The organism is Halomonas sp. McD50-4 (assembly GCF_022348135.1).
Taxonomy (GTDB): Bacteria; Pseudomonadota; Gammaproteobacteria; order Pseudomonadales; family Halomonadaceae; genus Vreelandella; species Vreelandella piezotolerans.
Genome location: NZ_JAKRFG010000009.1, coordinates 1 through 113741, shown reverse-complemented (window position 1 = coordinate 113741; position 113741 = coordinate 1). Strand labels below are relative to the sequence as shown.

Annotated in this window: 102 protein-coding genes and 7 tRNA genes (1 of these 109 running past the window's edge); 56 read left to right on the top strand and 53 right to left on the bottom strand. The window is 59.2% G+C overall.

The window, feature by feature from the left end; genetic code table 11:
* From MHM85_RS12260 to MHM85_RS12240, 5 genes are all read right to left on the bottom strand, one after another.
* Positions 1-279, bottom strand: the beginning of a protein-coding gene (locus tag MHM85_RS12260; protein ID WP_139526311.1) for a short-chain fatty acid transporter. It extends 1032 nt beyond the left edge of the window; 279 of the gene's 1311 nt are visible here — the first part of the coding sequence; it begins with the start codon at positions 277-279; its stop codon lies off the left edge, out of view.
* 166 nt (positions 280-445) lie between these two features.
* Positions 446-1759 carry an MATE family efflux transporter gene (locus tag MHM85_RS12255; RefSeq protein ID WP_239286113.1) on the bottom strand — a complete coding sequence of 438 codons (1314 nt, stop codon included), beginning with the start codon at positions 1757-1759 and terminating at the stop codon, positions 446-448.
* A 50-nt stretch (positions 1760-1809) separates the two neighbouring features.
* Positions 1810-2058: a YfhL family 4Fe-4S dicluster ferredoxin gene (locus tag MHM85_RS12250; protein ID WP_219861771.1), complete on the bottom strand. Its 249-nt coding sequence runs from the start codon at positions 2056-2058 to the stop codon at positions 1810-1812.
* 73 nt (positions 2059-2131) lie between these two features.
* On the bottom strand, positions 2132-2626 hold the full coding sequence (gene coaD / locus MHM85_RS12245; protein WP_239286115.1) for a pantetheine-phosphate adenylyltransferase: 495 nt from the start codon (positions 2624-2626) through the stop codon (positions 2132-2134).
* Positions 2623-4506, bottom strand: a complete 1884-nt coding sequence (locus tag MHM85_RS12240) for a beta-ketoacyl synthase (RefSeq protein WP_239286134.1) — start codon at positions 4504-4506, stop codon at positions 2623-2625. Before MHM85_RS12240 ends, coaD begins: the two co-directional genes overlap by 4 nt.
* 222 nt (positions 4507-4728) lie before the next feature.
* Here MHM85_RS12240 and MHM85_RS12235 point away from each other — a divergent pair, with 222 nt between their 5' ends.
* From MHM85_RS12235 to MHM85_RS12210, 6 genes are all read left to right on the top strand, one after another.
* Positions 4729-5394, top strand: coding sequence for a methyltransferase domain-containing protein (locus tag MHM85_RS12235; RefSeq protein ID WP_239286117.1), 666 nt, complete (start codon positions 4729-4731; stop codon positions 5392-5394).
* Entirely contained in the window at positions 5391-5720 is a 330-nt protein-coding gene (locus MHM85_RS12230) for a multidrug efflux SMR transporter (RefSeq protein WP_139526316.1), read from the top strand. Before MHM85_RS12235 ends, MHM85_RS12230 begins: the two co-directional genes overlap by 4 nt.
* A 68-nt stretch (positions 5721-5788) precedes the next feature.
* The gene (dacB, locus tag MHM85_RS12225) at positions 5789-7210 is read left to right on the top strand and encodes a D-alanyl-D-alanine carboxypeptidase/D-alanyl-D-alanine-endopeptidase (protein ID WP_219863935.1); all 1422 of its coding nucleotides are present in this window, start codon (positions 5789-5791) and stop codon (positions 7208-7210) included.
* A 28-nt stretch (positions 7211-7238) separates the two neighbouring features.
* Positions 7239-7610, top strand: coding sequence for a diacylglycerol kinase (locus MHM85_RS12220; RefSeq protein WP_062362369.1), 372 nt, complete (start codon positions 7239-7241; stop codon positions 7608-7610).
* A 53-nt stretch (positions 7611-7663) separates the two neighbouring features.
* Positions 7664-10627 carry a bifunctional [glutamate--ammonia ligase]-adenylyl-L-tyrosine phosphorylase/[glutamate--ammonia-ligase] adenylyltransferase gene (gene glnE / locus MHM85_RS12215; protein ID WP_239286119.1) on the top strand — a complete coding sequence of 988 codons (2964 nt, stop codon included), beginning with the start codon at positions 7664-7666 and terminating at the stop codon, positions 10625-10627.
* Between the two features lie 143 nt (positions 10628-10770).
* Positions 10771-11664 carry an AEC family transporter gene (locus MHM85_RS12210; protein WP_153842487.1) on the top strand — a complete coding sequence of 298 codons (894 nt, stop codon included), beginning with the start codon at positions 10771-10773 and terminating at the stop codon, positions 11662-11664.
* Between the two features lie 58 nt (positions 11665-11722).
* Here MHM85_RS12210 and MHM85_RS12205 read toward each other — a convergent pair whose 3' ends face one another.
* Positions 11723-12073: a hypothetical protein gene (locus MHM85_RS12205; protein ID WP_239286121.1), complete on the bottom strand. Its 351-nt coding sequence runs from the start codon at positions 12071-12073 to the stop codon at positions 11723-11725.
* 294 nt (positions 12074-12367) lie between these two features.
* Between MHM85_RS12205 and MHM85_RS12200 the strand changes: the two genes are divergently transcribed.
* Positions 12368-13993, top strand: a complete 1626-nt coding sequence (locus MHM85_RS12200) for a BCCT family transporter (protein ID WP_139526320.1) — start codon at positions 12368-12370, stop codon at positions 13991-13993.
* A 44-nt stretch (positions 13994-14037) separates the two neighbouring features.
* Positions 14038-14184 carry a hypothetical protein gene (locus tag MHM85_RS12195; RefSeq protein WP_168444471.1) on the top strand — a complete coding sequence of 49 codons (147 nt, stop codon included), beginning with the start codon at positions 14038-14040 and terminating at the stop codon, positions 14182-14184.
* 33 nt (positions 14185-14217) lie between these two features.
* Here MHM85_RS12195 and MHM85_RS12190 read toward each other — a convergent pair whose 3' ends face one another.
* The 3 genes from MHM85_RS12190 to MHM85_RS12180 are packed head-to-tail and all read right to left on the bottom strand — an operon-like array spanning position 14218 to position 17010.
* A complete protein-coding gene (locus tag MHM85_RS12190) occupies positions 14218-15483 on the bottom strand; it encodes a GGDEF domain-containing protein (protein ID WP_139526321.1) in 1266 nt (421 codons plus the stop codon).
* A complete protein-coding gene (locus MHM85_RS12185; RefSeq protein ID WP_231125548.1) occupies positions 15480-16214 on the bottom strand; it encodes a transporter substrate-binding domain-containing protein in 735 nt (244 codons plus the stop codon). The genes MHM85_RS12190 and MHM85_RS12185 overlap by 4 nt, the downstream gene beginning before the upstream one ends.
* Positions 16207-17010, bottom strand: coding sequence for a transporter substrate-binding domain-containing protein (locus MHM85_RS12180; protein WP_139526322.1), 804 nt, complete (start codon positions 17008-17010; stop codon positions 16207-16209). Before MHM85_RS12180 ends, MHM85_RS12185 begins: the two co-directional genes overlap by 8 nt.
* Positions 17011-17153: 143 nt before the next feature.
* Here MHM85_RS12180 and MHM85_RS12175 point away from each other — a divergent pair, with 143 nt between their 5' ends.
* The 3 genes from MHM85_RS12175 to MHM85_RS12165 all read left to right on the top strand — a co-directional run bounded on the left by MHM85_RS12175 (position 17154) and on the right by MHM85_RS12165 (position 19283).
* Positions 17154-18500, top strand: coding sequence for an MFS transporter (locus tag MHM85_RS12175; protein WP_239286123.1), 1347 nt, complete (start codon positions 17154-17156; stop codon positions 18498-18500).
* Between the two features lie 16 nt (positions 18501-18516).
* Positions 18517-19032 (top strand): TIGR02281 family clan AA aspartic protease, encoded by a 516-nt coding sequence (locus MHM85_RS12170; protein ID WP_139526323.1) that lies wholly within the window; start codon positions 18517-18519, stop codon positions 19030-19032.
* Positions 19033-19103: 71 nt separating this feature from the next.
* Positions 19104-19283: a PLDc N-terminal domain-containing protein gene (locus MHM85_RS12165; protein WP_139526324.1), complete on the top strand. Its 180-nt coding sequence runs from the start codon at positions 19104-19106 to the stop codon at positions 19281-19283.
* A gap of 78 nt (positions 19284-19361) precedes the next feature.
* Here the strand turns inward: MHM85_RS12165 and MHM85_RS12160 are convergent, their stop codons facing one another.
* On the bottom strand, positions 19362-19505 hold the full coding sequence (locus tag MHM85_RS12160; RefSeq protein WP_168444470.1) for a hypothetical protein: 144 nt from the start codon (positions 19503-19505) through the stop codon (positions 19362-19364).
* A gap of 225 nt (positions 19506-19730) precedes the next feature.
* Between MHM85_RS12160 and MHM85_RS12155 the strand changes: the two genes are divergently transcribed.
* Positions 19731-20489 carry a winged helix-turn-helix domain-containing protein gene (locus tag MHM85_RS12155; protein WP_139526325.1) on the top strand — a complete coding sequence of 253 codons (759 nt, stop codon included), beginning with the start codon at positions 19731-19733 and terminating at the stop codon, positions 20487-20489.
* Positions 20490-20502: 13 nt separating this feature from the next.
* Positions 20503-22122, top strand: a complete 1620-nt coding sequence (locus MHM85_RS12150; RefSeq protein ID WP_139526326.1) for an ATP-binding protein — start codon at positions 20503-20505, stop codon at positions 22120-22122.
* Here the strand turns inward: MHM85_RS12150 and MHM85_RS12145 are convergent.
* Positions 22085-23023: a LysR family transcriptional regulator gene (locus MHM85_RS12145; protein WP_219861764.1), complete on the bottom strand. Its 939-nt coding sequence runs from the start codon at positions 23021-23023 to the stop codon at positions 22085-22087. The two genes, MHM85_RS12150 and MHM85_RS12145, sit on opposite strands and share 38 nt — an antisense overlap.
* 99 nt (positions 23024-23122) lie before the next feature.
* Between MHM85_RS12145 and metE the strand changes: the two genes are divergently transcribed.
* Positions 23123-25420: a 5-methyltetrahydropteroyltriglutamate--homocysteine S-methyltransferase gene (gene metE / locus MHM85_RS12140; protein ID WP_219861762.1), complete on the top strand. Its 2298-nt coding sequence runs from the start codon at positions 23123-23125 to the stop codon at positions 25418-25420.
* Between the two features lie 52 nt (positions 25421-25472).
* On the opposite strand, the gene ppk1 is transcribed toward metE, so the two are convergent.
* Together ppk1 and hemB are read right to left on the bottom strand one after the other, a co-directional pair.
* A complete protein-coding gene (gene ppk1 / locus MHM85_RS12135; protein WP_139526329.1) occupies positions 25473-27680 on the bottom strand; it encodes a polyphosphate kinase 1 in 2208 nt (735 codons plus the stop codon).
* 122 nt (positions 27681-27802) lie between these two features.
* The gene (gene hemB / locus MHM85_RS12130) at positions 27803-28810 is read right to left on the bottom strand and encodes a porphobilinogen synthase (RefSeq protein WP_139526330.1); all 1008 of its coding nucleotides are present in this window, start codon (positions 28808-28810) and stop codon (positions 27803-27805) included.
* A gap of 157 nt (positions 28811-28967) precedes the next feature.
* Between hemB and elbB the strand changes: the two genes are divergently transcribed.
* Entirely contained in the window at positions 28968-29627 is a 660-nt protein-coding gene (elbB, locus tag MHM85_RS12125) for an isoprenoid biosynthesis glyoxalase ElbB (RefSeq protein WP_139526331.1), read from the top strand.
* A gap of 102 nt (positions 29628-29729) precedes the next feature.
* On the opposite strand, the gene tatC is transcribed toward elbB, so the two are convergent.
* From tatC to MHM85_RS12060, 13 genes are all read right to left on the bottom strand, one after another.
* Complete coding sequence (gene tatC / locus MHM85_RS12120; protein WP_139526332.1) at positions 29730-30503, bottom strand: twin-arginine translocase subunit TatC; 774 nt, start codon at positions 30501-30503, stop codon at positions 29730-29732.
* Entirely contained in the window at positions 30500-30922 is a 423-nt protein-coding gene (tatB, locus tag MHM85_RS12115) for a Sec-independent protein translocase protein TatB (RefSeq protein ID WP_219861760.1), read from the bottom strand. Before tatB ends, tatC begins: the two co-directional genes overlap by 4 nt.
* Positions 30923-30925: 3 nt before the next feature.
* Entirely contained in the window at positions 30926-31198 is a 273-nt protein-coding gene (tatA, locus tag MHM85_RS12110) for a Sec-independent protein translocase subunit TatA (RefSeq protein WP_139526334.1), read from the bottom strand.
* A 24-nt stretch (positions 31199-31222) separates the two neighbouring features.
* Positions 31223-31576 (bottom strand): phosphoribosyl-ATP diphosphatase, encoded by a 354-nt coding sequence (locus MHM85_RS12105; protein ID WP_139526335.1) that lies wholly within the window; start codon positions 31574-31576, stop codon positions 31223-31225.
* Between the two features lie 52 nt (positions 31577-31628).
* A complete protein-coding gene (gene ubiB / locus MHM85_RS12100; RefSeq protein WP_153842492.1) occupies positions 31629-33251 on the bottom strand; it encodes a ubiquinone biosynthesis regulatory protein kinase UbiB in 1623 nt (540 codons plus the stop codon).
* Positions 33248-33925: an SCP2 sterol-binding domain-containing protein gene (locus tag MHM85_RS12095; protein WP_139526337.1), complete on the bottom strand. Its 678-nt coding sequence runs from the start codon at positions 33923-33925 to the stop codon at positions 33248-33250. Before MHM85_RS12095 ends, ubiB begins: the two co-directional genes overlap by 4 nt.
* A gap of 22 nt (positions 33926-33947) precedes the next feature.
* Complete coding sequence (ubiE, locus tag MHM85_RS12090; RefSeq protein ID WP_139526338.1) at positions 33948-34703, bottom strand: bifunctional demethylmenaquinone methyltransferase/2-methoxy-6-polyprenyl-1,4-benzoquinol methylase UbiE; 756 nt, start codon at positions 34701-34703, stop codon at positions 33948-33950.
* A gap of 121 nt (positions 34704-34824) precedes the next feature.
* On the bottom strand, positions 34825-35208 hold the full coding sequence (locus MHM85_RS12085; protein WP_139526339.1) for a DUF971 domain-containing protein: 384 nt from the start codon (positions 35206-35208) through the stop codon (positions 34825-34827).
* An 85-nt stretch (positions 35209-35293) separates the two neighbouring features.
* On the bottom strand, positions 35294-36616 hold the full coding sequence (gene hslU, locus MHM85_RS12080) for an ATP-dependent protease ATPase subunit HslU (RefSeq protein ID WP_139526340.1): 1323 nt from the start codon (positions 36614-36616) through the stop codon (positions 35294-35296).
* A 9-nt stretch (positions 36617-36625) separates the two neighbouring features.
* Positions 36626-37159: an ATP-dependent protease subunit HslV gene (gene hslV / locus MHM85_RS12075; RefSeq protein ID WP_139526341.1), complete on the bottom strand. Its 534-nt coding sequence runs from the start codon at positions 37157-37159 to the stop codon at positions 36626-36628.
* A 168-nt stretch (positions 37160-37327) separates the two neighbouring features.
* The gene (locus MHM85_RS12070) at positions 37328-38092 is read right to left on the bottom strand and encodes an SPOR domain-containing protein (RefSeq protein ID WP_139526342.1); all 765 of its coding nucleotides are present in this window, start codon (positions 38090-38092) and stop codon (positions 37328-37330) included.
* Between the two features lie 3 nt (positions 38093-38095).
* Positions 38096-39781, bottom strand: coding sequence for an arginine--tRNA ligase (gene argS, locus MHM85_RS12065; protein ID WP_139526343.1), 1686 nt, complete (start codon positions 39779-39781; stop codon positions 38096-38098).
* Between the two features lie 107 nt (positions 39782-39888).
* Positions 39889-42270: a primosomal protein N' gene (locus MHM85_RS12060; protein WP_139526344.1), complete on the bottom strand. Its 2382-nt coding sequence runs from the start codon at positions 42268-42270 to the stop codon at positions 39889-39891.
* A 19-nt stretch (positions 42271-42289) separates the two neighbouring features.
* Here MHM85_RS12060 and rpmE point away from each other — a divergent pair, with 19 nt between their 5' ends.
* Positions 42290-42505 carry a 50S ribosomal protein L31 gene (rpmE, locus tag MHM85_RS12055; protein WP_139526345.1) on the top strand — a complete coding sequence of 72 codons (216 nt, stop codon included), beginning with the start codon at positions 42290-42292 and terminating at the stop codon, positions 42503-42505.
* Between the two features lie 486 nt (positions 42506-42991).
* Entirely contained in the window at positions 42992-44263 is a 1272-nt protein-coding gene (locus tag MHM85_RS12050) for a malic enzyme-like NAD(P)-binding protein (protein ID WP_139526346.1), read from the top strand.
* A 217-nt stretch (positions 44264-44480) separates the two neighbouring features.
* Here MHM85_RS12050 and MHM85_RS12045 read toward each other — a convergent pair whose 3' ends face one another.
* Complete coding sequence (locus MHM85_RS12045) at positions 44481-45302, bottom strand: acyl-CoA thioesterase II (protein ID WP_139526347.1); 822 nt, start codon at positions 45300-45302, stop codon at positions 44481-44483.
* A 111-nt stretch (positions 45303-45413) separates the two neighbouring features.
* Here MHM85_RS12045 and tadA point away from each other — a divergent pair, with 111 nt between their 5' ends.
* Positions 45414-45866, top strand: a complete 453-nt coding sequence (gene tadA / locus MHM85_RS12040) for a tRNA adenosine(34) deaminase TadA (protein ID WP_218013975.1) — start codon at positions 45414-45416, stop codon at positions 45864-45866.
* A 5-nt stretch (positions 45867-45871) separates the two neighbouring features.
* Here tadA and mltF read toward each other — a convergent pair whose 3' ends face one another.
* Positions 45872-47338, bottom strand: a complete 1467-nt coding sequence (gene mltF, locus MHM85_RS12035; RefSeq protein ID WP_219861755.1) for a membrane-bound lytic murein transglycosylase MltF — start codon at positions 47336-47338, stop codon at positions 45872-45874.
* Positions 47339-47503: 165 nt separating this feature from the next.
* Between mltF and purL the strand changes: the two genes are divergently transcribed.
* From purL to nadA, 8 genes are all read left to right on the top strand, one after another.
* Positions 47504-51430 carry a phosphoribosylformylglycinamidine synthase gene (gene purL, locus MHM85_RS12030; RefSeq protein WP_219861753.1) on the top strand — a complete coding sequence of 1309 codons (3927 nt, stop codon included), beginning with the start codon at positions 47504-47506 and terminating at the stop codon, positions 51428-51430.
* 29 nt (positions 51431-51459) lie between these two features.
* A complete protein-coding gene (locus MHM85_RS12025) occupies positions 51460-53268 on the top strand; it encodes a DEAD/DEAH box helicase (RefSeq protein ID WP_139526351.1) in 1809 nt (602 codons plus the stop codon).
* A gap of 66 nt (positions 53269-53334) precedes the next feature.
* Complete coding sequence (locus tag MHM85_RS12020; protein WP_219861751.1) at positions 53335-54300, top strand: ScpA family protein; 966 nt, start codon at positions 53335-53337, stop codon at positions 54298-54300.
* A complete protein-coding gene (gene scpB / locus MHM85_RS12015) occupies positions 54297-55097 on the top strand; it encodes an SMC-Scp complex subunit ScpB (protein ID WP_139526353.1) in 801 nt (266 codons plus the stop codon). Before MHM85_RS12020 ends, scpB begins: the two co-directional genes overlap by 4 nt.
* Positions 55084-55959 carry a 23S rRNA pseudouridine(2605) synthase RluB gene (gene rluB / locus MHM85_RS12010; protein ID WP_139526354.1) on the top strand — a complete coding sequence of 292 codons (876 nt, stop codon included), beginning with the start codon at positions 55084-55086 and terminating at the stop codon, positions 55957-55959. Before scpB ends, rluB begins: the two co-directional genes overlap by 14 nt.
* A 118-nt stretch (positions 55960-56077) precedes the next feature.
* Positions 56078-56153, top strand: a tRNA-Lys gene (locus MHM85_RS12005).
* Positions 56154-56261: 108 nt separating this feature from the next.
* Positions 56262-56337, top strand: a tRNA-Lys gene (locus MHM85_RS12000).
* Between the two features lie 288 nt (positions 56338-56625).
* Complete coding sequence (gene nadA, locus MHM85_RS11995; protein WP_219861749.1) at positions 56626-57654, top strand: quinolinate synthase NadA; 1029 nt, start codon at positions 56626-56628, stop codon at positions 57652-57654.
* Positions 57655-57730: 76 nt separating this feature from the next.
* On the opposite strand, the gene MHM85_RS11990 is transcribed toward nadA, so the two are convergent.
* Entirely contained in the window at positions 57731-59191 is a 1461-nt protein-coding gene (locus tag MHM85_RS11990; protein ID WP_239286126.1) for a M48 family metalloprotease, read from the bottom strand.
* 182 nt (positions 59192-59373) lie between these two features.
* On the opposite strand from MHM85_RS11990, the gene MHM85_RS11985 reads away from it, so the two are divergent.
* Positions 59374-59652, top strand: a complete 279-nt coding sequence (locus MHM85_RS11985; protein WP_139526357.1) for a sulfurtransferase TusA family protein — start codon at positions 59374-59376, stop codon at positions 59650-59652.
* Positions 59649-60752, top strand: coding sequence for an AI-2E family transporter (locus MHM85_RS11980; protein WP_139526358.1), 1104 nt, complete (start codon positions 59649-59651; stop codon positions 60750-60752). The genes MHM85_RS11985 and MHM85_RS11980 overlap by 4 nt, the downstream gene beginning before the upstream one ends.
* 40 nt (positions 60753-60792) lie before the next feature.
* On the opposite strand, the gene MHM85_RS11975 is transcribed toward MHM85_RS11980, so the two are convergent.
* The gene (locus tag MHM85_RS11975; RefSeq protein WP_219861744.1) at positions 60793-61266 is read right to left on the bottom strand and encodes a peroxiredoxin; all 474 of its coding nucleotides are present in this window, start codon (positions 61264-61266) and stop codon (positions 60793-60795) included.
* Positions 61267-61513: 247 nt separating this feature from the next.
* Between MHM85_RS11975 and dapA the strand changes: the two genes are divergently transcribed.
* The 3 genes from dapA to purC all read left to right on the top strand — a co-directional run bounded on the left by dapA (position 61514) and on the right by purC (position 64209).
* Positions 61514-62398 (top strand): 4-hydroxy-tetrahydrodipicolinate synthase, encoded by an 885-nt coding sequence (gene dapA, locus MHM85_RS11970; protein ID WP_139526360.1) that lies wholly within the window; start codon positions 61514-61516, stop codon positions 62396-62398.
* Between the two features lie 81 nt (positions 62399-62479).
* Entirely contained in the window at positions 62480-63460 is a 981-nt protein-coding gene (gene bamC / locus MHM85_RS11965; protein ID WP_139526361.1) for an outer membrane protein assembly factor BamC, read from the top strand.
* A 32-nt stretch (positions 63461-63492) separates the two neighbouring features.
* On the top strand, positions 63493-64209 hold the full coding sequence (gene purC, locus MHM85_RS11960) for a phosphoribosylaminoimidazolesuccinocarboxamide synthase (protein ID WP_139526362.1): 717 nt from the start codon (positions 63493-63495) through the stop codon (positions 64207-64209).
* Here purC and tsaA read toward each other — a convergent pair.
* Entirely contained in the window at positions 64186-64956 is a 771-nt protein-coding gene (tsaA, locus tag MHM85_RS11955) for a tRNA (N6-threonylcarbamoyladenosine(37)-N6)-methyltransferase TrmO (protein ID WP_139526363.1), read from the bottom strand. The genes purC and tsaA overlap by 24 nt on opposite strands.
* A 139-nt stretch (positions 64957-65095) precedes the next feature.
* On the opposite strand from tsaA, the gene MHM85_RS11950 reads away from it, so the two are divergent.
* Positions 65096-65626, top strand: a complete 531-nt coding sequence (locus MHM85_RS11950) for a GNAT family N-acetyltransferase (RefSeq protein ID WP_139526364.1) — start codon at positions 65096-65098, stop codon at positions 65624-65626.
* A gap of 4 nt (positions 65627-65630) precedes the next feature.
* Here MHM85_RS11950 and nadC read toward each other — a convergent pair whose 3' ends face one another.
* Complete coding sequence (gene nadC / locus MHM85_RS11945) at positions 65631-66485, bottom strand: carboxylating nicotinate-nucleotide diphosphorylase (RefSeq protein WP_139526365.1); 855 nt, start codon at positions 66483-66485, stop codon at positions 65631-65633.
* 82 nt (positions 66486-66567) lie between these two features.
* Between nadC and ampD the strand changes: the two genes are divergently transcribed.
* The 7 genes from ampD (at position 66568) to MHM85_RS11910 (ending at position 75896) form a co-directional block, all read left to right on the top strand.
* Positions 66568-67143 (top strand): 1,6-anhydro-N-acetylmuramyl-L-alanine amidase AmpD, encoded by a 576-nt coding sequence (gene ampD / locus MHM85_RS11940; protein ID WP_219861742.1) that lies wholly within the window; start codon positions 66568-66570, stop codon positions 67141-67143.
* Between the two features lie 410 nt (positions 67144-67553).
* Positions 67554-70226: a pyruvate dehydrogenase (acetyl-transferring), homodimeric type gene (gene aceE / locus MHM85_RS11935; protein ID WP_219861740.1), complete on the top strand. Its 2673-nt coding sequence runs from the start codon at positions 67554-67556 to the stop codon at positions 70224-70226.
* Between the two features lie 58 nt (positions 70227-70284).
* Positions 70285-72300, top strand: coding sequence for a pyruvate dehydrogenase complex dihydrolipoyllysine-residue acetyltransferase (gene aceF / locus MHM85_RS11930; RefSeq protein WP_219861737.1), 2016 nt, complete (start codon positions 70285-70287; stop codon positions 72298-72300).
* 262 nt (positions 72301-72562) lie between these two features.
* The gene (gene adk, locus MHM85_RS11925; RefSeq protein ID WP_219861735.1) at positions 72563-73216 is read left to right on the top strand and encodes an adenylate kinase; all 654 of its coding nucleotides are present in this window, start codon (positions 72563-72565) and stop codon (positions 73214-73216) included.
* Between the two features lie 112 nt (positions 73217-73328).
* Positions 73329-74030, top strand: a complete 702-nt coding sequence (tsaB, locus tag MHM85_RS11920; RefSeq protein ID WP_139526370.1) for a tRNA (adenosine(37)-N6)-threonylcarbamoyltransferase complex dimerization subunit type 1 TsaB — start codon at positions 73329-73331, stop codon at positions 74028-74030.
* Positions 74027-74737 carry a class I SAM-dependent methyltransferase gene (locus MHM85_RS11915; protein WP_139526371.1) on the top strand — a complete coding sequence of 237 codons (711 nt, stop codon included), beginning with the start codon at positions 74027-74029 and terminating at the stop codon, positions 74735-74737. The genes tsaB and MHM85_RS11915 overlap by 4 nt, the downstream gene beginning before the upstream one ends.
* A 37-nt stretch (positions 74738-74774) precedes the next feature.
* The gene (locus MHM85_RS11910; RefSeq protein WP_219861733.1) at positions 74775-75896 is read left to right on the top strand and encodes a phospholipase D-like domain-containing protein; all 1122 of its coding nucleotides are present in this window, start codon (positions 74775-74777) and stop codon (positions 75894-75896) included.
* A 5-nt stretch (positions 75897-75901) separates the two neighbouring features.
* Here the strand turns inward: MHM85_RS11910 and MHM85_RS11905 are convergent, their stop codons facing one another.
* Positions 75902-76582 carry a YecA family protein gene (locus tag MHM85_RS11905; protein WP_153842510.1) on the bottom strand — a complete coding sequence of 227 codons (681 nt, stop codon included), beginning with the start codon at positions 76580-76582 and terminating at the stop codon, positions 75902-75904.
* Positions 76583-76669: 87 nt separating this feature from the next.
* Between MHM85_RS11905 and MHM85_RS11900 the strand changes: the two genes are divergently transcribed.
* From MHM85_RS11900 to MHM85_RS11890, 3 genes are all read left to right on the top strand, one after another.
* Positions 76670-77218 (top strand): SprT-like domain-containing protein, encoded by a 549-nt coding sequence (locus MHM85_RS11900; protein ID WP_219861731.1) that lies wholly within the window; start codon positions 76670-76672, stop codon positions 77216-77218.
* Between the two features lie 170 nt (positions 77219-77388).
* Positions 77389-79338, top strand: coding sequence for an acetate--CoA ligase (acs, locus tag MHM85_RS11895; RefSeq protein ID WP_139526375.1), 1950 nt, complete (start codon positions 77389-77391; stop codon positions 79336-79338).
* A 268-nt stretch (positions 79339-79606) separates the two neighbouring features.
* Positions 79607-80269, top strand: a complete 663-nt coding sequence (locus tag MHM85_RS11890; RefSeq protein WP_016916171.1) for a response regulator transcription factor — start codon at positions 79607-79609, stop codon at positions 80267-80269.
* 81 nt (positions 80270-80350) lie between these two features.
* On the opposite strand, the gene MHM85_RS11885 is transcribed toward MHM85_RS11890, so the two are convergent.
* The 4 genes from MHM85_RS11885 to MHM85_RS11870 all read right to left on the bottom strand — a co-directional run bounded on the left by MHM85_RS11885 (position 80351) and on the right by MHM85_RS11870 (position 87063).
* Entirely contained in the window at positions 80351-84292 is a 3942-nt protein-coding gene (locus MHM85_RS11885) for a NahK/ErcS family hybrid sensor histidine kinase/response regulator (RefSeq protein WP_219861729.1), read from the bottom strand.
* Positions 84293-84379: 87 nt separating this feature from the next.
* Positions 84380-84910 carry a hypothetical protein gene (locus MHM85_RS11880; protein WP_139526377.1) on the bottom strand — a complete coding sequence of 177 codons (531 nt, stop codon included), beginning with the start codon at positions 84908-84910 and terminating at the stop codon, positions 84380-84382.
* A 104-nt stretch (positions 84911-85014) separates the two neighbouring features.
* Complete coding sequence (locus MHM85_RS11875; protein ID WP_139526378.1) at positions 85015-86796, bottom strand: sodium:solute symporter family protein; 1782 nt, start codon at positions 86794-86796, stop codon at positions 85015-85017.
* A 6-nt stretch (positions 86797-86802) separates the two neighbouring features.
* Positions 86803-87063 (bottom strand): DUF4212 domain-containing protein, encoded by a 261-nt coding sequence (locus tag MHM85_RS11870; protein WP_054641318.1) that lies wholly within the window; start codon positions 87061-87063, stop codon positions 86803-86805.
* Between the two features lie 606 nt (positions 87064-87669).
* Here MHM85_RS11870 and MHM85_RS11865 point away from each other — a divergent pair.
* The 3 genes from MHM85_RS11865 (at position 87670) to ttcA (ending at position 91127) form a co-directional block, all read left to right on the top strand.
* A complete protein-coding gene (locus MHM85_RS11865) occupies positions 87670-89487 on the top strand; it encodes a putative nucleotidyltransferase substrate binding domain-containing protein (protein WP_139526379.1) in 1818 nt (605 codons plus the stop codon).
* A gap of 5 nt (positions 89488-89492) precedes the next feature.
* Positions 89493-90143: a DNA polymerase III subunit epsilon gene (locus MHM85_RS11860; protein ID WP_139526883.1), complete on the top strand. Its 651-nt coding sequence runs from the start codon at positions 89493-89495 to the stop codon at positions 90141-90143.
* A gap of 75 nt (positions 90144-90218) precedes the next feature.
* Entirely contained in the window at positions 90219-91127 is a 909-nt protein-coding gene (gene ttcA / locus MHM85_RS11855) for a tRNA 2-thiocytidine(32) synthetase TtcA (protein WP_139526380.1), read from the top strand.
* Here the strand turns inward: ttcA and fnr are convergent.
* From fnr to ccoN, 11 genes are all read right to left on the bottom strand, one after another.
* Positions 91117-91866: a fumarate/nitrate reduction transcriptional regulator Fnr gene (gene fnr / locus MHM85_RS11850; RefSeq protein ID WP_139526381.1), complete on the bottom strand. Its 750-nt coding sequence runs from the start codon at positions 91864-91866 to the stop codon at positions 91117-91119. The two genes, ttcA and fnr, sit on opposite strands and share 11 nt — an antisense overlap.
* Before the next feature lie 58 nt (positions 91867-91924).
* A complete protein-coding gene (gene hemN, locus MHM85_RS11845) occupies positions 91925-93352 on the bottom strand; it encodes an oxygen-independent coproporphyrinogen III oxidase (RefSeq protein ID WP_219861726.1) in 1428 nt (475 codons plus the stop codon).
* Positions 93353-93515: 163 nt separating this feature from the next.
* A complete protein-coding gene (locus MHM85_RS11840) occupies positions 93516-94211 on the bottom strand; it encodes a sulfite exporter TauE/SafE family protein (RefSeq protein ID WP_219861724.1) in 696 nt (231 codons plus the stop codon).
* Positions 94208-94426: a cbb3-type cytochrome oxidase assembly protein CcoS gene (gene ccoS, locus MHM85_RS11835; RefSeq protein ID WP_044628710.1), complete on the bottom strand. Its 219-nt coding sequence runs from the start codon at positions 94424-94426 to the stop codon at positions 94208-94210. Before ccoS ends, MHM85_RS11840 begins: the two co-directional genes overlap by 4 nt.
* On the bottom strand, positions 94423-96873 hold the full coding sequence (locus MHM85_RS11830) for a heavy metal translocating P-type ATPase (RefSeq protein ID WP_219861721.1): 2451 nt from the start codon (positions 96871-96873) through the stop codon (positions 94423-94425). The genes ccoS and MHM85_RS11830 overlap by 4 nt, the downstream gene beginning before the upstream one ends.
* Positions 96870-97394: a FixH family protein gene (locus tag MHM85_RS11825; protein WP_139526386.1), complete on the bottom strand. Its 525-nt coding sequence runs from the start codon at positions 97392-97394 to the stop codon at positions 96870-96872. The genes MHM85_RS11830 and MHM85_RS11825 overlap by 4 nt, the downstream gene beginning before the upstream one ends.
* Before the next feature lie 7 nt (positions 97395-97401).
* Positions 97402-98838, bottom strand: a complete 1437-nt coding sequence (ccoG, locus tag MHM85_RS11820) for a cytochrome c oxidase accessory protein CcoG (protein WP_219861719.1) — start codon at positions 98836-98838, stop codon at positions 97402-97404.
* A 223-nt stretch (positions 98839-99061) separates the two neighbouring features.
* Entirely contained in the window at positions 99062-99991 is a 930-nt protein-coding gene (ccoP, locus tag MHM85_RS11815; RefSeq protein ID WP_139526388.1) for a cytochrome-c oxidase, cbb3-type subunit III, read from the bottom strand.
* Positions 99988-100206 carry a cbb3-type cytochrome c oxidase subunit 3 gene (locus MHM85_RS11810; RefSeq protein ID WP_139526389.1) on the bottom strand — a complete coding sequence of 73 codons (219 nt, stop codon included), beginning with the start codon at positions 100204-100206 and terminating at the stop codon, positions 99988-99990. The genes ccoP and MHM85_RS11810 overlap by 4 nt, the downstream gene beginning before the upstream one ends.
* A 3-nt stretch (positions 100207-100209) precedes the next feature.
* Positions 100210-100818, bottom strand: coding sequence for a cytochrome-c oxidase, cbb3-type subunit II (gene ccoO / locus MHM85_RS11805; RefSeq protein WP_153842519.1), 609 nt, complete (start codon positions 100816-100818; stop codon positions 100210-100212).
* A 19-nt stretch (positions 100819-100837) separates the two neighbouring features.
* Positions 100838-102262 carry a cytochrome-c oxidase, cbb3-type subunit I gene (ccoN, locus tag MHM85_RS11800; protein ID WP_139526391.1) on the bottom strand — a complete coding sequence of 475 codons (1425 nt, stop codon included), beginning with the start codon at positions 102260-102262 and terminating at the stop codon, positions 100838-100840.
* Between the two features lie 190 nt (positions 102263-102452).
* Between ccoN and MHM85_RS11795 the strand changes: the two genes are divergently transcribed.
* The 6 genes from MHM85_RS11795 to MHM85_RS11770 all read left to right on the top strand — a co-directional run bounded on the left by MHM85_RS11795 (position 102453) and on the right by MHM85_RS11770 (position 103861).
* Positions 102453-103172 (top strand): alpha/beta fold hydrolase, encoded by a 720-nt coding sequence (locus MHM85_RS11795; RefSeq protein ID WP_219861717.1) that lies wholly within the window; start codon positions 102453-102455, stop codon positions 103170-103172.
* A 106-nt stretch (positions 103173-103278) separates the two neighbouring features.
* Positions 103279-103354 (top strand) — tRNA-Val (locus tag MHM85_RS11790).
* A gap of 46 nt (positions 103355-103400) precedes the next feature.
* A tRNA-Asp gene (locus MHM85_RS11785) sits at positions 103401-103477 on the top strand.
* Positions 103478-103512: 35 nt separating this feature from the next.
* Positions 103513-103589: transfer RNA gene (locus tag MHM85_RS11780), tRNA-Asp, on the top strand.
* A gap of 51 nt (positions 103590-103640) precedes the next feature.
* Positions 103641-103716 (top strand) — tRNA-Val (locus MHM85_RS11775).
* A gap of 68 nt (positions 103717-103784) precedes the next feature.
* A tRNA-Asp gene (locus MHM85_RS11770) sits at positions 103785-103861 on the top strand.
* 152 nt (positions 103862-104013) lie between these two features.
* Here MHM85_RS11770 and MHM85_RS11765 read toward each other — a convergent pair.
* From MHM85_RS11765 to glcD, 4 genes are all read right to left on the bottom strand, one after another.
* Positions 104014-104415 carry a heme-binding protein gene (locus MHM85_RS11765; RefSeq protein WP_219861715.1) on the bottom strand — a complete coding sequence of 134 codons (402 nt, stop codon included), beginning with the start codon at positions 104413-104415 and terminating at the stop codon, positions 104014-104016.
* Between the two features lie 81 nt (positions 104416-104496).
* Positions 104497-105729, bottom strand: coding sequence for a glycolate oxidase subunit GlcF (gene glcF / locus MHM85_RS11760; protein ID WP_219861713.1), 1233 nt, complete (start codon positions 105727-105729; stop codon positions 104497-104499).
* 14 nt (positions 105730-105743) lie between these two features.
* Complete coding sequence (glcE, locus tag MHM85_RS11755) at positions 105744-106844, bottom strand: glycolate oxidase subunit GlcE (protein ID WP_239286128.1); 1101 nt, start codon at positions 106842-106844, stop codon at positions 105744-105746.
* Between the two features lie 17 nt (positions 106845-106861).
* Positions 106862-108361 carry a glycolate oxidase subunit GlcD gene (glcD, locus tag MHM85_RS11750; protein ID WP_153842521.1) on the bottom strand — a complete coding sequence of 500 codons (1500 nt, stop codon included), beginning with the start codon at positions 108359-108361 and terminating at the stop codon, positions 106862-106864.
* A gap of 213 nt (positions 108362-108574) precedes the next feature.
* Between glcD and glcC the strand changes: the two genes are divergently transcribed.
* Positions 108575-109357: a transcriptional regulator GlcC gene (gene glcC, locus MHM85_RS11745; protein WP_139526397.1), complete on the top strand. Its 783-nt coding sequence runs from the start codon at positions 108575-108577 to the stop codon at positions 109355-109357.
* A gap of 4 nt (positions 109358-109361) precedes the next feature.
* Here glcC and MHM85_RS11740 read toward each other — a convergent pair whose 3' ends face one another.
* On the bottom strand, positions 109362-110042 hold the full coding sequence (locus MHM85_RS11740) for a GntR family transcriptional regulator (protein ID WP_139526398.1): 681 nt from the start codon (positions 110040-110042) through the stop codon (positions 109362-109364).
* A 221-nt stretch (positions 110043-110263) separates the two neighbouring features.
* Between MHM85_RS11740 and MHM85_RS11735 the strand changes: the two genes are divergently transcribed.
* The 4 genes from MHM85_RS11735 to MHM85_RS11720 form a co-directional block, all read left to right on the top strand.
* Positions 110264-110737, top strand: a complete 474-nt coding sequence (locus MHM85_RS11735; protein ID WP_219861709.1) for a heme-binding protein — start codon at positions 110264-110266, stop codon at positions 110735-110737.
* Positions 110738-110941: 204 nt separating this feature from the next.
* Positions 110942-111919, top strand: a complete 978-nt coding sequence (locus tag MHM85_RS11730; RefSeq protein WP_139526400.1) for a TRAP transporter substrate-binding protein — start codon at positions 110942-110944, stop codon at positions 111917-111919.
* Between the two features lie 69 nt (positions 111920-111988).
* A complete protein-coding gene (locus MHM85_RS11725; RefSeq protein WP_139526401.1) occupies positions 111989-112549 on the top strand; it encodes a TRAP transporter small permease in 561 nt (186 codons plus the stop codon).
* Positions 112550-112558: 9 nt separating this feature from the next.
* The coding region (locus tag MHM85_RS11720; protein ID WP_239286130.1) for a TRAP transporter large permease at positions 112559-113741 on the top strand (1183 nt) is incomplete at its 3' end.

The following is a 113741-nucleotide window of genomic DNA, read 5'->3' as shown; positions in this document are numbered from 1 at the left end:
TGATTTCGCCGTACCGGCAATTTTTTGCAGAATGCGTTTCACGGGCGGAGAGCTTGCCAGCATGAAGCCGGTAACCAGCACGAGCAGCATCTGCATCGAGAAGGTCAGTAAGCCCCAGAAACCGTCGCCCCACATACGCAGCACGGCCAAGGGCGTTTGGCGCTCTACCGCGATGGCGGCGACGGCAGCAATCAGGGTTAGCAGGAGAACGAAGATATACGGGTCTGGCAAATAACGCTCGACCAGCTTGACCGCTGGTTTTGATATGAGTTTTAGCATGGAGTGCTCACTTTATTCGTTATTAGGAAGTGCGCGGCTAATATACGGTGGTGCGGTACAATTTTCATCCCTCCACGGCCAATGCGTGGGGTGCTTAACATTGTCACATCATCTTACGTTAGCGCAGTTCGCTCGCCCTGCCCGTTGTGGCGTTCAACGCTGCTGATCAAAGGTGAGAAACGCCGGATGACGGCCGCCAGCGGGTCAGCCGGTAGTGCCGATAATAGCCAATGAGCACGGCCGAGCGGGTGAGCATAAAAAGTGTGAAGGCTAGCCAAAGGCCGTGATTGCCCAGACCCTGACAGAACCACCAGGCCGGCAGGTAGACGGCAAGGCCCGCAAAGATGCTGTTACGCATCTCTCGCACTGCCGTGGTACCGATGAAGACCCCATCCAACAGGTAGCTCCACACGGCAATCAGTGGCATGACGACCATCCATGGCAGATAGGCCGCTGCGGTAGCGCGCACGTCGCTGAGCCCGGTAAGCAGGGCGATCAGCTGATTTCCCCCTAAGGCAAATAGCAGTGCCGCAGCGGCAGAGGTCCAGAACGAAAAGTGGGCCGTCGCGCGTACCGTGGCGGTAAACTCGCGCCAGTCTTGGCGGCCGTAAGCGCGCCCCACCAGCGATTCGGCGGCATGGGCAAAGCCATCCAACGCGTAGCTGGTGAGCATGATGAATTGCAGCAGCACGGCATTGGCAGCGAGCACGGTATCGCCCTGACGGGCACCTTGCGCGGTAAAAAACGCCATGGCAAACAGCAGCCCCAGGGTACGCACGAACAGGTTGGCGTTGACGTTGAACAGCGCCGAGTAAGCCTTAAGTGCTAGCAGTCGCTGGCGCTGAAAGTGGCCTTCCACATACCCTAGCTGGCGCAGCACCAAGTAGCCGCCGAAGGCCAGCGCGCTGTAGTCTGCGAACACGCTGGCTAGCGCCACGCCGTTACTGGTCATCCCCAAGCCCACCACGAACCACAGGTCGAGCAGGATGTTCACGCTGTTGGTCAGCAGCAGAATCATCAGCGTGACGCGGGCGTTCTGCTGCCCTAAGAACCACCCCAGAATGGCGTAGTTGGCCAGTACGGCAGGGGCAGACCAGAGGCGAATCTCGGCATACTCGCGGGCCAGCGGCGTGGCCTCGGCGCTGCCATCCAGTAACCACAGGCCAAGAGAGATCAGCGGCGAGCCCAACACGATCAAAAGCGTCCCGATGACGCCCGCCATGATCAACGATTGGCCAAGCAGGTTGCGCACGTCGCTCGGCGCATCGCGCCCGATGGCCTGGGCGACCAGTCCGGTGGTGCCCATGCGCAAAAAGCCAAAGCCCCAATAAAGGAAGCTGAATAGGGTGGCACCGAGGGTAACGCCGGCTAAATAGCGGGAATCGGGCAAGTGCCCGACCACGGCCGTGTCCACCAGCCCCAGCAGGGGCACGGTGATGTTGGAGAGTATGATGGGCCAAGCGAGGGTCCAAATACGCATTCAGAGTGACCTTCGCTCGCAGACGTTCAGGCACATCTTAAGTGGGAGAGTTAAGCGGCAGTAATGATGCGGTACTTCTCCATCAACTGCTCTTGGGTCTCGGGGCGCTCTGGGTCGAGGGGAATACAGTCCACCGGGCACACCTGCTGGCACTGAGGCTCGTCGAAGTGGCCGACGCACTCGGTGCACAGATTGGGGTCGATCACGTAAATCTCCTCACCGGGAGAGATCGCGTCATTGGGGCATTCCGGTTCGCAGACGTCGCAGTTAATGCATTCGTCGGTGATCATCAGGGCCATGGGCATACCTCACGAATGGCGTATCACCCGAGCAGTGAGATACCCGAGTGTTTTACTCAACAATTATCGATAGCTAGGTAGTGTAGTGCTTACGCAGCGTCTCTGCGACCTGTGGATGCACGAGCGGTGAAATATCGCCGCCCAGCTTGGCGATTTCCCGCACGATGGTCGAGGAGATATAAGAGTTTTCCACGGCGGGGGTGAGAAACACGCTCTCGAGTTCGGGATTTTGAGCGCGGTTCATGTTGGCCAGCTGCAGCTCGTACTCGAAATCGGAGACGGCGCGCAGACCACGTAAAATGATCGTAGCGCCCTGCTCGTGCATCATGGTCGTGAGTAGCGTCGAGAAACCAATGACGCTGACGTTGGGCAGCGACGCGCATACCGCTTCCGCCAGCGCGATTCGCTGTTCTAAATCCAGGCTGGGACGTTTGCCGGGGCTAGCCGCTACGGCAATCACCACTTTGTCGAACATGCGCGCGCCGCGCTCGATCAGGTCGAAATGACCGTTGGTGATCGGGTCGAACGTGCCGGGATAGACGGCGATATTCTCGCGGCGCCTGCTCATGTCGGCGTCTCCTCGTCTAGCGAACCAAACGGATTGTTGGGGGCCAGCGACACCGCCTGATCGTAGCCAGGTATGTGAATACGGTCAGCGTGTATCTCGAGTTCCGGGCCTTCGAGTACCGCGTCGCCAAACTGGTAGCGAGGGGCGTAGTGCCCCCGGTCGGCGTCGGCCAGATACGCTGCGGCGTTGGCGCGGACGGTTTCACGGCGGCCTTTCCAAGCATTGATGGCCGCGCGGCCGTGGCGCTTGACCAGCAGGCGCTCGGTGACATCGGGCGAGAGCACGACACCCGTGGCGTTATTGCCACCAAAGCCTTTGGCGTTGACGAAGGCGGCATCGGCGGTAAACGCTTGCGGTGTCGTGAAAAAGCGCAGCCGCTCGGCATATACGTCATCGGCCACCGCATCCAGCGTTGGGATGCCTGGCAGCAGGCCGTGGGCGAAGCTGCCCAAAGCGCTGGCCAGCTGGTCGCCCGCCGCCGAGCCTTGCGAGTGGCCAATGAAGGCTTTGATCGCCACCACCGGCCACTGCTCGATGCCGTTCGCGCGGGCGATTTCATCGAACACGTGGGATTCGGTGGTGCGGTTTTTCGGCGTGCTGGTGCCGTGGGCATGCAGGAAGGTGCGCTCTTTTAGCGCGGTCTCCCCCAGCATGTCTTTGACCAGTGCGGCTGCCTTACCCAAGGTGATGTAGTTGCCGATGCCGGGCGCAGAGATAGAGCGCTTGTAGCCGTCGGCGTTGACGAAGACCTCGGGCACCGCGCCGAGGATATCGGCCCCTAGCTCTAGGGCGAGGCTGTCGTCCATCAGCAGCACAAACTGGCTGGCTTCGGCCATGGTGAAACCGCAGTTGCGAGCGAACGGGCGGCACGCGCGCTGGTAGTCGGTGTCGGTAAGCAGCTCCAAGGCATCCAGCGCTTTCAGGCTGGCGTCATCGGCCAGCGCGCCCATGGCGCGGAACCCTTCGATGATCTCCGGCGTGATCGGCGCGTCGGCGGTGCCCACCATCACCACCCGGCGGCGACCCGCGCGGATATCCTCGATGCCCAGACGCAGGTTGTAGAGGAAGCTCGCGCACGCCCCCAGCGCCGCGCCGGTGCCGCCGACGCTACCCAACACGTAGGCATTGAGAAAGTCAGCGGGCATTTGCCCATAACCCAGCGGCATCTGCTTGGAGGTGGCTCGTTGACCGGTTACCAAGCTTTTCAGCAGCCCTCCCCACCCCTGGTCATCGAGCTGACCAATGGAGTTGCCCGCATAGACGGCAATGTGGTCGGGGTTGAGCTGCTGGCGCAGTGTTTCCCAAGAGAGGCCGCTGGCCCCCAGGCAATCACTGGCACCGAAGACCGCCATGGAGAGCCCGCGCGGGTGGTGAACACTGCGGTACAGACTGGCGGGATCGAAGCCGCTGGGCAACTGGGCCGCCGCCCTGACTTTGGGCTCTTGCGCGTCAGGCAACAGCACGTCGAAAGCACCGGCAGGGAGGGTGACTTCGACCTGCCGCGCGTCGATCTCGCGCACTTGCCATCCGTCGGGCAACTGATCGGGAAGCTGGCGGCGGCGCAGCGTGACGCACATCGGCTCGGCTAGGGTCATGTCGACGCGTCGATTCGCTGGCAGGCCCGGGGCCAGAAAGCGCGGGTCTTCGTTGCGGCGAATCAGCGTGTGATTAAGTACCTGATTACGCAGCCGTAGGGCAGGGGCGTCGATGGGCTGTCCTGCGCTGTCGTGCCATCCGTTGTCGGAGTGCTCGGCAAGACGCATGAGCGCCGCCAAGCCTTCCAGGGTCTGGCGCTGTTGGTCAGCAGGTAAAGCATCAAGCACGGTGCGGCGGAAGGCCTGATGGCCCGAGGTTCTGCCGGCGGGATTGATGCCGCCCATGCCGACAATCACCGGTAAGTGTGACAAGCCGGGTTCCTCGTGGTGCGGTGGTTTTTAATAACAGTTATTGTCAGACCGAGTCGATAATGGCGACCGATCCGAGCTTAATCAGTGAGCTGAACGTATGGCTCGGGCGTGATCATAGCACCGGGCGTGCAACGGCGTCATGCCGAGCGCGCGGGAGACTGATAGAATCACGCTTTTTTTAACCCAGGGGATGGCATGCAGCACACCTCACGGCCAGTGACGTCCAATCAGCCCGGGCCGCATCCCGATGTGGCCCGGCGAGTCACCCGCGCGCTCGCACATCCGCTGCGCAAACCCGTTGCCGATCACACGCGGCGAGCGTTCGAACGGGCCAACGCGTGGCGACAGCAGCGCGGTGCGCCTTTGATCCTCGACGCGGGCTGCGGGGTGGGCCTATCGACCCGACGATTGGCACTAAGGTTCCCTGAGTGCAGTGTCATCGGCGTCGATCGTAGCGAAGATCGGCTGGGGCGCGAGCACGGCGAGTTGCCGGACAATGCGCTACTGGTGCGTGCCGATTTGGTCGATTTTTGGCGGCTAGCACTGGAAGCAGACTGGGCGCCCGAGCGCCACTATTTGCTGTATCCCAACCCGTACCCTAAGTCGGCCCACTTGAAAATGCGCTGGCATGGCCATCCTGTTTTCCCCACACTATTAGCCTTGGGAGGACGGTTGGAGCTGCGCTCGAATTGGCAGCTTTACGTGGAAGAGTTTGCCCAGGCCGTGAACATCGTCACAGGCCAAGCAGCTAGCGTCACCGCGCTGCAACCTAACGGCGATTATCTCACTCCGTTCGAAGCCAAATATGACCAAAGTGGCCAAACGCTCTGGCGTTTGTGCATCGAGTTGGAGCGCTCATGACATTTATCTATCTGATTCTCGCGATCGTGGCGGAAGTAATCGCCACTAGTGCCTTGAAAGCCTCGGCGGGGTTTACCCGCCCACTGCCGAGTCTGCTGGTGGTAGGGGGCTACGGGGTCGCGTTCTATTTACTGAGTTTGGTACTGCGCACGCTACCCGTCGGCATTACCTACGCCATTTGGGCGGGCTTGGGTATCGTGCTGGTGACGCTGGTTGGCATCGTGGTGTTTGGTGAAACGCCAGACCTGCCCGCCGTGCTGGGTATCACGCTGATCGTGGCGGGTGTGGTAACGCTGCAGGTCTTTTCCAAAATGAACGTTCATTGAGGTTGCTCGACGTGACGAGTTTTCTGACTTTCTCCACACGCTGGCTACGTAACGGCGTCGTTGCCGGGGTGACGACCGCTGCGCTCTGCGCCAGTTCAGCGCTTTGGGCCGATTTCACTCGGCTGAGCCAACTCGAAGCAAAAGGCTTTGCCATCAGCGCCGAGGCGCGCTTGTTGGATGCCGATAGCGGCAGTAACCCGCTGTTGGGTAGCCTGAATCCGGAGCGTCAGCTCTCGCCCGCCTCGGTCACGAAAGCGTATATGTCGGCGGCCTTGCTGAACCGCTTTGGCCCCCAGCATCGTTTCACCAGCCAGCTCGTCAGTACTGGGCAGGTACAGGACGGCGTGTTGAGTGGCGATCTCGTGTTCGAGGGCGGCGGCGACCCTGGATTGACGACCGAAGACCTGTGGCGGCTCGTTCATCGGCTGCGGCTGGCAGGTGTTGCCCATGTCGACGGGGCACTCATCGTCAGCCAGTGGCGCTTTGGCCCGGTGGAGTGCATCACCACGGACCGCTGCAATGCCCGTACCCGAGTGACCAACGCTTATAGTGCGCCGCTCTCCTCGGCGGGTGTCAACTTTGGCACCTGGTGCGTCAACGTCGCCCCGGCGGCCCAGCCGGGGACGCCTGCGCGGGTGGGTCTGTGCGACAGCCAAGATCCGCTGATCGTCATCGATAATCAGGTCGTCACGCGTCCGGCCAATAGCGGCACCGAGATCAGCGCAGAGCGCCTAACCGACGAACGCGGTGATGTCATGCGCTTGACGGGGCAGATTTCCACCAACGCGGTGGCGCGGGATGTCTACCGTGGTGCGGGCGATGCCGCAGAGAAGACGGCCCAGGTACTGCTCAGTATGCTCAACCAGTCCGGTATCAGTGTGCGCGATCCGTGGCGCGTCAGCGCCAGCCAGCCGCCGAGTAGCGCCCAGCGCCTAGCCGCCGTGGATAGCCAGCCGCTCCAGGAGCTGCTGCTACGCACCATGAACTACTCCAACAATTACATGGCCGACGTGCTGGCGCTGAACTTGGTGGAAACACCCCAAGCGCAGCTTCGTCAAGCAGGGCAGGCCATCGAAACCTATGTGCAGAGCCTGCCCGGGCATGGCCCGATCACGTTACACAGCGGCAGTGGGCTGACCACTGACAATCGCACCTCGGCTCATGGTGTCAACGTGATGCTGGAGGACATGTTCCGTCAAAGCGCACTGTTCCCGAGCTTCGTAGCCGCGTTCCAGTCGCCCGCCAATGGGGTGATGCGCTTCATTCGTCGCGGCACATCCACGTTCCAACATAACGTCATGCTGAAAACTGGCACGCTCAACCAACCGTTTGCCGTGCGCGCTGCGGCAGGCTATTTCCGCACGGCCCAAGGGCGCTGGGGCGTGTTCAGCGTGCTGGTGAATGGTAGCGGCAGCACGCCTTATCTCAGCTGGCCCGAGGTGCTCGACCCACTGTCGTTAGATCTCGATGCAATGATACTGGCCAATTAATGAAACGCTTAGCTGAGGCACAACGGGCATGAAACCACGTCACACGGGGTTAACCCATTTATTGCACTCCACACGCTACTCCTGGAAAGGCCTGAAAGCAGCGTTTCGTAATGAGTCTGCCTTTCGCCAGGAGCTGGCGATTACTGCCGTGCTGCTGCCATTTGCCTGGTGGATTGGCGAAGGCCCGATCAGTTGGCTGCTGCTGGTCGGCAGTCTGTTTCTCGTGCTGATTGTCGAGCTGCTCAACAGCGCCATCGAAAACGTGGTCGACCGTATCGGCACCGAACACCATGAGCTGTCAGGGCGTGCCAAGGACATCGGCTCGGCCGCGGTGATGCTGTCGCTGATGATGGCGGGGCTGACCTGGGGGCTGTTAGGCTGGGAAAAATGGATGGGCTAGTTGGCCTAGAATGTCGTTGAGAATCATAACAATCGCTTGGCAAAGAGGTGCTTATGCAGTCCCACGATGCGTTATTTCCCACGGATACGCTCCCCAAGTCGCTCGCACCGGCGGCCGCCCAGGCCCACCAGCGCCTGAGTGAGGCACTGAGCCAAGCGGATAACATCGCCTCGATGACCAAACAGTCGCTACCCTCCCGTCATTGGGACGCTCTAGCCCCTGCCCGCCGCAAGGCGTTGGCGCGGGTGGTGACGATTTCCACCTTTGCTATCGATACGCTCGCTCGGTTTCCCCACTGGCTGGCCGAGTTGGATGCTGCCGGAGAGTTGGATAGCGTCCCCAGTAAGGAAGCGCTGACCCAGTGGTTGGATGAAGCCCTAGAGAGCGCCGAGGACGAAGAGGCGCTGCACCGGGTCCTGCGCCGTTTTCGCCGTGCGCGCATGCTGGGTATCGTTTGGCGCGATCTTGAACGCCCCGACGGCGCCTCCATGTGGGACACCGCCCGGTCGGTCTCTTGGCTGGCAGAAGTATGCACCGACGCAGCGCTGTGTTGGCTGGAGCGTTTCTACGCCACCCGCTGGGGCACGCCTGCTCCGCGCCGCGACGGCTCGCCCCAGCGCCTCGTCGTGTTGGGGATGGGCAAGCTAGGGGCTGGCGAGCTCAACCTCTCCTCGGACATCGACCTGATTTTTGCCTTCCCTGAAAAGGGCGAGACCGAAGGCGGCCGTAAGCCTTTGGAACATCAAGAGTACTTCACCAAGTTGGGCCAGCGTTTGATCGCTGCGCTGGATGCCATGACGGCGGATGGCTTCGTGTTCCGCGTGGATATGCGCCTGCGTCCGCTGGGCGACGGCGGCCCGCTGGTGGGCAGTTTTTCGATGCTCTCCAGCTACTATCAGGACCAGGGCCGAGAGTGGGAGCGCTACGCGATGCTCAAGGCGCGGCCCATTGCCGGGGACCTCGACGCCGGGCATGAGCTGCTGGCCAGCCTGCGGCCGTTCGTCTATCGCCGCTACCTCGATTTTGGCGCCATCGAATCGCTGCGCGAGCTGAAGGCAATGATCAACCGCGAAGTGAAGCGCAAAGGCATGCAGAGCAACATCAAGCTGGGGCCGGGAGGCATTCGCGAGGTGGAGTTCGTGGTGCAGGCGTTCCAACTGATTCGTGGCGGCCGCGATACCGAGCTGCAGGTCACCTCGCTGCATACGGCGCTCGAGCGCTTACCGGAGCTTGGGTTATTGCCCCAAGCCGTGGTGGACGAGCTGCTGCCGGATTACGCCTTTCTGCGCGACGTGGAGCACGCTCTGCAGGCACTCGAAGATCGCCAAACCCAAACCCTGCCCAGCGATGACGAAGATCGCGAGCGCGTGGCGTTGGCCATGGGGCACGAGGATTGGCCTAGTCTCATCGCCCAGCTCGACGAGGTGCGCGAGCGCGTTCGTCAGCATTTCGATGCAGTGATTGCCGACCCGGAGGAGGACGCAGAGGAGCAGCAGAGCGAGGCCGGCCTTGCCCAGTGGCGGCTGCTTTGGCGCGGCGAGCTGGAAGAGGGCGAAGCGCTGGCTCTGCTTAGTGACGCGGGGTTTCAGTCGTCCGAGCGGGCGCTCAAGCGTGTGCAGAGCCTCTACAGTTCCCGGGCCGTGCAGAGCATGCAGCGCATCGGCTTCGAGCGTTTGGATGCGCTCATGCCGCTCCTACTGAGTGCCGTTGCCGAGAGCGATATGCCGGATACCGCGCTGGCGCGGGTGCAGCCCCTCATCGAGGCCGTACTGCGGCGTACCGCTTACTTGGCGCTACTGCGGGAAAACCCTCAGGCGCTGGAGCACCTCATGCGACTCTGTTCGGCGAGCCCTTGGATAGCCGAGCAGCTTGCGCGCTACCCTATCTTGCTGGACGAGCTATTGACCCCCGACACGCTCTACACGCCCGCCGACAAGGCGCGTTTGGGCGACGAGCTACGCCAGACACTCAACCGGATACCCGAAGATGACGAAGAGGCACAGCTAGAGGCGCTGCGGGTCTTCAAGCATGCCCAGATGCTCCACGTCGCCGCCTCCGATATCGCCGGTACCCGCCACTTGATGAAAGTCAGCGATTACTTGACCTACATCGCCGAAGTGATCTTGGAGGCGGTGCTGGCCATGGCGTGGAAGCACGTGACGCGCAAGCACGGCGCCCCTGCCGGATGTAATAGCCGTGAGCCTGCTTTTTTGATGATCGGTTATGGGAAGCTCGGCGGTATCGAGCTGGGTTACGGCTCGGATCTGGATTTGGTCTTCCTGCACGACAGTGACGGCAAAGGCAGTACCGACGGTCCACGTCCCCTGGATACACCGGTGTTCTTCACTCGCCTGGGCCAACGCATCATCCACCTGCTCACCGCCGTGACCCCCGCAGGCAGCCTGTACGAGGTGGACATGCGTCTACGACCGTCAGGCAATGCGGGGCTATTGGTCACCTCGCTGGATGCCTTCGCCGATTATCAGCACCAAAACGCCTGGACCTGGGAGCATCAGGCGCTGGTGCGTGCGCGCGTCGTGGCAGGTAACGAGGCGCTGGCCAAGAAATTCGACGCCCTGCGCGGCGATATTTTACGCAATGAGCGCGATCCCGACGCACTGCGCGACGATGTGGTCAGCATGCGCCATAAGATGCGTGACCACTTGGGGACCAAAGGGCCGCTGGAGAGTGGTCCCGACGCCACCTTTAACTTGAAGCATGACACCGGTGGCATGGTGGACATCGAGTTCCTGTGTCAGTACGCCGTGCTGGCGCTTTCCCACCAAACGCCAGCGCTGATCACCTATAGCGATAACATTCGTATTCTGGAAACCCTGGCGGAAAGTGGGCATATCACACCAGAGGAGGCCGAGCAGCTGCGCGAGGCGTATTTGGCCTACCGCAGCCGAACGCACCGCGCGGCGTTGACGGGAGAGAAGGCGTTGGGCCAAGTCAGCGAGTTTGCAGAGCATCGCCAAGTGGTGACGGCGCTGTGGCAGCGTTTTTTGGAGCCTTGATTGGCGCGCCAAGCATTTTTCAGTAGCATCGGTAAAAAGCTAGCCTGTTAACGACTGCTCCAGAGCGGCTATTCCAATAAAAACAAGGATGAACGTATGCGCACTCACCCATCCGCGCGGCCTCACCATGAGGCGGCTTGCCAATGATTGGGCAAATTATAGCCACGCTGCTGCCGGTCTTTTTGATTGCTGGAAGTGGCGCCGCCTATGGACGTTTCCGATCGCCTGATATCCGCAGTCTGAATACGCTCAATATGGAGCTGTTCGTTCCACTGCTAGTATTTGCCGTTCTGGCTGACCGCCAAGCGCCGCTGGCAGAGTACGCGTGGCTCGCCAGCGCTGCCGCATTGGTGGTCCTGGGGTCAGGAGTCGTACTGTGGCCCGTGGTGAAGTGGCTTGGGCTGGAAAGTAAGGTCTTCCTGCCGCCGATGATGTTCAATAACTCTGGCAACATGGGAGTGCCGCTGCTGGTGTTGGCCTTCGGGCCAGAAGCGCTACCGGCAGCCGTGGTGGTCTTCATCGTGGAGATGCTGCTGCACTTTTCGGTGGGCCTTTATATGCTGGACCCGCGCACGTCGCTGTGGCGGATGCTTAAAATGCCTATCGTCGCGGCCAGTGTGGCGGGGCTACTGGTCAACGTTGGAGGCGTGCCGCTGCCGGGGTGGCTGCTAGAGGCCATGCATATGCTCGGTGGCGTATGTATCCCGCTGATGCTCTTCGCCCTGGGCGTACGCCTGCTGGAGATCGACTTTAGCGATTGGCGTACGGGCTTGTTGGGGGCAGTGCTCTGCCCGCTCTCCGGGGTCATCATTGCGCTTCCGCTGATGTGGCTGCTGCCGCTGACGCCGCTGCAAACCGCCACATTACTCGTGTTCGCAGCGCTGCCACCAGCCGTGTTGAATTACTTGGTCGCCGAGCAGTATCGACTTGCACCGCACAAGGTCGCATCGCTGGTGTTGATTGGTAACCTGGGGAGCTTGATTGTCATGCCGCTGACCCTGGCGGCGGCCTTTGCCTGGATCCAGCCGCCACCCTGACAGCGGCTGGTGCAAACAAGGGGACACACTCAACAGGGTACGGAGTAAGAAAAACGGATTAGTGGCGCGGGTCGTCCTTGACTTCGTAACTGCCTTCGAGCGCATCACGCTGCCCCGTGGACTCCTTGCCAGCGTAGCTACCGCCGATGTCTTGAGCTTGGTCGGCGCGCATCTGCTCCATGCGTTTTTTCATCTTATGGCGCACGAACGGCATCATTGCCCAGCCAACGAGCAAGAAAAATAGCCCTAAGACGACGCCAACGATCATCAGCACGCCAAACGCAAGCCATGTCAGTAAAAGCTTTAAGCTGCCCACGAGCCCGGTCGGCTGCGTTTGGGCAGCCCGGGCACGCCACTGGTGCGCGGCTTGCCAAGCGGCATTACGTTGTTCGCGATTCATCTGTGGCATGAAAGCCTCCATCGTTCGTTTGCCCCCTTTGGAGCTTGTTCAGGCAGGCAAGTTCACTGCCGGTCGAATTTTCCACTCGACTTCTTTTAAAGCGTCATCAATCAGAGGTGGCTAAATGGGCTCTCTTGAGCGCTCGACATGCGATGACACGCGCTGAATGTTAGGCTTTACATGAAAACACTAACATGATGCGTCATGTTTTTATGAGCTAATGTTTTAAGAACAGCGAATGAGGGATCTAAATAAACGAACGCACTATATGCGTATATTTCGTTCATTAACCAGGGTGGTGCTATGACAAACCATGGAGGTAAGTCGGTGTTTATCGCATCGGCGGTGATCATTTTTGGCTTAGTAATCGTAGGGGCCTCTTTTCCCGATGCGTTTGGCAGCGCCGCAGAGACGGCGCTGACGTCCATTACCGAACTGTTTGGCTGGTTCTATCTCTTCTCGGTGTTCGGTTTTGTCGTTTTTCTGATCGGTCTTGCGCTCAGCAAATACGGCAAAGTGCGCCTTGGGCCTCAGGACAGTACACCCAGTTATAGTTTTTTTTCCTGGATCAGCATGCTGCTGGCCGCGGGGTTTGGAGTCGGCTTGGTGTTTTACGGCATGGCGGAGCCCATGACGCACTACATCAATCCGCCCTACGGGGATGTGCCTGCCGAAAGCGAGGCTGCCGCGCGCTATGCAATCCAATACAGCTACTTCAACTGGGGGATCCACCAGTGGGCCGCTTTCTCGGTGGTGGGACTGATCATCGCTTACTTTCAATTCCGCAAAGGGCAAGCAGGGCTGGTGTCGTCCGTTCTCTCATCGGTGACAGCCAAACATCCGCGTATTCGTCCCTATGCGTCTTGGCTGGATGTTTTTGCGGTAGTGGCGACCGTCATGGGCGTGGCAACGTCGTTAGGGCTAGGCGTCCTGCAAATGAATGGTGGGCTCAATGCGGTGTTTGGCCTGCCTGAGAACGGGCTTTGGCAGTTTGCCATTCTATTCGTGATGTTTTGTGCTTACATGGCCTCGACTTGGTCAGGGCTCGACAAGGGCATTAAACGGCTCTCGAATCTTAATATGGCGCTGTGTATCGGTTTGATGCTCTACGTGCTGTTTACCGGCCCGACCATCGCGATTCTCGAAACCATTACGCTGGGTATCGGCGATTATCTGCAGAACTTCATTGGTATGAGCCTACGAATTTCGCCCTACAGTGATAATCAGTGGGCCAGTAGCTGGACCATTTTCTACTGGGCCTGGGTCATCGCTTGGTCGCCCTTCGTCGGCACGTTCGTTGCCCGCGTCTCGCGTGGTCGTACCATCAAGGAGTACGTGTTCGGCGTACTGTTCGTGCCGCCGCTGCTGGCGTGTCTGTGGATCGGCGTATTTGGCGGGGCCGCGCTCAATTTGGAAATGAGCGGGAGCGATGTGGGCCTCGCGGCTGCAACGGAAGCCAACATCACCGTCGCCCTGTTCGAGATGTTCGATCTCATGCCGTTCTCTGGGGTACTGTCCGTGGTGGCCATGCTGCTGATTTTCATTTTCTTGGTGACGTCGGCAGACTCCGCTTCATATATCGTCGCGCAGATGACCGACAACGGCTCGATCAATCCGCCGCTCTACAAGCGCGTGGCATGGGGTGTACTGATTGCAGCGATCTGCTTGACGCTGATCGTCGCTGGCGGTCTTTCTGGATTACAATCTGCCGCCGTGCTGTCAGCTCTACCGTTTACCTTTATTCTGTATATGATGGTCATCGTACTGGTACGTGAGCTGCGTGCTGACCGTAAAGCCATGCTGACCCAGCTCTATCGTCGCCACGGCGAAACGCCCGTAGGGGCCGACGCCTTCGAGGCCGAGCAGCTGGGTGAAGAGGAGCGGTTGCGTCGTGCCCCTAGCGTGGTCAACCGGCGTATCAATAGCTAAGCAATGGCTTCAATAGAGGAAGCACTCATGGAAACAGCGTGCTAATGGCTCGACAAGGACGCCACGGAGCCACGCGAAGACAGCCCAAAGGCGCTGCTTTCGACCGCTGGCTGGATCGCTTGGTCACCGTGGCGGTGATCACGGCCATGGTGGTGGGCATCTCGGCGGTGATGGCTCACTGGCTGTTATGATGCAGTGTCCAAGGAGAGTGTGATAACGCCCGGCTATGCCGGGCGTTCGTGTATCTCGACTCGGTTACGGCCACGCCGTTTGGCCAAATAGAGCTGTTGGTCGGCAAGGCTCAGCAGGTCGTCGGTACTCAGCGGCCGTTCGGCGGACATGCTGGCTACCCCCATACTGGCCGTCAGATGTGAATGTGTGCTGGAGTAAACGTGAGGAATGGCGAGTGAGAGCACTGCTTGGCGAAGACAGTTGGCGACGTCCAGCGCTCCAGCGCTCGCGGTGCCTGGCAGCACACAAATAAACTCTTCTCCGCCGTAACGTGCCAGCAGGTCGCGGCTGGGGTCGATGCACTGGTTGAGCGCCGTTGCGACCGCCCGCAGCGTGTCATCTCCCATGGCGTGGCCATAGTGGTCGTTGAACTCTTTGAAATTGTCGATATCGATGAAAATCACCGACAGGGGCCGTTTGGCGCGATGCGCCCACTGCCACTGTTGGGCGATGAACATATCGAAGTGACGGCGGTTGGCCACGCCCGTCAGTCCATCGTATTGAGAAAGCTGATGAAGATGATCGCGCTGCTCCAGCCCTGATTGAAAGGCATTGAGGAGGTGGTCCAAGCTCTCGACCAAATGGCCCAGCTCGTCGTCGTGATGGCCTTTCAACGATGGTTTGGGCCACTGTCCTGGCCGTGCGGGGTCGGTTTGAGTAATTGCGGCGTGCACTTTCAAGAGCGGACGGGTAATGAAAATATGGAACAGCGCAATGACTAAGCCGCTCAGTAAAAAGGCTTCCACCACGCTTCGTCCCACGACCTCGTAGCTACGCTCTAAAAACTCTTGTGTCAGGTAGTCCGCATCCAGCGTGAGCGAGATATCGCCCACCGTCGCGTCGGGCATGTCACTGCCGATGTAGTAGCGTAGCGGCATGTCATGATTGACGATGTCGCCAAATAACCGCTGACTGAGCCAACTAGCGGCGGCTGGTCGAGTGGGGTAAAACTCTGCCAGAGCACGACCAAAATCGTCGCGAATCGCCACGTGAGCAATGTCGCTGTTACTGAACAAGCCAAACGCGATTTGATGCGCTAAATCGGGATTGAGCTGAAAAGCGGCTTCGGCCGCTGCGCCGTTGACGATGGCCAATTGCTGTAAGGTGCGTTTTTGTACGTCTTCGCGCATGCTACTGGCGTGACCGAGTAGCTCGATGCTACCGGATACCAAGCTGATCAAAATGGCGATTAACAGCGTTAGCAGGGCTTGCTTGAGCGTCAAGCGACCGCTGGCGAGATAAGGCTTGGTGATACTCACGACAGTGGCTCCCTTTTCGGGGTGGGCGGCGTGTCTAGGTGGCGCTGCAGTCGCTCGATCACGCTGCGTTCGACGCTGGGGTGACAGGCGAGATAAAGCGGAGCGTAATGGAAGGTAAACAGGTGCTCGATGGCAACGCCTTCTTCTGCTGCCAGTCGCTCTGCGGTCGCTCGTCCAGTGACGATGACATCGATCAACCCTGCCCCTAGCCTCACCATGTTTTCACGCTCGGTGGGCGCGCGCAGCACCTCGACCCCTTGGTTAGCCACGTAATCTCCCACGGCATCTTCACGAAAACTGCCTACCCGCCACTTACCCAACTGATCAAGCTCTGTAAGCTCCCAGTGTCTCGACAATAGGCCGAATGCCGACCACTCGTTGATGACCAGTGGTCCAACCCAGTGAAACAGCGGCTCTCTTTCAGAGGTACGGGTGGTGGAGTAGACGCAGTGGTGCTCGCGTAGCCGTGCTTCGGTATACGCCCGCGCCCAGGGTAAGAGGCGAAAGCGAGCGTCGATCCCGGCATGCGTCAATGCATGGCGTAGCTGTCGTGTGGCAATCCCGTCGATGTCGCCCTGAGGCGTCTGATAATTGAACGGTGGATACTCTTCGGTATTGATCGTGAGCAGCGGTGATTGAGCACGGCTGGCGAGACTGATACCGATGAGCAGCAAGCCGATTGCAACGATCACCCCGTAGGGCATCACGTACAAGAGCGTTCGATTAACCATCGCTACCTGCCTGTATGGCCACCGGGAGAGTCGTGACGTGTTCGAAAGCCTGCTGGAGTTGGGCAACGAGGCGTGAGTCCGTCTCAGCGTTGAGCGCGAAGTAGAGATAAGATTCGCTCAGGGTATAGAGAGGTACCACGATCTCGGCGGGATAGCCTGCTTGCTCGGCAATCCACTGGGCGACATCGCTGCTGTAAGCCCACAGGTCGACGCGCTCGTGGAGCAGCATATGCAGGGCGCTGCGATTATCCATGGCTGGTCGTATCAGTGCCTCTGGGTAGCCTGCCTCGGTTAGGGCTTGGGCACCAATGTCCTCGCGTATGACCGCCACGCTCAATCCCTGTTCGATGGCATCGTCCAGTGAGGACACTCGAATGTTCGCTCCCTGACGTGCAAGCAGCACGACATGGTCTCGCGCGATGGGACCTACCCAGTGAAACCGCGATTCTCGGCTCGGCGTGCGGGTCGTGGAAAACAGGACGGTGTTGGGCCGATGCAGGGCGAGTTCGTAGCCGCGTACCCAAGGGTAGTAGCGGATGTCATCCCTGCCCAGGGGAGAGCCCGCATGGGCCAGCATGGCTTCAAGCAGCTCGACGGAGCTGCCCATCAAGCGGTCCCCGTCTAAGTAGTTGTAAGGCGGATACTCTTCCGTGATAAACGTCAGCGATGCCAGGGATACCGTTGAGTCGTCCGCGAACACACGGTCGTCAAAAAGAGAGGCGGTGACGTCAGCGCACCCTAGCAGTAGAAAAAGGGTGGCCAGTAAACGCTTTTTTATAACGTTGCCATGCGCCATCTAATAGCGTCCCTGTTATTAATTTAATCTAGCAAAGTTAGAGTAACTTTGTGTGTCTGTCACCTCTAATCTGTTAACGAACTGGATAGCGAAGCGATACGGCGAACTGATACTCTTATGGCTCTTTTTAAGAGAGCGCTGATATGTCGTCTGCCCCCGTCATGCCCAATGCCACTGTTTATGCGACCCGGCGCGAAATTTTCGGCTGGGCCATGTTTGATTTTGCTAATCAAGCCTACACACTGCTCATTATTACCGTGGTATTTGGCGAACTCTTTACCACGGTTATCGTGGGCGAACGCAACGATGGTTATCGGCTCGCCAACTTTTTATGGAGTCTTGCGCTTGCCATCAGTTATTTGATGGTCGTGATCAGTGCCCCGCTATGCGGTGCCGTTATGGATTATCGCGCTGAGAAAAAACGCTTTCTGCTGTTTAGCTATTTGGCAACGGTGGCCACGACGGCGATGCTCTACTTTGTCGAGCCTGGCTACGTGGTGCTGGGCCTGTTATTGATCGTGCTCTCCAACTATGCCTACTCCATGGGAGAGTCGTTCATTGCCGCCTTCTTACCTGAGTTGGGTCCGCCGGATGCACTGGGGAAGATTTCTGGCTTTGGCTGGGCACTGGGCTATATCGGAGGGTTAGTCGCTGCTGGTTTTACGCTCATCGTGCTGGGAGAGGCGACGGCCGACAACTTCGAGCGCATCCGCTGGGTGGGTCCATTTGCGGCTGGCTTCTTTTTGGTGGCTGCCATCCCAACGTTTTTGTGGCTAAAAGAGCGCGGTGTGCCCAAACCCCACGGTGTCTCTTATCGCCAAATCGCTCAGCAGCAAATAGTGGGCACCTTCAAGGAGCTGCGCACCTTCAAGGATTTGAGCATCTTTCTTGTCTCTCTGCTGTTTTCCATGGCGGGGGTCTACATCATCATCGCCTTCGCGTTCATTTACGGTGCTCAAGTCATCGGATGGGATGAGAGCGTGCGCAATATCATGTTCATCATCGTGCAAGTCACCGCTGCTGCTGGTGCGATCGGATTTGGCTTTCTGCAGGATAAACTCGGGGCCAAGCATACGTACCAAATGACCCTGGCCCTGTGGGTGGCTGCTATCGTGGCCATCTGGGCGACCCCCGAAGTGACCGCATGGCTCAATCGGCAGTTGGGTTGGCAGTGGCAAGCGCAGCATGTATTTCTAATCGTGGGCTGCCTGGCTGGTTTGAGCTTGGGCTCCAGCCAGTCGGCCAGCCGCGCGCTGGTGGGTGTTTTCTCGCCGCTGGAGAAGTCAGCAGAATTCTTCGGCTTCTGGGGGTTGGCCAACAAGCTCGCCGGGGTGCTAGGCATCGTCATGCTGGGCATACTGCAAACGCTAATTGGACTACAAGCGTCTATTCTTCTTTGTGTGGGGCTGTTCATGGCGGCCATGCTGATCTGCTTAGGCGTCAACGAGCGCCGCGGGCGTCAGGCGGCGGTGGCCTGGAAAAGTGTCTAATGCCACGAGGTGAGCGATGATGACAGGCCGGGCACAGCGCGGCGGCATCGTCATGATGCTGCTCTTCTGGGTGCTGCTCATGGCAGTGGGCACTTGGTGGATCCAAGGCGGCCTGGAGCAGATGTGGCAGCCAAATGTACATCTGATGAATACCGCTCCCGACAATGCGCCGGTCACTCTCAAACGAAACCGAGCGGGGCACTTCGAGGCACCTGGCCGTATCAACGGAGAGCCCGTTACGTTTTTGTTGGATACCGGGGCCACCTATGTGGCGGTGCCCAGCGAGCTAGCCGAACGCCTGCGTCTGGAGCCAGGGCGGCGTGCTTGGTTCAATACGGCCAACGGGCGCGTAGAGGGGAACCTGACCCAGTTGGAAGAAGTCGCGCTCGGTGGAATACGCATGAGCAACGTGCAAGGCTCCATCAGTCCAGGCATGGAACGGGATACGGTGCTGTTAGGCATGAGTTTTCTGAATCAGTTAGCCATCGAGATCCGTGGCGGAGAGATGGTGCTTAGACTGCCAGAACCTTAATGCTGGTTTGTGTTAAGCGCACTCATGTGCTTAGCTGAAGGCTCATGGACGCTTAAACGCAAGGAGTGACAATGGGTATCGAAGTCGGCGGTTTATTAGGTTTGATCTGGCTCGTCATCGTCGTATGGGCCATCGTAAAAGTCGCTAAAAGCTCGGCCGGTGGGTTGGCCAAACTGCTCTGGATCATCGCACTACTGGTCTTTCCCCTTGTCGGGCTAATCGCTTGGTTCTTATTTGGCCCTAAGGGATAGCGAGTGTTAGTCAGTAGAGATATAAAAAGGCAGGCCGTGAGGGCCTGCCTTTTCTGTATTGAGCATCATGAATAGCGGCTATTCATCCATTGCGCTATTGGCATCGGTAGGCGGTGCCTTGTAGTGCCCGGGGATCTTCAGCTTCTCACCGTTGGGCAGGTCACGCACCTGTGTCGGCACATAAACACGTTTAATGACACTTTTGGCTTTGCCATCTCCCATGGGATCTCCTCCTGTCAGATTGTCGACAGTCTGCCACCTCACATTAGCGCTTGATGTTAGAAGAATCAAGCCGACCCAAGCTGCCCAGTAACGAAAGCCAGGGAACATTGATCAAAGGGCAGGCGCTGGCGAGGTTTTGAGGTATCCTGGGAGCTATCACGACCTGCTTTTGCATCGGGTGAGCGGGTGATAATACAAACTGCCTAAGCGGAGTGAAGAAAAAGGATGGTAGATCACTTGGAACAGCAATTTCAAGCACTTGGGGAACAGGATGCGGTCACCCCCGACTACCCCGACCAGGATCACGTGCTTATCATCGAAGACGATCAGCGCTTGGCGGAGCTCACCCGCGACTACCTGGAGGCAAACGGCTTTCAAGTCACGTTAGAAGCGGATGGCGCCAAAGGAGTCGACCGTATTTTGACGCTGCAGCCTGATCTCGTCATTTTGGATCTAATGTTGCCGGGGGAAGATGGTTTAGCGATTTGTCGCCGTGTTCGGCCCAATTTTGTCGGCCCCATCATGATGCTAACCGCCCGAACGGACGATCTCGATCAGGTATTAGGACTCGAAATGGGCGCGGACGATTACGTGCCTAAACCGGTGCAGCCGCGGGTGCTGCTAGCACGCATGCGCGCGTTGCTGCGGCGTGCCGATGGCCCTGCTCCAGATGGCGAAATGCGTCTTAAGTTCGAAAATTTGGAGATCGACAACGCCACCCGTGAAGCTTGGCTCTCTGGTGATCGCATCGACTTGACCAGCGCCGAATTCGATTTGCTATGGCTGTTGGCGCGGAATGCGGGTCGTGTGCTGACCCGTGAAGAGATCTTCAGCGATCTTCGCGGTATCAAGTACGACGGTCAGGACCGCTCCATCGACGTGCGGGTGTCGCGGATTCGTCCCAAAATTGGCGACGACCCCAATCAGCCGCACCGCATCAAAACCGTGCGCAGCAAAGGCTACCTGTTCGTCAAGGACAGTTAAGAGAGGTTGTGGCATGCGGCGAGTGCTGAGTCACGGCACGTTTTTGCGTTTCTACCTGCTGCTGGGGTTAGCGCTTTGCGTGGTGTTTTTCATCGCGCTGGGCGGGCGCTCTTTTATCGAGCAGGTGCGCCGTGAGGATTACCGTGAGCAGCTCGCCGCGCTGCCCATGTCGCTGATGACTCAGCGGTTAGCGGACGTGCCCATGGAGAGGCGGGAAGCGCTGCTGGGGGAGTTTTCGGAACAGTTGGGAATGCAGCTCGCGCTGCGTAGCCTCAGCGACGCGTCCCTTGGCTATTTTGAGCGGGCGCGCATCGAGCGTGGCACGGTGCTGGTGTCAGAGCCGCCGTGGCAGCTTCGTCAGCGCTTACCGACGACCGGCAGTGGAGAGCAGTGGCTGCTGGAAGCCACCTTTGGTGCCTGGAGCGAGCGCCAATGGCAGGGCAGTATGGTGCTGTTAGGTGATTGGCTGGCCGGTATGCCCGCCGAGGAGCGGCTGACGGCGCTCACGCGTTTGCGGCCGGGCAACTGGCCGCTGAGCCTGCTCAATGCGCTTCCCGACGATCTAACCACCGAACAGCAGTTTCAGCTCACCCTGGGCGGGGTCATTACCCGGCTCGTCTCGGACAAACTCTCCATTACGCTGCTTTATCAACTGCCGAATGAGACAGGAGGCGCGGAGCAGTGGTTGCAGGCAGGCCCCATTTCCCGGGGGGACACCCTGCCGCTGAACCTGCATCTGCCGCTGCTTGTCGCACTGATGGTGGTCCTCAGTCTGATCATTTATCTGATCATGCGCAGTATCGAGTCGCGGATGGCACGTTTGGAATTGGCCGCAACGCGGATCGCCAGCGGTCGTCTGGAGACGCGGGTCAAAGTAGAGAGCGGCGACTTTCTGGGACGCTTGGGGATGGCCTTCAATGGTATGGCGAACCAGGTGCAGAGCCTGCTGCGCGGTCAGCAGGAGATGATTCGCGCGGTATCTCACGAGCTGCGCACGCCGGTAGCGCGTATCCGCTTTGCGGTGCAGATGGTCGAAGACATGACCGACCAACCCGCCATTCAGCGTCAGCTACAGGGTATCGATGCCGATATCGCCGAGCTCGATGAACTGGTGGACGAAATTCTAACGTACGCCCGCTTGGGCGGTGAAACGGTTAACGGCGCCGAACTCGAAATGGCGCTGGTCGAGTGCCGAGCCATGGCCGAAAGGGTGATCGACACGCTGGCGCCGCTGCATGCTCGTCAGCAACTGACCCTGGTGCCAGGGCCGGATATCGAGCTGCTGGCAGAGCCCCGCTACCTTCAGCGGGCGCTGCAGAATCTGGTGGGTAACGCCTGTCGCTACGGCAAATCCCAAGTGGTGATTCGCCTGTGGGATGAGCCGCACTTGGTGCGTATCGATGTCGAGGATGACGGGCCGGGGATTCCTTTCGAGGCGCGGGCCGATGTCTTCAAGCCCTTTGCGCGGCTGGACGATAGCCGCGCTCGTAGCTCCGGTGGTTACGGCCTTGGTCTGTCGATCGTACAAAAAATCATGGCGGGTCACGGTGGCAGCGTTACCGTGGACAGCAGTCCCACGCTGGGCGGCGCGCGCTTTACGCTGCTGATCCCTCGTCGCGAATCGCCGGTTTAATGCCAGAGAGTACCGCAAAGGACGTCTCCTTGGCGGTGCGTAAAAAGTCCTGCATCCACGGCGCCTCGGCGCTCTCTTCCCGAATGGCCGCATGAAGTGTGCTCCAAATGCCTTGATCGCCGAGCTTTACGGCGCTGACATAGTCGCGCTCCAAATACTCGGTGAGCGCCCAGTTGGGCAGTGCACACACGCCGCGTCCGCTGGCCACAAGCTGCATCATCATGATCGTCAGCTCCGCCGTGCGGATCTCTTTGGGGCGCACGTTGGCTGGCGCCAGAAACTGCGTGAAGACATCTAGACGCGACTGTTCCACCGGGTAGGTAATGAGCGTTTCATCGGCCAGTGCCTCAGGCTCGATATAGGCTTGTCCCGCGAAGCGGTGCTGACGGGCAACGGCAAGCAGGCCCTCATAGCGAAACAGTGGTACATAACGCACACCTTCCAACGGCTGCGGATCGGCGGTAATCACCAGGTCGAGCTGTTCACGCGCCAGCGCTGGTAGGGGGTCGAAATGGTGCCCGCTGGGAATGTCGATCTCTACTTCCGGCCAGTGATCACGAAAGTAATCCACCGTCGGCATTAACCACTGAAAACAGCTATGGCACTCGATGGCCATGTGTAAGCGCCCCTGTTCGGTGCCAGCTAGACGGGCCAAATCCCGTTCGGCTTTGCGCACTTCGGGCAAAATCTCATCGGCCAGCGCTAGCAGCCGTAGCCCGGCGCGAGTGAACTCCACCGGCCGGGTTTTGCGGACGAACAGCGGTCCGTCCACGCGGCTTTCCAAATCTTTTAATTGATGTGATAGGGCCGACTGCGTCAAGTGCACCCGCTCAGCAGCTTCGACGAGCGAGCCGGTCTCGCGTAGGGCCAGTAGTGTGCGCAGGTGGCGTAGTTCAATCATTGTGACTAATTTTCATGGTTGGTATTAGAATCTTTAGTTTGATTCACGTTTGTGCGGTGCTCAAACTGTGTGAAATCATTCACGTTGGAAGGATTCATCATGACAGTGTCGCATATTCTCGGCTATCCCCGTATCGGAGCACAGCGCGAGCTGAAAAAAGTCACTGAAGCCTACTGGAAGGGCGAGGTCCGTCGCGATGAGCTGGAAGCCGCAGGTCAAGCACTGCGTCTTGCCCACTGGCAAGCCCAGCAGGCGGCCGGCTTGGACATGGTCAGCGTGGGTGACTTCGCCTTTTACGATCAAGTGCTAAACGTCTCCGTGTTGCTAGGGGCGGTGCCTGGCCGCTTTCAGGCTGAGGATGAAGTGAACGCAGGCTGTATCGACCTGGATACCGCCTTTCGTATGGCCCGTGGCCGCGCACCGAGCGGTACGCCAGCGGCCGCTTGTGAAATGACCAAATATTTCGATACCAACTACCACTACCTAGTGCCGGAACTGCATCGTGACCAGACGTTTACCTTAGCCTCCTCGCGGCTGTTTGACGAGGTGGATGAAGCGTTGAAAGCGGGCTTTACGCCCAAAGTGACGCTAATCGGCCCACTGACTTGGCTATGGTTGGGTAAAGCCAAGGGGAGCGAGTTCGACCGCCTCGACCTGCTCGATAGCGTTTTGGACGTTTACAGCGAGGCACTGTCCCGCCTAGCGACGCAAGGCGTCGAGTGGGTGCAACTCGATGAGCCTGCGCTGGTACAGGATTTGCCGCTCTCCTGGCAGCAGGCTTACGAGCGTGCCTACTATCGCTTACAGTCGACACCGCTGAAGCTGTTGGTCGCCACGTACTTCGGTTCGCTGGGCGATAACCTTCCGCTCGCGACGCGGTTGCCGGTGGAGGGGCTACACATCGATGCCGTGCGAGCTCCTGAGCAGGTGGCGGATGTGATTGATCGGTTGAGCCCCCAGCAGGTACTGTCGGTGGGGTTGGTCGATGGACGGAACATCTGGCGCGCTGACTTGGCCACGCTGCGCGAGCGGTTGCTACCACTGAAAGTGCGGCTAGGTAAGCGGTTGTGGCTCGCGCCTAGCTGCTCGCTGCTTCACGTGCCGGTCGACCTGCGTCAAGAGACCGAGCTGGACGCCGAGCTTTTGAACTGGCTGGCGTTTGCCCGCCAAAAGCTGGATGAGGTGGTGACGCTAGCGCGGCTGATCGATAACCGCGCCACGCCGGAGGATGAGCAGCGGTTGAGCGATGCCACCCGTGCGCTGGATGCACGGCGCGAGTCGCCGCGTACCCGCCAGCCCGCCGTGGGCGAGCGTTTGGCCGCCGTGACGTCCGCAGATAGCCAGCGTCAGTCACCCTACGTCGAGCGCACACAGGCCCAGCGACGGCTGCTGGCACTGCCTCTGTTTCCCACCACCACGATTGGCTCCTTCCCGCAGACGGATGCCATCCGTGCTGCACGTCGGGCGTTCAAAGCGGGTGAGCTCAGTCAGACGGACTACGAAGCGAAGATGCGCGAAGAGATCGCCCACGCGGTAGCGCGCCAGGAAGCGCTCGGCTTGGACGTGTTGGTGCACGGTGAAGCCGAGCGTAACGACATGGTGGAGTACTTTGGCGAGCAGCTCGACGGTTTTGCGTTTACCCGCTTTGGCTGGGTGCAAAGCTACGGCACCCGTTGTGTGAAGCCGCCGATCATCGTGGGCGACGTATCGCGGCCTACGCCGATGACCGTGCGCTGGAGCGAGTATGCCCAGTCGCTGACCCAAACGCCGATGAAGGGCATGTTGACTGGGCCGGTGACGATCTTGCAATGGTCGTTCGTGCGCGACGATCAGCCCCGTGCGACCACCTGCCGCCAAATTGCTCTGGCCCTGCGGGATGAAGTTTGCGATCTGGAAGCAGCGGGCATCTCTATTATTCAAATCGACGAACCGGCGCTGCGCGAGGGGCTGCCGCTTCGCCAGAGCGAGTGGCAAACGTATCTGAATTGGGCCGTCGAGAGCTTTCAACTGAGTGCTGCCGGGGTAGCCGACAGTACCCAGATCCATACTCACATGTGCTACTCGGAATTCAACGATATCATCGGCGCCATTGCCGCGCTGGATGCCGACGTAATCACCATCGAGACATCGCGTTCGGACATGCAACTGCTGGATGCGTTTCAGGACTTTGCCTATCCCAATGAAATCGGGCCAGGTGTCTACGATATACACTCGCCGAATATTCCCGATATAGCGTGGATGGTGTCACTCATGGAGAGAGCGTTGAAGAAAATCCCAGCCGAACGGCTATGGATCAACCCGGACTGCGGATTGAAAACCCGCCGCTGGGCCGAAGTCGAGCCTGCATTGGCCAATATGGTCGAGGCTGCCTTGCAGCTACGCCAGCGCTACGCCTAGATCCAACACCTCTCACCTTCGCCCCGCTGCGTACCACAGCGGGGCGTTGTCGTCAGCTCTTCGACGCGTAAGCGTATAGCAACGTTTCCTGAGCGCTAATCGCGTCGCCGCTACCAGGGTCCTGTAGCTGGTAGCTGCCGTCACTCTGTAACAGCCAGCTCTGGCAGTTATCCACGAGGTACGTTTCCAGGTCTTTGCGTACCCGGGTGGCCAGTTTCTTATCCAGCAGCGGAAAGCAGGTTTCGACCCGGTGGAACATGTTGCGCGACATGAAATCCGCGCTGGAGCACCAGATTTCCGGTTTGCCGTCGTTGTGGAAGTGAAATACTCGGGTATGTTCGAGAAAACGACCAATGATCGAGCGGACGCGTATGTTGTCCGACACGCCCGGAATACCCGGTTTCAAGCAGCACATGCCACGAATGATCAAATCGCACTCCACGCCCGCTTGCGATGCGCGGTACAGCGCCTTGATCAACTTGGGCTCGGTCAACGAGTTGCATTTGATGATGATATGGCCACGTTTACCCTTACGCGCCACCTGAGCCTCGCGGTCGATCATCTCGACGAGGCGTTCGTGTAGCGTAAAGGGTGCGTGTAACAGCGTATCGATCTTACGCGCCCGGCCCATACCGGAAAGCTGCTGAAAGACTTTATGCACGTCGGCACACAGTGTCTGGTTAGCGGTCAGCAGGCTGTAATCGGTGTAGAGCTTGGCCGTCTTGGAGTGGTAATTGCCGGTGCCCAGGTGCGCGTAGTGACGCAGCTCGCCTTTTTCGCGGCGCACGATATGCAGCATCTTGGCGTGGGTTTTGTACGCCATGATGCCGTAAATCACGATCGCACCCGCTTCCTGCAGGCGTGACGCTAGCTGCAGGTTATCCGCCTCGTCGAAGCGCGCCCGCAGCTCGATCACCACAGTGACTTCTTTGCCCTGGCTGGCGGCATCCACCAGGGCACTGACGATGGGCGATTCGGAGCCGGTGCGGTAAAGCGTTTGTTTGATGGCCAATACGTCGGGGTCACGGGCTGCTTCGCGCAGCAGGTCTTCGATAGGCGAGAAGGATTGGAAGGGATGGTGCAGCAAGATATCGTTTTTAGCGATGGCGCTGAACAAGCTGCCGCCTTTCAGCACCTTGGGTACGCTGGGGGTGAACGGGCGGTAGAGCAGTTCGGGACGGTCGACATCGCCCAGCACGGCCATCATTCGGGTCAAGTTTACGGGTCCCTGGACGCGATAAAGATCGCCGCTTTCTAGGTCGAATTGGCGCAGGAGGAAGTCGATCAAATCGTCTGGGCAGTTGTCGGCGACTTCCAAACGCACACCGCTGCCGTAGCGCCTGGCCAACAGCTCACCGCGCAGGGCTGAGGCTAGATCGGACACTTCTTCGGGGTCGACCGTCATGTCCGCGTTACGGGTCAGGCGGAACTGATAGCAGCCCCGCACGCGCATACCGGGAAAGAGCTCCTCGGCGTGTGCATGAATCATCGATGACAAGAAGACGTACTCGGAGAAGCCTTCGGCGCACAGCTCTTTGGGCAGTGCCATCAGTCGCGGTAATGAGCGCGGGGCGGGTAGAATCGCCATGCCCCCTGAGCGGCCAAAGGCATCTTTGCCTTCCAGCTCGACGATGAAATTGAGGCTCTTGTTGACCAGTCTCGGAAAGGGATGGGAGGGGTCGAGGCCAATGGGGCTGATGACCGGCATGATTTCGTTATCGAAAAAGTCACGTACCCAGGCCTTTTGCTTGTCATTCCACTGATCGCGACGGCGAAAACGCAGCCCCTGAGCCTCCAGCGCGGGCAGCAGCGTGTCGTTGAGAATCTCGTACTGACGGGCAATCTGCTGGTGAGCGACCTCGGAGATCTCGGCCAATACGGCTTTTGGTAAGCGGCCATCGGCGGCGGTGGTGTCGTCGCCCAGGGCCATCTGGTGCTTGAGCCCGGCGACGCGAATTTCGAAGAACTCATCCATGTTGGAGGAGAAGATGAGCAGGAACATCAGCCGGTTGAGTAGCGGGTGGGCGTCGTCCAACGCCTGCTCCAAGACACGGATATTGAACTGTAGGTGTGACAGCTCGCGATTGAAGTAGAGCTGCGGGTCGTCCAAATCGGCTTCGACATGCGACTCTTTGGCCTGTACACCCGTGGGGGTGCGGTTGATGCGCAGCGGCACGATATCGACGTCGCTGCTCGATGTCTCACTGGGCGGTAACGTCGACGATAGTGTCGACGTGGAATCTGTTGCGTTGTCGTCCATGGTTGCCCCCGCAGTCGTGGTACTGGCCCATCATAGCGTTATAACGTTCATTAAAGCAGTATGCGGGGGAAAGATGACAAACGAGTGTCACTCGGTTGCCATCTAAAGGGCATAAACGTCGCTCAGCGCTGCAGTAGACGTGCGGCCTCCAATGCAAAGTAGGTCAAAATACCGTCGGCCCCCGCCCGCTTGAAGCACATCAGCGACTCCAGAATCACCGGCTCGGCCTCCAGCCAGCCGTTGTCGAAGGCGGCTCGGTGCATGGCGTATTCGCCACTCACTTGGTAAGCAAAGGTGGGCACCTGCAGCTCGCTTTTGACCCGACGCACCACGTCTAGGTAGGGCATACCCGGCTTGACCATCACCATATCGGCACCTTCGGCGATGTCCATGGCCACTTCGTGCAACGCTTCGTCACCGTTGGCGGGATCCATCTGGTAGGTGCGTTTGTCCGCCTTGCCAAGGTTGGTTGCCGAGCCGACCGCATCGCGGAAGGGGCCGTAGTAGTTTGAGGCGTACTTGGCGCTGTAGGCCATAATGCGCACGTTGTGCAGGTGTTCTTGCTCTAGCACTTGGCGAATGGCACCAATGCGACCATCCATCATATCGGAGGGTGCGACTACGTCAGCGCCTGCTTCGGCATGGGAGAGCGCTTGTTTGAGCAGCGTATCGACGGTGCGGTCGTTTTGAACGTAGCCGTGCTCATCGAGAATGCCATCCTGACCGTGGCTGGTGTAGGGGTCCAGGGCTACATCGGTAATGATGCCCAGCTCCGGTAGCGCCTGCTTGAGTGCGCGCACGCTGCGCTGAACTAGCCCGTTGGCGTTGTAGGCTTCTTCGGCCAGTTCGCTTTTTTGCTCGGCGCCAATGACGGGGAATAGCGCCAGCGCGGGAATGCCCAGCGCATACGCCTCTCGGGCCTGCTCGATGAGTAGATCGATCGAGAGCCGCTCGACGCCAGGCATGGAAGCCACCGCTTCACGCTGATTTTCGCCTTCCAGAACGAAGACCGGTAGGATCAAGTCATTGGGCGTCAGCGTCGACTCTTGCATCAAGCGGCGCGAAAAATCGTCCCGGCGCATGCGGCGCATCCGGGTGGCGGGGAAGTGGCGTGGGGTTGAGGTAGTCAACGGCTCTCTCCAAGCAGTAGCTATGTGGGTGCCTTGTCTAAGGCTTGCTGTGAGTATATCAGCCATGCCATGCAGCGAAAGCCGCCTTGTGGCGGCGATGGAGACTGTCTAAAGTGAGCCATTCAGCCGCACGAATGGCTCACGCAAGGAGATAAACATGACAAAGCAGGTAGCGGTCGTATTGGCGGGGTGTGGCGTCTTCGATGGCTCGGAAATCTATGAGACGACGCTGACGCTGTTGCGTTTGGATCAATTGGGTATCGGCTATCGCTGTTTTGCCCCGGACGTAGCGCAACATCATGTGATCAACCATTTGGACCAGTCGCCAGTGGAGGGGGAGAGCCGCAACGTGCTGCAGGAATCGGCCCGTTTGGCGCGTGGTGATATCAGCCCGATTAACGAGCTGGAGGCCGACGATTTCGATGCGGTCATCGTGCCGGGTGGTTTTGGGGTCGCCAAAAATCTCTCTGACTTTGCCACGCAGGGCGACAGCATGCAGGTCTTGGAGAGCGTGAAAGAAGCGCTTGCTGGCTTCAAAGAAGACGCCAAGCCCATCGGCTTGATGTGTATTGCTCCGGTAATGGTGCCGCGCCTGTTGGGCGATGGTATTGCCGTGACCGTTGGCCATGATCCGGGCGTGTCGGGGGCGATCAGCGCTATGGGTGGTCTGCATCGTAGTTGCGGCGTGGAAGATATTGTCGTGGATCACGAGCACCGGGTGGTCACGACCCCGGCGTACATGCTCGCCACGCGTATTAGCGAAGCCGCGACGGGGATTTTCAAGCTGGTGGATCGTATCGATGAAATGATGGAGTGAGGGGCACACTAGCGCATGCGCGGGGCCACTCGTAGTGAAAAAGCCTCTGTCATCGTGGGATGGCAGAGGCTTTTTAGTGGAACGTCGCAAGGGCGATGACGCCTACTCGTCGGTGTCGGCCTCTGCGCGACGTTTGCGTACCAGGCGGCCAAACAGCAGGCCGACTTCGTAAAGCAGATACATGGGAATGGCCAGCAGGCTTTGTGAGATGACATCCGGCGGCGTCAGCAGCATGCCGATCACGAAGCAACCCAGCACGATATAAGGACGCTTTTTGGAGAGGCTCTCGACGGTGGTAGCGCCGGACAAAATCAGTAGAAACGTTGCAATGGGAATTTCGAAGGCGACCCCAAAGGCAAAGAACAGCTTCAAGACGAAATTGAGATACTGGTTGATGTCGGTCATCACCGCGACGTTTTCCGGGCCGGTTTGCGTGAAGAACTCGAACAGCAGCGGAAACACCACGTAGTAGGCAAAGGCTGCACCGGCATAAAACAGCGCCACGCTGGAGACCAAAATGGGAATGGCCAGCATTTTCTCGTTGTCGTACAGCCCCGGCGCCACGAACGCCCAGGCTTGATGCAAGACGAACGGAATGGCGATGAAGACGGCCACCACCAGGGTCAGCTTGAACGGCGCCAAGAACGGCGACGCCACCTCGGTGGCGATCATCTGCGAGCCTTCCGGCAGCAGCGACATTAACGGATCCGCCACGAAGCTGTAGATGTCATTGGCAAACGCGTACAGCCCGAGAAACACCACCAGGATTACCACGACGGCTTTCATCAAACGCGAACGCAGCTCGATCAGGTGCTCAATGAGAGGCGCTTGGCTTTGGTCGTTGTGCGGCTCCTGAGAATCGCCAGACATGCTCATTGGGGGTTGCTATCCTTATGATGATCGGCTGTTTTAGTGGCAGGGGTATCTTCTTCTTCGCGCACCGTTTTGAGCGCGTCGTCCAGCCGGGCGCTGGCGTTAGCCACGCGCTGCTCGGTTGCCTGTTGGCGCTTGGTCGTCTGACCGCTAGGCTCGGGAGACTCGGCAATGCTCTCCACGTCCTGCTTGGCTTTCTTCAAGCTATCATCGAGCTTTTTCTGCTGCTCGTTCAGCTTTTGGCGCAGCTCTTCTGCCTCCAACTGGGCGCTGATCTCACGCTGCATGCCGGATACCGTACGCTTGATCTTGCCGATCCATAGCCCCGTCGTGCGTGCTGCTTTGGGAAGCCGCTCAGGGCCGAGCACCAGCAGCGCCACGATGCCAATGAGCATGAGTTCAAGGAAACCGATATCCAGCATGGCTTATTTGCGCTCTTCGTCGCGGTCGGCAGCGGCGCGTTTCTCTTCGGCCTGCACGTCGTAGGTGTTGCCGGTGTCTTCGTGGCTCACCTTGGCTTGAGGCTGATCGGCATCCTTCTTGTCGCCCTCTTTCTCCTCTTCGTGCATGGCTTTCTTGAAGCCTTTGACGGCACCGCCTAGGTCGGTGCCCACGTTACGTAGTTTTTTGGTGCCGAAAATCAGGATGATGATGCCCAGAACAATCAGCAACTGCCAAATACTGATACCACCTAACATATGCATTTCCTCATGGGAGCAGGGTTAACGTTGTGATCGGGATGCTTTCTCGTCGTGACCTGAGACCCCGAACCGTCGAGCGAGCTCATCGAGTACTCGCTGGTGGTCGAGATCCAGATGCGACAGCATGACAAGGCTATGAAACCACAGGTCGGCCGTTTCGGCGATCAACGCTTCACGGGCCTCGTCGCTGCCGTGCTCGGCGTCCTTGGCGGCCAGCAGCGTTTCGGTCGCTTCTTCACCGACTTTTTCGAGTATCTTGTTCAAACCCTTATGATGCAAGGAGGCAACATAAGAATCTTCTGGATTGGCGTGGCGACGCTGCTTTAAAACCTCAGCAAGGGCGTCGAGTACGGGAGCGTGGTTAGCGTCGGTCATGGTGTTCTCTTTATCGATCGGCGGCGTCGTTTCGTCAAGTGATGTCAGCGTATCAATGCCATAACAGGAGGAGTAAGCCCGCTCCAGCGGCGGCTAGGATCGGCCAGTCCTGGGTAGCGGCCCAACTGCTGAGCGGCTGCCAGGCCAGGGCAATGGCGACCAAGGCCAAGCCAATGCGTAAACGGTGCTGACGTTTGCTTTGCTGGCTCATTTGGCGGCGCATCTGACTAATCGCCGTGACCTGCTGATGGCGCTGGCGGTGTTCGTGCTCCATACGGCTCAGCGCTTGATGGGCCAGCACCGGCAGCTCGGGCAGTTGATGCGACAGCTCTGGCGCTTGGCGCTTGAGCGATTGCCACAGGCCACCAATGCCTGCCCGCTCTTTCATCCACTTTTCTAGATAGGGCTTGGCGGTGCTCCAGAGATCCAGCTCCGGGTAGAGCTGGCGGCCCAGACCTTCGATATTGAGCAACGTTTTTTGTAGCAGCACCAGCTGCGGCTGCACTTCCATATTGAAGCGTCGGGCGGTCTGGAACAGTCCGAGCAGCACCTGTCCAAACGAGATGTCCTTGAGCGGCTTTTCCAAAATGGGCTCGCATACCGTACGAATGGCGGCGGCAAACTCGTTGGCGCGGGTGTTTTCACCGACCCACCCCGACTCGATGTGCAGCGCGGCGACTTCGTAGTAATCCTGATGAAAAAATGCGAGCAGGTTACGCGCCAAGTAGTCCTGATCTTCCCGAGTGAGGCTGCCGACGATACCGCAGTCGATGGCGATATATTGCGGATCCTCTGGGTCGTCGCAGTTCACGAAGATGTTGCCGGGGTGCATGTCGGCATGGAAAAAGTTATCGCGAAATACCTGGGTGAAGAAGATTTCCACCCCGCGCTCGGCGAGCTTTTTCAGGTTCGTACCCCGTGCGATGAGCGTCTCCAGGTCGGCGACCGGGACGCCGCGAATACGCTCCTGCACCATGACGTGGCGACGGGTGTAGGGCCAATAGATCGTCGGTACGAATAGCAGCGGTGAGTCTTTGAAATTACGCTTGAGCTGGGAGGTGTTGGCGGCTTCTTTATAGAGATCCAGCTCGTCGAACAGCGTGGCCTCGTAATCGCGGATCACTTCGACCGGCCGTAAGCGTCGGGCGTCGGGCACTTTGGCCAGCAGCTTGGCCACTTGGTACATCAAGCCCATGTCTTGGCGCATGATGCGGTCGATGCCGGGGCGAATGATTTTGACCACCACATCCTCGCCGCTGTGCAACGTGGCGGCGTGGACTTGGGCAATCGAGGCCGAGGCCAGTGGAACGCGTTCGAAGGCGGCAAAGGCCTCCGGCAGCGTCATGTCGAGCTCTTTCTCCACCCTTGCAGCGGCCAGCTCGCCAGGGAAGGGCGGCACTTGGTCCTGCAAACGCTTTAGCTCGTCGGCGATGTCTTCCGGCAGCAAGTCCCGGCGGGTAGAGAGCATCTGACCGAACTTGATGAAAATCGGTCCCAGCGCCTCCAGTGCCAAACGCAAACGCTCGCCACGGCTTCGCTGCCCAACGGGTACCAACTGCAGCGGGGACAGTTTGAGCAGTAGGCGTATCCATAGCGGCAAGCGCTCGGCGGGAATCAAGGTATCCAATCGGTGCCGCGTGACGACCCAGACGATTTTAAACAGCCGCAGGCTCATCCGCGCTGCTCCTTAGGCGTTGAAGGCTTAGGCGTTGAGGGCGCTGCTGGTTGGGTCAGCCGCTTATGCAAGCGTGCTAGCCGTGCTTCCAGTCGGTCGGTGGCGATCTCTAGTTCGGTCAGATGGTCGCGCAGCACGTCGCGCTGTTGGCGGCCGGGCAGTAGGCGAGCCTCCTCAAAGACATACTCCGAGACATCCTGCAGCAGCTCGTCTTTGGCACGCAGTCCCCAGCGTGCGGCGCGGCGAATCCCTTCTGCCAGCGAGTGGGCGGGTATATCGCCCAGCCAGTGGGCCAGCTCGCCCTCCCAGTCGATATCCAGATCGAACAGCAGATCGCGCGTTGCCTCCAGCAGATGGAGACGGCCGCGCACGGCGAGCTTGCCATCGAACATCAGCCGTTCGATGGACGCGCCGCTCAGCCATTCGGAGAGCGTTTCGGGGGTCAGTTCCACCACGGCATCGACATCGGTTTCCTCCACCTCATCGCCGTGCTGTAGGTCGATGCCTGACACGTGATAGCAGATCAATAGCGCGAGGTGGGGCTTCTCCAGTCGAATCAGCAAGCGGCTGCCCGCTAGCGTCGCCAAACGGTTAGGCGCCGCAGGGTCTCGGGAAAGCAGGGCATTGATCGTGCGTTCACATCCGGCCAACAGCAGGGTCGGGGTGACTAGCATACTGACCTCATGTTCCAAGGGGTCATAGTTTGATGCCACGGTGGAGGGCAACGATACCACCGGTCAGGTTGGTGTACTCCACCCGCTCCAGGCCAGCGCTCTCCATCATGCCCTTGAGCGTCTCTTGATCCGGGTGCATGCGAATCGACTCGGCCAAATAGCGGTAGCTCTCGCCATCTCCCGCGACCAGTTCGCCCATTTTGGGGAGCAAGCGGAAGGAGTATTCGTCGTAGGCTTTGGAGAGCAGCGGGTTATTGGGTTTGGAGAATTCCAGCACTAGCAAGCGCCCGCCTGGCTTGAGTACCCGCGCCATGGAGCGCAGCGCCGCATCTTTATCGGTGACGTTACGCAGGCCAAAGGCGATGGTGATGCAGTCGAACGTGTTGTCGGGGAAGGGCAGGCACTCGGCATTGGCCTGCACGTACTCGACGTTACCCCCCACACCGTTATCCATCAGTTTATCGCGACCGACGTTGAGCATGGAGGCGTTGATGTCGGCCAGCACCACTTTGCCACGTGGGCCGACGAGACGGGAAAACTTGAGGGTAAGATCGCCGGTGCCGCCCGCAATGTCGAGCACCTGATGCCCTGGGCGGACGCCTGCACGCTCGATGGTCAGCCGCTTCCACACGCGGTGGATGCCCATGGACATCAGGTCGTTCATCACGTCGTAACGAGCGGCCACCGAGTGAAAGACGTCAGCCACGCGGGAGGCTTTTTCGTCGACCGGCACCTCTTGGTAGCCAAAATGGGTAGTGCGCTTTTCCGTGGGGCTCATGGGGCTCTGGCTCCCGAGTTCGAGGCGTTAGTTGTCGACCGTTAGGTCATCGCAAGTCATGGTTGGCAACATTGTAGCCTTCTCGACCCCGATTTGTCTGCGCTGCACCTGGGGCACCGCGTCACAGCTGTTTGAATTGAATGCCTGCAGGCTCACGGGAAGCGCCTGCCGCTTCCAAGCGTTCGAGATAATTTTGCCAATAAGCGTCTTGGTGGGTGGCCAGGTCGAAGAGGTAGTTCCAACTGTACAAGCCGCTATCGTGGCCGTCGTCGAAGTGCAGCTTGAGGGCGTAATTACCAGCTTGGGTGATATTTTGTAACCCAACGTCTTTTTTGCCTACCTGCAGAATGGCCGTATCGCCGCCGTGACCCCGCACTTCGGCAGAAGGGGAGTAGACCCGTAACAGTTCAACGGGGAGCCGGTACGTCTCGCCACTGGCGTAGCCAAGCTCCAGCTCACGTGCCTGCTTATGGTAGTGAACCCGAGTGGGTGTGGGGGCGTTCATGGATATAGCACCTCGTAACGATCAATCGCAAAGGCCGCCTACCCGTCAAGCGGGAAGGCGACCGGGGCTCTACCGATAGTGGCGCTTACAGAATGTAGCGCGACAGATCCTCATCGACCGCCAGTTCGCCGAGCTGAGCGTTGACGTAATCGCTATCGATCACCAGCGGGCTATCCATGTCGCCTCCCTTGAACGACGCCTCTTCGAGCAGACGCTCCATCACCGTGTGCAAACGGCGAGCGCCGATGTTTTCGGTACCTTCGTTCACTTGCCAGGAGATCTCGGCAATACGCTCGATGCCGTCGGGCGTGAATTCGACGTCGAGCCCTTCGGTGGCCAGCAGCGCTTGATACTGTTTGGTCAGCGAGGCGGAAGGCTCGGTGAGAATTCGCTTGAAGTCGCCCGGTGTGAGCGCATCCAGCTCGACGCGGATGGGTAGGCGACCCTGCAGTTCTGGAATCAGGTCCGACGGGCGCGACAGGTGGAAAGCCCCAGAAGCGATGAACAGGATGTGGTCGGTTTTGACCATGCCGTACTTGGTCGATACCGTCGAGCCTTCGATCAGTGGCAGCAGGTCGCGCTGCACGCCTTCACGAGATACCTCGCCACCGCTGGATTGACCGCTGCCCTTGGCGACCTTGTCGATCTCGTCCAGGAAGACGATGCCGTGCTGTTCGACGGCTTCCACCGCGCGGGCTTTGATCTCTTCTTCGTTGACCAGTTTGCCGGCCTCTTCATCACGTAGCAGCACCAGCGCCTCTTTGACGGTCACGCGGCGCTGCTCGCGCTTCTGCTGCCCCATGTTGGAGAACAGGCTCTGCAGCTGGCTGGTCATCTCTTCCATGCCCGGTGGGGTCATGATGTCGATACCCTGGCCTTGCGACGAGATTTCGATATCGATCTCTTTATCATCCAATTGGCCTTCGCGCAGCTTTTTGCGGAAGCTCTGGCGCGTACTGCTCTCTTCGCGCGACTTGTCTTCCTGGCCACGGGGCGGCGGTAGCAGCGCGTCGAGCACACGGTCTTCGGCGGCGTCTTCGGCGCGATGGCCCACTTCCTCTTTGGCGTGCTCACGAACCATCTTGATGGCGGCTTCCATCAGGTCGCGGATGATCGACTCGACGTCGCGGCCTACGTAGCCCACTTCGGTGAACTTGGTGGCTTCTACCTTGATGAACGGCGCACGGGCCAGCTTCGCCAGACGGCGAGCGATTTCAGTCTTGCCGACGCCGGTGGGACCAATCATCAAAATGTTTTTCGGCGTGACTTCCGGGCGCAACTCGTCATCGAGCTGCATGCGACGCCAGCGATTACGTAAGGCTATGGCCACGGCGCGCTTGGCATCCTGCTGGCCGATGATGTACTGGTCGAGCGCATGAACGATTTCGCGGGGTGTCATCTGAGTCATAAAGGGGCCTCAACGGTCGTTGATATTCAGCTCTTCGAGCGTCACGTGGTGATTGGTGAATACGCAGATGTCACCCGCGATGGCGAGGGATTTTTCGGTAATCTCACGTGCCGAAAGCTCGGTGTTTTCGAGCAGCGCACGGGCGCTGGCCTGAGCGTAGTTGCCGCCGGAGCCAATGGCGATGATGCCACGCTCGGGCTCGACCACGTCCCCGTTCCCAGTAATGATCAGCGAAGCGCTGTGGTCGGCGACCGCCAGCAGCGCTTCCAAACGGCGCAGGGCGCGGTCGGTGCGCCAATCTTTGGCGAGCTCGACTGCAGCTTTGGTCAAGTGGCCCTGGTACTTCTCGAGCTGCGCTTCGAAACGCTCGAACAGGGTAAACGCATCGGCGGTACCGCCGGCGAAACCGGCCAGCACCTTGCCGCGATATAGGCGGCGTACTTTGCTGGCATTACCCTTCATGACGGTGTTGCCGAGGGAAACTTGGCCGTCGCCTGCCAGGGCAACTTGATTACCGCGGCGAACGGAAACAATCGTGGTCATGGAGATAACTCCTTGGGGGAGGCGCGCTCCCGATGACTGATCGGCCGCACTGGGCGGCCGCATAAAAAGCGATTCCCAACAAAATGCGGGCGGCCGATAAAAAATCAACCGCCCGCAGGCGAAAGCCACCCAATAAAGCGTGGAGAGAGGCGAATAGCGCCTTGGGAATTAGTTCTGTAGCTGAATCAGCAGCGGCTCGATGCCTTGGGTGCTCATCAGGTCTTGGGCGCGGTTGAGCTCGCGAGTGTCGTCGTAAGGGCCGACCTGAACCCGGTGCCAGGTATCGCCGTTGGCTTGCACCTCGCTGATTTGCGCCAGCAAGCTCAGGTTGCGTAGGCGGCTGCGCAATTGTTCGGCATCACTGAGCTCTCGAAACGAGGCCGCCTGCAGCATGTAGCGGTTCGTTGCGCTGGCCGGTGATTGTTGGACGGCTGAGGCCTGGTCACTTGGACGCGTGTTGGCTGCAATGACCTGGGCAATGGGGTCGTCCGCCGCGCTTCCTGGGGTGCTTGCGGTACTTTCTGATGGGTCAGTAGTGGCCGTATCGCTCCCGGTGTCCTCGTCACTGGCTGCCACGGTGGGCGGTGTGACGTTGGAGGGAATGGCCCCGCCCGGCGCGATGACTTCGGTCTCGGGCAGCAGCGTGTAGAATTCGAAGGTGGGCATTGCCTGCTCGGCGGGCGTTTCCGTTTGCCGCGCGGCGCTGCGCTCATCGCTTCCTGCCGGTTTAGGCAGTACCGTGGCTTGAGGGGCTTCGCGCTGCTCTTGCCAAGGGGCCGTGCCGTGCTGATGCTGCGCCAGGAAGAAACCAGCGGCCACCCCGGCAATCCCCCATAGCCAGCCGGGTAGTCGTAGCCCGCCGCCGGAGCGGCGGGCCGACTTGCGCTGCGTAGTGGCTCCGCGGCGAGCGGGTTTGTTACGCGGGCTGGCCATGACTTACATCTCCTCTGGGGCGCTGACGCCCATCAGATCGAGACCGTTGCGCAGCACCTGGCGCACTGCCAAGCCCAGCGCCAAGCGGGTGTTGCGCAGGGTGTCGTCGTCGACCATCACTTTGACCGCGTTGTAGCAGGTGTGGAAGTCACCGGCCAAATCCAAAAGGTACTGGGCGACTTGCTGGGGCTCGCGGTTTTTGGCGGCGTGCTCTACCACCTCGGGATAGCGGGCCAAGCGGTTTAGCACCGCCTTTTCTTGATCGCTGTCGAGCAGTGCCAAATGGGCCGTGGCGATACCGTGATCGAAGGGGTGGCCAGCCTCTTCGGCTTTGCGCAGCATGCTGCACACCCGCGCGTGGGCGTACTGAATGTAGTAGACCGGGTTGTCGTTCGACTGCGAGCGGGCGAGGTCGATGTCAAAGGTCAGCTGAGAATCGGCGCGGCGCGCCGCCAGGAAGAAGCGCGTGGCATCGCGGCCGACTTCGTCGATCAGGTCGCGCACGGTGACGTAGCTGCCCGCCCGCTTCGAGAGCTTCACCTCGACCCCTGAGCGGGTGACCATCACCATTTGATGCAGCACGTAGTCGGGCCAACCCTTGGGGATGCCGACTTTGAGTGCCTGTAGACCCGCCCGCACCCGCGTCACGGTGGAGTGGTGATCGGCACCCTGCTCGTTGATGACGGTAGTGAAGCCGCGCTGCCACTTGTCGAGATGGTACGCCACGTCGGGAAGGAAGTAGGTGTAGCCCCCTTCGCGCTTGCGCATCACGCGGTCTTTGTCGTCACCGAAGTCGGTGGTGCGCAGCCACATGGCGCCGTCTTCTTCGTAGGTGTGGCCATTGGCAACCAGCTTCTCGACGGTGGCCTCGACCTTGCCGTCGTCGTACAGCGAGGACTCCAGGAAGTAGACGTCGAATTCGACGCCAAAGGCTTTGAGGTCGAGATCCTGCTCGCGACGCAGCCACGCTACGGCGAAGGCCTGGATGGCCTCCAGATCGTCGGCGTCGGCTTTGGCGGTCACTTCCCGGTCGTCGGCGGTGACGGTCTTGCCGGCCATGTAGTCGTTGGCGACGTCGATGATGTATTCGCCGCGATAGCCATCTTCTGGCCAGCTGGCATCGTCGGGGCCAAGCTGTTTGGCGCGGGCCTGAACGGAGAGCGCCAGGTTTTTGATCTGCGCGCCCGCGTCGTTGTAGTAAAACTCGCGGGTGACGTCATAGCCGGTGGCTTCCAGCAGGCGGCAGAGACAGTCGCCAATCGCTGCGCCACGTCCATGGCCCACGTGGAGCGGGCCGGTGGGGTTGGCGGAAACGAACTCCACCTGCACTTTTTCGCCCTTGCCGATCAGGCTGCGGCCGAAGGCGTCGCCGCTGTCCAGCACCTGCGCAACGATCTGTGCAGCGGCGTCGGCGGCGGCAAAGAAGTTGATGAACCCGGGGCCGGCAATCTCGGTTTTTTGAATGGCGTCGCTGGCGGGTAGGGCGGCGACGAGGGTGTCCGCCAGATCGCGGGGCTTCATGCCGGAGGGCTTGGCCAGCATCAGCGCGAGGTTGGTGGCGTAGTCGCCATGGGCCTTGTCTTTGGTCGGGTCCACTTTGATGGTGGGCGTTAAATCGTTGGGCAGCACGCCTTGGTGCTTGAGCGCGTCAACCGCGCCTTCGAGCAGAGAAATAATCGTATCTTTCATGTAAACATCCGGATGTCGTCGGTGGCGGCGTGTGCAGTCGCTAAGAGAATGCAGCGATAAGGCGGTCATTATCGGCAATTGGCGCGCAGTTTCAAAGCCGTATTCCCTTAGGCCAGGGTTTGTGGGTCGATGTCGATCGACCAGCGCACTTTGCGCGCCTCGCGGTGGGCGTCGAGCCACTGTACTAGCCAGTTGGCAGCGGCATGACGGTGGCTGCGTTTGTCTGCTACCAGCATGACATGCAGGTGATAGCGGTTTTGGCGGCGCTCCATGGGAGCGGGTACCGGGCCCAGGCAGCGGACCGGTACTCTGGCGTCGTTTAGCCACTGGCGCAGCGCTTGTGCCGCTTGCTGAGCCAGCGCAAGTGCTGCCTGCTCTTGGGGGCTCTCGATGCGTAGAAGCGCCATGAAGCTAAACGGCGGCAGTTTGGCGATACGTCGCTCCTCCAGCAGGCTGCGTGCCAGCGCGCCATAGCCGTGCTCGGCTAACTGGCCCAAGTGCGGGTCGTCGGGATGTAGGGTTTGCACCAGCACTCGTCCAGGGTGGGCCGCGCGGCCAGCACGACCCGCCACTTGCTCCAGTAGCTGGGCACTGTGCTCCAGGGCGCGGAAGTCAGCCGCATAGAGGCCGCCATCGGCGTTGACGACGACCACTAGCGTGACGTGGGGCAGATGATGGCCTTTTGCGAGCATTTGGGTGCCCACCAGCAGGCAGGGCTCGCCGCGCTGAATCTCTTTGAGCACCTGCTCGAAGCTCTCTTTTTTACGCGTGCTGTCGCGGTCGATGCGATGGACGGGCGTGTCAGGGAATAGCCCTTGAAGGGTCTCTTCGGTGCGCTCTGTACCGCTACCCAAGGCGCGTAAGTCGCCACTGCCGCACTCCGGGCAGGCATCGGGCAGCGCTCGGCGGCTGTCGCAGTGGTGGCAGGCCAGTAGCGGCGGCTGGCGGTGCAGTGTCATACGCGCATCGCACTGGCCGCATTCGGCCATCCAGCCGCAGCTATGACAAGCCAGGCTCGGCGCGAAGCCACGCCGGTTGATGAACACCAGCGCCTGTTTGCCCGCCGCAAGCGTGCTTTTGATCGCTTTGATGGCGCTGGGCAGCAGCCCGCCCTGACGGCGCTGGTGGCGCAGATCGATCAACTCCAGTTTGGCGGGCGGGTGGCGGCTGGGTCGTTGGGTCAGCCGTAGGTGGCGGTAAGCGCCCGTAAGCGCCTGCTGGAGGCTTTCAAACGAGGGCGTCGCACTGCCCAGCAGCAGCGGAATGCCGTGGTAGTGCGCTCTGGCAACGGCAAGGTCCCGTGCGTGATAGCGCAGCCCGTCATGCTGTTTATACGAGCCATCATGCTCTTCGTCGACGATGATTGCCCCAGGGTTCGCCAGCGGGGTGAAAATGGCCGAGCGGGTGCCGATGATCACCAGTGCACGGCCGTTGGCAGCGGCCTCCCAGACATCCAGACGCTCGGGGTCGGTAAGCCCGGAGTGAAGTGCCACCACCGGCACGCGAAAGCGGTTTTTGAAACGTGCAAGCGTTTGCGGCGTGAGGCCAATTTCGGGCACGAGCACTAGCGACTGTTTGCCTTTGGCGGCGAGCGCTTCGATGAGCTGTAGGTAAATCTCGGTTTTGCCGCTACCGGTCACGCCTTCCAATAAACAGGGGTGGTAGCCGTCGAGTTTTTCATGCAGTACGGCAAGCGCAGCGGCTTGTTCACGGTTGAGCGGCAGCGACGGGGAGGCGAGCAAGCTTCCGCCGGTGGGTTGCGCGGCAGTCAGAGTGATCTCCTGCGCCTCGGCAAAGCCCTTTTTGTGTAGCGCCAACAGCTGTTCCCGAGTGAAACCGTGGGCGTTGACGGCACGGCCAGGCAGGCCGTGCGGGTGCTGGCGAAGCAGAGCGTAGAGCGCCGCCTGCTTGGGCGCGCGCGTTAGAGCCGTGTCATCGTTGGGAAGCGGAAGCCACAGCGTTTGGGTACGGCCCGCCATCGGGTGTCCCTGGCGCAGCCTCGCGGGCATGGCGTGTTGCAACGTGTCGCCCAGGCTGTGCTGGTAGTAACGCGCCGCGAAGTGGCAGAGCCACTGCCAGTCGCTGGGCAGGGGGGCGTCATCCAGCGCCTCGCTGATGGCCCGTAGCTGCGCGCGGGGAAGTTCGCTGCCGGTAGCAAGCGACACCACCACGCCCACCACCTCTCGGCGGCCAAACGGCACTCGCACTCGAAGCCCTGGCTGCCAGCCACAGGCGGGCGCACGCGGTGCGGGAAGATAATCGAACAGGCGGCGCAGCGGCGAGGGTAGCGCCACTTTTAAGACCTGAAAAGCGCCTTGAGGCTGCCCCCATGTAGAGGACTTTGAAGAAACAGAGTCGGACAATTGGCCTCCGGCGATTAGTTTGCTAGAATGTGCGGCCGCTCTGAATCTATCGGATGGAGCGGTTAACCGGTTAGCAGTTTTTTCAAACCCGTATGCGGTGCCTGGCAACGGATCAGGTGGCGGCATATAGCTCATGAGGCTCAAGATGAAACAAGGTATCCACCCGAATTACAACACGGTCACCGCCAACTGTTCTTGCGGTGCAAGCTTCCAGGTCGGTTCTACCTCTGGTCAGGACTTCGCACTGGACGTGTGCTCTAACTGCCACCCGTTCTACACCGGCAAGCAGAAGCAAGCGACCACCGGTGGCCGTGTAGAGCGCTTCAACAAGCGTTTCGGCGCTGCTATCAAGCGCGGCTAATCCTAACGGATTCAGTCTATCGCAGGCACTTCGCGTGCCCTGTGCAAAAGCCCACGCTATGACGTGGGCTTTTTGCCCCTAGAGAACTAGGCTTTCATGGCAACGGCGAGTTCTTCGTTTACCCCCCCCGTCGCCAACCTTCAAAACGATTGATCTTCTTCTCCCCCGCGCTGTCTGCCCCTTTTCACGCTCTTCCCTCTGTCTCTCTTTTCCACAGGGTGCTCTTGCTGCCCGGGTGTGGATAACTGGTTTGCGCTGTTTGCTGGAATTAATTTCCAAAATTACTGCGATGCATCAATAAGGAAACCTTTATGGCTAATAGCGAGAAGCATAAGTTGCAGCAAATATCGCTTAAAAGTTCCGAAGTTGTTGGGAATGTAGCTAAAACGATCGTTTCGTAGGTAAGTTTACTACGTGCTTGAGACGCCTAGGTTTTTTCTATATTCTGATACGACTTTTCTACTTTAGGCTGATGAGACCTTGACCATGACGGATGCAAACAAACAGGCAGCTTTGGATTATCACGCTAAACCGATTCCCGGTAAGCTCTCCGTGGAGCTGACCAAGCCCACTGCGACAGCGCGGGACTTGGCCCTGGCGTATAGCCCAGGCGTTGCCGAGCCGGTTCGCGAAATCGCCCGCGAAGCGGAAAATGCGTACCGCTATACCGGCAAGGGCAACTTGGTTGCGGTCATTTCGGACGGTAGCGCGATTCTTGGCTTGGGCAACCTGGGGCCGCTGGCCAGCAAGCCGGTCATGGAGGGCAAAGGCGTCCTGTTCAAGTGCTTTGCGGGCATCAACTCGGTGGATGTCGAAGTGGATGCTGAAAGCCCGCAGGCGTTCATCGACACCGTGGCGCGCATCGCCGATACCTGGGGTGGCATCAACCTGGAAGACATCAAAGCGCCCGAGTGCTTCGAGATCGAAAAAGCCCTGATCGAGCGTTGCAACATTCCTGTCTTTCACGATGACCAGCACGGCACGGCCATCGTCACCGCTGCAGGTATGCTCAACGCGCTGGATATCGCGGGCAAGCGCATCGAAGACGTGAAGATCGTCTGCATGGGGGCGGGAGCGGCGGCGATTGCCTGTATGCGCCTGCTAGTCTCTTGCGGCGCCAAGAAAGAGAATCTGGTCATGCTGGACCGTCGCGGTGTGATTCACACTGATCGCGATGGGATCAACGAGTACAAAGCCGAGTTTGCCCGCGATACCGACATGCGTACGCTGGACGATGCCATCGACGGTGCGGACGTGTTCATCGGCCTCTCTGGCCCGGGCCTGCTCTCGGCGGAGCAGGTGAAAAAGATGGCCGCTGACCCGGTGATCTTCGCTTGTACGAACCCGGACCCGGAAATTCACCCGGATGTAGCCCGCGAAGCGCGCCCGGACGTAATCATGGCCACCGGCCGCTCGGACTTCCCGAATCAGGTGAACAACGTGCTGGGCTTCCCGTTCATCTTCCGCGGTGCGCTGGATGTTCGCGCCACGCGTATCAACGAAGCCATGAAACTGGCCGCCGTTCATGCGCTGAAAGATTTGGCGCGCGAGCCTGTTCCCCAGGAAGTGCTCAATGCCTACGAGCGTACCGAGATGAGCTTTGGCCGCGATTACATCATCCCCACGCCGGTGGATATCCGCCTGCTGGCCCGTGTGTCATCAGCAGTGGCCCAAGCAGCGGTCGACTCCGGCGTGGCCCGCAAGCCGTATCCGGCTCACTACCCGCTGAAAACTATTAATGATGTGTATGGTGGATAATCAACAAGGCCACTTAGGTCAGGACAGACCGTAACGGGGGGCTTTCGCCATGGCCGAAAAATGCTCCCTGCAATTTCGGCATTTCCACCATCCATGGCGGTCAGATGGCGAAAGTAGCGCCCAAGGATGGGTTTACAGCGCCCCCGTCTAGGGTTGTGCTGACCGGTATTTTACAACGCCCGCTCATCGCGGGCGTTGCCGTTTTTGGGACAGTGGTTCACGAAGTTGGATAGCGTACCAGCCCCTCTTGCGCCGTCGATGCCACCAAACGCCCATCGCGGCGATAGATATGACCGCGGGCCAAGCCCCGCGCGCCGCCTGTCCAGGGGGAGTCGATGGCGTAGAGCAGCCACTCATCCAGCCGCGTATCTTCATGCAGCCACAGGGCATGATCCAGACTGGCGATGCGCAGTTTCGGATCGGTGTACTTGATGCCGTGAGGAATCAGGCCGGTGGTGAGCAGATTGAAATCCGAGGCATACGAGAGCAGGTGACGATGCAGCGCCGGGTCGTCCGGCAGCGGCCCGCCAGCAAAACGGAACCAAAGACATTGGCCCGCCGGTGAGGCGCTGTCTGGATTGTCCTTCAAGTGTAAAAATTCGATCGGGTGGCCGGGGAAGCGCGCGTGCTTGGCATCGCCACTCTCGATGAGTGCTTCCGGTGTAGGCACCTGGGGCATGGCTCGCTGATGGTGGAGGCTCTCTTCAGCACTCTGGAAAGAAGCGCTGCAGAAGAAGATCGGTCGACCTTTTTGAATGGCCGTCACACGACGGGTGGTAAAGCTGCCGCCGTCGCGGATGGTATCGACCTGATACACCACCGGGCGGTGGGGGTCGCCGGGCCGCAAAAAATAGCCATGCTGGGAGTGTGGGCGGCGCTCGTCCGGCACCGTGCGCGCCGCTGCGGCGAGCGCTTGGCCCAATACTTGGCCCCCATACAGTTGAGGAAAGCCCAGATCCTGGCTCTGGCCGCGAAATAGCGTCTCCTCTAGGGTTTCAAGCTCTAACAAGTCAACCAGTGACTTCAGCGCATCGTTCATTCTCTGTATCCTTGCTGCTGTCTGTGATCCCACCGATGATTGCAAGCGCACCCAGTGCGGCCATCACGCTATTAAAACGATCGTTTTGCTACCTTAGCGGAGTTTGCCTTGATACGCAGCGATGAATTTTACATGCACCGCGCCATGGACCAAGCGCACCTGGCATTTGCCGCCGGGGAAGTACCGGTGGGCGCGGTGGTGGTGGATGCCCATGGGGAGATCATTGGCGCTGGCCATAATGCACCGCTGGCGAGCTGCGACCCTAGCGGCCACGCTGAGGTGCGCGCGCTGCGTGAGGCGGGCCAGCAGCTGGGCAACTACCGCCTGGAGGGCTGCACGCTGTTCGTGACCCTAGAGCCCTGCATGATGTGTGCAGGCGCCATGGTGCATGCGCGTATCGCCCGGCTGGTATACGGCGCGCCTGAGCCGCGCACCGGCATGGTGGAGTCGAAGGCCAACCTGCTGGCGCAGCCCTGGTTCAATCATCGTATCGTGGTGACGGGCGGCGTGTTGGCCGCGCCCGCCAAGCGGCTGCTCAAGCAGTTCTTCGCCGAGAAACGCTAGCCGGGCTATGGCTCGATGGGTGGCACGATATCGAACAGCAGCAGCGGCTCTTCGCTAGCAGGGGCCTGCTCTAGCTGAAAGAATTGCTGTCGGCTGCGCTCCACGTACTCGATCATCTCGTAGTAGCGACGGATGTTGCGCACGTAGATCACCGGCTCGCCGCCCCGCGCATAGCCGTGGCGGGTTTGGCTATGCCACTCCCGCTCTTGCAGCAGCGGCAGCGCTGCGCGAACGTCCTGCCAGCGATCGGGATCGCCGCCACGCATCTCGGCAATCTTACGGGCATCGTAAAGGTGGCCAAGCCCCACGTTATACGCCGCCATGGCCATATAGAGTCGATCGTCTCCCGTAATGCTGTCGGGCAGACGATCTTTGATGCTGCGCAGGTAGCGCGCGCCGCCGTCGATGCTTTGTGCAGCATCGGTACGGTCGGCCACGCCCATCTCGCTGGCGGTGGGATTGGTCAGCATCATGAGGCCACGTACTCCGGTGGGGGAGACGGCGGTTGGGTCCCAGTGCGACTCTTGATAACCCACGGCAGCCAGCAGTTTCCAATCGAACCCCGTGTCCCGGGCAGCCTGTTTGAAGAGCTCGGTGTAGCTCGGTAAGCGCTCATCGAGATGGGCAAGAAACGTCCGTGTGCCGACGTATTCGAGGTAGTCATCGTGACCAAAATAGCGGCTCACGAGCCCGTCGAGCGTGCCGTTTTCCTGCAGCTCTTGCAGGAACTGGTTGGCGGCGTCGAGCAGCCCTAGCCCCCGGCCGCTGGGTACGGCCCACGCCAACGAGAGCGGCTCGCCTAAAAAGAAACCACGCTCGACGTTAGGGAAAAACAGCCGGTTCAAACGAAACTGGTGATCGAAAATGATCGCGGCATCCAGGGTGCCGCGCTCGACGCGGGCCAGTAGTTCGGCCACTTCGAGCTCGTGGGACTCCTTCCAGCTCAGGTTGGGGTAGTCGCGCTGCAGCGAGCGTAGCGCTTGGCTGGTGCCCGCTTCGCTCAGCGTGCCTAGCTCCAAGCCAACGAGGTCGGCGGGTTCGTCGATACCGTTGAGCCCACGTCGGTACACCACCAAGGGCTGCATGTGAATGATCGAGCGGGTGTAGTGGATGCCTGGGGAGTCCGCCAGCAAGGGCAGGGCGGCGGCGCCCAGGTCGCCCTGTTCGCGCACGGCGGGTAGCACGCTCTCCGGATGGTGGCTCGCGTTCAGGTTGAGACTGACCCCCAGGTAGTCCGCAAAGCGGTGCATCAGCTCGTACTCGAAACCGGTAGGGCCCTGACGGCCTTCATAATAGGTGGTGGGGGTGTTGCGAGTGTGGATCGTGATGAACTCTTTGGCTTGGATCTGCGCGAGATGTTCACCGCTCGTCATGGATGCACTGCGCGGCACTAAAAATAGTAAAAGCGTCGCGATCATCGCGAAATACGCCCGGTAATAGGCAAGAAAGTGTTGGGTAATCGATGTCGGCATGGGGGCTTGTCAACATGGAACAGTCTGCCACGATACCCAGCCTGTTAGACGCTGTCACCTTGTTGATTTCGTGTGAACGCCGCTTTCCAGTATCATAGCGGGATTGCCGCACAGCGGCCCGGTGATTTCCTGCTCGAACTCTTCCTGCTTTAGAGGCTCCCAGATATGCTCGAACTGCGAGGCGCACCCGCCCTTTCCGCCTTCCGCCATGAACGGCTGTTAACGGTGTTGCGTGACCGTGTTCCAGAGGTGGAGGCACTGTCTGCCCACTACGTCCACTTCATCGACCACCACGACGAGCTCGATCAGGCTGCTCAGGAGCGGTTGGCGGAACTGCTGGCGTACGGCAGTCGCGAGCGCCAGGCAACCCCCGATGACGCACAGCGTTTTTTGGTCGTGCCGCGTCTGGGTACCCAGTCACCGTGGTCCTCTAAAGCAACCGACATCGCCCATAACTGCGGGCTAAGCCAGATAAGCCGCATCGAGCGCGGCATCGATTACCGTATAGGCCTGCGCGGCACCCCCAGTGCCGAACAGCTCGAAACGATCAGCGCGCTGCTGCATGATCGGATGACCGAAAACGTGCTGGCCGACGCGGCCGATGCCAGCAAGCTGTTCGCTCACCACGCGCCGGCGCCGCTGGGCAGCGTCGACATTTTGGAAGGCGGCCGCGAGGCACTGGTGGTCGCCAACCGTGAGCTGGGACTGGCGTTGGCAGACGATGAGGTCGATTATCTGGTAGCCGCCTTCATCGAGCTTGGCCGCAACCCCAGCGACGTAGAACTGATGATGTTCGCCCAGGCGAACTCGGAGCACTGCCGTCACAAGATCTTCAACGCGGATTGGATCATCGACGGAGAAGCTCAGAGCCATTCGTTGTTCAAGATGATCAAGAACACGTTCGCCACGTCGCCGGACAACGTGCTCTCCGCCTACAGCGATAACGCGGCGGTGATCAAAGGCAGCCATGGCGGTCGCTTTTTCCCCACGCCGCTTACCGGGGCCGAGGGAGAGCGCGCCCGCTACGACGCCCACCAAGAGCCCATCCACATTCTTATGAAGGTGGAGACCCACAACCACCCCACGGCCATTGCCCCCTTCCCCGGTGCGGCCACCGGCTCTGGCGGTGAGATTCGTGATGAAGGCGCGACCGGTATCGGCGGTAAGCCAAAAGCAGGCCTGGCGGGCTTTACCGTCTCCAACCTGCGTATCCCCGAGTTCGTGCAACCCTGGGAGGCCTTCGATTACGGCAAACCCGAGCGTATGCAGTCGGCGCTCACTATCATGCTGGACGGCCCGATTGGCGGTGCGGCCTTCAATAACGAGTTCGGCCGACCCAATTTGGCCGGCTACTTCCGTACCTATGAGCAGGATGCCCTCAGTGCCGAAGGCATCGAGCGTCGCGGTTACCACAAGCCGATCATGATTGCCGGTGGCTACGGCAACATTCGTGCCCAGCACGTCCAGAAGGGCGAGATTCCGGTGGGCGGCAAGCTGATCGTGATGGGCGGCCCGGCGATGTTGATCGGTCTGGGCGGCGGTGCGGCGTCCAGTATGGCGTCCGGTGAGTCCAGCGCGGATCTGGACTTTGCCTCTGTGCAGCGGGAAAACCCGGAAATCGAGCGTCGTGCCCAAGAGGTCATCGACCGCTGCTGGGCGCTGGGCGAGAAAAACCCCATTCGCTTTATTCATGACGTGGGCGCGGGCGGGCTGTCCAATGCCCTGCCGGAGCTGGTCAAGGACGGTAACCGTGGCGGCCTGTTCGACCTGCGCGCGGTGCCCAACGCCGAGCCGGGTATGAGCCCGCTAGAGATCTGGTGCAACGAAGCCCAGGAGCGCTACGTGCTGGCGGTTGCTCCAGAGGATCTCGATACCTTCGACGCGCTGTGCAAGCGCGAGCGTTGCCCCTACGCGGTGGTGGGTGAAGCCCAGGCGGAGCACCATCTGGAAGTGCGTGACGGCCACTTCGAGACCAAACCCGTCGATCTGCCCATGAGCGTGCTGTTTGGCAAGCCGCCAAAAATGACCCGTTCGTTCGAGCGCCAAACGCCGGAGCTGTCGGGCGTGATGCTGGATAACCTGGACCTGCGCGAAGCGATGGACCGGGTACTACGCCTGCCTACGGTGGCTTCGAAAAGCTTCCTGATCACCATCGGCGACCGTTCCATCACTGGTCAAGTCGCCCGCGATCAGATGGTCGGCCCCTGGCAGGTGCCGGTGGCCGATGTGGCGGTGACCACCGCGAGCTTCGATACCCACGCCGGTGAAGCCATGGCCATGGGCGAGCGCCCGCCGGTGGCGCTGATCGATCCTGCCGCCAGTGCCCGTTTGGCAGTGGCCGAAGCGATCACCAACCTCGCCGCTGCGCCAATTGCCAAACTCTCGGATATCAAGCTTTCCGCCAACTGGATGAGTGCCGCCGATCACCCCGGTGAAAACCAGGCGCTGTACGACGCGGTTCATGCCGTTGGCATGGAGCTGTGCCCCGCGCTCGGGATCGCCGTGCCGGTGGGCAAGGACTCCATGTCCATGCGCACCGCGTGGCAAGAGGGCGGCGACGCCGAAGAGAAAAGCATTACCTCGCCGCTGTCGCTGGTCGTGACCGGGTTTGCACCGGTGACCGACGCGCTAGCGACGCTGACGCCGCAGATCAATCTGGAGCAGGACGAGTCCGACCTGATTCTGATCGACCTGGGGAACGGCCAGAACCGCCTCGGCGGCTCGGCGCTGGCGCAGGTGTACGGGCAGGTGGGTGACGAGTGCCCCGATGTGGACGACCCGGAAGATCTGAAAGCATTTTTCGAAGTGATCCAGGGCCTGAACCGCGACGGCAAGCTGCTGGCTTATCACGACCGCAGCGACGGTGGCCTTCTGGTGACGCTGCTGGAGATGGCCTTTGCCGCGCACGCCGGGCTCGAGATCAAGCTCGACTGGCTGATCGATGAGCCGGTGGAAGCCTTCAGCGCGCTGTTCTCCGAAGAGCTGGGCGCGGTGATTCAGGTCAATCGCCAGCACACCGAAGAGGTGCTGACCCAGTTCGCCATGGCGGGTATCGAAACCTGCGGGGTGATTGCCCGCCCGCGCTACGACGACCAAGTGCGGGTGACGCTGTTCGAAGAGCCGCTGTTGGAGACTACGCGTCAGCTAACCCAGCGTACCTGGGCCGAAACCAGCTACCGCATGCAGGCGCTGCGGGATAACCCCGAGTGCGCGAAAAACGAGTTCGATAACCTGCTCGACGTGCGCGATCCAGGGCTTAGCGCTGAACCGACCTTCGATATCAACGACGATATCAGCGCGCCGTATATCAACACCATCAAGCCCGCCGTGGCCGTGCTTCGCGAGCAGGGCGTCAACGGTCAGGTCGAGATGGCCTGGGCCTTCCACAAAGCGGGTTTTAACGCGGTGGATGTGCACATGAGCGACATCCTCGAAGGTCGTGTCTCGCTGGAGGAGTTCAAAGGCTTAGTGGCCTGTGGCGGTTTCTCCTACGGCGATGTACTCGGCGCAGGCGGCGGCTGGGCGAAATCGGTGCTGTTCAACGAGCGCGCCCGCGAGCAGTTCGAGGCCTTCTTCACTCGGGACGACAGTTTCTCACTGGGCGTGTGCAACGGCTGCCAGATGCTTTCGCAGCTCAAGACGCTGATTCCTGGGGCTGAAAGCTGGCCCGATTTCGTGCGTAACGAGTCTGAGCAGTTCGAGGCGCGCGTATCGATGGTACGGGTAGAAAAGAGCCCCTCGATTTTGCTGGCGGGCATGGAAGGCTCCAAGCTGCCGATTGCCGTGGCACACGGAGAAGGCCGCGCCGAGTTCCGCGATACGGCGCACCTGCGCAGCATGCAGTCGAGCAGCCAAATTGCCCTGCGCTATATCGATAACTACGGCCAAGTCACTACGCGCTACCCGGCCAACCCCAACGGCTCGCCGTCGGGTATCACGGGCCTGACCACCCCAGATGGCCGTGTGACCATCATGATGCCGCACCCCGAGCGAGTGACTCGTGCGGTCACCAACTCCTGGCGTCCGGCGGAGTGGACCGACGATGGTGCGTGGCTGCGCCTGTTCCGCAATGCGCGGGTGTGGCTAGGCTAACGTCATGTGACCAACCCGACAGGTGATGGATGACACATTCTGAAAAGGCGGCCTCCGGGCCGCCTTTCTTGGCTAACGCGGCAGCGCCTTCGCTGCGCCCCTATCAAAAAGAGGCGGTGAAGCGGGTGGTCGCCCACTTTCGCGCTACCAGCGCCCCCGCCGTGGTGGTACTACCCACGGGTAGCGGCAAGTCACTGGTCATCGCCGAGCTGGCAAGGCTCGCCCGTGGGCGGGTACTGGTGTTGGCTCATGTGCGCGAGCTCGTGGAGCAGAACCACGGGAAATATCAGGCCTACGGACTGAAAGCGGATATCTTCAGTGCCGGGTTAAAGCGCAAAGAGGCAAACCGCCAAGTGGTGTTTGGCTCGGTGCAGTCGGTGGTGCGCAACCTGGGGCAGTTCAACGACGCCAGCTTCACGCTACTGGTGATCGACGAGTGCCACCGTGTGTCGCTGGAGGAGGACTCCAGCTATCGGCAGGTGATTGAACATCTTCAGAGCCAAAACCCACAGCTGAAGATTTTAGGGCTAACCGCGACGCCGTTTCGCCTAGGCCAAGGATTTATCTACCATCGCCATCACCACGGCATGGTGCGCGGTTCGGAAGAGAGCTTTTTTGCCGACTGTGTGTTCGAGCAGCCGCTGCGGCTGATGGTCAAGCAGGGCTTTTTGGCCGCGCCCAAGCGGCTGGACATGGCCATTGAGGGGTACGACTTCTCGGCGCTTGCGCCCTCGACCAGCGGCCTGTTTCGGGAGGAGGAGCTCAACCGCGTGGTGGCGGGCCACCGCGCCACGCCGGGCATCATTGCCCAGGTGGTGGCGTACGCCGCCGACCGTCAGGGGGTGATGATTTTCGCCGCCACGGTCGCCCATGCCGAAGAGATCATGGGCTATCTGCCCGCCGATCAGGCCGCGCTGATTACCGGCGCCACGGCCTCGACCGAGCGCACCTCGCTGATCGAGGCCTTCAAGGCGCGCCAGTTGAAGTATTTGGTCAACGTGGCGGTACTGACCACCGGCTTCGATGCTCCCCACGTCGATCTGATTGCGATATTGCGGCCCACCGAGTCGGTCAGCCTGTATCAGCAGATCGTGGGTCGCGGGTTGCGCCTCTCGCCAGGCAAAGAGGAGTGCCTGATTCTCGACTATGCGGGCAACCCGTGGGATCTCTACGCCCCGGAAGTAGGCGAACCCAAGCCGGATGGCGACAGCGAACCGGTGCAGGTGCCCTGCCCGGAGTGTGGTCACGCGAACCTGTTTTGGGGAAAGCGCGACGGCGAGCTGGTGATCGAGCACTTTGGTCGCCGCTGTCAGGGGCTGATGGAGGATGACGCAGGTCGGCGCTGCCAGTGTACGTTCCGCTTTCGCTTCAAGGTCTGCGATACGTGCGGCGCCGAGAACGATATCGCTGCCCGCCGCTGCCATGGCTGCGAGAAGCTGCTGGTGGATGCCGATGACAAGCTTAAGGATGCGCTGAAGCTAAAAGATGCCAAAGTACTGCGCGTCAGCGGCATGCAGTTGGAAGCGACCACCAATGGCCGTGGCCTGCCGCGCCTGAAAGCCACCTACCACGATGAAGATGGCGACAGCCTGAGTGAATGGTTTGCCTTGGAAACTCCGGCCCAGCGCCGCGCGTTTTATGCCGTTTTTTTACGTGCCCACCTACGGGCGCCGGGCGGCCAATGGCAACCGACGACGCCTGATGAGGTCGTCAACGAGCAGCGCCGATTGCGCCACCCGGATTTCGTGGTGGGGCGAAAGGTGGGTCGTCACTTTCAAATCCGCGACAAGCTGTTCGACTATCAAGGGCGCTATCGTAAAGCCGCCGATGCGGGCTAGATGCCGTGCTAACAGCGCGCTGTTACACTGTCTTTTTTCAACTCATCAATCAAGGATTCGACCCGCGTGAGCGAGACGCCCAGCGCAGCGCCAGAGCAAGACCAAGACGTGGCGGAAGCTACTGCCGAGCCGGTGGTGGAGGCGCTTGGGCGCCTGTTTGATGAGCCCATTACGCAGTTGCCGGAGGATCTCTATATTCCTCCTGAGGCGCTGCGGGTCTTTCTGGAAGCCTTTGAAGGGCCGCTGGACCTGCTGCTCTATTTAATCCGGCGCCAGAACCTGGATATTCTGACCATCAACGTGGCGACCATCACCCATCAGTACATCGAGTACGTGGAGTTGATGAAAGCCATGGAGATCGAGCTGGCGGGAGAGTACCTGCTGATGGCAGCCATGCTGGCGGAGATCAAATCCCGGACGCTGCTACCGCGCCCGCCTAAAGCGGAGGGCGAGGAAGAGGAGGACCCCCGTGCCGAGTTGATTCGCCGCTTACAGGAGTACGAGCGTCTAAAAGAGGCCGCCGAAGCACTGGATACCCTGCCACGCGTCGGCCGAGACTGGTTCAGCGTGCAGGCGGGGTTGCCGCCGCTGGAAACGCGGGTAATCCATCCCGATGTCGAGCTGGACGAGCTGCTAGAGGCGCTGTCCGATATTCTCAAACGCGCCGAGCTGGCTCAGGCCCACCAGATCAGCCGGGAAGTGCTCTCCACCCGCGAGCGAATGCTGAAAATCATGGAGCAGCTCAGCCAGGATGGAGAGAGCGGTCGTTATACGCCTTTCGAGGCGCTATTTACTTTAGATGAGGGGCGGGCCGGGGTGGTCGTCACCTTCATGGCGCTTCTGGAGCTCGCCAAAGAGGCCATGATCGAGATCGTTCAAAACGCACCGCTGTCGCCCATTCACGTGCGCGCCCGCCAAGCGGCGCTGGCCGATGAGGAAGAGGGTGCATTCGAGCGTTTGGAAGAGGAGCAGGGCGATGCCGCCTCGACATTCGAAGAGTCTGCGTTTGAACCTGACGAGGAGTCGCGGTGAGAGACACCACGTTAGATGACATCATTGAAGCGGCGCTGCTAGCGGCGGGGGAGCCGCTGCCGGTCGAGCGCCTGGAAACGCTCTTTTTAGAAGAGGAGTGCCCCACCCGAAAAGCGCTGAGGGAAGCGCTGTCGCGGCTGGCGCTGCGCCACGAGAATGGCGCGCTGGAACTGGTCGAGACTGCCTCGGGCTTTCAGCTACGTATTCGTCCACGCTTGGCTCACTGGGTCTCGCGGCTGTGGGACGAGCGGCCCCAGCGCTATTCGCGAGCGTTGCTGGAAACCCTTGCGCTGATCGCTTACCGCCAGCCGGTGACTCGTGGCGATATCGAAGACGTGCGGGGCGTGAGCGTCAGCAGCTCGATCATTCGTACATTGATGGAGCGCGGCTGGATACGTGTGGTAGGCCACCGGGACGTGCCGGGTCGCCCCGCAGTCTATGCCACCACGCGCAGTTTTCTGGATGACTTCGGTTTGAAAACCCTGGATGCGCTGCCGCCCATGCATACGCTGGTCAACGGCGACGATCACGAAGAGCGCGCCGTCGAAGAGGCGTCGGGTGAACAAAACCCGCCCCCACCACTGGACGAAACGACGGAAAGCGTGCAGGATGCGCCACCCCAGCAAGATGAGAACACGTCGGCAGCGAGTGCCGATCACCACGCCGAGACGGCGTTAACCCAGCCGCTTAGTTTTGCCGATTTAGAGGCACGGCTAGCGGCACGTGCAAAGCGTCAACACGAAGACGCTAGCACGCAGACCAACGATGTGAGGTCAGACGACCATGAGTCAGAGTAACAACACCACGCCCCCCACCAGCGAAAAGCTGCAGAAAGTCCTCGCCCGTGCGGGCCTTGGCTCCCGCCGTGAAATGGAAACCGCCATTGCCGACGGCCGGGTGAAGGTGAATAGCCAGGTCGCCAAACTGGGTGACCGGGTGGAGGCCCGGGACAAGGTCAGTTTCGATGATCGCCCTGTGACGCTGCGCCCGGAAGAGGACGTGCCGCGCCGGGTGATCATGTACAACAAACCGGAAGGTGAGCTGTGCACTCGTAAAGACCCGGAAGGCCGCCGCACGGTCTTTGAGCGCCTACCGCGCCTGAAAGGCGAGCGCTGGATTGCGATTGGCCGCTTGGACATCAACACCAGCGGCTTGTTGCTGTTCACCACCGACGGTGAATTGGCCAACCGCTTGATGCACCCGTCTACTCAGGTGGAGCGTGAGTACGCCGTGCGGGTCATGGGCGACGTCAAGCGTGAGCATATCGTCGCCATGGTCGACGGCGTCATGCTGGAAGATGGCCCGGCGCGCTTCACCGACGTGCAGGAGTTCGGTGGGGAAGGCATCAATACTTGGTTCCACGTGGTGATCTTGGAAGGGCGTAATCGCGAGGTGCGCCGTTTGTGGGAGTCCCAGGGACTCACCGTTAGCCGCTTGAAGCGCGTTCGCTACGGCAACATCTTCCTCGACAAGCGGGCGAAAGCCGGTGAGTGGGTCGAACTCTCTCAAGACGAGGTGGACGACTTGGCGACGCTTGCCAACTTGGAAACCCGTAAAGTGCCTGAGCTGACGCCAGATGAGAAGAATCGCTGGAGCCGCGACAAGCACAAGCGCCGTCCGGTGCAGGCGATGCGTAAGCCAAAGCCCAAGCGCGGCTAAGTAAGTGAGCTCTGCGGCGTTGGCGCTTACAACGCCGCAGGGAGCGGAATATAGACGAAAGATAAAAAAGGGCTTGCTATTCAAAAGCCATATCCGTACTATATGCATCCGTTCGGACGGGTCGTTAGCTCAGTTGGTAGAGCAGTTGACTTTTAATCAATTGGTCGTAGGTTCGAATCCTACACGACCCACCATACGAACCAAACAATTGCATCAAACCGTCTTCGATTTAATGCGTTGTTTTTAATGCCAGTCGATGCGTCCTTCATGGATACTGGCGATAGTCCTGACGCAGCAAATTTGGGTCGTTAGCTCAGTTGGTAGAGCAGTTGACTTTTAATCAATTGGTCGTAGGTTCGAATCCTACACGACCCACCAAATTACGACGCCCTTGGTAGCTTGCTGCCAGGGGCGTTTTGCTATGCACATCGTGGTGCATGGCGAAGTGACGTTGTGCTTGCAGCAACGAAGGGTTGTCCACCACAATGTCTTAACAACGAATGTCATAACAACGACGTTATTGTCCTGACTCTCAGCAGTCAGGTTGGCAGCGTGCCACCGCGAGAGACGCAGCGGCCGCTGCCCTGAGTGCGGCGCATGCGGAGTGCATACGCCGTGACTGGTGTTTAACAGGGGGATTCCCTGTTCGTCACAGTGGTAGACACGATGACTATGATGACCTCTCAAGCGGCGCTAGACGCGCCGCTGCCAAGCCCGTACTGCCCTACCCGAATTCCAGCGGAAGACGAAGCGCGAGTCGCTGAGATCAAGCAGTTACTCAAGGCGAACAACGCCGTGCTCGTGGCGCATTACTATACCGACGACGCCATTCAGCAGTTGGCCGAAGAGACCGGTGGCTGCGTAGCTGATTCCCTTGAAATGGCCCGCTTTGGCGCTCGTCACGATGCCACCACGCTGGTGGTCGCCGGGGTGCGCTTCATGGGCGAGACGGCCAAGATCCTCTCCCCCGAAAAACGGGTGCTGATGCCGACGCTGGAAGCGACATGTTCCCTGGATGTCGGTTGCCCCATCGAAGATTTCAGCGCGTTTTGCGATGCTCATCCTGACCGCACGGTGGTGGTGTATGCCAACACCTCGGCGGCGGTGAAGGCGCGTGCCGATTGGGTCGTGACCTCGTCGATTGCCGTCGACGTCATCGAGCATTTGCAGGCAAAGGGCGAAAAGATTCTCTGGGCGCCGGACAAGCACCTGGGAAGCTACATTCAGAAGAAAACCGGTGCCGACATGCTGATGTGGGACGGTGCCTGCATCGTGCACGAGGAGTTCAAGGCGAAAGGTATCGAGGATCTGAAGCGCCTCTACCCCGACGCCGCCGTGCTCGTGCATCCGGAATCGCCGGAGGCCGTCGTCAAGCTGGCCGATGTGGCGGGTTCCACCTCGCAACTGATCAAGGCGGCGAAAACCCTGCCCAACGAGCAACTGATCGTGGCGACCGATCGCGGCATTTTCTTCAAAATGCAGCAGGCGGTGCCTGGTAAAACGCTCTTTGAAGCGCCCACTGCTGGAAACGGTGCAACCTGCCGCAGCTGTGCCCACTGTCCGTGGATGGCGATGAACGCGCTGGATAATTTGGCGAGCGCACTGCGTGAAGGCAGCGGCGAAATTTTCGTCGACGACGCGCTACGTCAGCAGGCGCTAAAGCCCCTCGAGCGTATGCTGAATTTCAACGCTTAAGCCACCGCACGACCTCCCTATCGTCAGCCAAACGCCCGAACGCTATGCTCGGGCGTTTGGCATGTCTTGATAGGTATTAAAACTTCTCCAGCGCCTCCCGGTACTCAAGAAACGCTTCTCGGCGCTGCTCGATGCGCGCGAGCGCTTGGGCGTCGTTCTCCTGCTGGGCAGCGTCCTTGGCAATACCCAGCTGGCGGATGGCGCGGTCTATGCGACCGGTGAGCTGGAGGTGTTCGGCGCGCGCCAAGTGCCCCCAACCGTTAAAGCCGCTGCGCCCAGCAGCCTCCGCAAGCAGGTTGAAGCCCTGCGGATTCTCCGGGTGCTGCGTAGTAATCCCCCGGAGCAAATCGTAGGCGGCGTTAGGATCACGCTGTAACTGCGCTTCCGCCAGGGTGAGTTGAGCAGGCAGATAGTGGGGCATCAGCCGCAGCAGCCGCTGGCTGCGCTCGATGGCGTCGTCGTAGCGCTGTGCTTCCAGGGCTACCTGCGCCGCCGTGGCGGGCAGCATGCCGTAATCAGGCAGTTCGTTGGCTAGCTGGTCGAGGGTTTGCAGCGCGCGGTCGGTTTGGCCGTTTTGCGCTGCGATCAGCGCGTCGATGTAGCGTAGTGCAGGCGCCTCGGCACCTTCTTGTGCCAGCCGCGAGGCCGCCTGCTGGGGGGGGTTGCGATAAATGCTCAGCAGCGCTCGTGCGCGCATCATGTCGTACAGCGTATCGCTGGTGTAACGACTGGCGACGCTAAGTTGAGAGGCTCGCGCTTGGGCGTCGCTCAGGCGGCTGTCCGAGACCGGGTGAGTCAGCAAGAACTCAGGCGGTGTACCACCTTGAAGGCGTGACAGCCGCTGCATGGTATCGAACATGCGCACCATGGCCTCTGGATCGTAACCGGCGTCGGCCATGGCCTGCAGGCCGATACGGTCGGCCTCCTGCTCGAAGCGCCTTGAGTAGGCAAGCTGGTCTTGAATCAGCGCCGCTTGAGATCCCATGGCGGTGGCAATGCCCGCATCGCCGCCGCCGCTGGCGGCAATCAGCATCCCAGCGAGCATGGCCGCCATGGCGGGCAGTTGGGTTTGCTCCGCGCGGGCGCTACCGCGGGCGTAGTGTCGTTGGGAAAGGTGGCCAAGCTCATGGGCAATCACCGAAACGAACGACCCTTCATCCTCGGCGAAGGCAAACAGGCCAGAGTTGATGCCGACGACTCCGCCGGGAACGGCAAAGGCATTGAGCGATCGGTTATCGACCATCACCGTGGTGGTTTGCAGGCTGCCCAACTGACTGTAGGGGGCCAAGCGTGCGACTAGGCTTTCCAGGTAATCACTGACGATGGGGTCCTGCCATTGCGGTGCCTGAGCGCGAAACTGGCGTAGCCACGCGCGACCTAAACGAAACTCTTCGTTGCTCGCGGAGGCCGATGCACCCCCTAGCGTGGGCAGCCGATAGTCATCATACCCGTGGCTGGGCAAGCTCGCGCACAGGGTGCCAAACGACAGTGCTAGCGCACAGGCCCAGCGGGCGTTGGTGGGTCTAAAAAGCAGCATGACGTCCCCATTCGTTCAAGTAGTGGGCGCGGCGAACAGCGGTGTGACATTGATTCGGGCCAGGAAGTGCCGTTAAATCATCGTCACGATGGGCATCGCAAAAAAACAGTTTATGCAACAATGCGACGCTTATGTAGCCATCGAACGATCGAGCACCATAAAAGCTGCCTTTGGGGAGAAGTATGTCTGAGCAAATAGCGTCTGGGTTGGCCGAAGGGGTTCAGCCTGACCAATTATTGGACGCCACTGGATTGCACTGCCCGCTACCGCTACTGAAAGCCAAGCAGGCACTGGCTGGCTTGGCTCCCGGTCAGCTGCTGGAAGTAAGCGCCACCGATGCCGGGTCTTGGCGCGATATGGCGGCCTTTACCGAGCTAAGCGAGCATGTCATGGAAGCGCGGACGCAGCGCGGCGATGTGTATGTGTTTTGGATTCGTAAAGCAGGGAACGCTCGCTCATGACCATGCGCAGCATTCTGAAAAGCTGGGTCGAGCGCTATTTTTCAGACGAAGAGGCGTTGATTCTGCTGCTCGTTTTGGTGGGCGGTTTTGCCGCGATCATCTGGTTCGGGCGTATGCTCGCGCCTTTTTTCACCGCTCTGGTGTTGGCGTTTCTGCTGCAAGGCGTGGTCAGCGCCCTGACGAGGCGGCGAGTGCCGCATTTGCTGGCCGTCATTTTGGTGTTTGTGGCGTTCGTTAGCGTCCTGCTGGCGCTTGCCTTCATTTTGATGCCGCTGATTTGGAATCAGCTGGTGGGACTCGTCCAAGAGACACCGCGGATGTTTGCTAGTGGTCAAGGTTGGCTGGATCAGTTGCAGGAGCGCTTTCCCAATATCGTAACGCCCGATCAGATACAGAGCTGGATCGGCGTGGCCGGGCGGGAGATCAGTCAGCTTGGCCAGCGTGCCCTAACGCTTTCATTGACGTCGCTGGGCAACATCATGTCACTGATCATTTATTTGGTGTTAGTCCCCATTTTGGTCTTTTTCATGTTGAAAGATCGTGAGGCGCTGGTGGGTTTTACGCTCTCGCTGCTGCCGCAAAAGCGGACGCTGTTGACCCGCATTTGGCACGAAATGGATCGTCAGATCGCTAATTATATTCGCGGAAAATCCATCGAAATCGTCATCGTCGGTACGGTGGCGTACATCACCTTCGCCTTTTTCGGGCTGCCCTACACGGCGCTGCTGGCGGTGCTGGTCGGTTTTTCCGTCCTGGTGCCTTACATTGGTGCGGCGGTGGCCACGCTCCCCGTGGCAGCGGTGGCCGGGTTTCATTTTGGCATTAGCGAGCAGTTCGTGTACGTGCTGGTGGCTTACGGGATATTGCAGGCGCTGGATGGTAACGTGCTGGCCCCTGTGCTGTTCTCGGAGACCAACAACATTCACCCGGTCTCGATTATCGTCGCCGTACTGTTCTTTGGCGGTATTTGGGGGTTTTGGGGGGTGTTCTTCGCTATCCCGCTGGCCACGCTGCTCAAGGCGTTGGTATACGCCTGGCCACGGGGGCTCGAAAGCCGACAGGCAGTGCAGCCACCTCAGTTGGAGCAGGAGTCGCCCTAAGCGCGGTGCCCCCCGAGGGGCACCGCGTTGAGCGCCGTGATTACTGGTTGTGAAGCGCCTGCGCTGTGTTCAGCACGTCCTCTGCATGGCCGGGCACTTTGACGCCGCGCCACTCCTGGGCCAGTTTGCCATCCTGGTCGATCAAGAAGGTGCTGCGCTCGATGCCCAAGTGCTCTTTGCCGTACATCTTCTTGAGTTTGATGACATCGAATAGCCGACAAACGGTTTCGTCTTTATCTGATATCAGCTCGAAATTGAAATCCTGTTTGGCTTTGAAATTCTCCTGGGAACGCAGTCCGTCGCGTGACACGCCAATGATCACGGTGTTGGCCGCATCGAAGGCGGCTTTGCGGTCGCGAAAGTCGCCGCCTTCGGTGGTGCAGCCTGGCGTGCTGGCTTTCGGATAAAAATACACCACCACTTGCTTACCGCGTAGTTCGGACAGCGTAATGGTGGTGTCGCCGGTGGCGGGGGCGGAAAAGTCGGGGACGGGCTGGCCAAGTTCAATGGTCATAAAGGCTCCTTTCAAGGGTGACTTTCATAGAGAATTACACGCAAGCGCCGCGCAACTGTCAAAGCGTTCGATAAACTCACAGCGCTTTACGCTGTACAGGCTCGAATCGCCTGAGTACCATTTGCTGTTTGTGGGCGGGGGTGACGGCGCTCCTTCAAGGCATCAACGCTGCGTCTTGTCGCAATGTACGTTATTGCATCCCACGTGGCAGCTTGATTTCAACTTTTTGCAGGTGAGGAAAATACGGATGATCACAGGCAGCATTGTCGCCCTGGCGACGCCGATGAAGGTCAATGGCGACATCGACTGGGAGGCGCTTCGTCGTCTGGTGAACTTCCACCTCGACAATGGTACCGATGCCATCGTCGCTGCGGGCACCACGGGTGAGCCCACCACCATGTCATTTGCCGAACACTTCGATGTGATCCGCAGCGTAGTGGAAGAGGTGAACGGCCGCATTCCGGTGATTGCCGGTACCGGGGCGAACGCGACCTCGGAAGCCGTCGAATTGGCGCGTTACGCCAGTGAAGTGGGTGCGGATTACTGCCTGTCGGTCTGCCCTTACTACAACAAGCCTACCCAGGAAGGCTTGTATCAACACTTCAAGGCGGTGGCAGAAGGCAGCAAGCTGCCGGTGATTTTGTATAACGTACCGGGCCGCACCTGCTCCGACCTTTATAACGAGACCGTGGTGCGCTTGGCCGAGGTGAACAACATTATCGGCCTGAAAGACGCGACCGGGAACCTTGAGCGTGCTGAGGATCTAATCTCACGCCTGAAAGGCAGCGACTTCATGCTCTACTCCGGTGACGACGCTACGGCCTGCGATTTCATGCTGATGGGCGGCCACGGTGACATCTCCGTCACCGCGAACGTGGCCCCAAAAGCGATGCACGATCTTTGCGTGGCCGCTGTGGCCGGTGACGCTGACAAGGCGCACCAAATCAATACGCGCTTGATGCCGCTACATACCAATCTGGGCATCGAATCCAACCCCATTCCCGTCAAGTGGGCGTTGCACCGCATGGGCTATATGGACGCCGGTATTCGCCTGCCGCTGACCTGGCTGTCGGAGAAGTACCACGGCACGGTCAGCGAAGCGCTACAGCTGGCGGGCGTCGTAGAGGAGTAGTCCGGCGCTCGAAACCCTTTTGCTACCCGGTGAAGGCAGTGCCTGCCGGGTAACCGATCTGTTGACTGTTAAGGTGGCTTGATGAGCTCTGTGCTTGAACAACGTGCGCTTAAATGGATACCGCTGGCACTCGCAGCCGCTGTCACACTGGCAGGTTGCGCGCGCGATGGTTACTACCACGACCGCAACTTGGACTACACCGAAGCGGCTCCTGCGCCGCCTCTCGTGCTGCCTGACACCCGCGACACCCAGCGTTACCGCGACGCAATGCCGGTCCCCCAGGTGGCCATGCAGGGCACGCGGCTCGATGAGCCGGCCGAGATTCAGCCGCCGCAGTCACTGGCCATTGGCAGCGGATTGGAGCCCGACTACGTCGAGCGTCGCCAAGTCGGCGATCAAAGCTGGCTGGTCGTGGCGGCAGACCCTGGCAGCGTGTGGCCACAGCTGGAAGCCTTCGTGCGCAGCCGCCAGCTTCCCGTTCAAGACAGCAGTGCCAATCAAGGCGTCATCGTAACCCCACAAGCGACGCTAAGGCTGCAAAGCGCTCTGCGTGCCGGTAGCAGCGAAGTACGCTGCGACCAGAACGGCCAAAGCGTCGAGAGCTGTCTTGCTGCCCTAGAACAGTATTTGGGCGCACGCAGTGCCACTGCCAGCTCCTCTTCGTGGACTGCCCAGCGTTTGGCCAATGAGCAAACGCTTCAGCTACGTCAGCAAGGTGAGGAGTGGGAAGTCGTCATTCCGCAGCCCATTGACCGTGTATGGGCCGAGCTGAACCACTATTTGTCGCTCGATTTCACCCAAGAGGGTCAGCGCGACCTGCTCGCGACCTCCGCTGATGACTACGAGTTCTTGGTGGAGTACATGACCGAAACCGAGCGTGGACGTAACCCGTTGCAGATCGTCTTTAGCCCAGACGTACGCCGGATGTCCCAGCAGATTCGTTTGGCGCTCGAGCCCAACGGCGACCAAACCGTGCTGCGTGCCATCAACGCCAGCGAGCGTAATTTTAGTGCTGATGATCAGCGCGAGTTGCTTGAGCGTGTCTCCGGCTACTTACGTTAACCTTTTGATTCTCACTTTCTCACGGAGCCTCCATGGAAAAGCGCCAAGAACTCTATGCCGGCAAGGCAAAATCCGTCTACACCACTGACGATCCTGACCTTCTGGTACTGCACTTTCGTGATGACACCAGCGCTTTCGATGGAAAGAAGAAAGAGGCGCTCGCCCGCAAGGGGATGGTGAACAACATCTTCAACGCCTTCATCATGGAGCGCTTGGAAGAGGGGGGTATCCCCACGCATTTCGAGAAACAGCTTTCCGATAACGAGAGCTTGGTCAAGAGAATGCAGATGATTCCGGTCGAGTGCGTGGTGCGCAACATTGCAGCGGGCGGTTTGGTGAAGCGTTTGGGAGTGGAAGAGGGGATCGCCCTTAATCCGCCGACTTTCGAGTTGTTCTTGAAGAACGACGAGAAGGGCGATCCGATGATCAACGAGTCGCTGGCGGAAACGTTTGGCTGGGCAACGCCCGAGCAGCTTGCCAAAATGAAGGCATTGACGTTCAAAGTGAACCACATTCTCAAGCAGCTATTTGCCGAAGGCGACATGCTGCTGGTGGATTACAAATTGGAGTTCGGCGTATTCAACGGCGAGGTGGTACTGGGCGATGAGTTCTCACCGGACGGTTGCCGCCTGTGGGATGCCAACACCCGCGAGAAGCTGGATAAAGACCGCTTCCGTCAGGGCTTAGGTGGTGTGATCGAGGCCTACGAAGAGGTGGGTCGTCGTCTAGGCATTACCTTTCCCGCCTAGGACCGTTTCGTCAGTCAGCGGATCAATTGCCACCACCTTGAAGGTGGTGGCGTCGTTTCCAGAGGCGGCATTAGTCGCCTGAAATTTGACGTCCACATCCCGCAGCCGTACGCCGTATATGCGCTCGCTCTGGAGGTCTTTCTGGTAGGCAGGGCGGGGGTCTTGGCCCAATACTTGCTCTATCAGCGCATGGAGTGACGCCCCATCGGCACGAGCGGCAAGGCTTGCTTGGGCGGCCTGGCTAAAGTGCACGGGCAGCAGTGTCGGTGCATGGGGAGCAAACCCGCCCCGTGCTTCAGGCTTGGCTTCGGCCCACGGCAGATAGGGCTTGATATCGACCACGGGCGTACCGCTAATCAAGTCACACCCGGCGAGGTGCAGGCTCACGCCTTGCCGAGTGTCGATGTGCGACAGCTCGATCAATGACAGCCCAAGTCGATTGGGACGGTGAGTGCTGCGGCTAGCAAAGACGCCGACTTTGCGGTTGCCGCCCAGCCTGGGTGGGCGCACCAAGGGCGTCCAGCGGGTCGGGCTGTGATGAAAGATAAACGTCACCCACAGGTGGCTAAACGCTTCCAAGCCTCGTACGGTGAGAGGATCATCGAACGGTGCAGTCAGTAGCAAACGCGCGTTGGCCGCTGGCGCGAGCCCAGGCTGGCGGGGGACGCCGAACTTATCCGGATAGTCGCTGACGATATGGCCAATGGGCGTCAGTGTAAACGACGCGCTGTCCGAGCGATCATGCATAGCACTGCCTTGTGGTTGACCGACACCGACGGGGTCGACGAGGTGGTACTTTCGTAACGTGGCAACGAGTATAAAATAGCTCGCTGGTGACCGACAGTCCGCTATCGTTAACAGCCGCTAAATCGCATTGAGGCGAAGCATGTTGAAAACGAACGAACGCGCACCCTCTGCTGCGCCGACGGCCCGTGTGACCTACCGCGCGGCGCTAGCCAAAGATGCCGCTGACCAGGCGGAAGTCTTCTATCATGCGGTCATGCAGGGGGCGGCCACTCACTACGGGTTGGATGAGCGCCGCGCCTGGGCCAACGCGCTACCTCGCGAGGCGAGCGCTTGGGCGGCGCGCCAAGCGCTCTATACCACGCTGGTGGCGGCTTGCGATGGCCGTTGTGTTGGTTTCCTGGAACTCAACATTAGCGCAGGTCGTATCGAAACGCTCTACGTCTGGCCATCGCTGGCGGGGCGAGGGATCGGTACCACGCTACTGATCCACGCCGAGCGCATTCTGCTTGAGAACGGCGTGTCTAGCATAGAGATCGAGGCGAGCCTGGTCCTCTATGAGCGCCTGCTGCGTCGAGGCTTCGACAACCTCGGCGAGCAGTGGGTGGAACGCAGTGGTGAAATGCTGCGTCGTTACCGATTAGTGAAGCGGCTCAGCGCAATAGAAACGTAGCGCGCTAAACGTTGAAGGTTTGGGTGATCCGCATCGACAGGTCGATGGAGGTGACGTCTTTCGTCAGTGCGCCGCTGGAGATGCAGTCGACCCCTGTGTCGGCAATCGCCCTTAGCGTGGCATCCTTTACGTTGCCAGAGGCCTCTAGGGTAGCTCGCCCGCCGTTGATTTCGACGGCCACGTGGAGATCCTCGATGGCGAAGTTGTCCAGCATGACGATATCCGCCCCGGCCGCTAGCGCTTGGTCGAGCTCCTCAAAGGTTTCGACTTCTACCTCTACGGGCAGGTCGCTGGCCACTTTGCGGGCTTGCGCTACGGCCGCCTGAATGCCACCGCAGGCGGCAATGTGGTTCTCCTTGATCAAGAAAGCGTCCCATAGGCCGATGCGGTGATTGTGGCCGCCTCCACAGGTGACCGCGTATTTTTGAGCCAGTCGCAGGCCGGGAAGGGTTTTCCGAGTATCCAACAAGCGTACGCCGGTGCCTTCGAGCAAGTCGACATAGCGTCGCGTCGCACTCGCGGTCGCCGACAGCGTTTGCAGCACGTTGAGCGCGGCGCGTTCGCCAGTGAGCAAGCTACGCGCCGGACCTTCTAATTCGAGAAAGCACTCGTCGGCCGCCAAACGGTCACCGTCGGCGGCTTGCCAACGCAGCGTGACGCGGGCATCCAATCGGCGAAAAATCTCGTCGACCCAGGCAACACCGCAGAGCACGGCGGGCTCCCGGGTCACCACCTTGGCGGTGGCCCACTGGTTCTCAGGAATCAGCTGAGCCGTGATATCGCCCGCTCCTACGTCTTCTGCTAGCAGGCGGGCGGCACAAGCGCGAATCTCTTCAGCAAGAGCAGTTTGATAATCCATAGCGGTGAGGTCTCTGGGCGTCGTCTTCGATGACGGGCATTATAGTGAAAGGGAACGCCAACGTAGAGGAGTGCGTGCGCGCATGAACCAAGAAAACCGGCCGGGGGAGTGGGCCAAGGCGCGGCAGCTGCCATCGCCTAACCAGGACGCACGCCCTCAAAACGAGGTCTCGCTGCTGCTTTTGCACGCCATTAGCCTGCCGCCTGGGCAGTTTTCAGGCGATGCCATCGAGGCGCTGTTCACCAATCGGCTCCATCCAGGCGAGCACCCTTTTTTTGCCGAGATCGCCCATTTGCGGGTGTCGGCACATCTTTTGATTCGCCGCGACGGCGCGTGCGTCCAGTTCGTCGATACCGACCGTCGCGCCTGGCACGCAGGACGCTCGTTGTGGTGGGACCCAGCGCTGAGCGAATGGCGATCCAGGCTCAATGATTTCTCGGTGGGCATCGAGCTCGAAGGCGATGACGTCACCCCGTTTACCCGGGCGCAGTATACAGCGCTGGTGGAAGCGGTGGGGTGGCTGATGGCCCGCTACCCCAATGTGACGCCACAGCGTATCACCAGTCACGCCAAGGTGGCGCCGCTGCGTAAGACCGACCCAGGGCCCGCTTTCGACTGGGCGTATTTTCGCCAACAGCTGACACTTGCTGCCTTTTAATTAGAGTAAGCCCGTTGGTTAAAAAGCCATGTTAAGTGATTCTTGAGACAGGTAATAAAACGGTAGTTTAATTACATTTTGTGGGTTTTAGTCGTAGCGACAAAGGTCTTATAAAGCGCTTATGTTGCAGTGCAATAGTTTGTTTTGGATAGCCTTTTACGTTTCACTGGAATTGGCAGCGTGGCGACTTTGCGGTATCTTCGCATATACAAAAGGCTAACTTTCACTCTATACGTGTAGCTTTACTACATCAAGGCGAGCGTAGCTCGTTGAATGTAGAACGAAAACCCCCGTACGATGCAAACGCGTCGTGCCAATGTATGGCCTGTGGTGGCCCAACACCGCAGCCGCCCCAGGCCCGAAGGGTTGGCGGGGCTCATTGTCATTTATCGTCATTCGGAGAGACCTCTATGAGTCTGGAGACAAGAGAAGATCTCGATCCGGTCGAAACCACGGAGTGGCTGGAATCCCTGGAATCGGTACTGGATCGTGAGGGCGAAGATCGTGCCCGCTACCTGATGACCCGCCTGGCGGATCGCCTGCGCCGGGACGGGATGAAGGTGCCCTTCTCGGTGACAACCCCCCACCGTAATACGATTCCGGTTCACCGCGAAGCGCCCATGCCTGGCGATCTGTTCATGGAGCGCCGTATTCGCTCTTTGATCCGTTACAACGCCATTGCACAGGTCATTCGTAACAACCGGGCCAACCCGGGCTTGGGTGGTCACATTGCAAGCTTCATGTCGTCTGCCACGCTATATGATGTGGGGTTCAACCACTTCTTCCGTGCCCCTAAAGGCGATTTCGAAGGCGATTTGATTTACATTCAGGGTCACGTAGCGCCGGGTATCTACGCGCGTTCGTTCCTGGAAGGTCGCCTGACCGAAGAGCAAATGGACAAGTTCCGTCGCGAAGTCGACGGCGACGGCCTCTCTTCTTACCCGCACCCGTGGCTAATGCCGGATTACTGGCAGTTCCCCACGGTGTCCATGGGTCTAGGCCCGATTCAGGCCATCTATCAAGCCCACGTGATGAAGTATCTGCATCACCGTGAGCTAAAAGACATGCACGACCGCAAGATCTGGTGCTTCATGGGCGACGGCGAGTGTGACGAGCCGGAATCCCTGGGCGCGATCTCGTTGGCGGGCCGTGAGAACCTCGATAACCTGATCTTCGTCATCAACTGTAACCTGCAGCGCTTGGACGGCCCGGTACGCGGTAACTCCCGCGTCATGGACGAGTTCGAAGGCGTCTTCCGCGGTGCCGGTTGGAACGTGATCAAGGTCGTTTGGGGGCGTCACTGGGATCCGCTGTTCGAGAAGGATAAGAAAGGCATCCTTCAAAAACGCATGGACGAGGCGGTCGACGGCGAGTACCAGAACTACAAGGCGAACGGCGGTGCTTACACCCGTGAGCACTTCTTCGGTAAGTACCCGGAAACCGAAGAAATGGTCAAAGACCTCTCCGACGAAGATATCTGGAAGCTCAACCGTGGCGGTCACGACCCGTTCAAGGTCTACGCGGCCTATCACGAAGCGGTCAATACCTCCAATGGCAAGCCCACCGTCATCCTGGCGCACACCATCAAAGGGTACGGCATGGGCAGCGGCGATGGCGAAGCGGCCAACGAAGCGCACCAGGTCAAGAGCATGGAGTACGAAGCGCTGAAGAAATTCCGCGACCGTTTCGGTATTCCGCTCACCGACGAGCAGCTCAAGGACGTGCCGTACTACAAGCCGGAGGAGGACTCTCCCGAGCTGAAGTACATGCATCTGCAGCGCGAGCGTCTCAACGGCTACCTGCCGAGCCGCCGCAGCACGTTCGAGCCGCTGGAAATTCCGACCCTGGAAGACAAGACCTTTGCCTCGCAAATGGGCGGCTCCAAAGGGCGCGAAGTGTCTACCACCATGGCGTTCGTGCGTATTCTGAACGGTCTGGTGAAAGACAAGAAACTGGGCAAACAGGTCGTGCCGATCATTCCGGACGAAGCGCGTACCTTCGGTATGGAAGGTATGTTCCGCCAGCTCGGTATCTACACCTCTGAAGGTCAGAAGTACGAGCCGGTCGATAAGGGCCAGATCATGTACTACCGCGAGGACCAGAAAGGTCAGGTTCTCGAAGAGGGTATTTCCGAAGCAGGCGCGATGTCGGCGTGGATTGCCGCTGCGACCTCCTACAGCAACAACAACGTCACGCTGCTGCCGTTCTACATCTACTACTCGATGTTCGGCTTCCAGCGTATCGGCGACTTGGCCTGGGCCGCAGGCGACTTGCAGGCGCGTGGCTTCATGGTCGGCGGTACCGCCGGGCGTACCACGCTCAACGGTGAAGGCCTGCAGCACCAGGATGGCCACAGCCTGATTCAGGCGTCCACCATCCCTAACTGCCGCAGCTACGACCCGACCTACGGTCACGAGGTTGCGGTCATCGTTCAGGATGGTTTGAAGCGCATGTTCACCGATCAAGAGAACTGCTTCTACTACCTGACCGTGATGAACGAGAACTACGAGCACCCCGAACTCGAGGACGTACCGGCCGACGATATCGTCAAGGGCATGTACCTGCTCAAAGAGACGAAGGGTGACAAAGGTCGCGTTCAGCTGATGGGCTCGGGCACCATTTTGCGCGAAGTGGAAGCCGCCGCCGAACTGCTGGCCAACGACTGGGGCATCGGTGCCGACATCTGGAGCGTGACCAGCTTCAACGAATTGCGTCGTGAAGCGCTGCTGCTGGAGCGTGAAGCGTTCCTCAACCCGGATGCCGAGGCCAACAAGCCCCACGTTACCCGGTGCCTGGAAGGTCGTGATGGTCCGGTGATTGCGTCTACCGACTACATGAAGCTCTACGCGGATCAAGTACGTGCTTGGGTGCCCGGTGATTACACCGTGTTGGGTACCGACGGCTTTGGTCGTTCCGATACCCGCGAGAAGCTGCGCTACTTCTTCGAAGTAGACCGCTACTTCGTCACCGTTGCTGCGCTGCGTGCGCTGGCCGACCGTGGTGAGCTTGATCGCAAGCAGGTTGGCGAAGCGCTGAAGAAGTATGGCATCGATGCCAACAAGCCGAACCCGCTGACCAGCTAAACCGCTGCCCGGCGGACAGATGTCCGCCGGCTCGATCCGATTTGGAAGGAGCGCGACCTTGAGTAGCGAAATCATCAAAGTTCCCGACATCGGTGGGGATACCGATGTCGAAATCATCGAGATTGCGGTGTCAGAAGGCGACGTCATCGAAGCGGAAGACACCCTGATCACTCTGGAATCCGACAAAGCCAGCATGGACGTACCGGCCCCTAAAGGCGGCAAGGTGATCAAAGTGTTGGTCAAAGAGGGCGATAAAGTCTCGGAAGGCGACGATATCGTCGAGCTGGAAGTGGAAGGTGGCGGTGAGAGCGATGCCGAGCCAGAAGCGGAAGCCGACGAAGCGTCGTCGTCAGACGAAGCGCCCGCCAAACAGCAAGAAGACGCCGCTCCGGCGCCGAAGAAAGCCAGCGGTGGCAAGCAGACCGTCGACATCAAGGTGCCTGACCTTGGCGGCTCCGATAACGTCGAAATCATCGAAGTCGCCGTGAGCGAAGGCGATGACGTCAACGCCGAAGACCCGCTGATCACCCTGGAGTCTGACAAGGCCTCCATGGACGTGCCTAGCCCGCACAGCGGTAAGATCGTGTCGCTAACGGTGAAAGAGGGCGATACCGTTTCCGAAGGTGACGTGATTGGCCAGATGGAGATCGCGGGCGAAGGTGACGATACCGACGACGCGGACGCGCCTGAGCAGGCTGACGAGTCTGCCTCCGCTAACCAATCTGCCGACGCCGAAGACGACGCGGCTGACGACGATAGCGGCAGCGGCGAGCCCGAACGCAAAGAGATTCGCGTGCCGGATCTGTCGGGCTCTTCCGACGTGCCGATCATCGAGATTGGCGTTGCCGCCGGTGACGAGGTCGACGTCGAAGATCCGCTGATCACCCTGGAGTCCGATAAAGCCTCCATGGACGTGCCGAGCCCCTTCAAGGGCAAGATTCTGGAGCTCACCGTCAAAGAGGGTGATACGGTTTCTGAAGGTGACGTGATCGGCTATATGGAAGTCGCGGGTGCCAAGAAAGCCGCACCCAAAAAAGCGGCTCCTGAAAAGTCGGACAGCAAGCCGCAGAGCGCGCCCAGCGCCAAGCAGGCGTCTCCGGCGGGTTCCCCCAGTCCCGAAGCGCAAATGGCGTCTCACAAGCCTCGCGACGGCAAGCTGGTGCATGCAGGCCCCGCCGTGCGTATGCTGGCCCGTGAGCTAGGCGTCGATCTGGGCCTCGTGAAGCCCAGCGGCCCGAAAGACCGCGTGCTGAAAGAGGACGTGCAGGCCTACGTCAAACAGGCGATGGCCAATCAGGGTAAAGCCCAGGCCGCCGCTCCTGCGGCCAGCGGTGGAGCAGGCATTCCCGCCGTGCCGGACGTCGACTTCAGCCAGTTTGGTGAAGTGGAAGAGAAGCCGATGGGTCGCCTGCTCAAGATGGGCGCGACGAACCTGCATCGTAGCTGGCTCAACGTGCCCCACGTGACCCAGTTCGACGAAGCCGACATCACCGAGCTCGAGGACTTCCGCAAGGCCATGAAGGCCGAGGCCGAAGCCCAGGGGGCCAAGCTCACGCCGCTGCCCTTCCTGGTCAAGGCGTGTGCCTTTGCACTGCGTAAGTTCCCGCAGTTCAACGTCAGCTTGAAAGGCGACGGCGATACGCTGGTGTGGAAGAAGTACGTCCATATCGGCATCGCGGTGGATACGCCGGACGGCCTGATGGTGCCCGTGCTGCGCGACGCCGATAAGAAATCCTTGATCGAGATTGCCAAGGAGATGGCGGAGCTAGGCAAGAAAGCGCAGAGCAAGAAGCTCAAGCGGGAAGAGATGACCGGTGGCTGCTTCACCATTTCGAGCCTGGGCTCGATTGGCGGCACGGCCTTCACACCGATCGTCAACGCCCCCGAGGTCGCGATCTTGGGTGTGTCGAAAGCGCAGATGAAGCCGGTTTGGGATGGCAACGCCTTCCAACCGCGCTTAATGATGCCGCTATCGCTCTCCTACGATCACCGCGCGATCAACGGGGCAGATGCAGCGCGCTTCACCGCCTTCCTGGCGGACGTGCTCACCGATATCCGTCGCTTACTGCTGTAAGCGGTCGACCGAGCAAGCCACAAGCGGCGCCCTGAGGGGCGCCGCTTGTGTTTATAGCTAGGTCACTTAAACGATAGTTTGATTAAAACAGGGTGACCAAAGTACTAACGCTGGCCACTTTGCTGTTTTTACTCAAAAAAACACAAAATAATCGTGCTCTCAGGCTTTTGGGGAGTTGTGTCGCCTGAACGGCACGGTTATTGTCGATTCATTGATTTCAACGATCACTATCATTCAAGACGATCATTCAAGGAGCAGTGCCATGCGTTTAATCCTGTTGGGTGCCCCCGGCGCGGGGAAGGGGACTCAAGCTCAATTCATCTGTGAGCAGTTCAAGATTCCCCAAATTTCCACCGGGGATATGCTGCGCACCGCCATCAAAGACGGCACCGAGCTGGGCCTGAAGGTCAAAGAGATTATGAACAGCGGGGGACTGGTGTCGGACGACATCATCATCGACCTGGTCAAGGAGCGCATCAGCCAGCCGGACTGCGAGAATGGGTTCTTGTTCGACGGCTTCCCGCGGACCATCCCCCAAGCAGACGCCATGAAAGAGGGCGGCGTCAAACTGGACCACGTGCTGGAAATCGCCGTGCCTGACGAAGAGATCGTCAGTCGCTTGGCGGGTCGCCGCGTGCATCCGGCCTCTGGTCGTGTGTATCACATCGAGCACAATCCGCCCAAAGAAGCGGGTAAAGACGACGTAACCGGCGAAACGCTGATCCAGCGTGAAGACGATCAGGAGTCCACGGTGCGTAATCGCCTGTCGGTCTACCACGACCAAACCGCTCCGCTGGTGGACTACTACCAGCAGTGGGCGAAAGAGGATCCGGCGACTGCACCGCAGTATCACCGCGTCGAAGGCGTAGGCAGTGTGGCAGACATCACTCGTCAGGTGAAAGAAGCGCTCAGCTAAGCGCGCCTCAGTGTTACGTGCCTCGATGGCCCGCAGGTTTCCTGCGGGCCATCGTCGTTTCAGGCGTGCGGCGGTATACTAGAGGCCTATTTTTACGGAGTGCAATACCGCTATGTCGTCGTTATACCTTCTGGCACTGGATGCCTCCTCCAGCGCCTGCTCTGCGGCACTACTCCGCCAAACAGGCGGCCAACGTGACTGCCTGGCACGCTTCGAGATGACGCCACGCGCGCACACCAAGCGCTTGATGCCAATGGTGGATGAGCTGCTTGCCGATGCGGGCATTGCCCCACAAGCCTTGAATGCCGTCGCCTTTGGGCGCGGTCCCGGCTCGTTCACCGGCCTGCGCATTGCGGCCGGTGCCGCGCAAGGATTGGCGTTTGGCTTGGACTGCCCATTGCTCGGCGTGTCGACCCTGGAAGCGCTCGCGCTTCAGGCGCATCGGCGTTATCACTTTCGCCATGTGGTCACCGCGCTGGATGCGCGCATGGGCGAAGTGTATGCCGCTACCTGGCACTGCCTGAACGATACCCTAAGCTTACAGAGTGACGAGGTCGTCATCCCGCCCGGTGCATTCCGTTTGCCAGCCGGTGAAACCGATTGGGTGGGCGTGGGCTCGGGCTTTAATCTGTGGGACGAATTTGCCGTCGGCGTGCAGGCCAGCTTGTCGCAACATCTCACGGATCTAGAGCCACGCGCGGAGGAGATGGCGTGGCTGGCCGCGCGCGACTTGGACGCAGGTCTGGGCCAGGCGGCCCATGAGGTACAGCCGGTGTATCTGCGAAATGACGTGGCTTGGAAGAAACCGGCATGAGCCAGGCAGTACCGGAGGTTTTGCTACCACCTGGGCTGACGCTGGGTTACATGGAGGGTCGGCTTGCCCTGGCGGGAGACGAGCGCGAGTACGGCAAACCGCTCAGCGTCGACTTCGTCTCGGGCAAGGCCGCGCACCGTCGTCAGTTCGGTGGCGGCCGTGGACAGCTGGTGGCAAAGGCCTGCGGGCTAGCCAAAGGCGTGACGCCGAGCGTGGTCGATGCCACGGCGGGCCTGGGTCGCGACGCCTTCGTACTGGCCAGCCTCGGGGCGCCGGTACTGATGATCGAGCGGGTCGCGGCCATCGCCGCCTTGCTCAGCGACGGCCTAGCGCGTGCGGCGGCCGCAGAGGACACCGCCGCGATTGCCGCGCGCATGTACTTGCGTCATGGCGATGCCGCCGAGCGGTTGGCGAGGCTGGTGGCGGACGCCGAGTTTACGCCCCAAGTCGTCCACCTGGATCCCATGTTCCCCCATCGCGACAAGTCCGCGCTGGTGAAAAAAGAGATGCGCGTGTTTCGCGAGCTGGCCGGAGACGACGACGATGCTCCTCGCTTGTTGGAAGCCGCGCTCGACGTGGCGACCCACCGGGTGGTAGTGAAACGCCCCCGTAAAGCGCCGCCTATTGCAGGGCCCGCGCCGCAGCACACGTTGGAAGGCAAAACGAGCCGCTACGATCTATATGTCCATCGCTCCCTAAGTCGCTGAGCGTTGATGACACAGCGGAGCCAGAGAAGGAGTCTCTATGCAGCACGAGTGGCGAGAAGGGAACCGGGTGGTGTTGCTGCCGGAAGCGTCGCGCTTTTTACCGGCGATGTTCGACGCGGTGAGCCAAGCGCAGCACTACGTGCTGGTGGAACTCTACTTGATGGAGTCGGGGGAGCTTGCCACCCAAGTCATCGACGCGCTGGCGTCCGCCGCTAGGCGCGGCGTGCAGGTGTTTCTACTCCTGGACGGCTACGGTGCGATGGGGCTGGAGCGACGCGACCGTGAACGCTTGCAGAGCGCTGGCGTAGCCTTGCAGCTGTTCAACCCGATTGGCTTTCACTCGTTGGCCCGCAATCTGAGCCGTGATCACCGTAAGATCGTGGTGGTGGACGGCGAAATTGCCTTTACCGGCGGTTTTGGCGCGGTGGATGAGTTTTTGCAGGCGTGGTACGAAATCGCGCTACGTATCGACGGACCGACCGTTGCAGACTGGGAGGCACTGTTTCGCCGTTTGTGGCGTTCCCGGCTGACCCGCCAGGCGTCGGGGGATCCAGCGCCCCCTCCGCTCCCGCCTCAGCGCAGCGCGACGTCCCATGCCGATGGCGTGCGTGGGCGAGTAATGTCGGCCAGAGGCTATCGCTACCAAGCAATTCGCCACTCGCTGTATGCCCGGGTCAGTCGTGCGCGTCAGCGGCTGTGGCTATGCACGCCCTACTTCGTGCCTACGTTTGCGCTGCGCCGCCGCTTGATCCGCGCCGCTCGACAAGGCGTGGATGTACGTTTGCTGCTGCCCGGCGCCAAGCACGACCACCCCGGCGTGCGCTATGCGGGCCAGCGTTTTTATCAGGCACTGCTGAAAGCGGGCGTGCGCATTTTCGAGTTCCAGCCGACCTTCATACATGCCAAGTTCGTCCTGGCCGATGAGTGGGTTAGCCTAGGCTCTTGTAATTTCGATCACTGGAACCTGCACTGGAACCTAGAGGCCAACCAGGAGATAGACGATCCAGGATTCGCCAGCGACGTGCAGGCGCTTTTCGAACGTAATTTTGCTGCCAGCCAAGAGGTGGATGCTGCCGCCTGGGCCGCGCGCCCCTGGGGGCAGCGGGCCAAGGAGTGGGTGTATGGTGTCGTGGACGGTTTGGTGATGCGCCTGAAATAACGCGGCTACTGGCGCTTTTTGCCCTTCGCTTTGGCGGGCGTCTTTTTGCGCGGTTTGGGTTTGGGCGTTTCTGGTGGTACCCGGTAGTGCAGGTAGAGGTCGAGCACCAGCTCGGGCAGCTGGGCGACGAAGGATTCTTGGCTGGCCTGATCTTTGGCCATCTCGGCCATGTCGGGTTCGTCGTCGAAGAGCCCCGATAGCGACATGAACGGCAGCAGCAGCGTGGCGGCAGCCTCTTCATCATCCTGGAACCAAGCGCTCTCGTCGCTGAACACGCCTTCCATGAAGCCTGCACACCAGTCGCCAATCGGCGTCTCTTCTGCGGGCAGACCATCCAGCGTTAGTTCGAAGGGCAGTTCCGGTAGGCCCCCTTGCTCCAGGACCGCCATGGCGTTGTCGCGCAGCAGTGTCAGCAGTCGGACGATCTCATCGCGCTCGGTGGCATCGCGGTAGTTGGGTTCGCCTTGAAAAAGCTCCTCCAGCCACTGCTCGGTGGGCTGCTCGCTAGGCGCGACCGCCAGAGCGACCAGAAAGCCATGGGCCGAAATCAGGTCGAGGGCATCTTCGCCCACTTGTTCAGAGTCGAGAAAATCGTCCAGCCTGTCGAGCTGTTCGTCGTCAAGCAGCGGCTGAGGCGGGGCACTGTCGGGCGAGTTAGCGTCGGTCATGGTATTGCGCTCTGCCATGGGGAGCCTCGTTATCAACGTCATGTTTGAAAACCGCTGTCGATCCATCACAATCGATCAACGTCACTAATGGCTAGTTTATCACTAATGAAGACGTCTCCACTCCCCCCTTGGCCGCGCGATGAACTATCGGCGCTTTCTCATCCGGCACTGCTTCGCGCCGTCCAAGAGCGGGTCGAGCAAGCTTTGGCACGCTGTCGAGAGGTACATCCCGCGCTGCCCGCGCCCAAGGTGTGGTTTGATCTAAAGGGCGCATCGGCGGGGCAGGCACACCTTGGTCGGGGCGGATTGCGCTTCAATCCGGTGCTGCTGGCCGATAATCGCGAGGAGTTTTTCGATGAGGTGATTCCTCATGAGATGGCCCACTGGCTGGTCTTTCATCTGGCCCAGGGGACTCGCTTTAAACCGCATGGCCGCGAGTGGCAGACGGTCATGCGGGATCTGTTTGGGCTCGCGCCTCGGGTCACCCACCGTTTCGATATTCAGCGCTCGCAACCGCGCCCTTTTCACTATGAGTGTGGCTGTCGAGTGCATCGCTTTACGTCGAGACGTCATGCCTTAGCCGCAAAGGGGCGTCGCTACCGCTGCCGTCATTGCGATCAGACCTTGGTCTATCGTGCTTTCGTTAGTCCATAATTGTTATTTTAAGCTGCTGTTTTTTAAATAAAAATTGTTAATACCAATGTCTAAAGGGAAGCCGATCGGGACAGGTTTATGCTAGGTAAATATTACGCGCGTCGGTGCAGCCAATAACAAAACCGACCACACTTACCAGAGAGTGCAACTTCACGGACAGAGGCAATTTCATGAGCGAGCATAACAACGTCTATCCAGTGCGCGATAGCATCGCTGCCAAGGCATGGGCCGATAAAGATAAATATGCGGCAATGTATCAGCAGTCCATGGACGACCCGGAAGGTTTCTGGGGCGAGCAGGCCAAACGCCTTGACTGGATCAAACCGCCCAGCAAGATCAAGAACACCTCCTTTGCCCGCGATAACGTCGATATTCGCTGGTTCGAAGATGGCGAGCTGAATGTCGCGGCGAATTGTCTGGATCGTCACTTGGAGAAGCGCGGTGACCAAACGGCGATCATTTGGGAAGGCGATAATCCCAATGAATCCAAGCACATTAGCTACCGTGAGCTCTACGAGCGAACGAACCAGCTAGCCAACGGCCTGAAATCGCTGGGTATAAAGAAAGGCGATACTGTCACGCTCTACATGCCGATGATACCCGAAGCGGCCATGGCCATGCTGGCTTGTGCCCGTATCGGCGCGGTGCACTCGGTGGTGTTTGGCGGCTTCTCCCCCGACGCGGTGGCCCAGCGAGTCATCGGTGCGGACTCCAAGCTGGTCATCACTGCCGATGAGTCAGTGCGTGGTGGCAAGCATGTACCGCTCAAAGAGAACGTCGACTCCGCGCTCAAGCGTGACGGCACCGACGTATGCAAGAACGTCCTGGTGGTGAAGCGCACCGGCGGCGATATCGATTGGCAGGAAGGTCGCGATATCTGGTTCGACGAGCTGGTCGATAAGCAGTCAACCGAGTGCCCGGCCGAGGCGATGAACGCCGAAGATCCGCTGTTCATTCTCTACACCTCCGGTTCCACCGGCGCGCCAAAAGGCTTGAAGCACACCACCGGCGGTTACCTGACTTACGCGGCCATGACGCATCAGTACGTCTTCGACTACCAGGAGGGCGAGATCTACTGGTGTACGGCGGACGTGGGTTGGGTGACCGGCCATAGCTATATCGTTTACGGTCCGCTGGCAAACGGCGCCACGACGCTGATGTTCGAGGGCGTACCGAGTTATCCGACCCACGGCCGCATGGGCGAGATCGTCGACAAGCATCAGGTCAATATCCTTTATACGGCGCCCACCGCCGTGCGTGCGCTGATGGCTCACGGTGACGGCGTGATGGACTCTAGCAAACGCGATTCACTGCGACTGTTGGGCTCGGTAGGTGAGCCGATCAATCCCGAAGCCTGGGAGTGGTTCTACCGCGTCATCGGCAATGAGAAGTGTCCGATTGTCGATACCTGGTGGCAGACCGAAACCGGCGGCATCATGATTGCACCGCTGCCGGGGGCCACCGACCTGAAACCAGGCTCGGCGACCACGCCTTTCTTTGGCGTCAAACCTGCCCTGGTCGATAACGAAGGCCACCAACTCGAAGGAGCCACCGAGGGCAACCTGGTGATTCTGGACTCCTGGCCGGGGCAAGCGCGCTCTATCTGGGGCGATCATGAGCGCTTCGTTCAGACCTATTTCTCTACCTACGACGGCATGTACTTCACGGGCGACGGCTGCCGTCGTGATGAGGATGGCTACTACTGGATCACCGGCCGGGTGGACGACGTGCTGAACGTCTCCGGCCACCGCATGGGCACCGCCGAGATCGAGTCGTCGCTGGTGGCGCACTCTGCCGTGGCCGAAGCGGCGGTAGTGGGCTTCCCCCACGATATCAAAGGCCAGGGCATCTACATCTACGTAACCCTGAACGACGGTATCGATCCCACGGACGAGCTGAAGAAAGAGTTGACCCAGTGGGTACGCAAAGATATCGGGCCGATTGCATCACCCGACGTGATTCAATGGGCTCCGGGGCTACCGAAAACGCGCTCGGGTAAAATCATGCGGCGTATTTTGCGTAAAATTGCTGCCAACGAGTGCGATGGTCTGGGCGATACCAGTACCTTGGCGGATCCGTCGGTCGTCGACGATTTGATCGAGCATCGGGCCAATCAGTAATCGACTCGCCCCGCTGCCCATGGCAGTGGGGGTATTCAATGACGGGCGTCAAGCATTGGCGCATTGCTGTCAGGCAAACTGCGCTTACCCGATGCAGTGCCGGCCACAGGGCCGGCACTGCTGTTTTTGTGCGGATGACGTCTCAACGACAAATTGTGCATGTGATGCTTGGGCATGATGAAGCCCATGGGGTACCATGCTTCAACCGTATGAGCCTAGCGTCGCGGCGGCAGGCAACCCCGCTGCTCGAGGAACCGGAGGAATATCCATGGCAGTAGCCCATAAGTTTATCGTCGCTGACGACCATCCGCTGTTTCGTGCAGCACTCACCCAGGCGTTGCGCCAGTTGGCCCCCCAGGCTGAGATTGTCGAAGCCGACACCATGGAAGCCACCACTGAGGTCGTCAATCGACACCCCGATGCAGATTTGATTCTGCTGGATCTGCACATGCCCGGTGCCCACGGCTTTTCGGGCCTCATTCAACTGCGCGGTCAGATGCCGGATATTCCGGTCGCCGTAGTATCTGGCAGCGATGAACCCTACGTGGTACGTCGTGCCATCGACTACGGTGCTTCTGGCTTCATTCCCAAGTCGTCATCGCTGCAGCTGATTGCCGAGGCGGTGGGTGAGATTCTGCAGGGGGAGGTGTGGCTGCCGGAGGCGCTGGCCAACGTCCTCGAAGAGACCAGCGAAGAGGAGTCGCGCTTTGCCGAGGCGATCGCCTCGCTCACGCCGCAGCAGTTCCGCGTGCTCAATATGCTCACCGAAGGGCTGTTGAACAAGCAGATTGCCTACGAGCTAAACGTTTCGGAGGCGACCATCAAAGCCCACGTGACGGCCATTTTGCGCAAGCTGGGTGTCCATTCACGCACCCAAGCGGTGATCGCGGCACAGAAACTGGAAGTGGAGCCGCCAAAAGTCGAGTCGTAACGGCGGACGGTCGATCAGAGGCGCCGCGCTTAGAGAATGCTAAGCGCGGCGCCGTCGTTTTGGTTGGAACTCTTTGTCCAGTCACGCTTTGGCGCGGCTGGCCTGGAGGGTGCGGGTGAGCAGTGCGCGAAGTGCGGCGGGCTTCACCGGTTTCAGCAGCAGCTGGTAGCCCGCACGCTTGACCTCTTCGGCGACTGCTTCGGTGCGATCGGCGGTGATCACAATCCCAGGAACGGCACCAGCAAAACGCTCGCTCAGAGCCTCTAGCGCCATCAGGCCGGTGACCTCGTTATCCAGATGGTAATCCGCCAAGATAGCATCAGGGTCGCCATCCATGTTGCGCAGAATGGATTTGGCCCCACCAATGCTGGTGGCAGTGAATACCTCGCAGCCCCAGCCGCTGAGCATGGCGGTCATCCCTTCTAGAATCAGCGTCTCATTATCGATACACACGATCCGTGTACCGGCCAGCTTATTGCCGCTGCGACGGCTACTGGGTTCCTGCTCGGCAACGGACACTTCCCGAGCGGCTACGATAGGCACGCTGACCGAGAACACCGTACCAACGCCTTCCCAGGAGCGCACTTTGATGGGGTGGTCGAGCACTCGGCTCATGCGATCAGCGATGGAGAGCCCCAGCCCCAGGCCTTTTTCACTCTCTTTATGACGGGAAACCTGATCGAGGCGTCGGAACTCCTGAAAGATCTCCGTCAATTTGGATTCAGGTATCCCTGGCCCGCTGTCCCATACTTCGATCAGCAGTCGCCCTCCTTGGCGGCGACAGCCAAGCAGCACGCGCCCCTCTTGAGTGTAGCGAATTGCGTTGGAGAGGAAGTTCTGCACGATCCGGCGCAGCATCTGCGGGTCGGAATCCACCCATTGCTGGGTGGGCACCACGACCAAATCGAGCCCTCGATCGTCCGCCATGACGTCGAATTCGGCGCGCAGCGGGCGAAAAATATCGGCCAGGGCAAAGTGGCTGCGCCGAGGCGTCAGCGCCCCTGCATCCAGCTTGGAGATGTCCAGCAGCGTGCCCAGCAGCTCTTCGGCGGCCTGTAGCGAGTTGTCGATATGGCCAATGGTGCGCTGGGTATCGCTGGCGGTGACGTTCTGCATCAGTGCCGAGGTAAACAAGCGCGCCGCGTTCAGAGGCTGCAACAAGTCGTGGCTGGCGGCCGCCAGGAAGCGCGTTTTCGAAGCATTGGCGTCTTCCGCTAGCTGTTTGGCCTGGCGCAGGGCCTGCTCCGCTTCGGCACGCACGCGGTTCTCTTGGCGAAGCGCGGCGTTGGCTTCGGAGAGCGCCTGGGTACGCTCGCGCACCCGCTCTTCCAGGGTTTCGTTGGTCTCTTTGAGGGCAATTTCTGCTTGGCGGCGCTCGGTAATGTCTTGATACAGCGCGAAGAAGCCCAGAATCGACTGGCTATCGCCAAAGTGCGGGGTGTAGGTCACCAACATATAGCGCATGGCGTCGTTGACCCGCATGGAAACTTCAAAACTCACCCGCTCACCGGCCAGCGTGCGCTGTACCCAGGGCACCCGCTCTTCGGCTTGCTTCACCGGTAGCACGTCCTCGTAGCGACGCCCGATCACCGCGTTGCGGTCGATGTTGAAGGCCTGCTCGTAGGCACGGTTGGTAAACAGGTAGCGGCTCTCTTTATCGAAGTAGGCGATCAGGGCCGGGACGTTATCGGTATAGATACGGATATTGTTTTCCGAGCGGATCAGCGCTTCTTCGATACGCTTTTGCTGGGTGATGTCTTGATAGGTATAGACGAAGCCGCCGCCGGGCATGGGGTTGCCCTGTACTTCCAGCACGCTGCCGTCCTGGCGGTAACGCACGTAGCGGTGGGGCTGGCCTTCTCGGATGTTGTCCAGCAGCAGTTGAACGTGCTCTTCGGGATCGCCGGGCCCGTACTCGCCGTTGTGGGCGTTGTAGCGGAAGATACGGTCCATCGGTGCGCCAACGCGAATGATGTGGTCGGGGAAGCGAAAGAGCTCCAGATAGCGCTGGTTCCACACCACCAGGCGTAAGTTCTGGTCGACCACGCTAATGCCCTGATTGATGTTCTCGATGGTCGCCTGCAGCAGGGCGCGGTTGAACTCGAGCACTTGGGAGGCTTCATCCACGATGGAGATCACATCGGAAATGCCGATACCACGCCCCTGAAGGGCCGAGTTCACTACGATCCGCGCCGACGATGCCCCCAAGACAGAGGCGAGAAACCGCTCGGTGAATTGGATCACGTCGATGGAGGCGCGGGTGCCATCATCCAGCGGCTTGCCCGCTCGGCGAGCGTAATCATCGAAGGCGCGGTCGACCTGACCTGCACCCAGGAAGCGCTCGCACAGCACTTTCAAATCGCCCACCGTCGTGGCCCCCGTCCAGGGGCGATTCACCGAGGTTTGTCGGGTTTCGACGCTATCGACGAACAGCGACGCTTGAATGCGCTCTACCACTCGTTGAGACGTCACCTGAGAGACGAAGATATAGCAAAACAGATTGATGCCGAGTGACAGCATGACCCCGTGAGTAAAGGTGTCCCCCAGGTTCAAACCAAATAGCGCCGTGGGTGACAGCCAGTTAAGCCCCAGCGGGCCGCCCGCTAACCATGCTTGTGGCAGCACGCCGGCATTGATCATGGCGGGCATCAGCAGGCTATACGCCCAAATGGCAAAGCCCACGTTCATGCCCACGATCACGCCCAAGCGGTTGCCGCGCTTCCAGTACAGCCCGCCAATCAGCGCGGGGGCAAACTGGGCCGCTGCGGCAAACGAGAGCATGCCGATGGAGGCCAGCGAGGTGAACTCGCCAATCAGCTGGTAAAAGCCGTACGCCATGGCCAGCACGGCCACGATGGTCAAGCGGCGAGCGCGCAGTACCAAACGGCCATAGTCGCGGGCCTTGGTGTCGAACCAGCGCAATCTAAAGAGCGCGGGAATCACGATCTCGTTCGAAATCATGATCGAGACCGCTACCGCCGCCACGATGACCATGCCGGTGGCGGCAGAGAAGCCGCCGATGAAGGTCAGCAGCGTGAGCCACTGCTGGCCGGAGGCCATGGAGAGCGCAAGCACATAGGTATCGGGCTCTACACCGCTTTCTGAGAACAGCAGCAAGCCAGCGGCCGCCAGTGGCACGACGAAGAATGCAATGGCCAGCAAATAGAGTGGAAACAACCAGCGCGCTTTGGTGGCATCGTCTGGATGGATGTTTTCCACCACGGCCACGTGAAACTGGCGCGGCAGGCACAAAATGGCGAGCATGGCGAGCAATGTTTGCGCCCAGAAGCTTTGGCCAAAGTCTTGGTTGGCGAGCTGGCGCTGCAACTCGAGCTGGCTTTCGGCATGGCCCATCAATTCGCCAAGGCCGTCGAACATCCCCCAGGTGACGAAGGCACCCAGCACCAAGAACGCTACCAGTTTGACCAGCGACTCGAAGGCGACCGCATGGATCAACCCTTCGTGATGCTCGGTGGCATCGGTGTGCCGGGTGCCAAACAGAATGGCAAAAATGGCCATCACCACCGCTACGTAAAAGGCCGTATCGCCAAACAGAGGGGCGTGGGACATGTCGGGGGCGTCGGTCAAGACACTAAAGGTCGTCGAAACGGCCTTTAGCTGAAGCGCGATATAAGGCAGCGTGCCGATCAGGGCTACTAGGCTCGCAAAGGCTGCTAGAGATTGGGTTTTACCGTAGCGAGAAGCGATGAAGTCGGCAATGGAGGTGACGTTCTGGTGCTTGGCAACGCGGATCATCTTCGCCAGCACGGGCCAGAAGAGAAAAAAAGTCAGAATGGGCCCGACAAAGATGCTGGCAAACGACCAGCCCGCCGTGGCAGCCTGGCCGACCGCGCCGTAGAAGGTCCATGAGGTGCAGTAAATGGCGAGCGCCAGACTGTAAATGAGGGGGCGGCGGCGGCTGGCGCCATGAGTACGCGCCCGCCGGTCGCCAAACCAGGCAATTCCAAACAGCACTGCAATATAGAGCAGTGACACTGCGATCAGCAGCCCGCCATGAAACATAGTGTCTCCTCACCCATCCTGCTTTGAACGGAGCTTTAAACCGCCCTTCGCCCAGTAAAGGGCTCCATTCTAGGCGAAGGTGAGGCGCTACGTCTGCCGTTCGTTGGCTAGTTGGCAAACGGTGGTCAGTAGGGGGGACGTTTCCCGTAGAGGGCGAAGCTCGTTGAGATCTGCTTCTCCGCTCTCTAGGTTGAGGGGAATCAGCTCTCGGCTAGCGCAGTTGAGAAGATAGGGCTGCGTGGTGATCAGGTCGGTATGGCGACGCTCGAACTGGTACAAAATGAACTCGGCGATGATGTCGCCCTCGACGGTTTGCGAACGCACGTTGTCGCTATCCACCACGCTGAAGGTAGTCGTCATGGGAAACAGTAGTGTCCACGGCCGCCAGATCTGGCGAGTGGTATCGCTGGAGATCACTTTGGCCGTTTCCGGTAACTGCTGTTGTTTATGCTCATACCAGCCGTACTCGAACTGTATTTGATAGCCCAGCATGCCCAGTCCGCCAAACACTGGCACAATCCATTTGGGAAGCCGCTTGCGGCTCAAAGTGCGAAGCAGAAGGCCAATCCCAGCCGCGGCAAGACCTGCAAACACGGCGGCCACTAAGTGCCAAATCATACGTTTTCCTTCTGAAAAGCCATCGGGCTTCCCTAAGGAAGCCCGATGGAGGGTGGTTCCGTTCGCTATTGGCCCACGGCGCAATAGAGTGGAACGATTATGACTTAGTGATCGACCGCAGCACCAGCACCTTTCGGATAGCGTACACTTTCCACCAGGTCCTGAATTTCTTGCGGCGGTGCATCGGTGGCGTTGGAGACAATGAAGGCCACGGCGAAGTTGATGATCGCACCTACGGCACCAAACGAGAGCGGTGAGATACCCAGCATCCAGTTATCCGGCGTGTTGGCCAGCATATTGGTGCCCGGAATGAAGAACCAGCCCAAGTAGGTGAAGATGTAGAGCAGGGTGCAGATGAGACCCGCCAGCATACCGGCAACCGCGCCTTTGTTGTTCATGCGCTTAGAGAAGATACCCATCATCAGCGCAGGGAACAGCGAGGCACCGGCAATACCGAAGGCAAGTGCTACCGTTTGTGCTGCAAACCCAGGCGGATTGAGCCCTAAGTAGGTCGCCAGTAAGATCGCGCCGCCCATGGAGATACGGGCTGCCAGCATTTCGCCTTTTTCAGAGATTTTCGGGTTGATCATGGTTTTGATCAAATCGTGACTGATCGCTGACGAGATCGCCAAGAGCAGACCCGCTGCCGTGGAGAGTGCCGCTGCGATACCACCTGCCGCGATCAAGCCCACTACCCAGCCGGGCAGGTTGGCAATTTCAGGGTTAGCCAGTACTAGGATGTCGTTGTTGACCTCCAGTTCGTTGCCTTCCCAGCCGCGGTCTGAATAGTCAGCAGCACCGTTGTAGAACTGGATACGGCCATCGTCGTTCAGATCGTTGTGGGTGATCAGGCCGGTCTCTTCCCAGGTGCGGAACCATTCCGGACGATCTTCGTAGAGGATCGGGTTACGCGCAGCTTCTTCGTAGTTTTCCGTTTGGCCAGCCATTTCTGGATAAACGGTCGTCATCAGGTTCAGGCGTGCCATGGAGCCAACCGCGGGGGCTGTCAGGTAGAGCAGGGCGATGAACACCAGTGCCCAGCCTGCCGACCAGCGTGCATCGGCGACCTTCGGTACGGTGAAGAAGCGAATGATCACGTGGGGCAGACCGGCGGTACCGACCATCAGCGACAGGGTGAACAGCACCATGTTGAGCTTGTTGTCCACGTCGGCGGTGTAGTCACGGAAGCCGAGTGCATTCACGACGTCATCCAGCTTTTGCAGCAGCGGGATACCGGACTCGGTGTGGGTGCTGAACATGCCGAACATCGGAATCGGGTTGCCGGTGAGCTGCATGGCGATGAACACCGCCGGAATTGTATAGGCAATGATCAGTACGATGTACTGCGCTACCTGGGTATACGTGATGCCTTTCATACCGCCGAATACGGCATACATGAAGACGATGGCAGCGGCAATCCAGATGCCCCAGGTGTTACTCACTTCCAGGAAGCGGGAAAACGCGACGCCCGCACCAGTCATCTGACCGATAACGTAGGTGACGGAAGCCACGATCAAGCAGATGATCGCGACCAAACGCGCTGTGTTGCTGTAGAAGCGGTCACCAATGAAGTCTGGCACGGTGAACTTGCCGAACTTACGCAGGTAAGGGGCCAGCAACATCGCCAGAATGACGTAGCCACCGGTCCAGCCCATCAAGAACGTGGAGTTGGCGTAGCCGCCCGACGCGAGCAGGCCCGCCATGGAGATGAACGACGCCGCCGACATCCAGTCGGCCGCCGTGGCCATACCATTGGTGATCGGGTGTACGCCGCCGCCGGCAACGTAGAAGTCTTTGGTGGAGCCTGCTCGCGCCCATATCGCAATGCCGATATAGAGCGCAAACGAGGCGCCAACGAACAGTAAGTTGATTGCAAACTGGCTCATGCTGGCTTACTCCCCCAGGCCGTATTTTTTATCGAGCGCGTTCATTCTCCAGGCGTAGAAGAAGATCAGCACGATGAAGGTGAGAATGGAGCCTTGCTGAGCAAACCAGAAGCCCAGATCCGTACCGCCGACGGGAATGCCCGCGAGCAGTGGGCGAAAGAGGATGGCGCAGCCGTAGGAGACAAATGCCCAGACTACGAGGCATCCGAAGATCAGCCGGACGTTGGCCTTCCAGTATTCAGCAGCATTGGATTTATCGTCTGCCATTGTGTTGCTCTCCAGTTGTGATTTTTAGGGTTGGAAAGTGAACTCAAGATAGCGTGTGGTTCATCAGGGCAACCCCGCATGGAAAACCGCGCTGTTGAGTGAGCGGTAAAACAGTGCTGCCAAACACGTCACCTTCTTATTGTTAAGCCGTTTATGTCGTTAAGGGGTGGTCGGCAAGTTATCGTTAGCGGCTTGAAGTGCATAAGACAAGCGGCATGCGATTACCCTGTATGACTCATGGGTAATACTGGGCAATAATCACCAAAAATAAATCCCAGACTTTGGTATCAGGGTGTTTAAATGGCGGGGTAAGAGCCGGGCGTGAAGACATAAAGCATTATTTTTGATGAATTTTAAGCGTTATTTTAACGCCATTCATGTCGCGATAGGACAATGGTCTATGGCTCGCTTAAAAACAATGTTTGCTACCTTAACCAAAGGTGTTTAGCCGAATTTAAAACGTTCGGGAAAGTCACTACTTTCGTCGCTAAACAAAGGTCGTTAAGACGTAAGCGCTATAGCTAAAAGTATAATGAGTCGATATGTCTAACGTTCGCCACCCCGTGGGTGGTATGTCTCAATCACTGCCCTTAAGCGAGGTCGCCCATGGTAGACGTGGATCTCTCCCAGCTGCCGTTTACGCTGATCGATGACGCCGGGCGTGATCATGTTCGTCGTGGGATGGATCTTGCCTTCTTCGATCGCGATGAAGTCATCCTCGAGATGGGGCAGGCAGGCGAGTCGGTGTTTCTGATTCATAAGGGGGAGGTCGCTGAGTTGGACCCCACGCTGCCTGCCGCTAGCGCGCGAATTGGTCACTACACCGCCGGTGATCTGTTCGGAGCGATCAGTATTCTCAATGGCAAGAGCCGTTACCGCTTCCAAGCCGAGCAGGAGTGCTTGTGCTATGTGATGCCCAAAGCACTGTTTACCCAGCTCTGCCGTCACTACCCACCGTTTGAACAGTTTTTCAAGCAGTCGCTGTCACACAAAGCGCGCCTGCTAACGGAAAAACGCGCTGATGGTGGCGTCACGATGGCGGGTTTCATGCTGGCCAAAGTGCGCGAATGTATGCGCGAGCCGGTACTCATCGATGCATCGAGCACCATTCACGACGCCGTTCGCCAACTGAACGATAGCCATGCCGATAGCCTGCTGGTGAATACGCAAGAGGCGCTGGGCATGGTCACTAAAACCGACCTGCTCAATGGGTTGGTATTGGGGGAGAGTACCCAGCACTCGCCTGTGGCGTCGCTGGCCAACCAATCACTGGTCACCGTCGCGCCCGATCAATACCTGTTCGAAGCACTGATTATGATGACTCGGCATAAGGTCGCTCGCGTAGTGGTAATGGAGGATGAGCACGCCCGAGGCGTCGTGGAATTGATGGACGTGCTGAGCTTTTTCTCCAGCCGTAGCTACGTGGTGAGTTTACAGGTCGAGCAAGCCAATGGCCTGGAAGCTTTGGCGGCTGCCAGCCAACGTACCCCAGAGTTGGTCAACGCGCTAATGGCGCAGGGCGTGAAGCTGCGCTTTGCCATGGAGTTACTGGCAGCGCTCAATGGCCGCATCATGAGTAAAGCCTGGGGTTTTACGGTGCCCGAGCAGTATCACCGCCAAAGTTGCCTGATGGTGATGGGCAGTGAGGGGCGCGGCGAGCAAATCCTAAAAACCGACCAGGATAACGGTTTGATCCTCGCTGACGACTGCCAGTGGCCCACGGTCGCTGACGACATGGCGACCTTGACCCAAACGTTGATAACGCTGGGTTACCCGCCCTGTCCGGGGAATATCATGGTGTCCAACCCTGAGTGGGTGGGCACGGTCTCCCAGTGGCAGCAGCGTATCGCCAAATGGGTCAGTGCCCGCGATGGTGACAGTTTGATGAAACTGGCCATTCTGCTCGACTCTCATGGCGTGGCGGGCAATCCGACGCTGCTCGACCAAGTCCGCCACGCGCTGTTCGAGCACTGCTCCCACGATGAGCTGCTGCTCTCGTACTTTGCCCGTGCGGCACTGCGCTTCTCGACGCCGCTGACCCTATTTGGCTCACTGAAGAAGCCGCAGCACGGTATCGATATCAAAAAAGGCGGGATTTTCCCCATCGTGCACGGCGTGCGCACCATGGCCCTCGAGCGGCGGATAACGGTCACTTCGACGCTGGATCGTTTGGATGATCTGGCCACCGACGGGCGTCTGGATCGACGCTTTGCCGACGATGTGGGTGAGGCGCTGGCACTGTTCACCGAGCTGCGCCTGCGTCAGCAGCTTCAGGAGCTGGATAGCGCCCACGCCAAGCGCACTAACCGGGTCGTAGTGCAAGAGCTCTCTTCGCTGGAGCGAGACCTGCTGCGAGAAGCCCTCCACATTGTGAAGGACTTCAAGCAGCGCCTTTCCCACCGCTATCATTTGGAGTATTCGTGAGCGGAATGCGCTTGTTAGATCGACACATGACGCTGCTGAGCGGCTCGTTAAGAACGCTGCTGCAGCGGGAAAGCGATCGACGCCGATGGGCCGATTCGCCCTACGCGTGGCTATTTCAGCCGTACATGGGCGAGGAGTCCGTCGCGATGGCCTGCCAGGTGAGTGACGGTCAGCCCAATGTCGTCAGCGTGGCGGCCGTCGTGCTCAGTCCGCGGCGTGTGCACACTAGCCGTATCTGGTGGGCCACACTGTCAGAATCTCCCGTGCCAGTGTCTGCCACCCTGCGCCGCCATCAGCAGTTACACGCGACGGATACCCCGCGCTCCCCAGATATCGAATGCCTGACAGAGCTGGCCGAATTCATCGAGAATCGGCCGCTCGTTGGTTGGCAGTTAGAGCGCACGATCGAGCCGCTCAACGGGCTATTCAAACGCGTATTGGGGTTCGGTTTACCCAACGCCCAGGTCGACGTTGCCAAGTTGCACGGGCGACAGCTACGGCGGCTGCATCCGCAGGTCGATACCCTCGAATCGCTTGGCGAGGCGCTGACCCGTTGGCGGCTGCCACGGCTGATCTGGCCTAGCGTGACCAGCGAAGCCACCGCGAGTGCACTTCTGTATCTACGTTTGCAGCGCGAGATCGCCCTGACCGCCTAGGGTTTGTATTGGGTAGAGCTTCGGAGTGTTGTTAGAATACATACTGCTCCTTTACCCACCGGCAGTGCGACGACCATGTTATCACCTGACTACTTTGACCCTACTTTGTCAGACAGCGCGTCTGACGAGCCTACCGCCACGCAGCACGAGCTGCAGGATGCCAAGCAGAAGCGTGAATTCAACAAGTTGCAAAAACGCCTGCGGCGCGAAGTGGGAAACGCGATCATCGATTACAACATGATCGAGGATGGCGATCGGGTCATGGTGTGCCTCTCCGGCGGCAAAGATAGCTACACGATGCTGGAGATTTTGCGCAACTTGCAACGCAACGCGCCGGTCGATTTTTCGCTGGTGGCGGTCAACATGGACCAAAAACAGCCTGGTTTCCCAGAGCACGTCTTGCCCCAGTATTTGGATAAGCTGGGGGTGGAGTATCACATTCTCGAGCGTGACACCTACTCGGTGGTAAAGGAGAAAACCCCGGAGGGTAAAACCACCTGCGCGCTCTGCTCGCGCTTGCGCCGCGGCTCGCTGTATGGGTTTGCCGAAGAGATCGGCGCGAACAAGATTGCCCTCGGCCACCATCGCGAAGACATTCTAGAAACGCTGTTTCTGAACATGTTCTTCGGCGGTACGCTAAAAGCCATGCCGCCGAAACTGCTCTCGGATGACGGTAAAAACATCGTGATCCGCCCGCTGGCCTACTGTAAAGAGGCGGATATTGCTGAGTTTTCGCGGCAGATGGCGTTTCCCATCATTCCCTGTAATTTGTGTGGGTCGCAGCCGAACATGCAGCGACAAATCGTCAAAGAGATGTTGGCGGAGTGGGACAAGAAGCATCCTGGGCGCTTGGAGAGCATGTTCAAAGCAGTCACCAACGTGGCACCCTCGCAGCTTGCCGATCGCGAGCTATTCGACTTTGCCGGTCTCGAAGCCAAGCAGGCGGCCTTGATGGAAGGACGCATCCAAGCCTTCAACGTGTGATCGTTGGCGCCTCCTCTTCTGCCAGGGTAATGAGGCGCTGCATGTCCAAAATATTGACCTCGCGCCCTGAGACGGCCACGACCTCCTGCTGCTGAAAGCGGCTAAGAATGCGGCTGACCGTTTCGACCGCTAGGCCCAGGTAGTTACCCATATCGGCCCGGGACATGGATAGGCGGAAGCTGTATGGCGAGTAGCCCCGCCGCCGGAAGCGATCAGAGAGCGTAATCAAAAAGCTCGCCAGCCGCTGATCCGCGGTCTTACGCGACAGTAGACGCATCATTCGCCGATCGTCGCGCAGTTCTTTACTCATGCTGCGATAGAGCTGGCCGCGCAGCTCGGGCAGCTCCTCGGAGAGCGAGTCCAGGCGGTCGAACGGAATTTCGCACACCGTCGTCGTTTCCAGAGCCATCACCGTGCCGGGGTAGTGCTCTTCGTCGATGCCGTCCAAACCCACTAGTTCGCTGGGTAGAAAGAAATTGGTGAGCTGGTCATGGCCGTTGCCTTCGCTGGTGACCTGCTTCAAGCTACCCGAGCGCACCGCATAGACACTGGTGAAAGCGTCCCCTTGGCGGAACAGGGGTTCGCCTTTCTTCAACGGCGAGCGGCGGCGAATGATCGCATCGAACTGGCTCATATCCTCGAGCTCCAAGGCGAGCGGTAAGCACAGCGAGCTTAGACTACACGTCTGGCAGCGCGCCTCTTGCAGCAGTGAACGTCGTTGGCTGGCAGGATATGGCATAGGAGTCTCCCTTCTTCTTTCGCCATCATAGGCACAGGGGGCAGGCGGCTCAAGGCGCTCACACGATCTTCGAGTAGCGCTGACCATCCTGACGTTGTAAGTGAGTGTCGAAGGCCATGGCCAAATGCCGAATGAGCAATCGCCCGATCGGCGTGGCGCTCAGCCGAAGGCCCTCACGCTGTACGAGGCCATCCCGTTCGGCGATCGCCAGTCGCTCGAAGGCAGTGGCAAAGTAGTCTGCCGCATCGATATGCCAACGCTGACCGATCGCGTCGAGATCAATGGCCATATCGCACATGAACCGCTCGATGACGTCTCTTCTTATTAGGTCATCCTTATTTAAGCGTAGTCCTTTTATCGTTGCCAGCCTACCTTCATCCAAGGCGGCTTCATAGTGGGCGAGCTGAGTAGGGTTTTGGGCGTAAATATCGTCGACCCGAGAAATGGCGGATACGCCCAAACCGATCAAATCGCACTCGGCGTGGCTGGAGTAGCCTTGAAAATTACGCTGCAGCGTGCCGTTGCGCTGCGCCTGGGCCAAGCTGTCGTCGGGGCGTGCAAAGTGGTCCATGCCAATATGCACATAGCCCGCCTGGGTGAGCATCTCGATAGTGGTGTGCAGCATGGCCAGCTTTTCATCGGCGCTGGGCAGGTCGGCCAACTGGATACGTCGCTGGGGCGCAAAGCGGGCTGGCATGTGGGCGTAGTTGAAGACCGATAATCGTGCTGGTCCCAGCTCGATGACCTGACGAAGCGTTTCGGCAAAACGCCGTTCGGTTTGAAAGGGAAGGCCATAGATTAAATCGAGGTTGAGCGAGCGAAAGCCGAGCCGATGCGCTTCGTCCATGAGCGTTTCGGTGAGCACCCGGGGCTGCACGCGATTGATCGCCGCTTGAACCTGCGGATCGAGATCTTGAACGCCAAGGCTTAGGCGGTTAAATCCTAGCGATTGGAGATGTCGCAGGGTAAAGACATCCGCTTCGCGTGGGTCAATTTCAATGGCATAGTCCCGATCTGGCGCGTTCGATAACCCAAAACGGGCATCAAGCCGGTCGACCAAATCGCTCATTTGCGCCAAGGTAAGAAACGTCGGCGTGCCGCCGCCCCAATGCAGTTGCTGCACCGGTCGTTGGGTATCTAAATGGCGCGACGTGAGCACCATCTCACGATCTAGCCGAGACAGGTAGGGCTCGGCCAGCGACGTATTTTTCGTAGCGATTTTGTTGCACGCACAGTAGAAGCAGATCTTGCGGCAAAATGGGACGTGGACATAGAGCGACAGTGGCTTTTGGCTGGCGTTACTGCGTTCTAGTGCCTGGGCCATATCGTCGGCGGTGAAGCCGTCGTGAAACGACAGCGCTGTCGGATAAGAGGTATAGCGCGGGCCGCTCGTGTCATAACGACGTATCAGGGCGTCGTCCCATGCAGTGGCCTCAGCCACTGATGAAGTGGTCTGGGCGTGGGCAGCAGTAGCATGAACGGGCATAGGCAACGCTCCGGTGTAACAGAACAAGCGAGTGAACGGATGCGTTCATGCTACGCCAGGGGGTAGCGCAATGCGTTGAGCTGTATCAAGCAATGGCGTAAAAGCCCATGCCGAAGCGGCTAAGCTAGTTAGAAAGGTGAGAAAGTGCGGCCCGCCGATAGGTTCAGTGCCCGGTGGGGGAGAACAGCGTCCAGAGCTGCCACAGCGCAAAACTGATGATGGTCAGCGCGGCGATACTGCGCGTGGCACGGTGGCGAATCAAGTGGCTGAGCTGGCGTGCCGCTAGGCCCGTCGCAAGCAGCGCGGGCAGGGTGCCCAAACCAAAGGCACCCATCAATAGCGCCCCTTGTAACGGATCGGCAATGGCTAGGCTCCAAGCAAGCATCGAGTAGACCAATCCGCAGGGTAGCCAGCCCCACAGGGCGCCTAAAGCAAACGCCTGGGGCAGGTACACGACGGGCATCAAGCGCCTGCCGATGGGTTCGATATGGCGCCAAAGCCTGCGCCCTATCGCTTCCACTTTCAATAAGCCTTTCCACCAGTTAGCGATATACAGCGCCATCAACATCAGCATCACCGCCGCGACGACCTGTAGCGCGAGACGCGCCTGAGGCGATAGTGAGATCAAGGTGCCTAGTCCGGCTACCAAAGCGCCAGCCGTCATGTAGCTCATGATGCGCCCTAGGTTATAGCCGAGCAATAATCCACCCATACGGGCAGGGTGTCGCATGCTGGGTGGCACGGCAAAGGTGAGCGCACTCATGATGCCGCCGCACATGCCAATGCAGTGGGCACCCCCCATCAAGCCAAATACGAAGGCTGCCAGCAGTGGCGGCAAGTCAAGTCCGGTCGGGTTCACGGCGGTGGCTCACGGTCACGGGGTGGCTTGGTGCCTTTTTTGCGCTCGGCGCGCTGTTCGGGGGTGAGATCGTTCTCATCGTCGTCGAACAGAATACGATGGGCAGGGCCTTCCAAGTCGTCGAACTGGTCATTCTTCACCGCCCAAAAGAAGGCCCACACTGCGAGCCCTAGCAAAATCAGCGACAGTGGAATCAATAAATAGAGAATCGTCATGCGGTCACCGGTCTCGCGGGAGCTGCCTGGGAAACGGTCGAGCTACGCCAGCGGGTCAAGCGCAGCGCATTGCCCACGACCACGAGTGAGCTGAGCGACATGCCAATGGCCGCCAGCCAGGGCGGTACCAACCCCATCGCAGCCAGAGGCAGTGCAGAGAAGTTGTAGCACACCGACCAGATCATGTTTTGACGCATGATGCGTCGCGTGGCGTTGGCAATCTCGATGGCCTCGAAAATACGCATCAAACGTGGGCTGAGCAAGACCGCATCGGCGCGGGTACGCGCCAAGTCGGTGGCACCGTTCATGGCAATGGCCACATCGGCGCCGGCCAAGACCGGCACATCGTTGATGCCATCCCCAATCATCACCACGCGCTCGCCTTGGGCCTGTAGCTCGCGCAGCCGCTCGAGTTTGCCTTCCGGTGACTTGCCCGCGTGCCATACGGGGATATCGAGCTGCTCGGCTAAGCTTTCTACCGCTTCTTGGGTATCGCCGGAGAGTAGCTCCACGGTAAGCCCTTTCGCTTGTAGGGCGGCAACGGTGTGCGCAGCGTCTTCCCGGACACCGTCATGGAGCTTGAACCAGGCGCGTGGTGCATCGTCTTCGCTAAGTAGTAGCCACTGACCGCGGCCAGGCGTGCTGAGTGTTTGGCTCGTTGCAAAATCGGGCTTGCCCAAGCGCCATGTAGCGCCGTCGAGTATGCCCTCCAGTCCGCTGCCGGTAACGCTTTTGACCTGCCGCGCTTGCAGCGTGGCGTCCCTATACGGTCGAAAAGCGCGGGCAATCGGGTGCTCGGAGTGAGCTTCTAGTGCGGCAGCGATCGCGCGTAGCCGTTCGCTGCTCTGCTCGGTTAACGGATGCGTCTGGGTGAGCTGCATCTCGCCACGGGTCAGCGTGCCGGTCTTATCAAAAATCACCCGTGTCACGTTCGAAAGTGACTCAATAGCATCGGCTCGGGTGATCAGGACGCCGCGTTGGCGCAACTGACCATGCCCTGCCGTGAGAGCCGTTGGGGTGGCGAGCGCCAGTGCACACGGGCAGGTGACCACGAGCACCGACAGCAGCACCCAGAGCATACGGGACGGGTCGATGAACCACCACGCCACGGTGACACAGGCGGTGACCACCAGTAGGCGTAGAACGAATAGGTGCGCCATTCGCGCTGCCATCTGGGCCAGCCTTGGGCGGCTGGCAAAGGCCCGATCGGTCAAATCCACGATACCCGCCGCGCGCGCATGGCTGCCGGCATGGGTAACCCGCACCGTGAGCGGGTTTTCCATGTTTTGACTGCCGCCCACGACCTGTTCGCCTACTCGGCGAGTGACGGGTAGATATTCGCCGGTTAGCATCGACTCATCCAGGCTGGATTCACCATCTTCTATGATGCCATCGGCGGGCACACCGTGGCCGGGCTTGATGAGCACTCGATCCCCGGGAGCTAGCTCGCTGGCGGGTAGGATGCGTTCGCTGCCGTCCGCCTCCAGTCGGGTAGCAGAAACCGGCAGCACACCACTTAATGCATTGCCGCTGTGGCCGCTGCGCCGCCGCGCGCGTCCTTCCACGTAGCGGCCAAATAGTAGGAAGAAGGTGAACATGGCGACAGAGTCGAAATAGACCTCGCCAACGTTGAACAGTACGGCATAGCTGCTGGCCAGATAGGCACCGCCGATGGCCAGTGAGACGGGCACATCCATGCCCAAGACGCCCGTTTTGAGATCACGAAGGGCGTTGCGGAAAAAGGGTAGTGCTGAGAAGAAGACCACCGGAGTGGCCAACGCAAACGAGAGCCAGTGAAAAAGCGCAAAGAAATCTTCACTGAGTTCCCCAGGCCCTGACACATAGATTGGGATGGAAAACATCATCACCTGCATCATCCCTACCGCTGCCACGATTAACCGGCGCACGTTCATGCGCTCCTCATGCTGCAAGCGCGTTTGGGCGTGGTCGGGCTCGTAGGGCTGTGCCTCGTAGCCGATGGCGGCAAGCTCGGCAAAGAGCTGGGAGAGCTTGATGGCGCTGGGATCCCAGGAGACGCGTAGGCGGTGATGGGTCAGGTTGACCGCGCTGGAAGCGACTCCTTCGAGTGCGTTCAGGCGGTGTTCGATGAGCCAGGCGCAGGCGGCACAGGTAATGCCGTCGATGGCCAGCGTTGCCCTGACGTGGCCCTCTTCTCCGTCCGGGTGAACGAACTGCGCCTGAAGTCCAGGGTCGTCGAACACGGACCAGGTTTCCGCTTTGGCCGCTTGGCGCTCGTCGGGCCGCTCGGGTAGTTCGGTGCGGTAGCGGTAGTAGCTCTCTAGCCCGCCATCCACAATGGCGTGTGCCACGGCTTCGCAGCCGGGGCAGCACAAGGGGTGGGACGTGTCATCGACGACGATGCGCCATGTCGCCCCGTCAGGCACCTGACTACCGCAGTGGTAGCAGCTTTGCGGGTGGGTGCTCATTCGCTCTCTGACCGCCCTCCCGGTAGCAGCGCAATAGTCTGCTCATTGGGAAAGCGAGCTTCGCCAATGAGACGCCAGTCCGCGTCGTTGCCTTGCTCGGGCTGAATTTGAAGGTACCACCGGTAGCGCAGGTTATCTGGACCTTGCGTGATATAGCGGCCCTCCCGCACGTGCTCCAGTACGAAGGATTGATCGCGATCATCTTCGGTGGGGAAGATCAGATCGAGATAGAGCTTATCTGGCCGAGCGTCCCCAGTCAGGTCGATGACGATATCGCTGGTGAGTGGATCGATGCGCAGATCGGCGCTCAAGTTGAGTTCGCGTGCGCGCTCCTGCTTCGCTAGCACCATGTTGATGGCTTTACCGTGCTCGTAGTAATCCTCCTGAACCACCATGCCGTCGTAGCTTTTGATCGACATGATGGCGAAGCCAGTGCTGAAGAGGATGGACGAAAACAGCAGTCCGAGTAAAAACCACGGCCAGAACTGTTTGTACCAAGGCGGAATGGGGGTGTCGGACATGACGTACTTATCTCCTGATGTCGCTCAAGAACCGCGCTTCACGGGTCTGTTGAATCTGTTCGTCTTGCTGCGCTTGCAGCGTCAAGGTGATGGCGTGGCTAGGCTCGCTCAACGTATCTGGGGTTGCCAGTACGGTAATGACCTGAATGCGCGACTCGCCTGCGGGTACCCGCAGCGAGGTGTTGTCCACCTGTAGGTTGGGGAGCCCGGCGGCGCTGATCACGTAGGTGTGATCTTGCGAATCCAGGTTGCGTACGGTGAGGCTATAAACGTTGCTGATCAGCCCATCGCGAGTGACTTGATAGAGCTGCGTTCGCTCGCGTTCGGCATCGAAACTCAGCGGCGTACGATCGTTCACCGCCCAGGCAAAGGTCGCTATCATCACCAGCAGTGCGACGAAATAGCCGATCAAACGCGGACGCAGGATATTACTCTTTTTACCTTCCAGCGCGTTTTCGGTGGTGTAGCGAACGAGGCCGCGGGGGTAGCCCATTTTGTCCATCACACTATCGCAGGCATCGATACAGGCTGCACAGGTGATGCACTCGTACTGCAGCCCGTCGCGGATATCGATACCGGTAGGACAAACTTGAACGCAGAGTTCGCAATCGATGCAGTCGCCCAAGCCCGCTTCACGAACCTGGGCGTGGTCGAGGGATTTTTTACGATGGCCACGGGGTTCGCCGCGCGCGGCGTCATAGGAAACGATCAGCGTATCGCGATCGAACATCACCGACTGGAAGCGGGCATAGGGACACATATAGATGCACACCTGCTCGCGCAGCCAGCCCGCATTGAGATAGGTGAAGACTAAAAAGAAGCCTACCCAAAAATAGGACCAGCCGTGGGCTTCCAAAGTGGGGAGCTCCGTGACCAGGTCACGAATCGGCGTAAAGTAGCCGACGAACGTCACGCCGGTGGCCAGGGCGATCAGCAACCAGGCGGCGTGTTTGGCGCCTTTGCGCCAGGCTTTATGGGCATTCATTGGTTGGTTATCCAACTTCATGCGCTGATTGCGCGACCCTTCGATGCGATGTTCGAGCCAGATGAACAGAAAGGTCCAGACGCTCTGCGGGCAGGTATAGCCACACCAAACGCGCCCAGCGAAAACGGTAATAAAAAACAATCCAAAGGCGCAAATGATCAGCAGCCACGATAAGAGGATGAATTCCTGCGGATAGAAGGTCGCCGAAAAAATATGAAATTCGCGGCCTGGCAGATCGAACCATACGGCGGGGCGATCCCCCCAGTTCACCCAAGGCAGCAAAAAGAAGCCCAACATGAGCGCCCAGTTGGCGCTGCGTCGTACCTTTTGAAACAGCCCTTTGATCTCACGCACATAGATATGTCGCCGCTTGGCGTACATCTCTTGCGTGGTGGTGTCACCCGGCGTGTGGTGCCCAACGGTTGGCGGCGTAATATCGTGGCTAGGTATTTTTTCCATGGCGGTGATCGCAGCTCAATAGGCAGGAGTGGACATCAGCCCGGCAAACTCGACGTCAACACACAGCGCAGGTTGCGTTGTGCTATGCCGAGTCGTTGTTCGCACATGACTAGCGATAGTGTAACGGATCGTCGGGCGGCTGAGCGGTCGCTAGATGTAGAAAGGGTGCGGTATGTAACCGCACCCCTTCGTTCACGCTTGCGTTAAACGCCTGTCAACGGGACTAGTCGTTGAAGCGCAGGCTATACACGTAAGCGGCGACGAGATGGACGCGTTCCTCACCGATATACGCTGCCTGGGCAGGCATGTGGCCGTTACGGCCGTTACGCAGCGTTTGACGAATCGAGTCGGCCACACTTTGGCCTGGGGCCAAGTAGAGCCACACGTCGTCGGTCAGGTTCGGCGCACCAAGCGCAGTGTTCCCCGTGCCGCTGGGCGTGTGGCACGCCGCACAGGCGGCCAGGAAGGTACTTTCACCACTGGCAGCGCGCTCGGCGTCATGCTCCTCACCGGAGAGTGACAGCACGTACTGAGTCAGGTTTTCGATGTTGTTCTCACCGAGCTGCTGCCAGGACGGCATCAGGCCGTTACGGCCGTTGTTCAGCGTGGTCAGAATGTTCTCGGGTTCGCCACCGTAAAGCCAGTCATCGTCGGTCAGGTTGGGGAAGCCGTAGCCGCCTTGGGCGTTCGAGCCGTGACACACGGCACAGTTGTTCAGGAAGATACGCTCGGCCACCTGCATGGCGTCACCATCACGCGCCAGCTCGGGGATGGGCACTTCCTGATACTGAGCAAAAATGGGCGTGAAGCGCTCTTCGGCCTCGGCCACTTCCTCTTCCCACTGACTCTCCTGGGACCAGCCCAGGATACCGGCATAGTTACCCAGGCCGGGGTAGAGCACCAAGTAGCCGAGCGCAAACACCACGGTCAAGATGAAGAGTTTGAACCACCACTGTGGCAGCGGGTTGTCATACTCTTCGATGCCATCAGCTGCGTGGCCAGTGGTCTCGACATTGCCATCGGCGTCTGGGGTTTTGTCGGTGCGGCGGTTGGCTAGCAAAATCCAAACGCTTAGCGCGATCGTGCCCAGTGTGATGACGATGATCCAGGCGCTCCAGAAGCTGGATAGGGAGTCACCCCATAAATTATTCATCTATTCTTATCTCCCCTGTCGTGGCGGGAATCCGCTTCGTGTTTGGTCGAAGCATGCTTGTCACGGGTCGGCTGCTCATCATCGTCGGCAAAGGGCAGGTTAGCCGCTTCGTCGAAGTCTGGCTTGCGTCGCTTCGAGTAGGCCCAGAAAAAGATGCCAATAAAAGCGAAGATCAAAATCAGCGTGATCAGGCCGCGGAAAGTTCCCGTATCCATAACTTAACGTGTGCCCTCGAGCACGGTTCCTAACTGTTGTAAATAGGCGACCAGGGCAGTGATTTCCTGGGTGCCGCGTACGTCAGCGGTAGCATTGGCGATGTCCTCATCGGTGTAGGGCACGCCGAGCTGACGCAGGGTGCGCATTTTATCCGGTGTGGCTTCGCCGTCGAGGGTACGCTCAAACAGCCAGGGGTAGGCTGGCATGATCGATTCTGGCACCACATCGCGCGGGTTGTAGAGGTGGGCTCGGTGCCAATCATCACTGTAACGACCGCCTACGCGCGCCAGGTCTGGCCCAGTGCGCTTGGAGCCCCACAGGAAATTGTGCTCATACACCTGCTCGCCGGCAACGTTGTAGTGGCCGTAGCGCTCGGTCTCGGCGCGGAAGGGGCGGACCATCTGTGAGTGGCAGCCCACGCACCCTTCGCGGCGGTAGATATCGCGACCTTCCAATTCGAGCGCCGTCAGCGGGCGTAGCCCTTCGACCGGCTCGGTAGTTTGTTTTTGGAAGAACAGCGGAACGACTTCGGCCAAACCGGCAAAGCTGATCACGACCAGGATCAATACGGCGAGTAGGCCAACGTTCTTTTCGACAATCTCGTGTTTCATTGGTCTTAACTTCCCCGGTTTAGGCGGCTTGTGGCGCAGTGAGGCCAATGGCTTCGCGGCGCTTCACGGTCATATACACGTTGAAGGCCATCAAGAGCATACCGGTTACCCAGAAAAGGCCACCCACCATGCGCACAAAATAGCCTGGGCCGCTGGCCTCGACTGATTCCACGAAGGTGTACATTAGCGTGCCGTCAGCATTGATGGCGCGCCACATTAGGCCCTGCATGATACCGTTGACCCACATGGCGGCAATGTAGAGTACGGTGCCGATGGTCGCTAGCCAGAAGTGCACGGCAATCAGGTTGACGGAGTACATTTCGGTGCGGCCAAACAGACGCGGGATCAGATGGTACATGGAGCCGATGGTGATCATCGCTACCCAGCCCAGTGCGCCTGAGTGGACGTGACCGATGGTCCAGTCAGTGTAGTGCGATAGCGCGTTGACGGTCTTGATCGCCATCATCGGGCCTTCGAACGTCGACATGCCGTAGAACGACAGCGCGACGACCAAAAAGCGCAGGGTCGGATCGGTGCGCAGCTTATGCCAAGCGCCCGACAGGGTCATCATACCGTTGATCATGCCGCCCCAAGACGGTGCCAGCAGAATGATCGACATGATCATGCCCAGCGACTGCGCCCAGTTCGGCAGTGCGGTGTAGTGTAGGTGGTGCGGGCCCGCCCACATGTAGATCATGATCAGCGCCCAGAAGTGGACGATGGACAAACGATAAGAGTAGATCGGACGCTCAGCCTGCTTGGGTACGAAGTAGTACATCATGCCCAGGAAGCCCGCCGTCAGAAAGAAGCCCACCGCGTTGTGGCCGTACCACCACTGCACCATGGCATCGACGGCACCGGCATAAATGGAGGTGGAGTACATGGGCGTGACGGGGATCGCGGCGTTGTTCACGATGTGCAGAACGCCAACCGTTAAAATGAACGCAGCAAAGAACCAGTTGGCCACATAGATATGCGACGTGGTGCGCTTTTTGATCGTCATCAAGAACACGATCGCATAACTGATCCACACCACCGCCAGCAGGATGTTGATCGGCCATTCGAGCTCTGCGTACTCTTTGGTCGTGGTGTAGCCCAGCGGTAAAGAGACTACCGCCGACAGGATCACCGCTTGCCACCCCCAAAAGGTGAATGCTGCGAGCTTGTCAGAGAACAGGCGAGTCTGACAGGTACGCTGCACGACGTAGTAAGACGTCGCAAAGAGCGCTGAACCACCAAAGGCGAAAATAACGGCGTTAGTGTGTAACGGACGAAGACGCCCGAAGCTCGTCCAAGGTAGGCCGAGGTTCAGTTGCGGCCAGACCAGCTGGGAGGCAAGGATAACGCCAAGCGTCATACCTACGATGCCCCACACAACGGTCATAATCGCGAACTGCCGAACTACCTTGTAATTGTAGGTCGGGTGTTCCAATGCTGTGCTCATTTCATGTTCCCATCGAACGCGGTTAGGGGGTAACCCGTGGCATTTTGCAATCGCACGCTGCCATCGCATTGTGCACGGGTGCGGCCACCCGCTTGATGATGCAGGTCAAGATCCGGCCTAGATTCTATCGCAGCCGCGCCCTAAGCTGAACACGCCAATGGATGTAACGCTGAATTATTAGGAGAGCAGGGTGTCGTACTACGCCGATCATGGTTTCGAGGCTGTCGCTCCAAATGACCTGAAGGCACGGCCCGCTAGCCCCGCAGTTCAGCGGTTCGTCGTGGAGGGTGTTGGACCGGTGAGCGTTTCGGGAGTGCCCGTAGGGGGAAGAATTCTTCTGGCCCATGGTGCTGGTGCAGGTCACCTGTCCGATTTCATGCGGCAATTTGCCGCGATGCTGGTTAGCCAAGGGCTTCAAGTCTGGGCCATCGACTTTCCTTATATGCAGCAGATGAGCGAGCAAGCGAAACGTCGGCCTCCACCGCCCGTGGCGACATCTGTCGATCATTTTGCCGCTTGGTATGACTTGCTCGCGCCGCTGCACGATACGCCGCTTTGGTTGGGAGGGAAATCGATGGGCGGTCGAGTGGCCTCGCTGCTTGCCATCCAATATCCTTGCGCAGGCGTCATCGCAGCAGGCTATCCATTTCACCCTCCCAAAAAGCCTGAGTCACTTCGCACCGGCCACTTTTCTCAGCTCTCGGTGCCCATGCTCATTCTACAAGGTGAGCGTGACCCATTCGGCACGCGTGAAGAGGTAGCCTGTTATGCGTTACCTGACTCGCTACGCATTCATTGGCTCACCGATGGTGACCATGACTTTAAACCGCGACGACGTTCTGGCGTCAATCAGCAGGTTTTGATTGACGAAGCCGCCATAGTTGCGGCATCCTTCGTCCGCGCTCAGTAAGCGGTTGCCTTGAGTAGGTGCAGCACACTGGTTTAAATCATAAATTTAAACACGATGTGTTGACATTCAAGCAGGCTTCTGTAGAATGCAGCGCCACGTGACCAGCGGGTGGTTAGCTCAGTTGGGAGAGCACCAGCCTTACAAGCTGGGGGTCACTGGTTCGAACCCAGTACCACCCACCATTCATTTGGTGCCCTGGAAACGTAACGCAGTCAATGATGCATTAGTGGACCGGTAGTTCAGTCGGTTAGAATGCCGGCCTGTCACGCCGGAGGTCGCGAGTTCGAGTCTCGTCCGGTCCGCCATCATCATATAAGCCTGCAGTTGGTTATCGTTATTCGGACCGGTAGTTCAGTCGGTTAGAATGCCGGCCTGTCACGCCGGAGGTCGCGAGTTCGAGTCTCGTCCGGTCCGCCACGATAACTTGATAAGTAGCAATATTGATAAGCGATGAGCTTTCAGTATATTGGGTGGTTAGCTCAGTTGGGAGAGCACCAGCCTTACAAGCTGGGGGTCACTGGTTCGAACCCAGTACCACCCACCATTCAGTTTCACATTTATGCGCCCCTGAACCGCTTAAATTGTCTGTTGAATGGTTATGTGTCTTATAGTGGACCGGTAGTTCAGTCGGTTAGAATGCCGGCCTGTCACGCCGGAGGTCGCGAGTTCGAGTCTCGTCCGGTCCGCCATTAAGCACTCATCGGCAATCGTTTGATAAAGCCGAACAAATTCCTAAAAGCCCGAATCTATGATTCGGGCTTTTTTATTGCGTGTACACCACACGTTAACGAACAGCGTGCAGTCAATACGCTGCACGCTGCTGTTATTGACTAGGTAAGCGTTAGGCGATCGAGCTGACGCCTGCTTTGGCAATTTGCACGTCTTGATCTGGCTTGACGCCAGAGATGCCGACAGCGCCGACGACGTGACCATCCACGATGATCGGCACGCCGCCAGATAGCAGACCCTGTAGCGGTGCAGAGACAAACGCCGTACGGCCACCGTTAATCATCTCTTCAAACACTTGGGTCTCCTTACGACCCAGGGCCGCGCTACGCGCTTTTTGGGTAGCAACATCGGCGCTGAACGGGGCAGCACCGTCTAAACGGCGCAGTGCCAGTAGGTGGCCACCATCGTCAGTAACGGCAATGGTGACCGGCCAGCCGTTGTTGTCAGCTTCTTTCTGGGCAGCGTCGAGAACTTGGATAACGTCTGCTTGGCCTAAAACAGCTTTGGTTTGCATCGAAGATTCCTTTTTGTCATCGGGGGTGAAGCGAGGCGCACGACGGTTAGCGTTGTGCCGAGCGCCGCAAGTGTTAGAGGTTTATACCAGGGCAGCGTCCACGACTTCCACCCAGTGACGTACCGGCGTGCGGTTGGCGCTGGCGAGATGCGTCTGACAGCCGATGTTGGCGGTCACGATCACCTCAGGGTTGCCTGCCTCCAGCGCATTCAGCTTGTTATCGCGCAGCTGAGTGGCGAGCTCTGGCTGTGTGACCGAGTAGGTGCCTGCTGAGCCGCAGCACAGGTGGGCATCTTTCACGGGCGTTAGTGCAAAGCCGAGTTTGCTAAGCACGCCTTCCACTGCGCCGTTGAGTTTCTGGGCGTGCTGCAGCGTGCAGGGGCAGTGGAAGGCTAAGCGCTGGTGCTCTTTAAGCTGCAGCGACTCGAGCGGCTCGTCGCGCAGTACTTCGACGATATCCTTCGCCAGTGCGCTGACTTTTTTGGCCTTTTCAGCGTAGGCGGGGTCGTCCTTGAGCATGTCAGCATACTCTTTGACGAACGCGCCGCAGCCGCTGGCGGTTTGTACGATGGCTTCGGCTCCCTGCTCGATTTGCGGCCACCAGGCATCGATGTTGGCGCGCATCCGCTCGCGGCCCGCCTCTTGGGCATTGAGGTGGAAGTCGATAGCACCACAGCAGCCAGCTTCACTAATCGGTGTGACGCTAATGCCCAAACGGTCGAGCAGGCGCGCCGTGGCTGCGTTGGTGTTGGGCGACAGGCCGGGCTGCACACAGCCTTCTAGAATCAACACCTTGCGGGCATGGCGCTGGCTGTTGGGTCGCTGGCCTGCATCGACCGGTGCAGGCGGCATTTTGCTACGCAGTTTGCCGGGCACTAGAGGCTTGAAGGTTTGCCCTAGCGTTAGTAGCGCTTTGAAGCGTTTCGGGTCCACCAGCATTTTGCGCAGCGCATAGCGCTGGGCGCGCTCGGCGGCTGGTCGCGGCACGCGGCGGTCGATTTCGGCGCGGCCAATGTCCAAAAGTTTGTGGTACTCCACGCCAGAGGGGCAGGTCGTCTCACAATTGCGGCAGGTTAGGCAACGGTCGAGGTGAAGACGAGTCTCTTCGGTGACTTGGTCATCGTCATCGCGGCTCTCCAGCAACTCTTTCATCAAGTAGATGCGCCCGCGCGGTCCGTCTCGCTCATCGCCCAGTAGCTGATAGGTAGGGCAGGTGGCGTTACAAAAGCCGCAATGTACGCAGGTGCGCAGAATGCGCTCGGCTTCCTGGATATGCGGTTTCTGGCGGTCGGCATCGGTAAAGTGCGTCTGCATGTCAGCTCTCCTGATTAAAATGCCGCATAAAGACGACCAGGGTTGAAAATACCGTGGGCGTCCAGCTCGGCCTTCAGGTTGCGATGGTACTTCTCGACCACAGGATTCAGTGGCGTAAAGGGTGACTCTGCACCCCCTTGGGCATGCGGGGTATAGCAGGTAGCGTGGCCACCGGCCTTCTGGCATTCATCGCGCAGCGTGTCTGCGGGTAGTGCGGTTTTCACCCAGCGTTGGCTGCCGCCCCAATCATAGAAGATATCGCTTTCATCAACGGCGAGTTCTAGCGCTGGGGTATGGGGCGGTAGCGAGAGGCGCCACAGCGCCTGTCCTTCATTGAGGCTGAAAAAGCCATGCTGCTGGTCACGCAGCTGCTGCCAGAAATCCGCAGACAGTTCTTCACCGCCCAGGCGTTCTTTGGTGGCCTTGACGGAGCTTTCACCGCCTTCCAACCGAATAAAAAGCTCGCCTGCGTGCCATGCCGCAGCGGTGATGGGCAGCGGCTGGCGGCCAAGCTCAGAGAGCTTCGCTAAGGCATCTTGCAAGCCCATGTCAAGGCGCAGGCTGTGGCTGGCGGTGGGAATGGGCAGCACCTTAAACGAGATATCGGCCAGCACGCCCAGCGTGCCCTGGGCACCTGCCATCATGCGGGACAGGTCATAGCCCGCCACGTTTTTCATGACTTCGCCGCCAAAGCGCAGCAGTTTGCCCTCTTGGGTAATCACTCGAGTGCCCAGGACAAAATCCCGTGCGGCACCTGCCCAAGGGCGACGAGGGCCGGACATACCGGTGGCCACCGCGCCGCCAATGGTGCTGGCGTCGCCAAAAATGGGCGGCTCGAAAGGCAGCATTTGATGTTTTTCTGCCAGCGCCGCGTTCAGCGCGCTCAGGCGGGTGCCTGCCCGAACCGTGACGACGAGTTCTATAGGGTCGTAAGAGACGATGCCGCTATGGGCAGCGACGCTGAGTTCCGTGCCTTCCACCGGACGACCATAAAAGGCCCGGGTATTGCCCCCCACGATGCGCAGCGGAGTGTGGTCGTGGTAGGCGCTGCGAACCTGTTCGCTCAGCTCAATGGCAATGTCTCGGTCGGCAGCGTGTATCGCTAGTTCGGTCATGGTGGTTCCTTATAGCATCAGAAGCGTGGCAGCTCCGGATGCGGTAACTCGTTGTTATGCACATGCATCGCGCCAAATTCGGCACAGCGCGCCAGGGTTGGAATGTTTTTCCCTGGGTTGAGCAGCCGTTTGGGGTCGAACGCCGCTTTCAGCGCGTGGAAGACCGTCAGCTCATCGGGCTGGAACTGGCTGCACATCTGGTTGATTTTTTCGCGACCTACGCCATGCTCGCCGGTAATCGAGCCACCGGCGGCCACGCATAGCTCCAGGATCTTGCCGCCTACGTCTTCCGCCAGGGCAAGCTGACCCTCTTTGTTGGCATCGAACAGGATCAGCGGGTGCATATTGCCGTCACCCGCGTGGAAGACGTTGGCCACGGGCAGGCCGCTCTCTTCTGAAAGTGCGGCAATGCCTTTCAACACGCGCGGCAGCTCGCGGCGGGGAATGGTGCCATCCATGCAGTAGTAGTCCGGCGACATGCGGCCTACGGCAGGGAAGGCATTCTTGCGCCCGGCCCAGAACTTGGCGCGCTCGGCTTCGTCACGTGCCTGTTGAATGTTAGTGGCGCCAGCCTTTTCCAGTACGCGGCGCACGGTCTCGCAGTCGTCGTCCACGTCGGCTTCCACACCATCCAGCTCACAGAGCAGAATGGCTTCGGCCTCCACGGGGTAGCCTGCCTTGATGAAATCTTCCGCCGCTTTGATGGCGAGCTTATCCATCATTTCCAGGCCACCGGGGATAATGCCTGCGGCAATGATGTCGCCCACCGCGCGGCCCGCTTTTTCCACATCATCGAAGCTGGCCATCAATACCTTGGCGGTTTCCGGCTTGGGCAGCAGCTTCACGGTAATTTCCGTGACCACGCCTAGCATGCCTTCTGACCCGTTCATCAAAGCCAGAAGGTCGAAACCGGGGGCATCCAGGGCTTCAGAGCCCAGCGTCATACGTTCGCCTTCAATGGTCAGGACATCCACGCGCATGACGTTATGCACGGTAAGACCATACTTCAGACAGTGCACGCCGCCTGCATTTTCAGCCACGTTGCCGCCAATCGAGCAGGCAATTTGTGAGGAGGGGTCCGGGGCGTAGTAGAGCCCGTAAGGGGCGGCCGCCTCTGAAATGGCAAGATTGCGCACTCCTGGTTGCACGCGGGCAATGCGAGCATCAGGATCAACGCTGATGATCTGGTTGAACCGCGACATGACCAGCAGCACGCCCTGTTCGAGCGGTAGCGCACCGCCGGACAGGCCGGTGCCTGCGCCGCGGGTAACCACCGGTACGCCCAGCGCGTGGCAGCGCTTCAACAGGCCTTCGACCTGTTCCAGCGTTTCCGGTAGCGCCACCAACATGGGCAGCACGCGATAGGCGGCGAGGCCATCGCACTCGAAAGGACGTAAATCTTCCTCGCGATGCAATAGCGTCAAAGAGGGGACAGCGCCTTGCAGGTCGCTGAGTACGTCAGCTTTATCACGGTGGACAAGCTCGCCATCGAGGCGCTCGTCGAAAAGGATATTCATAACGACATCCCTAAGTTTTTATCATTAAAAGTAACGGTAGCGTTGCTTTACCATGGCGCTCAATTTGAGCTTTTTTTGTGCGCCTGTCTAGGTTGTGGTGCAATGGTCTGACCAGTAATTGGTCGATAGTAGGGCGGTGGTAAGTTTGAAGAAGAGCCTGAATGACTTGGTCTTACCCAGTTGAGATGGCCAATTGATCCAAGGGAGCGGCGTATGGCGTTTAGCAGAGACGATATCTCCATGGGGCGGCGCACGCCCGAGCATGTGGCTGCTCGCCTGGAAGAGTTGATACTGGAAGGTGTTTTTCGGCCTGGGCAGTTGCTGCCTTCCGAGCGGCGTCTGTGCGAACGACTAGGCGTTTCGCGGGCTTCGCTGCGGGAAGGGCTGCGCATTCTGCGCAGTAAAGCCATTATCAATACCCGCCAGGGTCACGGCTCGACCGTGGCGTCGCTGCTCCCCATGCACCAGCAAAGCCCGCTGATGCACCTGTTTAACGACCATCCGCGTACCCTGTTTGATTTGCTCGAAGTGCGTGCCTTATTGGAGGGAGAATCCGCCTATCTGGCCGCACGGCGGGGAACATCGATGGATCGAGTATTGATCACTCGCCGCTACCGCGAAATGGCGGCGTATGCTGCTGCCTCGCCAGATGAGTTAGAGGTAGAGCATCTGGCTCGACTAGACCATGCGTTTCACCTCGCCATTTCGCAAGCTTCCCATAACCCGGTTTTGGTGCATACCTTACAGAGTTTGACCGATTTGCTGCTCAGCTCCGTGTTTGCTTCGGTAAAGCATCTCTACCATCGGCCTGGTCCTCGCGAGATGATCAATCAGCAGCACGCTCGGCTGCATGAGTCGGTGGTAAGTGGTGATGCCGAGCAGGCGCGACAGATTGCGTTGGAACACTTGACCAGTATCAGCGAGCTACTTCGTGAGCTAGAAGCGGAGCATGATCGTTTAGAGCGTTCAGCAATGCGCCTCGAACAGTGGCAATAGCAGGTTAAGCGTTGGCCGCACTCAGGCTGTCATCCTCAATGACGCCTGCCAAGGTGGCCACTTCCAGCTTGTTGCACAGGTGGTCGCGTAAAATTTGCCCAAGTCGTTTACTGTCGCGCTGCTCGAGCGCGGAGATCATGTTCTCGTGATCTTGAACGGCTTGGCTCCAAAATTTTTGGGTCATTTTTTTCGAGTAGCGCACTCGCTTTACGCGCTGACTGAGGTTGCTGTACATCTCTTGCAACACCTCATTACGCGAAGCGGCCAAAATGCTTTCATGGATCTGCTGGTTGATCTCGAAATAAGTGGCCAGATCTCGATGGCGATAGTGTTCGAGCATGGCATCGTGTAAGGCACGTATAGCCGCAATTTCAGCGTCGCTGATGTGCTGGCAGGCGAGCTCGCCGGACAAACCTTCCAATGCTGCCATTAAGTCGTAGGTATCTTTCACTTTTTTGAACGTCAAGCGCACCACCCGCGCACCTCGATTGGGCAGCAGCTCGATAAGCCCCTCTGTGGCCAGCACCTTGAGTGCTTCTCGAAGCGGCGTGCGTGATACGCCGAACCGTTCGCAAAGCTGCTTTTCTGAGATCCGCTCACCCGGGGCCAGTTCACCGTGCTCAATCAGCTCACCAATGCGGTCAGCGACTTCACGATAAAGATTACGCTGTAAAATTTTCGTCATTGTTCTGTCCCTTCTTGTGTATCCGCTTGGTATCCACCAAGCGACGGGTGCCGCTTTGTAAACACCATTTGAACACAAAGCCATACGCTTATATTGGCGACTCTTTGTATGATTCGCAAAAGTAATTATGAATTCAATTGTAGCAAGTCGAGCTATGCTAGATAGGCGGCAGTGACCCAACTGCTCCCCATAACAATCAATAACCATGTAGGAGCCAATGTATGGCAATGAATATTTTCATGTGTAGCGTTCAGTTGAGTCGAGAGCAGGCCAGAGCCATCTTAGACGGGGCGAGGGCACAGGCGAGAAAAGTCGGTCTTCCGCCTCTCACGCTGGTAGTGCTGGATGGAGGTGGCCATGTGGTGGCTGCCGAGCGTGAAGATGGCTGCGCGCCACTACGTTTTCCGGTGGCTCAGGGAAAAGCACACGCCGCACTGGGTATGGGCATTGCCAGCGGCATTATTGGGGAACGCAATATCGAACGCCCTGCGTTTCTTGCTAGCGTTGCAGCGGCTTCGAAAGGGCATTTTGTGCCGGTGGCGGGAGGCGTGCCTATTCTTGATGGAGAGCAATGTGTCATAGGTGCCGTGGGGGTGAGTGGCGCTTCGTCAGAAGAGGATCAGCAAGTCGCCATTGCCGGTATCAAAGCGGCCGATTTGCACTGGGGGTTAGCGCCCGGTGGCGAAGAGCATTAGGCCAACGAGGTGGTTGTTCAAGCAGGCAGCGTTCGTTGAACGCTGCTTTTTTTATGTCATCACTTTTTTAAATGCTAGGTGTATCAGTAAGTTGACGCTTAGGAGGCTGCTTCAAGACGAAAGTTTAATACCTAATTTTGAATTTTGAATTCAAATTGAAATGGTGAAGACCCAACAACAACAACGGTTCACTTGGAGTACCCCATGAAATTTATCAAGACTGCGCTAGCGGCAGCTGCCGTTACCTTCGGGCTACACGCATCGGTTGCCAGCGCTAACCTCGAGGTGAGGCTTGGCCACGTCGGTGGGCCTGGCTCGCTGTTTGAAATTACTGCTAACCGCTTTGCTGAGCTGGCCAATGAACGCTTGGACGGCGCTGCCGAAGTGAATGTCTATGGCAATAGCCAGTTAGGTAGCGACGAGTCCATGATGCGTCGTCTGCGTCTTGGTTCGCTCGATCTTGCGATTCCCTCAACGGTCATGAGCTCAGAAGCCGAGCAGTTTGCACTGTTTGAAATGCCTTATCTGATTGAGGATCGCGAGCACATGAAACGCGTTCGCGATGAAGTCGTCCGTGGCCCGCTCTATGAGGCGGCCCAAGCCAAGGGCTTTAACATTATTGCCGTGTGGGAAAATGGCTTCCGCCAAATCACCAATAACGTACGCCCTATTACCACTCCTGAAGATCTTGGCGGCATCAAATTACGCACCCCGAGCGGTGTTTGGCGGATAGAGATGTTCCGCAGCTATGGTGCCGCGCCTTCTCCCATGTCGCTCTCCGAAGTATTCGTGGCCCTGCAGACAGGAGCCATGGATGGTCAAGAGAACCCGCTGATTCAAACCTACTCCTCGCGTTTTCACGAAGTGCAAGACTATCTCTCTATTTCCAATCACGTTTATACCCCCGCCTATTTAACCGCCGGTGCCAGTTGGAATCGCCTACCTGACGATGTCCGTAACGTGCTGCAGGAAGTCGCTCTTGAACTCGAAGACTTTGCTCTGGAAGAGGGGCAGCGTCTGGATGATGAGACGTTGGTTCTGATGCGTGATGCGGGAATGGAAGTGAACGAAGTAGACTTCGATGCCTTCGTGGCCGCCTCTCAGTCCATTTATGACACCTTTGCCAATGATGTCGAAGGCGGCCAGGAAATGCTGGATGCCGTCGCTGCCCTGCGCGAATAACCAAGCCATCATCTCGAAGCGGCGTTCCACCTCTTTGGAGGTGGGCGTCTCTTCCTAAAGGAGGTTTCAATGAGCGCTTATACCAAATTCAAGAATGCTTACTTTGCATTTCTTGAAGGTATCGTTGTGGTGTTGGTGATTGCGTTAGCGGGGGTGGTCACCATTGGCTTCGTTTCTCGCTATTTAGGTTCTCCGTTGAGTTGGTATGACGAATTGGCGGCCGTTCTATTGGCTTGGGTAACGTATTACGGGGCGGCTTTGGCGGCCGCTAAAGGGGCTCACATTACATGTCCTAGTGTACTGAATATGTGTCCGCCCTCCATTCGTGTGCCAGTCGCATTACTGGCCGAAGCGATCACCATTGGTTTTTTCATATTTCTGGGGCTGGCGAGCTATCAAGTCATGCTGATTCTCGACGGCATGAACATGGTGAGTCTGCCGGCTATTTCCATGCAAGTGGTGCAGTCGGCCATTCCCATTGCATCGGTGCTGTTCATCATCGCGGAGCTGCTACGGCTACCCGACATAGTGAGAAGTGCCCGCGGCAAAGGCTTCATCGACCACGAGCTTGAAGAGGCCGGTATCGATGCCGACGACATTGAAGCCGTTAGCACCCAGCCGCGAGGATAAGTAACCATCATGATCATTCTCTATATCTTCATTGCACTGATTGCGCTGATCTTGATCAATGTGCCTGTGGCGGTCGCTCTGGCATTGGTGGGGACGATCGCCACCTTCATTACCTACGGCAGCATGGCGATGCCGACGGTGGGTATGACGATGTTCGAGGGGGCAACCAACTTTCCGTTGATTGCCATCCCGCTGTTCATTCTGGCAGGTGCCATCATGAACGCCTCCAGCATCTCGCGACGCTTGATCGATCTGGCCATGGCCATGGTGGGGTTCATCAAGGGTGGCCTGTCGATGGTGACCATCGGTGCGTCGGTGTTCTTTGCCGAAATTTCCGGGTCATCGGTGGCGGGCGTGTCGGCGATTGGCAGTATCTTGATTCCTGCCATGCGCAAGAAGGGGTACTCCAAAGAGTTTGCCGCCTCGATTTCCTCTTCGGCGGCCAGTCTGGCAATTATCCTTCCGCCTTCCATACCCATGATTCTGTACGCGGTCATGTCGGGGGAGTCGGTCGTTCAGATGTTCGTGGCCGGTATCTTTCCTGGCCTGCTGGGGGCGATGGGCTTGGCGGCCATGTGCTACTACCTGGCGCGTAAGTACAACTTCCCCTCTGAAGGTCGTTTCCGGGTGTCGCAACTCTGGAAGGCACTGAAAGAGGCCGTTTGGGCGCTGTTGATTCCGGTCATCATTCTGGGTGGGATTTTCGGCGGCTTCGTGACGGCGACGGAGGGTGCTGCGCTGGCAGTGTGTGTCGCCATCTTCATCAGTGCGGTGGTCTATCGCGAGTTTACCCTCAAGAACTTCATCGACTCGTGCAAAAGCGCTGGTGTGCAAACTGCCGTCGTCATGCTGCTCGTGGCGGCGTCTGCGGTGGTGGGCGGGTATCTGACCGAAACCCGTATTCCTCAGGCCATTGCTTTGCAAATCAGCGACCTGACCAGCAACAAGTATGTGATCCTGGCACTGCTGAACATCATCTTCCTGATTCTCGGTGTGTTCCTGCACTCGGCAGCCGCCATCATTCTGGTCGTCCCTATCGTGCTGCCGCTGGTACTGGAAGTGGGTCGATGCCTGTCAAGCTTGTTGGAACCTGGAATCAGGCGGCTTCTAATCGCTGATCGCGTTGAACCAGCGGGTCTTCCCGGTCCGGGTTCAGCCAGACCGTCCGGCGCGGTGTCCAGTTCCGAGTGGC

Bases quoted from the DNA above. Each gene is read 5' to 3' on its own strand.
- tatC (WP_139526332.1), bottom strand. From the start codon at position 30,503: ATGAGCATGTCTGGCGATTCTCAGGAGCCGCACAACGACCAAAGCCAA.
- elbB (WP_139526331.1), top strand. From the start codon at position 28,968: ATGACAAAGCAGGTAGCGGTCGTATTGGCGGGGTGTGGCGTCTTCGAT.
- MHM85_RS12230 (WP_139526316.1), top strand. From the start codon at position 5,391: ATGACATTTATCTATCTGATTCTCGCGATCGTGGCGGAAGTAATCGCC.
- MHM85_RS11980 (WP_139526358.1), top strand. From the start codon at position 59,649: ATGACCATGCGCAGCATTCTGAAAAGCTGGGTCGAGCGCTATTTTTCA.
- MHM85_RS12105 (WP_139526335.1), bottom strand. From the start codon at position 31,576: ATGACCGACGCTAACCACGCTCCCGTACTCGACGCCCTTGCTGAGGTT.
- coaD (WP_239286115.1), bottom strand. From the start codon at position 2,626: ATGAGCAGGCGCCGCGAGAATATCGCCGTCTATCCCGGCACGTTCGAC.
- MHM85_RS12085 (WP_139526339.1), bottom strand. From the start codon at position 35,208: ATGAACGCCCCCACACCCACTCGGGTTCACTACCATAAGCAGGCACGT.
- ccoP (WP_139526388.1), bottom strand. From the start codon at position 99,991: ATGAATAATTTATGGGGTGACTCCCTATCCAGCTTCTGGAGCGCCTGG.
- rluB (WP_139526354.1), top strand. From the start codon at position 55,084: ATGAGTCAGAGTAACAACACCACGCCCCCCACCAGCGAAAAGCTGCAG.
- MHM85_RS12185 (WP_231125548.1), bottom strand. From the start codon at position 16,214: ATGGTTAATCGAACGCTCTTGTACGTGATGCCCTACGGGGTGATCGTT.
- MHM85_RS12175 (WP_239286123.1), top strand. From the start codon at position 17,154: ATGTCGTCTGCCCCCGTCATGCCCAATGCCACTGTTTATGCGACCCGG.
- rpmE (WP_139526345.1), top strand. From the start codon at position 42,290: ATGAAACAAGGTATCCACCCGAATTACAACACGGTCACCGCCAACTGT.
- MHM85_RS11990 (WP_239286126.1), bottom strand. From the start codon at position 59,191: ATGCTGCTTTTTAGACCCACCAACGCCCGCTGGGCCTGTGCGCTAGCA.
- MHM85_RS12050 (WP_139526346.1), top strand. From the start codon at position 42,992: ATGACGGATGCAAACAAACAGGCAGCTTTGGATTATCACGCTAAACCG.
- MHM85_RS12240 (WP_239286134.1), bottom strand. From the start codon at position 4,506: ATGGGCGGCATCAATCCCGCCGGCAGAACCTCGGGCCATCAGGCCTTC.
- MHM85_RS11915 (WP_139526371.1), top strand. From the start codon at position 74,027: ATGAGCCAGGCAGTACCGGAGGTTTTGCTACCACCTGGGCTGACGCTG.
- MHM85_RS12210 (WP_153842487.1), top strand. From the start codon at position 10,771: ATGATTGGGCAAATTATAGCCACGCTGCTGCCGGTCTTTTTGATTGCT.
- MHM85_RS12195 (WP_168444471.1), top strand. From the start codon at position 14,038: ATGGCTCGACAAGGACGCCACGGAGCCACGCGAAGACAGCCCAAAGGC.
- MHM85_RS12170 (WP_139526323.1), top strand. From the start codon at position 18,517: ATGATGACAGGCCGGGCACAGCGCGGCGGCATCGTCATGATGCTGCTC.
- nadC (WP_139526365.1), bottom strand. From the start codon at position 66,485: ATGGATTATCAAACTGCTCTTGCTGAAGAGATTCGCGCTTGTGCCGCC.
- ubiE (WP_139526338.1), bottom strand. From the start codon at position 34,703: ATGAGCCCCACGGAAAAGCGCACTACCCATTTTGGCTACCAAGAGGTG.
- glnE (WP_239286119.1), top strand. From the start codon at position 7,664: ATGCAGTCCCACGATGCGTTATTTCCCACGGATACGCTCCCCAAGTCG.
- MHM85_RS11975 (WP_219861744.1), bottom strand. From the start codon at position 61,266: ATGACCATTGAACTTGGCCAGCCCGTCCCCGACTTTTCCGCCCCCGCC.
- hemN (WP_219861726.1), bottom strand. From the start codon at position 93,352: ATGCCCGTTCATGCTACTGCTGCCCACGCCCAGACCACTTCATCAGTG.
- MHM85_RS12220 (WP_062362369.1), top strand. From the start codon at position 7,239: ATGAAACCACGTCACACGGGGTTAACCCATTTATTGCACTCCACACGC.
- MHM85_RS12045 (WP_139526347.1), bottom strand. From the start codon at position 45,302: ATGAACGATGCGCTGAAGTCACTGGTTGACTTGTTAGAGCTTGAAACC.
- tsaA (WP_139526363.1), bottom strand. From the start codon at position 64,956: ATGCATGATCGCTCGGACAGCGCGTCGTTTACACTGACGCCCATTGGC.
- MHM85_RS11885 (WP_219861729.1), bottom strand. From the start codon at position 84,292: ATGTTTCATGGCGGGCTGCTGATCGCAGTGTCACTGCTCTATATTGCA.
- tatB (WP_219861760.1), bottom strand. From the start codon at position 30,922: ATGCTGGATATCGGTTTCCTTGAACTCATGCTCATTGGCATCGTGGCG.
- aceE (WP_219861740.1), top strand. From the start codon at position 67,554: ATGAGTCTGGAGACAAGAGAAGATCTCGATCCGGTCGAAACCACGGAG.
- fnr (WP_139526381.1), bottom strand. From the start codon at position 91,866: ATGCCATATCCTGCCAGCCAACGACGTTCACTGCTGCAAGAGGCGCGC.
- tatA (WP_139526334.1), bottom strand. From the start codon at position 31,198: ATGTTAGGTGGTATCAGTATTTGGCAGTTGCTGATTGTTCTGGGCATC.
- MHM85_RS11890 (WP_016916171.1), top strand. From the start codon at position 79,607: ATGGCAGTAGCCCATAAGTTTATCGTCGCTGACGACCATCCGCTGTTT.
- MHM85_RS12060 (WP_139526344.1), bottom strand. From the start codon at position 42,270: ATGCCGCCACCTGATCCGTTGCCAGGCACCGCATACGGGTTTGAAAAA.
- ampD (WP_219861742.1), top strand. From the start codon at position 66,568: ATGAACCAAGAAAACCGGCCGGGGGAGTGGGCCAAGGCGCGGCAGCTG.
- ccoN (WP_139526391.1), bottom strand. From the start codon at position 102,262: ATGAGCACAGCATTGGAACACCCGACCTACAATTACAAGGTAGTTCGG.
- dapA (WP_139526360.1), top strand. From the start codon at position 61,514: ATGATCACAGGCAGCATTGTCGCCCTGGCGACGCCGATGAAGGTCAAT.
- glcE (WP_239286128.1), bottom strand. From the start codon at position 106,844: ATGACCGAACTAGCGATACACGCTGCCGACCGAGACATTGCCATTGAG.
- MHM85_RS12070 (WP_139526342.1), bottom strand. From the start codon at position 38,092: ATGGCCAGCCCGCGTAACAAACCCGCTCGCCGCGGAGCCACTACGCAG.
- MHM85_RS11830 (WP_219861721.1), bottom strand. From the start codon at position 96,873: ATGAGCACCCACCCGCAAAGCTGCTACCACTGCGGTAGTCAGGTGCCT.
- glcD (WP_153842521.1), bottom strand. From the start codon at position 108,361: ATGAATATCCTTTTCGACGAGCGCCTCGATGGCGAGCTTGTCCACCGT.
- mltF (WP_219861755.1), bottom strand. From the start codon at position 47,338: ATGCCGACATCGATTACCCAACACTTTCTTGCCTATTACCGGGCGTAT.
- MHM85_RS12150 (WP_139526326.1), top strand. From the start codon at position 20,503: ATGCGGCGAGTGCTGAGTCACGGCACGTTTTTGCGTTTCTACCTGCTG.
- purC (WP_139526362.1), top strand. From the start codon at position 63,493: ATGGAAAAGCGCCAAGAACTCTATGCCGGCAAGGCAAAATCCGTCTAC.
- ccoG (WP_219861719.1), bottom strand. From the start codon at position 98,838: ATGGAAAAAATACCTAGCCACGATATTACGCCGCCAACCGTTGGGCAC.
- adk (WP_219861735.1), top strand. From the start codon at position 72,563: ATGCGTTTAATCCTGTTGGGTGCCCCCGGCGCGGGGAAGGGGACTCAA.
- ccoO (WP_153842519.1), bottom strand. From the start codon at position 100,818: ATGAAACACGAGATTGTCGAAAAGAACGTTGGCCTACTCGCCGTATTG.
- MHM85_RS11910 (WP_219861733.1), top strand. From the start codon at position 74,775: ATGCAGCACGAGTGGCGAGAAGGGAACCGGGTGGTGTTGCTGCCGGAA.
- ttcA (WP_139526380.1), top strand. From the start codon at position 90,219: ATGTTATCACCTGACTACTTTGACCCTACTTTGTCAGACAGCGCGTCT.
- MHM85_RS11725 (WP_139526401.1), top strand. From the start codon at position 111,989: ATGAGCGCTTATACCAAATTCAAGAATGCTTACTTTGCATTTCTTGAA.
- MHM85_RS11860 (WP_139526883.1), top strand. From the start codon at position 89,493: ATGCGCTTGTTAGATCGACACATGACGCTGCTGAGCGGCTCGTTAAGA.
- MHM85_RS12155 (WP_139526325.1), top strand. From the start codon at position 19,731: ATGGTAGATCACTTGGAACAGCAATTTCAAGCACTTGGGGAACAGGAT.
- purL (WP_219861753.1), top strand. From the start codon at position 47,504: ATGCTCGAACTGCGAGGCGCACCCGCCCTTTCCGCCTTCCGCCATGAA.
- ubiB (WP_153842492.1), bottom strand. From the start codon at position 33,251: ATGAGCCTGCGGCTGTTTAAAATCGTCTGGGTCGTCACGCGGCACCGA.
- MHM85_RS11810 (WP_139526389.1), bottom strand. From the start codon at position 100,206: ATGGATACGGGAACTTTCCGCGGCCTGATCACGCTGATTTTGATCTTC.
- argS (WP_139526343.1), bottom strand. From the start codon at position 39,781: ATGAAAGATACGATTATTTCTCTGCTCGAAGGCGCGGTTGACGCGCTC.
- MHM85_RS11875 (WP_139526378.1), bottom strand. From the start codon at position 86,796: ATGAGCCAGTTTGCAATCAACTTACTGTTCGTTGGCGCCTCGTTTGCG.
- MHM85_RS12235 (WP_239286117.1), top strand. From the start codon at position 4,729: ATGCAGCACACCTCACGGCCAGTGACGTCCAATCAGCCCGGGCCGCAT.
- MHM85_RS12025 (WP_139526351.1), top strand. From the start codon at position 51,460: ATGACACATTCTGAAAAGGCGGCCTCCGGGCCGCCTTTCTTGGCTAAC.
- MHM85_RS11880 (WP_139526377.1), bottom strand. From the start codon at position 84,910: ATGATTTGGCACTTAGTGGCCGCCGTGTTTGCAGGTCTTGCCGCGGCT.
- MHM85_RS11950 (WP_139526364.1), top strand. From the start codon at position 65,096: ATGTTGAAAACGAACGAACGCGCACCCTCTGCTGCGCCGACGGCCCGT.
- MHM85_RS11870 (WP_054641318.1), bottom strand. From the start codon at position 87,063: ATGGCAGACGATAAATCCAATGCTGCTGAATACTGGAAGGCCAACGTC.
- ccoS (WP_044628710.1), bottom strand. From the start codon at position 94,426: ATGACGATTCTCTATTTATTGATTCCACTGTCGCTGATTTTGCTAGGG.
- tsaB (WP_139526370.1), top strand. From the start codon at position 73,329: ATGTCGTCGTTATACCTTCTGGCACTGGATGCCTCCTCCAGCGCCTGC.
- MHM85_RS11740 (WP_139526398.1), bottom strand. From the start codon at position 110,042: ATGACGAAAATTTTACAGCGTAATCTTTATCGTGAAGTCGCTGACCGC.
- MHM85_RS12250 (WP_219861771.1), bottom strand. From the start codon at position 2,058: ATGGCCCTGATGATCACCGACGAATGCATTAACTGCGACGTCTGCGAA.
- hslV (WP_139526341.1), bottom strand. From the start codon at position 37,159: ATGACCACGATTGTTTCCGTTCGCCGCGGTAATCAAGTTGCCCTGGCA.
- bamC (WP_139526361.1), top strand. From the start codon at position 62,480: ATGAGCTCTGTGCTTGAACAACGTGCGCTTAAATGGATACCGCTGGCA.
- MHM85_RS12205 (WP_239286121.1), bottom strand. From the start codon at position 12,073: ATGCCACAGATGAATCGCGAACAACGTAATGCCGCTTGGCAAGCCGCG.
- MHM85_RS12255 (WP_239286113.1), bottom strand. From the start codon at position 1,759: ATGCGTATTTGGACCCTCGCTTGGCCCATCATACTCTCCAACATCACC.
- MHM85_RS12160 (WP_168444470.1), bottom strand. From the start codon at position 19,505: ATGGGAGATGGCAAAGCCAAAAGTGTCATTAAACGTGTTTATGTGCCG.
- MHM85_RS12145 (WP_219861764.1), bottom strand. From the start codon at position 23,023: ATGATTGAACTACGCCACCTGCGCACACTACTGGCCCTACGCGAGACC.
- glcC (WP_139526397.1), top strand. From the start codon at position 108,575: ATGGCGTTTAGCAGAGACGATATCTCCATGGGGCGGCGCACGCCCGAG.
- hslU (WP_139526340.1), bottom strand. From the start codon at position 36,616: ATGACTCAGATGACACCCCGCGAAATCGTTCATGCGCTCGACCAGTAC.
- MHM85_RS11865 (WP_139526379.1), top strand. From the start codon at position 87,670: ATGGTAGACGTGGATCTCTCCCAGCTGCCGTTTACGCTGATCGATGAC.
- ppk1 (WP_139526329.1), bottom strand. From the start codon at position 27,680: ATGGACGACAACGCAACAGATTCCACGTCGACACTATCGTCGACGTTA.
- MHM85_RS11765 (WP_219861715.1), bottom strand. From the start codon at position 104,415: ATGCAAACCAAAGCTGTTTTAGGCCAAGCAGACGTTATCCAAGTTCTC.
- nadA (WP_219861749.1), top strand. From the start codon at position 56,626: ATGACTATGATGACCTCTCAAGCGGCGCTAGACGCGCCGCTGCCAAGC.
- MHM85_RS12165 (WP_139526324.1), top strand. From the start codon at position 19,104: ATGGGTATCGAAGTCGGCGGTTTATTAGGTTTGATCTGGCTCGTCATC.
- MHM85_RS12095 (WP_139526337.1), bottom strand. From the start codon at position 33,925: ATGCTAGTCACCCCGACCCTGCTGTTGGCCGGATGTGAACGCACGATC.
- acs (WP_139526375.1), top strand. From the start codon at position 77,389: ATGAGCGAGCATAACAACGTCTATCCAGTGCGCGATAGCATCGCTGCC.
- MHM85_RS11900 (WP_219861731.1), top strand. From the start codon at position 76,670: ATGAAGACGTCTCCACTCCCCCCTTGGCCGCGCGATGAACTATCGGCG.
- MHM85_RS11985 (WP_139526357.1), top strand. From the start codon at position 59,374: ATGTCTGAGCAAATAGCGTCTGGGTTGGCCGAAGGGGTTCAGCCTGAC.
- glcF (WP_219861713.1), bottom strand. From the start codon at position 105,729: ATGCAGACGCACTTTACCGATGCCGACCGCCAGAAACCGCATATCCAG.
- MHM85_RS11905 (WP_153842510.1), bottom strand. From the start codon at position 76,582: ATGGCAGAGCGCAATACCATGACCGACGCTAACTCGCCCGACAGTGCC.
- MHM85_RS12200 (WP_139526320.1), top strand. From the start codon at position 12,368: ATGACAAACCATGGAGGTAAGTCGGTGTTTATCGCATCGGCGGTGATC.
- MHM85_RS11730 (WP_139526400.1), top strand. From the start codon at position 110,942: ATGAAATTTATCAAGACTGCGCTAGCGGCAGCTGCCGTTACCTTCGGG.
- MHM85_RS11825 (WP_139526386.1), bottom strand. From the start codon at position 97,394: ATGTCCGACACCCCCATTCCGCCTTGGTACAAACAGTTCTGGCCGTGG.
- MHM85_RS12180 (WP_139526322.1), bottom strand. From the start codon at position 17,010: ATGGCGCATGGCAACGTTATAAAAAAGCGTTTACTGGCCACCCTTTTT.
- MHM85_RS11735 (WP_219861709.1), top strand. From the start codon at position 110,264: ATGGCAATGAATATTTTCATGTGTAGCGTTCAGTTGAGTCGAGAGCAG.
- metE (WP_219861762.1), top strand. From the start codon at position 23,123: ATGACAGTGTCGCATATTCTCGGCTATCCCCGTATCGGAGCACAGCGC.